General features: G+C 69.2%; 106 protein-coding genes (2 of these 106 only partly in view). 59 read left to right on the top strand and 47 right to left on the bottom strand.

The genetic code is table 11. The annotated features are described in order from the left end of the window. The 3 genes from prcB to pafA all read left to right on the top strand — a co-directional run. On the top strand, positions 1–505 hold the 3' portion of the coding sequence (gene prcB / locus ACFULV_RS09150; RefSeq protein ID WP_378627456.1) for a proteasome subunit beta. It extends 341 nt beyond the left edge of the window; 505 of the gene's 846 nt are visible here — the last part of the coding sequence; its start codon lies off the left edge, out of view; it ends in the stop codon at positions 503–505. Next, positions 502–1,275: a proteasome subunit alpha gene (gene prcA / locus ACFULV_RS09145; RefSeq protein ID WP_378654837.1), complete on the top strand. Its 774-nt coding sequence runs from the start codon at positions 502–504 to the stop codon at positions 1,273–1,275. Before prcB ends, prcA begins: the two co-directional genes overlap by 4 nt. A 165-nt stretch (positions 1,276–1,440) precedes the next feature. Then, positions 1,441–2,799: a Pup--protein ligase gene (gene pafA / locus ACFULV_RS09140; RefSeq protein WP_194824832.1), complete on the top strand. Its 1,359-nt coding sequence runs from the start codon at positions 1,441–1,443 to the stop codon at positions 2,797–2,799. Between the two features lie 93 nt (positions 2,800–2,892). On the opposite strand, the gene ACFULV_RS09135 is transcribed toward pafA, so the two are convergent. Further along, positions 2,893–3,528: a TetR/AcrR family transcriptional regulator gene (locus ACFULV_RS09135; protein ID WP_378654834.1), complete on the bottom strand. Its 636-nt coding sequence runs from the start codon at positions 3,526–3,528 to the stop codon at positions 2,893–2,895. A 128-nt stretch (positions 3,529–3,656) separates the two neighbouring features. On the opposite strand from ACFULV_RS09135, the gene ACFULV_RS09130 reads away from it, so the two are divergent. The 6 genes from ACFULV_RS09130 (at position 3,657) to ACFULV_RS09105 (ending at position 9,997) form a co-directional block, all read left to right on the top strand. Then, positions 3,657–4,808, top strand: coding sequence for an acyl-CoA dehydrogenase family protein (locus ACFULV_RS09130; protein WP_378654832.1), 1,152 nt, complete (start codon positions 3,657–3,659; stop codon positions 4,806–4,808). 16 nt (positions 4,809–4,824) lie between these two features. Continuing rightward, a complete protein-coding gene (fabG, locus tag ACFULV_RS09125; protein ID WP_378654829.1) occupies positions 4,825–5,577 on the top strand; it encodes a 3-oxoacyl-ACP reductase FabG in 753 nt (250 codons plus the stop codon). A gap of 16 nt (positions 5,578–5,593) precedes the next feature. Then, complete coding sequence (locus ACFULV_RS09120; RefSeq protein ID WP_378654826.1) at positions 5,594–6,751, top strand: acyl-CoA dehydrogenase family protein; 1,158 nt, start codon at positions 5,594–5,596, stop codon at positions 6,749–6,751. Beyond that, on the top strand, positions 6,748–7,947 hold the full coding sequence (gene pcaF / locus ACFULV_RS09115; protein WP_378654823.1) for a 3-oxoadipyl-CoA thiolase: 1,200 nt from the start codon (positions 6,748–6,750) through the stop codon (positions 7,945–7,947). The genes ACFULV_RS09120 and pcaF overlap by 4 nt, the downstream gene beginning before the upstream one ends. Before the next feature lie 104 nt (positions 7,948–8,051). Continuing rightward, a complete protein-coding gene (locus tag ACFULV_RS09110) occupies positions 8,052–9,545 on the top strand; it encodes a long-chain fatty acid--CoA ligase (RefSeq protein ID WP_378654821.1) in 1,494 nt (497 codons plus the stop codon). Beyond that, entirely contained in the window at positions 9,542–9,997 is a 456-nt protein-coding gene (locus ACFULV_RS09105; protein WP_378627470.1) for a MaoC family dehydratase, read from the top strand. The genes ACFULV_RS09110 and ACFULV_RS09105 overlap by 4 nt, the downstream gene beginning before the upstream one ends. A 50-nt stretch (positions 9,998–10,047) precedes the next feature. On the opposite strand, the gene ACFULV_RS09100 is transcribed toward ACFULV_RS09105, so the two are convergent. Genes ACFULV_RS09100 through ACFULV_RS09090 form a run of 3 tightly spaced genes read right to left on the bottom strand, consistent with a single transcriptional unit; the run spans position 10,048 to position 11,578 of the window. After that, positions 10,048–10,431 carry a VOC family protein gene (locus tag ACFULV_RS09100; protein ID WP_378654818.1) on the bottom strand — a complete coding sequence of 128 codons (384 nt, stop codon included), beginning with the start codon at positions 10,429–10,431 and terminating at the stop codon, positions 10,048–10,050. Beyond that, complete coding sequence (locus tag ACFULV_RS09095; protein ID WP_378654816.1) at positions 10,428–11,243, bottom strand: helix-turn-helix domain-containing protein; 816 nt, start codon at positions 11,241–11,243, stop codon at positions 10,428–10,430. The genes ACFULV_RS09100 and ACFULV_RS09095 overlap by 4 nt, the downstream gene beginning before the upstream one ends. A 29-nt stretch (positions 11,244–11,272) precedes the next feature. Beyond that, entirely contained in the window at positions 11,273–11,578 is a 306-nt protein-coding gene (locus tag ACFULV_RS09090; RefSeq protein WP_378627478.1) for an MTH1187 family thiamine-binding protein, read from the bottom strand. Between the two features lie 98 nt (positions 11,579–11,676). Between ACFULV_RS09090 and ACFULV_RS09085 the strand changes: the two genes are divergently transcribed. The 7 genes from ACFULV_RS09085 (at position 11,677) to ACFULV_RS09055 (ending at position 19,670) form a co-directional block, all read left to right on the top strand. Further along, the gene (locus ACFULV_RS09085) at positions 11,677–12,672 is read left to right on the top strand and encodes a helix-turn-helix transcriptional regulator (protein WP_378627480.1); all 996 of its coding nucleotides are present in this window, start codon (positions 11,677–11,679) and stop codon (positions 12,670–12,672) included. Next, on the top strand, positions 12,669–13,652 hold the full coding sequence (locus ACFULV_RS09080; RefSeq protein ID WP_378654812.1) for a helix-turn-helix transcriptional regulator: 984 nt from the start codon (positions 12,669–12,671) through the stop codon (positions 13,650–13,652). Before ACFULV_RS09085 ends, ACFULV_RS09080 begins: the two co-directional genes overlap by 4 nt. Then, positions 13,649–14,677, top strand: coding sequence for a 2-dehydropantoate 2-reductase (locus tag ACFULV_RS09075; RefSeq protein ID WP_378627483.1), 1,029 nt, complete (start codon positions 13,649–13,651; stop codon positions 14,675–14,677). Before ACFULV_RS09080 ends, ACFULV_RS09075 begins: the two co-directional genes overlap by 4 nt. Before the next feature lie 92 nt (positions 14,678–14,769). Continuing rightward, entirely contained in the window at positions 14,770–15,042 is a 273-nt protein-coding gene (gene tatA / locus ACFULV_RS09070; protein ID WP_378627484.1) for a Sec-independent protein translocase subunit TatA, read from the top strand. 110 nt (positions 15,043–15,152) lie between these two features. Then, a complete protein-coding gene (gene tatC / locus ACFULV_RS09065; protein WP_378627485.1) occupies positions 15,153–16,106 on the top strand; it encodes a twin-arginine translocase subunit TatC in 954 nt (317 codons plus the stop codon). A 3-nt stretch (positions 16,107–16,109) separates the two neighbouring features. Next, positions 16,110–18,809 (top strand): DEAD/DEAH box helicase, encoded by a 2,700-nt coding sequence (locus ACFULV_RS09060; RefSeq protein ID WP_378627486.1) that lies wholly within the window; start codon positions 16,110–16,112, stop codon positions 18,807–18,809. 120 nt (positions 18,810–18,929) lie between these two features. Continuing rightward, on the top strand, positions 18,930–19,670 hold the full coding sequence (locus ACFULV_RS09055; protein WP_378654809.1) for a DUF4333 domain-containing protein: 741 nt from the start codon (positions 18,930–18,932) through the stop codon (positions 19,668–19,670). Positions 19,671–19,735: 65 nt separating this feature from the next. On the opposite strand, the gene ACFULV_RS09050 is transcribed toward ACFULV_RS09055, so the two are convergent. Further along, positions 19,736–20,710, bottom strand: a complete 975-nt coding sequence (locus ACFULV_RS09050; protein ID WP_378654806.1) for a 5'-3' exonuclease H3TH domain-containing protein — start codon at positions 20,708–20,710, stop codon at positions 19,736–19,738. 97 nt (positions 20,711–20,807) lie between these two features. Between ACFULV_RS09050 and ACFULV_RS09045 the strand changes: the two genes are divergently transcribed. Then, positions 20,808–21,935 (top strand): M24 family metallopeptidase, encoded by a 1,128-nt coding sequence (locus tag ACFULV_RS09045; protein ID WP_378654803.1) that lies wholly within the window; start codon positions 20,808–20,810, stop codon positions 21,933–21,935. A 51-nt stretch (positions 21,936–21,986) separates the two neighbouring features. On the opposite strand, the gene ACFULV_RS09040 is transcribed toward ACFULV_RS09045, so the two are convergent. Further along, positions 21,987–22,385 (bottom strand): TIGR03618 family F420-dependent PPOX class oxidoreductase, encoded by a 399-nt coding sequence (locus ACFULV_RS09040; RefSeq protein WP_378627492.1) that lies wholly within the window; start codon positions 22,383–22,385, stop codon positions 21,987–21,989. 110 nt (positions 22,386–22,495) lie between these two features. Between ACFULV_RS09040 and ACFULV_RS09035 the strand changes: the two genes are divergently transcribed. The 3 genes from ACFULV_RS09035 to ACFULV_RS09025 all read left to right on the top strand — a co-directional run bounded on the left by ACFULV_RS09035 (position 22,496) and on the right by ACFULV_RS09025 (position 25,485). After that, a complete protein-coding gene (locus ACFULV_RS09035; protein WP_378654800.1) occupies positions 22,496–23,248 on the top strand; it encodes an SDR family NAD(P)-dependent oxidoreductase in 753 nt (250 codons plus the stop codon). Beyond that, positions 23,245–24,519, top strand: a complete 1,275-nt coding sequence (gene cbiE / locus ACFULV_RS09030) for a precorrin-6y C5,15-methyltransferase (decarboxylating) subunit CbiE (RefSeq protein ID WP_378654798.1) — start codon at positions 23,245–23,247, stop codon at positions 24,517–24,519. Before ACFULV_RS09035 ends, cbiE begins: the two co-directional genes overlap by 4 nt. A gap of 213 nt (positions 24,520–24,732) precedes the next feature. Further along, the gene (locus ACFULV_RS09025; RefSeq protein ID WP_378628338.1) at positions 24,733–25,485 is read left to right on the top strand and encodes a cobalt-precorrin-6A reductase; all 753 of its coding nucleotides are present in this window, start codon (positions 24,733–24,735) and stop codon (positions 25,483–25,485) included. A gap of 24 nt (positions 25,486–25,509) precedes the next feature. Here ACFULV_RS09025 and ACFULV_RS09020 read toward each other — a convergent pair whose 3' ends face one another. From ACFULV_RS09020 to ACFULV_RS09000, 5 genes are all read right to left on the bottom strand, one after another. Then, on the bottom strand, positions 25,510–26,052 hold the full coding sequence (locus tag ACFULV_RS09020; protein ID WP_378627497.1) for a PadR family transcriptional regulator: 543 nt from the start codon (positions 26,050–26,052) through the stop codon (positions 25,510–25,512). A gap of 156 nt (positions 26,053–26,208) precedes the next feature. Continuing rightward, entirely contained in the window at positions 26,209–26,697 is a 489-nt protein-coding gene (locus ACFULV_RS09015) for a ubiquitin-like domain-containing protein (protein ID WP_378654795.1), read from the bottom strand. 278 nt (positions 26,698–26,975) lie between these two features. Continuing rightward, positions 26,976–28,562: a precorrin-3B C(17)-methyltransferase gene (cobJ, locus tag ACFULV_RS09010; RefSeq protein WP_378654912.1), complete on the bottom strand. Its 1,587-nt coding sequence runs from the start codon at positions 28,560–28,562 to the stop codon at positions 26,976–26,978. A 5-nt stretch (positions 28,563–28,567) separates the two neighbouring features. After that, on the bottom strand, positions 28,568–29,203 hold the full coding sequence (locus tag ACFULV_RS09005; protein WP_378627499.1) for a precorrin-8X methylmutase: 636 nt from the start codon (positions 29,201–29,203) through the stop codon (positions 28,568–28,570). A 43-nt stretch (positions 29,204–29,246) separates the two neighbouring features. Beyond that, complete coding sequence (locus tag ACFULV_RS09000) at positions 29,247–29,720, bottom strand: Lrp/AsnC family transcriptional regulator (RefSeq protein WP_378654792.1); 474 nt, start codon at positions 29,718–29,720, stop codon at positions 29,247–29,249. Positions 29,721–29,815: 95 nt separating this feature from the next. On the opposite strand from ACFULV_RS09000, the gene ddaH reads away from it, so the two are divergent. Together ddaH and ACFULV_RS08990 are read left to right on the top strand one after the other, a co-directional pair. Further along, on the top strand, positions 29,816–30,679 hold the full coding sequence (ddaH, locus tag ACFULV_RS08995) for a dimethylargininase (RefSeq protein WP_378654789.1): 864 nt from the start codon (positions 29,816–29,818) through the stop codon (positions 30,677–30,679). Positions 30,680–30,714: 35 nt separating this feature from the next. Continuing rightward, a complete protein-coding gene (locus ACFULV_RS08990; RefSeq protein WP_378627504.1) occupies positions 30,715–31,923 on the top strand; it encodes a low temperature requirement protein A in 1,209 nt (402 codons plus the stop codon). A gap of 100 nt (positions 31,924–32,023) precedes the next feature. On the opposite strand, the gene ACFULV_RS08985 is transcribed toward ACFULV_RS08990, so the two are convergent. Next, on the bottom strand, positions 32,024–33,115 hold the full coding sequence (locus tag ACFULV_RS08985; protein WP_378654786.1) for an RNA ligase (ATP): 1,092 nt from the start codon (positions 33,113–33,115) through the stop codon (positions 32,024–32,026). A gap of 81 nt (positions 33,116–33,196) precedes the next feature. Beyond that, the gene (gene cobG, locus ACFULV_RS08980) at positions 33,197–34,480 is read right to left on the bottom strand and encodes a precorrin-3B synthase (protein WP_378654784.1); all 1,284 of its coding nucleotides are present in this window, start codon (positions 34,478–34,480) and stop codon (positions 33,197–33,199) included. A gap of 204 nt (positions 34,481–34,684) precedes the next feature. Between cobG and ACFULV_RS08975 the strand changes: the two genes are divergently transcribed. The 5 genes from ACFULV_RS08975 to ACFULV_RS08955 all read left to right on the top strand — a co-directional run bounded on the left by ACFULV_RS08975 (position 34,685) and on the right by ACFULV_RS08955 (position 42,138). Next, a complete protein-coding gene (locus ACFULV_RS08975) occupies positions 34,685–35,359 on the top strand; it encodes a hypothetical protein (protein WP_378654782.1) in 675 nt (224 codons plus the stop codon). A gap of 33 nt (positions 35,360–35,392) precedes the next feature. Continuing rightward, positions 35,393–36,778, top strand: a complete 1,386-nt coding sequence (locus ACFULV_RS08970) for a MerR family transcriptional regulator (RefSeq protein ID WP_378654779.1) — start codon at positions 35,393–35,395, stop codon at positions 36,776–36,778. Beyond that, positions 36,775–37,257, top strand: coding sequence for a hypothetical protein (locus ACFULV_RS08965; protein WP_378654776.1), 483 nt, complete (start codon positions 36,775–36,777; stop codon positions 37,255–37,257). Before ACFULV_RS08970 ends, ACFULV_RS08965 begins: the two co-directional genes overlap by 4 nt. Before the next feature lie 272 nt (positions 37,258–37,529). Next, positions 37,530–41,192 (top strand): cobaltochelatase subunit CobN, encoded by a 3,663-nt coding sequence (gene cobN / locus ACFULV_RS08960; protein WP_378654773.1) that lies wholly within the window; start codon positions 37,530–37,532, stop codon positions 41,190–41,192. A gap of 91 nt (positions 41,193–41,283) precedes the next feature. After that, a complete protein-coding gene (locus ACFULV_RS08955; protein ID WP_378654770.1) occupies positions 41,284–42,138 on the top strand; it encodes an acyl-CoA thioesterase domain-containing protein in 855 nt (284 codons plus the stop codon). Between the two features lie 82 nt (positions 42,139–42,220). Here the strand turns inward: ACFULV_RS08955 and ACFULV_RS08950 are convergent, their stop codons facing one another. After that, a complete protein-coding gene (locus ACFULV_RS08950; RefSeq protein ID WP_378627515.1) occupies positions 42,221–42,676 on the bottom strand; it encodes a hypothetical protein in 456 nt (151 codons plus the stop codon). Between the two features lie 133 nt (positions 42,677–42,809). Between ACFULV_RS08950 and ACFULV_RS08945 the strand changes: the two genes are divergently transcribed. Next, a complete protein-coding gene (locus tag ACFULV_RS08945) occupies positions 42,810–43,652 on the top strand; it encodes an NAD-dependent protein deacetylase (protein WP_378654768.1) in 843 nt (280 codons plus the stop codon). Between the two features lie 237 nt (positions 43,653–43,889). Further along, positions 43,890–46,298: an MFS transporter gene (locus tag ACFULV_RS08940; protein ID WP_378654765.1), complete on the top strand. Its 2,409-nt coding sequence runs from the start codon at positions 43,890–43,892 to the stop codon at positions 46,296–46,298. A 57-nt stretch (positions 46,299–46,355) separates the two neighbouring features. Here ACFULV_RS08940 and ACFULV_RS08935 read toward each other — a convergent pair whose 3' ends face one another. Then, the gene (locus tag ACFULV_RS08935) at positions 46,356–46,619 is read right to left on the bottom strand and encodes a helix-turn-helix domain-containing protein (RefSeq protein ID WP_378627518.1); all 264 of its coding nucleotides are present in this window, start codon (positions 46,617–46,619) and stop codon (positions 46,356–46,358) included. Positions 46,620–46,738: 119 nt separating this feature from the next. Here ACFULV_RS08935 and ACFULV_RS08930 point away from each other — a divergent pair, with 119 nt between their 5' ends. Next, the gene (locus ACFULV_RS08930; RefSeq protein ID WP_378654762.1) at positions 46,739–47,554 is read left to right on the top strand and encodes a mycofactocin-coupled SDR family oxidoreductase; all 816 of its coding nucleotides are present in this window, start codon (positions 46,739–46,741) and stop codon (positions 47,552–47,554) included. Between the two features lie 60 nt (positions 47,555–47,614). Next, positions 47,615–48,382 carry a type I methionyl aminopeptidase gene (map, locus tag ACFULV_RS08925; RefSeq protein WP_378627521.1) on the top strand — a complete coding sequence of 256 codons (768 nt, stop codon included), beginning with the start codon at positions 47,615–47,617 and terminating at the stop codon, positions 48,380–48,382. A gap of 39 nt (positions 48,383–48,421) precedes the next feature. On the opposite strand, the gene ACFULV_RS08920 is transcribed toward map, so the two are convergent. After that, entirely contained in the window at positions 48,422–49,186 is a 765-nt protein-coding gene (locus tag ACFULV_RS08920) for a 2-phosphosulfolactate phosphatase (RefSeq protein WP_378654759.1), read from the bottom strand. A 90-nt stretch (positions 49,187–49,276) separates the two neighbouring features. Then, positions 49,277–50,065, bottom strand: a complete 789-nt coding sequence (locus tag ACFULV_RS08915; RefSeq protein ID WP_378654756.1) for an AraC family transcriptional regulator — start codon at positions 50,063–50,065, stop codon at positions 49,277–49,279. Between the two features lie 55 nt (positions 50,066–50,120). Here ACFULV_RS08915 and ACFULV_RS08910 point away from each other — a divergent pair, with 55 nt between their 5' ends. Then, the gene (locus tag ACFULV_RS08910; RefSeq protein ID WP_378654753.1) at positions 50,121–50,690 is read left to right on the top strand and encodes a class I SAM-dependent methyltransferase; all 570 of its coding nucleotides are present in this window, start codon (positions 50,121–50,123) and stop codon (positions 50,688–50,690) included. A gap of 25 nt (positions 50,691–50,715) precedes the next feature. Here the strand turns inward: ACFULV_RS08910 and ACFULV_RS08905 are convergent, their stop codons facing one another. Continuing rightward, the gene (locus tag ACFULV_RS08905; RefSeq protein ID WP_378654751.1) at positions 50,716–51,714 is read right to left on the bottom strand and encodes an SMP-30/gluconolactonase/LRE family protein; all 999 of its coding nucleotides are present in this window, start codon (positions 51,712–51,714) and stop codon (positions 50,716–50,718) included. Between the two features lie 39 nt (positions 51,715–51,753). Next, entirely contained in the window at positions 51,754–52,467 is a 714-nt protein-coding gene (locus ACFULV_RS08900; RefSeq protein ID WP_378654748.1) for a glyoxalase, read from the bottom strand. Positions 52,468–52,583: 116 nt separating this feature from the next. Here ACFULV_RS08900 and ACFULV_RS08895 point away from each other — a divergent pair, with 116 nt between their 5' ends. Both ACFULV_RS08895 and ACFULV_RS08890 read left to right on the top strand, forming a co-directional pair. Next, positions 52,584–52,964: a PPOX class F420-dependent oxidoreductase gene (locus ACFULV_RS08895; protein WP_378627531.1), complete on the top strand. Its 381-nt coding sequence runs from the start codon at positions 52,584–52,586 to the stop codon at positions 52,962–52,964. A gap of 76 nt (positions 52,965–53,040) precedes the next feature. Further along, complete coding sequence (locus tag ACFULV_RS08890; RefSeq protein ID WP_378627533.1) at positions 53,041–54,330, top strand: acetyl-CoA C-acyltransferase; 1,290 nt, start codon at positions 53,041–53,043, stop codon at positions 54,328–54,330. A 2-nt stretch (positions 54,331–54,332) separates the two neighbouring features. Here ACFULV_RS08890 and ACFULV_RS08885 read toward each other — a convergent pair whose 3' ends face one another. Both ACFULV_RS08885 and ACFULV_RS08880 read right to left on the bottom strand, forming a co-directional pair. After that, positions 54,333–54,743: a VOC family protein gene (locus tag ACFULV_RS08885; protein ID WP_378627535.1), complete on the bottom strand. Its 411-nt coding sequence runs from the start codon at positions 54,741–54,743 to the stop codon at positions 54,333–54,335. Positions 54,744–54,755: 12 nt separating this feature from the next. After that, positions 54,756–55,463: a TioE family transcriptional regulator gene (locus tag ACFULV_RS08880; RefSeq protein WP_378654745.1), complete on the bottom strand. Its 708-nt coding sequence runs from the start codon at positions 55,461–55,463 to the stop codon at positions 54,756–54,758. An 81-nt stretch (positions 55,464–55,544) separates the two neighbouring features. Here ACFULV_RS08880 and ACFULV_RS08875 point away from each other — a divergent pair, with 81 nt between their 5' ends. Beyond that, positions 55,545–56,696 (top strand): erythromycin esterase family protein, encoded by a 1,152-nt coding sequence (locus tag ACFULV_RS08875; protein ID WP_378654742.1) that lies wholly within the window; start codon positions 55,545–55,547, stop codon positions 56,694–56,696. Here ACFULV_RS08875 and ACFULV_RS08870 read toward each other — a convergent pair. The 3 genes from ACFULV_RS08870 to ACFULV_RS08860 are packed head-to-tail and all read right to left on the bottom strand — an operon-like array spanning position 56,689 to position 60,497. After that, entirely contained in the window at positions 56,689–57,525 is an 837-nt protein-coding gene (locus tag ACFULV_RS08870) for an HAD family hydrolase (protein WP_378654739.1), read from the bottom strand. The two genes, ACFULV_RS08875 and ACFULV_RS08870, sit on opposite strands and share 8 nt — an antisense overlap. 51 nt (positions 57,526–57,576) lie before the next feature. Further along, positions 57,577–58,956, bottom strand: a complete 1,380-nt coding sequence (locus ACFULV_RS08865) for a metallopeptidase TldD-related protein (RefSeq protein ID WP_378654909.1) — start codon at positions 58,954–58,956, stop codon at positions 57,577–57,579. A gap of 8 nt (positions 58,957–58,964) precedes the next feature. After that, positions 58,965–60,497, bottom strand: a complete 1,533-nt coding sequence (locus tag ACFULV_RS08860) for a TldD/PmbA family protein (protein WP_378654736.1) — start codon at positions 60,495–60,497, stop codon at positions 58,965–58,967. 194 nt (positions 60,498–60,691) lie between these two features. Between ACFULV_RS08860 and ACFULV_RS08855 the strand changes: the two genes are divergently transcribed. Beyond that, a complete protein-coding gene (locus ACFULV_RS08855; RefSeq protein ID WP_378654733.1) occupies positions 60,692–61,285 on the top strand; it encodes a helix-turn-helix domain-containing protein in 594 nt (197 codons plus the stop codon). Positions 61,286–61,297: 12 nt separating this feature from the next. Here ACFULV_RS08855 and ACFULV_RS08850 read toward each other — a convergent pair whose 3' ends face one another. After that, positions 61,298–62,065 carry a sulfite exporter TauE/SafE family protein gene (locus ACFULV_RS08850; RefSeq protein ID WP_378654731.1) on the bottom strand — a complete coding sequence of 256 codons (768 nt, stop codon included), beginning with the start codon at positions 62,063–62,065 and terminating at the stop codon, positions 61,298–61,300. Positions 62,066–62,121: 56 nt separating this feature from the next. Here ACFULV_RS08850 and ACFULV_RS08845 point away from each other — a divergent pair, with 56 nt between their 5' ends. From ACFULV_RS08845 to ACFULV_RS08805, 9 genes are all read left to right on the top strand, one after another. After that, positions 62,122–63,297, top strand: a complete 1,176-nt coding sequence (locus ACFULV_RS08845) for a sensor histidine kinase (protein WP_378654729.1) — start codon at positions 62,122–62,124, stop codon at positions 63,295–63,297. A 72-nt stretch (positions 63,298–63,369) separates the two neighbouring features. After that, on the top strand, positions 63,370–64,029 hold the full coding sequence (locus tag ACFULV_RS08840; RefSeq protein WP_378627551.1) for a response regulator: 660 nt from the start codon (positions 63,370–63,372) through the stop codon (positions 64,027–64,029). Positions 64,030–64,101: 72 nt separating this feature from the next. Beyond that, positions 64,102–64,593 carry an FxsA family protein gene (locus ACFULV_RS08835; RefSeq protein ID WP_378627553.1) on the top strand — a complete coding sequence of 164 codons (492 nt, stop codon included), beginning with the start codon at positions 64,102–64,104 and terminating at the stop codon, positions 64,591–64,593. 59 nt (positions 64,594–64,652) lie between these two features. Then, entirely contained in the window at positions 64,653–64,856 is a 204-nt protein-coding gene (locus ACFULV_RS08830; protein WP_056809780.1) for a hypothetical protein, read from the top strand. 70 nt (positions 64,857–64,926) lie between these two features. Further along, the gene (locus ACFULV_RS08825; RefSeq protein ID WP_378654726.1) at positions 64,927–66,519 is read left to right on the top strand and encodes an amidohydrolase; all 1,593 of its coding nucleotides are present in this window, start codon (positions 64,927–64,929) and stop codon (positions 66,517–66,519) included. 35 nt (positions 66,520–66,554) lie between these two features. Beyond that, positions 66,555–68,234, top strand: coding sequence for an apolipoprotein N-acyltransferase (lnt, locus tag ACFULV_RS08820; protein WP_378654723.1), 1,680 nt, complete (start codon positions 66,555–66,557; stop codon positions 68,232–68,234). 203 nt (positions 68,235–68,437) lie between these two features. Continuing rightward, a complete protein-coding gene (locus ACFULV_RS08815) occupies positions 68,438–82,105 on the top strand; it encodes an amino acid adenylation domain-containing protein (RefSeq protein ID WP_378654719.1) in 13,668 nt (4,555 codons plus the stop codon). Next, positions 82,102–83,091: an ATP-binding cassette domain-containing protein gene (locus ACFULV_RS08810; RefSeq protein WP_378654717.1), complete on the top strand. Its 990-nt coding sequence runs from the start codon at positions 82,102–82,104 to the stop codon at positions 83,089–83,091. Before ACFULV_RS08815 ends, ACFULV_RS08810 begins: the two co-directional genes overlap by 4 nt. Positions 83,092–83,177: 86 nt before the next feature. Next, entirely contained in the window at positions 83,178–83,978 is an 801-nt protein-coding gene (locus ACFULV_RS08805; RefSeq protein WP_358110415.1) for an ABC transporter permease, read from the top strand. Between the two features lie 71 nt (positions 83,979–84,049). Here the strand turns inward: ACFULV_RS08805 and ACFULV_RS08800 are convergent, their stop codons facing one another. Continuing rightward, positions 84,050–84,385 carry an RNA polymerase-binding protein RbpA gene (locus ACFULV_RS08800; RefSeq protein ID WP_067453486.1) on the bottom strand — a complete coding sequence of 112 codons (336 nt, stop codon included), beginning with the start codon at positions 84,383–84,385 and terminating at the stop codon, positions 84,050–84,052. Positions 84,386–84,591: 206 nt separating this feature from the next. On the opposite strand from ACFULV_RS08800, the gene ACFULV_RS08795 reads away from it, so the two are divergent. Beyond that, a complete protein-coding gene (locus ACFULV_RS08795) occupies positions 84,592–84,918 on the top strand; it encodes a hypothetical protein (RefSeq protein ID WP_378654714.1) in 327 nt (108 codons plus the stop codon). A 73-nt stretch (positions 84,919–84,991) separates the two neighbouring features. Here the strand turns inward: ACFULV_RS08795 and ACFULV_RS08790 are convergent, their stop codons facing one another. Further along, positions 84,992–86,002: a hypothetical protein gene (locus tag ACFULV_RS08790; RefSeq protein WP_378654712.1), complete on the bottom strand. Its 1,011-nt coding sequence runs from the start codon at positions 86,000–86,002 to the stop codon at positions 84,992–84,994. Positions 86,003–86,106: 104 nt separating this feature from the next. Continuing rightward, the gene (locus ACFULV_RS08785) at positions 86,107–86,958 is read right to left on the bottom strand and encodes an SDR family oxidoreductase (RefSeq protein WP_378654710.1); all 852 of its coding nucleotides are present in this window, start codon (positions 86,956–86,958) and stop codon (positions 86,107–86,109) included. 114 nt (positions 86,959–87,072) lie between these two features. Between ACFULV_RS08785 and ACFULV_RS08780 the strand changes: the two genes are divergently transcribed. Continuing rightward, a complete protein-coding gene (locus ACFULV_RS08780; protein WP_378627570.1) occupies positions 87,073–87,675 on the top strand; it encodes a TetR/AcrR family transcriptional regulator in 603 nt (200 codons plus the stop codon). 49 nt (positions 87,676–87,724) lie between these two features. On the opposite strand, the gene mqo is transcribed toward ACFULV_RS08780, so the two are convergent. Further along, positions 87,725–89,167, bottom strand: coding sequence for a malate dehydrogenase (quinone) (gene mqo, locus ACFULV_RS08775; RefSeq protein WP_378654707.1), 1,443 nt, complete (start codon positions 89,165–89,167; stop codon positions 87,725–87,727). 90 nt (positions 89,168–89,257) lie between these two features. Here mqo and ACFULV_RS08770 point away from each other — a divergent pair, with 90 nt between their 5' ends. Beyond that, entirely contained in the window at positions 89,258–90,160 is a 903-nt protein-coding gene (locus ACFULV_RS08770; protein WP_378627573.1) for a LysR family transcriptional regulator, read from the top strand. Positions 90,161–90,166: 6 nt separating this feature from the next. Here the strand turns inward: ACFULV_RS08770 and ACFULV_RS08765 are convergent, their stop codons facing one another. Then, a complete protein-coding gene (locus ACFULV_RS08765) occupies positions 90,167–90,928 on the bottom strand; it encodes a M23 family metallopeptidase (RefSeq protein ID WP_378627575.1) in 762 nt (253 codons plus the stop codon). Positions 90,929–91,112: 184 nt separating this feature from the next. On the opposite strand from ACFULV_RS08765, the gene ACFULV_RS08760 reads away from it, so the two are divergent. Then, positions 91,113–91,451 (top strand): ArsR/SmtB family transcription factor, encoded by a 339-nt coding sequence (locus ACFULV_RS08760; RefSeq protein WP_378654704.1) that lies wholly within the window; start codon positions 91,113–91,115, stop codon positions 91,449–91,451. Here ACFULV_RS08760 and ACFULV_RS08755 read toward each other — a convergent pair. Then, positions 91,433–92,407: a glycosyltransferase family 9 protein gene (locus ACFULV_RS08755; RefSeq protein WP_378654906.1), complete on the bottom strand. Its 975-nt coding sequence runs from the start codon at positions 92,405–92,407 to the stop codon at positions 91,433–91,435. The genes ACFULV_RS08760 and ACFULV_RS08755 overlap by 19 nt on opposite strands. A gap of 161 nt (positions 92,408–92,568) precedes the next feature. On the opposite strand from ACFULV_RS08755, the gene ACFULV_RS08750 reads away from it, so the two are divergent. Together ACFULV_RS08750 and ACFULV_RS08745 are read left to right on the top strand one after the other, a co-directional pair. Further along, positions 92,569–93,153, top strand: coding sequence for an HdeD family acid-resistance protein (locus ACFULV_RS08750; RefSeq protein WP_378627579.1), 585 nt, complete (start codon positions 92,569–92,571; stop codon positions 93,151–93,153). Positions 93,154–93,252: 99 nt separating this feature from the next. Further along, positions 93,253–93,603: a hypothetical protein gene (locus ACFULV_RS08745; protein WP_378627580.1), complete on the top strand. Its 351-nt coding sequence runs from the start codon at positions 93,253–93,255 to the stop codon at positions 93,601–93,603. A 15-nt stretch (positions 93,604–93,618) separates the two neighbouring features. On the opposite strand, the gene ACFULV_RS08740 is transcribed toward ACFULV_RS08745, so the two are convergent. Continuing rightward, positions 93,619–94,491: an alpha/beta fold hydrolase gene (locus tag ACFULV_RS08740; RefSeq protein WP_378654701.1), complete on the bottom strand. Its 873-nt coding sequence runs from the start codon at positions 94,489–94,491 to the stop codon at positions 93,619–93,621. Between the two features lie 87 nt (positions 94,492–94,578). On the opposite strand from ACFULV_RS08740, the gene ACFULV_RS08735 reads away from it, so the two are divergent. Continuing rightward, the gene (locus ACFULV_RS08735) at positions 94,579–94,965 is read left to right on the top strand and encodes a VOC family protein (protein WP_378654698.1); all 387 of its coding nucleotides are present in this window, start codon (positions 94,579–94,581) and stop codon (positions 94,963–94,965) included. Here ACFULV_RS08735 and ACFULV_RS08730 read toward each other — a convergent pair whose 3' ends face one another. The 3 genes from ACFULV_RS08730 to ACFULV_RS08720 form a co-directional block, all read right to left on the bottom strand. Beyond that, entirely contained in the window at positions 94,966–95,766 is an 801-nt protein-coding gene (locus ACFULV_RS08730) for a HugZ family protein (RefSeq protein ID WP_378627585.1), read from the bottom strand. Beyond that, the gene (locus ACFULV_RS08725) at positions 95,763–97,019 is read right to left on the bottom strand and encodes a lipase family alpha/beta hydrolase (RefSeq protein WP_378654696.1); all 1,257 of its coding nucleotides are present in this window, start codon (positions 97,017–97,019) and stop codon (positions 95,763–95,765) included. The genes ACFULV_RS08730 and ACFULV_RS08725 overlap by 4 nt, the downstream gene beginning before the upstream one ends. A 215-nt stretch (positions 97,020–97,234) precedes the next feature. Beyond that, entirely contained in the window at positions 97,235–97,951 is a 717-nt protein-coding gene (locus ACFULV_RS08720; RefSeq protein ID WP_378627588.1) for a metal-dependent hydrolase, read from the bottom strand. A 113-nt stretch (positions 97,952–98,064) separates the two neighbouring features. Between ACFULV_RS08720 and ACFULV_RS08715 the strand changes: the two genes are divergently transcribed. Both ACFULV_RS08715 and ACFULV_RS08710 read left to right on the top strand, forming a co-directional pair. Continuing rightward, positions 98,065–98,475 carry a nitroreductase family deazaflavin-dependent oxidoreductase gene (locus tag ACFULV_RS08715; protein ID WP_378627590.1) on the top strand — a complete coding sequence of 137 codons (411 nt, stop codon included), beginning with the start codon at positions 98,065–98,067 and terminating at the stop codon, positions 98,473–98,475. A gap of 57 nt (positions 98,476–98,532) precedes the next feature. Then, entirely contained in the window at positions 98,533–98,988 is a 456-nt protein-coding gene (locus ACFULV_RS08710) for an SRPBCC family protein (protein ID WP_378654694.1), read from the top strand. Positions 98,989–99,045: 57 nt separating this feature from the next. Here ACFULV_RS08710 and katG read toward each other — a convergent pair whose 3' ends face one another. Then, a complete protein-coding gene (gene katG / locus ACFULV_RS08705) occupies positions 99,046–101,274 on the bottom strand; it encodes a catalase/peroxidase HPI (protein ID WP_378654692.1) in 2,229 nt (742 codons plus the stop codon). 11 nt (positions 101,275–101,285) lie between these two features. After that, positions 101,286–101,720: a Fur family transcriptional regulator gene (locus tag ACFULV_RS08700; protein WP_378654690.1), complete on the bottom strand. Its 435-nt coding sequence runs from the start codon at positions 101,718–101,720 to the stop codon at positions 101,286–101,288. A gap of 139 nt (positions 101,721–101,859) precedes the next feature. Here ACFULV_RS08700 and ACFULV_RS08695 point away from each other — a divergent pair, with 139 nt between their 5' ends. After that, positions 101,860–102,378 carry a hypothetical protein gene (locus ACFULV_RS08695; protein ID WP_378654687.1) on the top strand — a complete coding sequence of 173 codons (519 nt, stop codon included), beginning with the start codon at positions 101,860–101,862 and terminating at the stop codon, positions 102,376–102,378. 107 nt (positions 102,379–102,485) lie between these two features. Further along, entirely contained in the window at positions 102,486–103,532 is a 1,047-nt protein-coding gene (locus tag ACFULV_RS08690; protein WP_378654684.1) for a fused (3R)-hydroxyacyl-ACP dehydratase subunits HadA/HadB, read from the top strand. A gap of 34 nt (positions 103,533–103,566) precedes the next feature. Here the strand turns inward: ACFULV_RS08690 and ACFULV_RS08685 are convergent, their stop codons facing one another. After that, positions 103,567–105,762 (bottom strand): molybdopterin oxidoreductase family protein, encoded by a 2,196-nt coding sequence (locus ACFULV_RS08685; protein WP_378654682.1) that lies wholly within the window; start codon positions 105,760–105,762, stop codon positions 103,567–103,569. 162 nt (positions 105,763–105,924) lie between these two features. On the opposite strand from ACFULV_RS08685, the gene ACFULV_RS08680 reads away from it, so the two are divergent. Continuing rightward, entirely contained in the window at positions 105,925–106,269 is a 345-nt protein-coding gene (locus ACFULV_RS08680) for a hypothetical protein (protein ID WP_378654680.1), read from the top strand. A gap of 50 nt (positions 106,270–106,319) precedes the next feature. Here ACFULV_RS08680 and ACFULV_RS08675 read toward each other — a convergent pair whose 3' ends face one another. Next, a complete protein-coding gene (locus tag ACFULV_RS08675; RefSeq protein ID WP_378654677.1) occupies positions 106,320–107,771 on the bottom strand; it encodes an MFS transporter in 1,452 nt (483 codons plus the stop codon). Positions 107,772–107,785: 14 nt separating this feature from the next. Next, positions 107,786–108,589 (bottom strand): thioesterase family protein, encoded by an 804-nt coding sequence (locus ACFULV_RS08670; protein ID WP_378654675.1) that lies wholly within the window; start codon positions 108,587–108,589, stop codon positions 107,786–107,788. Positions 108,590–108,642: 53 nt separating this feature from the next. On the opposite strand from ACFULV_RS08670, the gene ACFULV_RS08665 reads away from it, so the two are divergent. After that, positions 108,643–109,125, top strand: a complete 483-nt coding sequence (locus ACFULV_RS08665; RefSeq protein WP_378654673.1) for a winged helix-turn-helix transcriptional regulator — start codon at positions 108,643–108,645, stop codon at positions 109,123–109,125. Between the two features lie 103 nt (positions 109,126–109,228). Here ACFULV_RS08665 and ACFULV_RS08660 read toward each other — a convergent pair whose 3' ends face one another. Beyond that, positions 109,229–109,840, bottom strand: a complete 612-nt coding sequence (locus ACFULV_RS08660) for a TetR/AcrR family transcriptional regulator (protein ID WP_378654671.1) — start codon at positions 109,838–109,840, stop codon at positions 109,229–109,231. Between the two features lie 117 nt (positions 109,841–109,957). Here ACFULV_RS08660 and ACFULV_RS08655 point away from each other — a divergent pair, with 117 nt between their 5' ends. After that, entirely contained in the window at positions 109,958–110,824 is an 867-nt protein-coding gene (locus tag ACFULV_RS08655; RefSeq protein WP_378654668.1) for an SDR family NAD(P)-dependent oxidoreductase, read from the top strand. On the opposite strand, the gene ACFULV_RS08650 is transcribed toward ACFULV_RS08655, so the two are convergent. The 6 genes from ACFULV_RS08650 to ACFULV_RS08625 all read right to left on the bottom strand — a co-directional run. Further along, complete coding sequence (locus ACFULV_RS08650; protein WP_101467406.1) at positions 110,814–111,419, bottom strand: ATP/GTP-binding protein; 606 nt, start codon at positions 111,417–111,419, stop codon at positions 110,814–110,816. The genes ACFULV_RS08655 and ACFULV_RS08650 overlap by 11 nt on opposite strands. Continuing rightward, positions 111,400–111,774: a DUF742 domain-containing protein gene (locus tag ACFULV_RS08645; protein WP_378627610.1), complete on the bottom strand. Its 375-nt coding sequence runs from the start codon at positions 111,772–111,774 to the stop codon at positions 111,400–111,402. Before ACFULV_RS08645 ends, ACFULV_RS08650 begins: the two co-directional genes overlap by 20 nt. A 12-nt stretch (positions 111,775–111,786) precedes the next feature. Beyond that, positions 111,787–112,191: a roadblock/LC7 domain-containing protein gene (locus ACFULV_RS08640; RefSeq protein ID WP_067453425.1), complete on the bottom strand. Its 405-nt coding sequence runs from the start codon at positions 112,189–112,191 to the stop codon at positions 111,787–111,789. A 1-nt stretch (position 112,192) separates the two neighbouring features. After that, entirely contained in the window at positions 112,193–114,538 is a 2,346-nt protein-coding gene (locus tag ACFULV_RS08635) for a nitrate- and nitrite sensing domain-containing protein (RefSeq protein ID WP_378654665.1), read from the bottom strand. A 219-nt stretch (positions 114,539–114,757) separates the two neighbouring features. Beyond that, positions 114,758–115,165 (bottom strand): DUF779 domain-containing protein, encoded by a 408-nt coding sequence (locus ACFULV_RS08630; RefSeq protein ID WP_378654663.1) that lies wholly within the window; start codon positions 115,163–115,165, stop codon positions 114,758–114,760. Then, on the bottom strand, positions 115,165–115,343 hold the final stretch of the coding sequence (locus tag ACFULV_RS08625) for an aldehyde dehydrogenase family protein (RefSeq protein WP_378654660.1). 1,339 nt of this gene lie beyond the right edge of the window; the window shows 179 of its 1,518 coding nt (coding positions 1,340–1,518); its start codon lies off the right edge, out of view; the stop codon is at positions 115,165–115,167. The genes ACFULV_RS08630 and ACFULV_RS08625 overlap by 1 nt, the downstream gene beginning before the upstream one ends.

Raw genomic sequence — 115,343 nt, 5'->3', positions numbered from 1 at the left:
GTACTACGAGAAGATCGAAGGTGTGCCGCTCACCTTCGACGGTAAAGCCAACAAGCTGTCGAAGATGGTTCGCGACAACCTGCCTGCCGCCATGCAGGGCCTGGCCGCGATCCCGCTGCTGGTCGGTTTCGACGACCAGATCCTCGACCTCGACCGGTCCGGCCGCATCGTGTCCTACGACGTGGTCGGCGGGCGCAGCGAGGAGCGGTTCGGCTACACCGCCGTCGGCTCCGGTTCGACGTTCGCGAAGTCGTCGCTGAAGAAGCTCTACCAGCGCGGCATCGACCAGGACCGGGCGCTGCGGATCGCGGTCGAATCCCTGTTCGACGCCGCCGACGACGACACCGCCACCGGTGGCCCCGACATGCTGCGCGGGATCTACCCGACAGCGGTGGTGATCGACGCCGACGGTGCGGACGAGATCGGTGAGGATCGTCTCGCCGAGATCGCCCGCGGTGTGATCGCCGACCGGGAAGCCGCGGAAGAAGGGGGCGCCGTCCTATGACGCTGCCGTATTACGCCTCGGCCGAGCAGATCATGCGCGACAAGACCGAGCTCGCCCGCAAGGGCATCGGTCGCGGTCGCAGTGTGATCGTGCTGGTCTACGCCGACGGCGTGCTGTTCGTCGCCGAGAACCCCTCGGCGACGTTGCACAAGGTCAGCGAGCTCTACGACCGCGTCGGATTCTCCGCGGTCGGCAAGTACAACGAGTTCGAGGCCCTGCGCCGCGGCGGCATCTTGCAGGCCGACCTCAAGGGTTACCAGTACGACCGGCGCGATGTCACCGGGCGTGGGCTGGCCAACCTGTACGCGCAGACCCTGGGGTCGATCTTCACCGATCAGCTCAAGCCCTACGAGGTGGAGATCTGCGTCGCCGAGGTGGGTTATCCCGAACAGTCACCGACCTCGGTGCTGTACCGGATCACCTTCGACGGGTCCATCGTCGACGAACGCGAGTACGTCGTCATGGGCGGCACCACCGAGCCGATCCTGACCCAGCTCAAAGCCACCTACAAGCCGGGTCTGTCCCTGGACGACGCGTTGAAGGTGGCGATCGGCGCACTGCTGGCCGGTCAGCCCGAAGCCGACAAGGACAAGCGTTCGCTCGGTGAGGCCTCCCTCGAGGTGGCCACGCTCGAGCAGCAGCGGCCGCGCCGGGCGTTCCGCAGGCTGCAGGGCCCCGCCCTGGAGTCGGCGCTGGCCGCGTCGAAGTCCAAGCCCAAGCCGGTCAAAGAGGTGAAGCTGCCCGAACCCGACGACGACGCGGGGAAATAACCCACCGTCACGATCATGATCGGGCCTGCGAATCACACCGGTTCGCAGGCCCGATCTCGTCGTGTGCGCGGAGGTCGTTCGCTGTCCGAATCGTTGTGAACACGTATGCGAATGGGATGTCAGGAGCGCCGCGCGGGCACTGGTCATGGCTGTAGTGTCGATAGTGTGCAGCGACGAATCATGGGGATCGAGACCGAGTTCGGTGTGACATGCACCTTCCACGGTCACCGTCGGCTGTCCCCCGACGAGGTAGCCCGGTACTTGTTCCGCCGGGTGGTGTCCTGGGGCCGTAGCTCCAATGTCTTCCTTCGCAACGGTGCCAGGTTGTACCTCGACGTCGGATCGCATCCCGAGTACGCCACCGCCGAATGCGACAGCCTGGTGCAGTTGGTCACCCACGACCGCGCCGGCGAGCGGGTGCTGGAGGATCTGCTCATAGACGCCGAACAGCGCCTCGCCGAAGAAGGCATCGGCGGCGACATCTACCTGTTCAAGAACAACACCGACTCCGCGGGCAACTCCTACGGCTGCCACGAGAACTTCCTCGTGGTCCGGGCGGGCGAGTTCTCCCGGATCTCGGATGTGCTGCTCCCGTTCCTGGTCACCCGCCAGCTCATCTGTGGCGCGGGCAAGGTGCTGCAGACGCCGAAGGCGGCCACGTTCTGCCTGTCGCAGCGCGCCGAGCACATCTGGGAGGGCGTCTCCTCGGCGACCACCCGCTCGCGCCCGATCATCAACACCCGCGACGAGCCGCACGCCGACGCCGAGAAGTACCGGCGCCTGCACGTGATCGTCGGTGACTCCAACATGGCCGAACCGACCACCATGCTCAAGGTCGGTACCGCCTCGCTGGTGCTGGAGATGATCGAGGCAGGGGTGTCGTTCCGCGATTTCGCGCTCGACAACCCGATACGGGCCATTCGCGAGGTCAGCCACGATCTCACCGGCCGCCGTCCCGTGCGCCTGGCGGGCGGCCGCCAGGCCAGTGCCCTGGAGATCCAGCGCGAGTACTACGCCCGCGCCGTCGAGCACCTGCGCAACCGCGATCGCGATCCGCAGGTCGACGCGGTGGTGGATCTGTGGGGTCGCACCCTTGACGCGGTCGAGGCGCAGGACTTCGCCAAGGTCGACACCGAGATCGACTGGGTGATCAAGCGCAAGCTGTTCCAGCGCTACCAGGACCGCTACAGCATGGAGATGTCGGATCCCAAGATCGCCCAGCTGGATCTGGCCTACCACGACATCAAGCGTGGTCGCGGGGTCTTCGACCTGCTCCAGCGCAAGGGTCTGGCCAAGCGGATCACCGAGGACGACGCCGTCGATGCCGCCGTGGACACCCCGCCGCAGACGACGCGAGCCAAGCTGCGTGGTGACTTCATCACCGCCGCGCAGGAAGCCGGCCGCGACTTCACCGTCGACTGGGTGCACCTCAAGCTGAACGATCAGGCGCAGCGCACGGTGCTGTGCAAGGATCCGTTCCGATCGGTCGACGAACGCGTCGACCGGCTGATCGCCTCGATGTAGGCGAACCCCTCAGACGGGGGGACCGACAACAGAACCGGTGGCGCATGGGAGCGATCGCGTAGGCGCCACCGGTTTTGTTGTGTGTGGGCACGCTCAGTCCGCGGTGACGACGGTCGCGTAGGTGGCGGTGAGACCGGCGATGAACGCGGTGAGCGCCAATTCGAAACTGTCGTCATCGATTTCGTCGGCGATCGCCCGCAGCAGGTGTGCCTGATTCAGGTGCGGGTAGCGGTCGCGGTAGACCTGCACGTCGTCGGCGAAGCCGCCGGCGAACGAGCCCACTGTCGAACCCATGACCAGGTAGCGAGTGGCCGCGCCGATCATGGTGGCGTAGCGCGGTGGCCAGCCCGCGCCGACCAGACCGCCGTGGACGGCGTCGGCGGCGCGCAGGTTCTCGGCTCGGCGGCCCGGGCCGGTGGCCAGGTACGGCACGAAGTTCGGGTGGGTGGCCAGCGCGCCGCGATAGCTGCGCGCCCAGTCCGCGAGTGCGCGATCCCAGCTCATGGTGTCGAAGGCCGAGGTGTCGACGTGGCTCATGATGCCGGTGGCGATGTCGTCGAACAGGTCATCCTTGTTCGGGTAGTGGCCGTAGAGCGAGGCGGCCTGCACGCCGAGTTCGGCGCCCAATTTGCGCATGGAGACTTCGGCGAGCCCGTCGCGGTCGATCAGGACCAGCGCGGCGTCACGAATGCGCTCGCGGCTCAACAGCGGAACGCGCGGCCTCGCCATGCGGTACTCCCTCTCTCGTCGGGAATCGAACGGTATCACCGATGCCGAAAATGACTCTTGATTAACCGAACAGCGTTAGGATACGGTGCCCGAGTAAACCTAACGCCGTTTGGTTCAGGAGTGGTTCCGTGGATTTCCAGCTCACCCCCGCGCAGTCCGACCTGCGTGAACTCGCCCGAACATGGGTGGACAAGGAAGTCGTGCCGTACGCCGCGCAGTGGGATCGCGACGAATCGGTGGACCCGGCGATCGTCGGCAAACTCGGCGCTCTCGGCTTCCTCGGCATCGGGATCGCCGAGCAATACGGTGGCTCCGGCGGCGACACCTTCGACTACTGCCTGCTGCTCGAGGAGCTCGGACGCGGTGACAGCGCGGTGCGCGGCATCGTGTCGGTCTCGCTCGGGCTGTTCGGCAAGTCGATCGCCGCGTACGGCACCGAGGAGCAGAAGCAGCGATTCCTGCCCGGGATCTGCGCGGGTGAACAGCTCGGCTGTTTCGCGCTGACCGAGCCCGGCACCGGCTCCGACGCGGCGAATCTGGACACCCGCGCCGTCCGCGACGGGTCGGACTGGGTTCTGTCCGGCACCAAGATCTTCATCACCAACGGGACCTGGGCCGATCACGCGCTGGTGTTCGCTCGGACCGGTGGGCCCGGCCCCAAGGGTGTCACCGCGTTCGTGGTGCCGACGGACGCGCCGGGCTTCGGCCGGACCGAGATCAAGGGCAAGCTCGGGCTGCGCGGCCAGGCCACCGCCGAATTCGTCCTCGATCGCGTCCGGGTGCCCGACGCGCTGCGCCTCGGCGAGGAGGGGCAAGGCTTCCGGATCGCGATGTCCGCGCTCGACAAGGGGCGCATCGGGGTCGCGTCCGGGTGCGTCGGCGTGGCCCGTGCCTGCCTCGAAGCCGCGGTGCGTTATGCCGGTGAGCGCGAACAGTTCGGCAAGCCGATCGCCGGCTACCAGCTGGTCCAGGAGCTGCTGTCCGATATCGCCGTCGCGACCGACGCCGCCCGGCTGCTCGCGTGGCGCGCGGCCGATCTCGCCGACCGGGGGGAGGCCTTCGGCACCGCCGCGTCGATGGCGAAGCTGTTCGCTTCCGAGGCGGCGGTCTCCGCCGCGAACAACGCGATCCAGGTATTCGGCGGCTACGGCTACATCGACGAATACCCCGTCGCCAAATACCTGCGCGACGCGCGCGTACTGACCCTCTACGAGGGCACCAGCCAGATCCAGAAACTGCTCATCGGGCGCGCCCTCACCGGCGTGAACGCCATTGTCTGACACAGGAGTACGACCCATGACCCACAGAACAGCCTTCGTCACCGGGGCGGCTCGCGGCATCGGCGCGGCGACCGCCGCCCGCTTGGCCGAGGACGGATTCGCCGTTGCCGTCGTCGATCTCGACACCGACGCCGCGGCACTGACCGCCGCGAAGATCACCGCGGCGGGCGGCACCGCGATCGGCCTCGGCTGCGACGTCGCCGATGAGGCGCAGGTGGCCGATGCCGTCGCTCGCACCGTGGCCGACCTCGGCTCGCTCGACGTGCTCGTGAACAACGCGGGCGTGCTGCGCGACAACCTGCTGTTCAAGATGTCGGTCGAGGACTGGGACACGGTCATGGCGGTGCACCTGCGCGGCGCGTTCCTGTGCAGCAAGACCGCGCAGAAGCACATGGTGGACAACGGTGGCGGCGCCATCGTCAACACCTCGAGCGTCTCGGCGCTCGGCAATCGCGGCCAGGCCAACTACGCGGCCGCCAAAGCGGGCATCCAGGGCCTGACCCGCACCCTCGCCATGGAACTCGGCCCGTTCGGGATCCGCGTCAACGCGGTCGCGCCCGGCTTCATCGCCACCGAGATGACCGCGGCCACCGCGGCGCGCATGGGCGTGAGTGCCGAGGACCTGCAGGCGAAGACCGCCGAGATCACCCCGCTGCGACGGGTCGGCGTGCCCGCCGACATCGCGAACGTGGTGGCGTTCCTCGCCTCCGACGATGCCGGCTTCGTCACCGGACAGACCCTGTACGTCGACGGCGGACGCCGTCTCTAGATTGCGGAGAAACCTCATGCAGAGAACAGTTTTCAACGACGAGCACGAAGCATTCCGCAAGACCGTGCGGGCGTTCATCGAATCGAAGGTCTCGCCGGTCTACGACCGGTGGTACGAGGCGGGCATCGTGCCGCGCGAGTTCTACGCCGAGCTGGCCGACCTCGGGGTGTTCGGCATCGAGGTGCCCGAGCAATACGGTGGCGCCAGCATCGAATCGTTCAAGTTCCAGGCGATCCTGCTGGAGGAAACCACCCGCGCCGGTGTGTCTTTCGGCGGCTCCGGCGTGCACGTGGGCCTGTGTCTGCCGTATCTGAAGAACCTCGCGACCGAAGAACAGAAGCAGCGCTGGCTGCCGGGATTCGTCTCGGGCGAGATCATGTTCGCGATCGCGATGACCGAGCCCGGCACCGGCTCCGACCTCGCCGGAATGCGTACCACCGCACAGCTGTCCGAGGACGGCACGCACTATGTGCTCAACGGGTCCAAGACCTTCATCACCGGCGGTGTACACGCCGACCGGGTGATCGTCTGCGCGCGGACCGCTCCGCCGTCGGAAACAGATCGCCGCCACGGGATCTCGCTGCTCGTCGTCGATACGAAGTCGCCGGGGTACGCGGTGGGACGCAAGCTGGACAAGCTGGGTCTGAAGGTCTCCGACACCGCCGAGCTGTCCTTCACCGACGTGCGGGTTCCGGTGTCGGACCTACTGGGGGAGGCGAACAGGGGATTCAGCTACCTGGGCCAGAATCTGCCGCAGGAACGGCTCTCGATCGCGCTCGGCGCCTATGCCCAGGCCAAGGCAGCGATCCGGTTCACTCTCGAGTACACCAGGGGCCGTCACGTTTTCGGCCAGCCGGTCGCGCAGTTCCAGAACACCAAGTTCGAACTGGCCGCCTGCCAGGCCGAGGTCGACGCCGCCGAGGCGGTCGTCGACCGGGCACTGGAGGCCCTCGACCGCGAGGAACTCACCGCCGCCGACGCGGCCTCGGCCAAACTGTTCTGCTCCGAGGTGGCCTCGCGGGTGATCGACCGCTGCCTGCAACTGCACGGCGGTTACGGCTACATCAACGAGTACCCGGTGGCCCGCCTGTACGCCGACAACCGGGTCAACCGGATCTACGGCGGCACCAGCGAGGTGATGAAGATGATCATCGCCAAGGACATGGGCTTGTGACGGGCACCGCGTATCTGGTGGACGGTGTGCGAACGCCGTTCGGCCGGTACGGGGGCGCGCTGGCCGGGGTGCGTCCCGACGACCTGGCCGCGCACGCGATTTCCGCCCTGGTCGAACGGCTTCCGAGCGTGGACTTCGACGCGGTCGACGATGTGGTGCTCGGTTGCGTGAACCAGGCCGGTGAGGACAATCGCAATGTCGCGCGGATGGCCGCGCTGCTGGCGGGTCTGCCGGTGACCGTGCCCGGTGTGACGGTCAACCGGCTGTGTGCTTCGGGTCTGGATGCCGTGGGCTACGCGGCCAGGGCGATCCGGGCCGGTGACGCGGATCTGGTGATCGCCGGCGGTGTGGAGTCGATGACCAGATCGCCCTATGTCCTGCCGAAAAGCGGTGCACCCTGGGATCGGTCGGCCCAGCTCGCCGACACCACGATCGGCTGGCGGTTCGTGAATCCGCGGATGCACGAACGCTACGGCACCGACACGATGCCCGAGACCGCGCAGAACATCGCCGACGAGTACACGATCGCGCGCGCTGATCAGGACGCGTTCGCCCTGCGCTCCCAGCAGCGGGCCGCGGCGGCGATCGCCCGGGGCAGGCTGGCTCGCGAGATCACCGCGGTCCCCGTGCCGCAGCGTCGTGGCGAACCGGTACTCGTCGATCGGGACGAGCATCCGCGCGAGACCAGCGCGCACTCGCTCGCCGCGTTGCGGGCGGTGGTACCCGGCGGGTCGATCACCGCGGGAAACTCCTCGGGGATCAACGACGGTGCCGCGGCGCTGTTGCTGGCTTCCGAGGATGCCGTTCGCCGGTACGGTCTCACACCGCTCGCACGAGTCGGGGCGATGTCGGCGGCGGGCGTAGCGCCGCGGACCATGGGCATCGGTCCGGTTCCCGCCGTCGAAAAACTGCTCGCTCGAACAGGTTTGACCATCGGCGAGGTCGATGTGCTCGAGCTCAACGAGGCCTTCGCCGCGCAGGCGCTCGCGGTACTGCGCGGGCTCGGCCTGCCCGACGATGCCGATCACGTGAACCCCAACGGTGGCGCGATCGCACTCGGTCATCCGCTCGGTGCCAGCGGTGCGCGACTGGCGCTCACCGCCGCGATGGAACTCGCCGACCGCGATGCCCGTCATGGGATCGCGACCCTGTGTGTCGGTGTCGGCCAAGGCCTCGCCGTCCACCTCCACCGCTGACCGGTGCGGTGATCACCGCTGGTGGTCACCGCACCCACGCCCACGCCCCCGCTCCCCGCGGTGGCCGCCCCGCTTCTCGCCATCGCTGTCGTTAGGAACCACCCGTGAACGCCACCCTCTCCCTGGCGAGCATTCTCGCCGAACCCGCCCGCCGCCGACCCAACCACCTCGCCCTGATCGAAGGCGACACCCGCGTCACCTTCGCCGATCTCTGGCTGCAGGCCCGCGAGCAAGCAAGTGCCCTGATCGCGCGTGGCGTGAAACCCGGTGACCGGGTGGGCCTGCTGTGTCCGAACACCGCCGACTTCCCGCGCGCCTATTTCGCCATCCTGGCCGCGGGCGCGACCGTGGTGCCCGTGCATCTACTGCTCACCGCGCCGGAAATGGAGTACGTGTTGCGCGACAGCGGTGCCTCACTGCTGATCTGTCATCCGATGGTCGCGGCCACGGGCGCTGAAGCCGCGAGCAGCGCGGGCATCGACGTCGTCGCGCCCGAAGAGCTTGTCGGCGAGGCGATCTCGAACTTCCTCTCCCGTAGCCCGCTCGATACCGCGGTCGTCTTCTACACCAGCGGTACCACCGGCACACCCAAGGGGGCCGAACTGAGCCACCTCAACATGGTGATGTGCGCGACGGTGAACACCTTCGACGCCAACGAGATCCACCGCGACGACATCGCTCTCGGCGCGCTGCCGCTGTTCCACGTGTTCGGCCAGACGGTGTCGATGAATTCGCACTGGCGAGTCGGTGGCACCCTGGTGTTGATGCCGAGATTCGATGCCGCCGCCGCTATTTCGCTGATGGCGGCCGAGCGGGTCAACCTGTTCCACGGTGTGCCAACGATGTACCTGTCGCTGATCGAGGCGGCGGCTTCGGCACCGGCCATGCCCGAGCTGAAACTGTGCGTCAGCGGCGGCGCCGCACTGCCCGTCGCCGTACTCGAGGAATTCGAGCGGAACTTCCACGCACCGGTGCTCGAGGGGTACGGCCTGTCGGAGACCTCGCCGACCGCCGCGGTGAACCAGCCGTGCTTCGGCACCGAGGCGGGCACCGTGGGGCATCCGGTGTGGGGCGTCGACGTGGAGATCGCCGATCCCGCGATCACCGACCGCATCGAATTGTTGCCGATCGGCGACGTCGGGGAGGTTGTGGTGCGTGGGCACAACGTGTTCAGCGGTTACACCGGCAGGCCGGAGGCGACCGCGGCCGCGGTGGTCGACGGCTGGTTCCGCACCGGCGACCTCGGCACCCGCGACAAGACCGGTCGGGTGCGCATCGTCGACCGGATCAAGGAGATGATCCTGCGCGGCGGATTCAATGTGTATCCGACCGAGGTCGAAGCGGCCCTGATGCGGCACCCACGGATCGCGCAGGTGGCGGTGATCGGGGTACCCGACCCCCATTACGGTGAGGAGATCGTGGCGGTCGTCGTGCCCGAGGGCGCGCTGACCGAGCGGGAGGTGATCGACTTCGCCAAGCAGCAGGTCGCGAAGTACAAGTACCCGCGCCGCGTCGAGTTCGTCACCGAGCTACCCCTGGGCCCCACCCACAAGGTTCTCAAACGCGCACTGCGCCAACGTTTCGGAGGAACGGCATGACCACGGACTTCGCTGATGTCGACGCCCTGCGGGCGGCGGTCGGCACAGAACTCGGCCCCAGCGACTGGATCACCGTCGACCAGCGGCGCATCGACCTGTTCGCCGAGGCCACCGACGATCACCAGTGGATCCACGTCGACGCCGAACGCGCCGCCGCGGGCCCCTACGGAACCACCATCGCCCACGGCTTCCTCACCCTGTCGCTGATCGTGCCGATGACCCAGCAGATCATGACCGTCAGCGCGGCGAAGGCGGGCATCAACTACGGCCTCGACCGAGTCCGCTTCCTCACTCCCGTCCCGGTCGACAGCCGTATTCGGGCCCACCTCACGCTCACCGAGGTCACCGAGGTGCCCGGCGGCGTCCAAGTCCACCGGCACGTCACCGTCGAGCTCGAAAACGCCGACCGCCCAGCGTGCGTGGCCGACTCGATCGCCCGCTGCATGCTGTGAGATCCGGCCGTGGTGAGTGCACCCCGCGCTCGCCACGGTGGCTCGGCGGCCTATCGCAGGTCGCCGCTGAGGATCCAGAGGTGCCCGAAGGGGTCCTTCACCCTGCCCTGCCGCTTGCCGTAGGGACGGTTGTCGACGGGGATCACGACCTCGGCTCCGTGCTGCGCCATCCGCTGCGCTGTCGCGTCGGGATCGGCGACAGTGAGCACGAGGAGCACCGGCGAGCCACCCACCGACCCGGGGTCGGACCACCCCCACTCCTGGACACTCTGTGCCAGGGCGAACACGACGGAGCCGAGCGTGAGTTCGGCGTGGTGCACCACCGCGTCCTCGGCGACGCGCAGACTCACCTCGGCTCCGAGCGCCTGGGTGTAGAAGGTGATCGCGGCGTCCGCGTCGGAGACCAGCAGTTTCGGGACCAGTTGGCTGTTCATCTTTCCCATGCTCGTCGAGCAGGGCGTTGCCGGCCTTGTAGATTTCGGCCCTCTTCCGCGAGCCAGCCGGTCGGCGTGGTGTTCATGAGGTCGCGGAACTCGCGCACGAGGTGGCTCTGGTCGTGGTAGCCCGACTCGGCTGCCACCTGGGCCCAGGATGTCGCGCCGGTGCCGGCGCGGTGCACCGCGCACTCGAGACGGGCCACGCGGGAGGCGAATTTCGGGGTGACCCCCAGCGAACGTCGCATCACCTCGCGCAGACGCCGGGCGCTCAGGTGCACGTCGTCGGCGAGATCGTCGACCGACGCTGTTCCCCTCCCGGCTCTGATCAGATCCAGCGCGCGCAGGGCGTGGTCGGCGGTGGTGTCGTACCCGGCCCGGTTCAGCTGGTCGAGCAGCCGAATGCGCAGAACAGCCTCGCGTCGACCGGCCGGGAGCTCCGCCAACTCCTCACACATCGAACTCACCCACGGCAGTACGGCGTCGGCGATCACGCCGCCCGCGTCCACCTCACTCAGTGGCATGCCGATCAGGCGGCGCATGGCCGATGCCGACAGCTCGGCATAAGCCGTCGGCTGCCTCGGCAGCAGGGTGGTGACCGGCGTCGCGAGCCCCGGCCGCAGCAAGCCGGCCACGACAGCCTGCGTGCGCAAGGTCTGTCCGTCGTAGTCGACCTCGAGCGGGGCCCCGAGACCGACAACGAGTCGAGCCGACAAGGTGGGGACGGCCCGATGCGCCCGAGCCGGGCCGACGTGCTCGCTGATCGACACCACGCCGATGCCCGCGGCACGGCATGCCGGACGGAGTTCCACCCTCGCATTCTCGCATCCGTGGGCGTCGGCTACCCGTCGGCGAGGTAGCGCTCGACCGTGTCGACCTTGCTGTGCAGCGCGTCGGTGACCCCGGGGCGGATGTCGGCCTTGAGGACCAGGCTGCAGCGGGGTGCGGTGACCAGGATGGCGTCGGTGGCGGCTTTGATCACTGCCATCACCTCGTCCCATTCGCCCTCGAGGGTGGTGAACATCGCGTCGGTGCGGTTCGGCAGGCCGGAAGCGCGTACCACCCGGACGGCCGCGGCGACCGCTTCGCCGACCGAGCCGTCGTGGTGGGCGGAACCGCTGGGAGCAACGGAGAAGGCGACGAGCATCGTGATCCTTTCGACGGGTGGGTCCCATGGTCGCGGGACCGTGGCCCAAGTGTGCGCCGACGCGCGGGGGACCGGGCGCGACCATTACCCTCTATCGAGTGGCGATATCCAAGGTCGAGCGGCTGATGAATCTGGTCATCGCGCTGCTGTCGACCAGGCAGTTCCTGAGCGCGGAACGTATTCGCGCCAGCGTGGCCGGTTACGAGGACTCCGCGACCGACGAGGCGTTCAGCCGGATGTTCGAGCGCGACAAGAACGAATTGCGCGATCTGGGCATCCCGTTGGAAGTCGGTCCGGTGGGACGGTTCTCGACACTCGAGGGATACCGGATCAACCGGGACGCCTACGAGCTGCCCGATATCGACCTGACCAGCGAGGAAGCCGCGGCGGTCGCCGTCGCGGTGCAGATGTGGGCCTCACCGGAATTGGCGGGCGCGGCCGAGGGCGCGCTGTTGAAGCTGCGCGCGGCCGGAGTCACCGTCGAGACCGACAACGTCGGGGTGTCGGTGCCCGCGGTGCCCGCCCGCACCCGAGGGTCGGAGCCGGTGTTGCGGGAACTCCTCGCGGCGATCGACGCGGGGCAGGCGGTGCGATTCGGCCACCACAGCGCTGTCACCGATCCGTTCGTGACCCGCGATGTCGAACCGTGGGGGGTGGTGACCCGCCACGGGCGCTGGTATCTGGTCGGCCACGACCGCGAACGCGATGCCGTTCGCACGTTCCGGCTCTCGCGGATCGGGGGACAGGTGCGGCCGTACGGTCCGGTCGACGCGGTCCACAAGCCCGCGCACACCGACCTGCGCGCGATCGTCGACCGGGTCACCGGCGACGCTCCCGTCACCGGGTCGGCCACCGTGTGGGTCGCGAAGGGCCGCGGTCGCGAATTGCGCCGCATCGGCACCGAAGTCGACACCCGTGACCTGGGCGGACGTCCCGGCTCGGTGCTCGAGGTGCCGGTGCGATCCCGCGACTGGGTGGCCAGGCTGATCACCGGCCTCGGTCCTGATGTTCTCGTTCTGGAACCACCGGAACTGCGCGCCGACGTGATGAACCGGCTACGGTCGGTACTCGACCACACGGAGGTCACGTCGTGAGTTCGCGTCTGTCCCTACGCCTTTCGCGCCTGCTGAACATGGTGCCGTACCTGCTCGCGCACCCGGGTATCAGCGCGGCCGAGGCCGCCGCCGAACTGGGGGTCACCACCAAACAGCTGATGAGCGACCTCAATCAGCTGTGGATGTGCGGATTGCCGGGCTACGGTCCCGGCGATCTGATCGACCTGTCGTTCTCCGAGGAGAGCATCGAGGTCACCTTCTCGGCCGGTATCGAACGGCCGCTACGGCTCACCTCCACCGAGGCCACCGCGCTGTTGGTGGCGCTGCGCTCGATCGTGGAGATGCCGGGCATGGTCGATCCGACCGCCGCGCACGCCGCCATCGCCAAGATCGAATCGGCGATCGCCAGCACCGACGCCGTCGTCACCGGCAAGCCGGTCGATGTCCCCGTCGAGAAGCCGGTGGTCGCGACCGTGCGCGCCGCTCTCGCCGACGCGCGAGCCCTGCGCCTGGTCTACTACTCCGCCAGCCGCGACGAGGTGTCCGAACGCATCGTCGACCCGATTCGCGTGGTGCTGGTCGACAACAACAGCTACCTGCAGGCCTGGTGCAGGCAGGCCGAAGGCGTTCGCCTGTTCCGGTTCGATCGGATCGAGGACGCCACCGAACTCGACGAACCCGCCCACGCGCCGAGCCACGCCGCCAACGACGCCGCGGCACTCGACCTGTTCCAGGACGACCCCGATGTGCCGCTGGCCCGGCTCCGGATTCGCGCCGACTACGCCTGGGTGCTCGACCAGTACCCCATGCACCGCATCGAATCGCGCGCCGACGGCAGCATCGAGGCGGGCATGCGCTTCGCCTCACCGGACTGGATGGCCCGGCTGCTGCTCGGCTTCGGCACCGGCGTCACCGTGCTCGGGCCACCCGAACTGGTGGCGGCGGTGCGCCTGCGTGCCGACGCCGCCCTGGCCGCCTACGCGGCCGCCGGACTGGTGGGGGAGACCGAACCCGCGTGAGTCAGCGAGTACTGGTCCTCGGCGCGGGCAGCGTCGGGGTTTTCGTCGGCGGTCACCTGGCCGCCGCGGGCATGGAAGTGATCTTCGTCGGCCGTCAGCGGATCCTCGACGACATCGCCGAACACGGCCTGCGCCTGACCGATCTGGACGGCGGCTCGACCGAGGTGACGCCCGACCGGTTCGGCCTCGCGCTCGAGCCCGACGAACCCGAGTTGGCCGATCTGGTCCTGGTGACCGTGAAATCGGCCGACACCGCCGCTGCGGTCCGTGCGGTCGCGGGCCGATTACGCCCCGGCACGCCGGTGGTGAGCCTGCAGAACGGCATCGGCAACGCCAGCGTGATCCGAGAGATCCTGCCGACCAGCATCGCCCTGGCCGGGATGGTGATGTTCAACGTGGTGCACAGCGGTCGCGGGTGTTTCCACCGCGCCAGCGATGGCGACCTCGCGATCCAGGACGACAAGGTCGTCGACCGCTTCGCCGACGGTTTCCGGGCGGCGGGACTGCCGCTACGCCGCCACCGCGACCTGCGTCCGGTGCAATGGGCGAAACTGCTGCTCAATCTGAACAACCCGATCAACGCGCTGTCGGGCAGGCCGCTGCGCGAGGAGCTCGCCGAGCGTGACTACCGCCGCTGCCTCGCGCTGACCCAGTCCGAAGCCCTCGCCGTGATGAACACTGCGCGAATTCGGCCCGCGCAGCTCACCCCCGTTCCGCCCGAGTTGATGGTGCATTTGCTGCGTGTTCCCGACGCGGTCTTCCGGCGGGTGTTCGGTCGGGTGCTCGCCATCGATCCGCTCGCCCGCTCGTCGATGGCCGATGACCTCGCGCTCGGCCGACGGACCGAAATCGCGTGGTTGTGCGGGGAAATCGTGCGCCTCGGCGACATGGTCGGGCACCCGACGCCGGTCAACCGGAGGTTGACTGAGCTGATCAGGATCGCCGAGTCCGGCGACACCACCCGGTTCACCGGAAGCCGGTTGTTCGCCGAGCTGACCGGGGCGGCGGCCGCTGTCGCGGGTTGAACGCGTGGCGAACACCGCTGCGGCTCGGCGTCCACCACGGTCCGAACCCAGGTAGCATCGGTAATCACCACAGTCTTTGGAGGTATCTGATAATGGGCACGTTCAGCTGGACGCACCTGCTGATCATCGCGTTGCTGTTCGTTCTGCTCTTCGGCGCGAAGCGGCTTCCCGACGCGGCACGCGGTCTCGGCCGCTCGCTGCGGATCTTCAAGAGCGAGGTCGGGCAGATGCAGGCGGAGTCGTCGGCATCCGACGCACCGGCGGCCACCCCGGCCACTCCCGCGCCGCAGCAGCAGCTGTCCGCGTCGGCGCCGCAGGCACAGACCCCGATCGTCGAACCGCAGCAGGGCCACAAAACCCTCTGACCTCGGCCATCACCCCGGAGCGGTAGTCATCGCTCCGGGGCGAAGTGCTGTCTCGTCAGAAGTTGCCGCCGAGCATCCGCCGAACCGAGGGTTAGAGGCCACCACCCACCATGCGCATCCCGTTCGATCCCCGGCGCACCAAGCGCAGGACGAATCCCGACGGCACCATGTCGTTGGTCGAGCACCTGCAGGAACTGCGCACCCGGCTGCTGCTGGCACTGGCCGCCATCGCGGTGACCACCCTGATCGGCTTCTTCTGGTACGCGCACACCCTCTTCGGGATGGAGAGCCTGGGCGAGATCCTGCGCGGTCCCTACTGTGCGCTGCCCGAATCGGCGCGGGCCAGCCTGACCCCCGACGGCGCCTGCCGATTGCTCGCCACGGGACCCTTCGACCAGTTCATGCTCCGGTTGAAGGTCGGGTTCACCGCCGGTGTGGTGATCGCGACCCCGTTCTGGCTGTACCAGCTGTGGGCGTTCATCACCCCGGGGCTGTACGCGAAGGAACGCAAGCTCGCGGTCGGGTTCGTGGTGACCGGTTCGGTGCTGTTCGTGACGGGTGCCGTGCTCGCCTACGTGGTGGTCTCGCACGCGTTGTCGTTCCTGATGACCATCGGCGACAACGTCCAGATCACCGCGCTCAGCGGTAATCAGTACTTCGGTTTCATCATCCAGTTGCTGATCATCTTCGGCGTCAGTTTCGAGACGCCGTTGATCATCATCGGGCTGAACCTGGTCGGGGTGCTGCCCTACACCAAGCTCAAGGCGTGGCGGCGCGGGATGATCTTCGGTCTGTTCGTCTTCGCCGCGATCGTCACACCGCAGGACCCGTTCTCGATGCTGGCGCTGGCGATCGCGCTGACCGTGCTGTTCGAGTTCGCCGTGCAGTTCGCGCGGTTCAGCGACGCGCGCAAGGCCCGCCGGGAAGAGAAGGAGGGCTGGGGCACGCTCGACGACGAACAGGCCTCTCCGCTCGAGACCCCCGAGCCGGTGGCGTCCGCCGATCCGGTGAGCGAGCCGGAGAAAACCGCGCGCCCGGTGTCGGACTACTCCGATACGCTCTGAGGGGTGACCGACACTCCGGGGCTGCCCAGCGAACTGGCGAAATTCGCCGGTGAAATCTCGTTCGATCTGGACCCCTTCCAGAGCACCGCGTGCGCGGCGTTGGAAGACGGGCACAGCGTGCTCGTGTGCGCCCCGACCGGAGCGGGCAAGACGATCGTCGGTGAGTTCGCCGTGCACATGGCGCTGGCCTCGGGCGGAAAGTGCTTCTACACCACGCCGATCAAGGCGCTGTCGAATCAGAAGTTCGCCGATCTCACCGCCCGCCACGGCCGCGACAGCGTCGGCCTGCTCACCGGTGACCAGTCGATCAATCCCGGTGCGCCGGTGGTCGTGATGACCACCGAGGTGCTGCGCAACATGCTCTACGCGTCCTCGGACTCGCTGCACGGTCTGTCCTACGTCGTGATGGACGAGGTGCACTACCTGGCCGACCGGTTCCGGGGCGCGGTGTGGGAGGAAGTGATCCTGCACCTGCCGCCGGATGTGCGACTGGTGAGCCTGTCGGCGACGGTGTCCAACGCCGAGGAGTTCGGCGCCTGGATGGAAACTGTGCGCGGCGACACCGCGGTGGTGGTCGACGAGACCAGGCCGGTGCCGCTGTGGCAGCACGTGATGGTCGGCCGGCGGATGTTCGACCTGTTCGACACCAAGTCCAGCGACCGCAAGGTCGTGGTCGACGAAGACCTCGTGCGGTTCATCCGCCAGCGCGAGAGCGCCGACCGGATGCACGGCTACGGCGGTCCGCGCGGACGGGGTGGACGCGGCGGCAATTTCCGCCCGTTGCCGCGACCGGATGTCCTGGCGCGTCTCGACGAGGAAAACCTGCTGCCCGCGATCACCTTCATCTTCAGCCGCGCGGGCTGTGACGGCGCGCTGGCCCAGTGCCTGCGCGCCCGCCTCGATCTGAGTCGTCCCGGCGAGGCCGCGCAGATCGACGAGATCATCGAGAAGCACACCGGTGACCTGCCCAAGGGCGATCTGGAGGTCCTCGGCTACTGGGAGTGGCGCGAGGCACTGCAACGCGGCCTGGCCGCCCACCACGCCGGTATGCTGCCCGCGTTCCGGCACACCGTCGAGGAACTGTTCGTCAAGGGTCTGGTGCGCGCGGTGTTCGCCACCGAGACCCTGGCACTGGGCATCAACATGCCCGCCCGCACGGTGGTCCTCGAGCGGCTGGTGAAGTTCAACGGCGAAACTCATGCCGAGCTCACCCCCGGCGAGTACACCCAGCTCACCGGCCGCGCGGGCAGGCGCGGCATCGACGTCGAGGGCCACGCGGTGGTGCTGTGGCAGCCCGAGGTCGACACCAGCGCGGTGGCCGGCCTCGCCTCCACCCGCACCTATCCGCTGCGCAGCTCGTTCCGGCCCGGCTACAACATGTCGATCAACCTGATCGACCGGATGGGCGCCCAGGAGGCCCGAACGCTGCTCGAGCGGTCGTTCGCCCAGTTCCAGGCCGACCGGTCGGTCGTGGGGCTCGTCCGCGGGATCGAACGCAACGAGGGCGCGCTGCGCAAGCTGGAGAGTCAGCTCGGCGGCGTCGACGGCGACTTCATGGAGTACCTGTCGCTGCGTGACCGGATCAAGCAACGCGAACGCGATATCCAGCAGCAGGGAAGGGCCGACCGGCGCGGCGCCGCGGTAAAAGCGCTGATCGGGTTGCGCCGTGGCGACGTGGTGTCCATCCCCGTGGGCAAGCGTTCCGGGCTCGCGGTGATCCTCGAACCCGACCAGACGCCCGGCGATCCGCGTCCACTGGTATTGACCGAGGACCACTGGGCCGGTCGGGTGTCCGCGGCCGATTTCCCGGAGCCAGCCGAAGCGCTCGGGCGCATGGATCTGCCGCGCCGGGTCGATCACCGGACCGCGCGCATCCGCCGCGACCTGGCCTCGGCGTTGCGCGGCACCGGAATCTCGGCTCCGCGCCGGGGCAAGCGCAACGATCGTGTTCGAGGCGGCGAAGATCGTCAGCTCTCGACGCTGCGGCGCAGTCTGCGGTCCCATCCCGCGCACAATCGTCCCGATCGGGAGCAGCTGAGCCGCACCGGCGAGCGGTATTCGCGCCTCGCCCGCGAGACCGAGACGATGCGCCAGAAAGTTGCCGCGACCACGAATTCGCTGGCGCGCACTTTCGATCGGATCGTCGGGCTGCTCGAGGAACGCGGGTTCGTCGCCCACGGTGAGGTGACAGCCGACGGCAGGCGCCTGGCCCGGATCTACGCCGAGAGCGATCTCGTGGTCGCCGAAGCCCTGCGCCAAGGTCTGTGGCGCGGACTGGGCCCGGCCGAACTCGCCGCGGTGGTATCGACACTGGTCTACGAATCGCGCCAGGAAACCGGCCTGCTGACGCCGGCGGGGCCGACCGATCCGATCCGCCGTGCGGTCGCGGCCACCATCGAAGTGTGGTCGGATCTGCGCTCCGACGAGGCGCGACACAAACTTCCGCCCACCCGCGAACCCGATCTGGGGTTCGTCACCGGGGTCTACAAGTGGGCGCGCGGCGACGCGTTGGCCGAGGCGTTGCTGGCCAGCGGCGACCCCGGTACGACGATGTCGGCGGGCGATTTCGTGCGGTGGTGCAGGCAGGTGATCGACCTGCTCGATCAGATCCACAACACCGCCGACGACCCCGAGATCGCGTCCACCGCCGCCAAGGCGGTGCGTGCCGTACGGCGGGGTGTCGTCGCGGTGGACGCCGCGTAGTCGGCACGTCTGTGATTTGATTTCTTCGCGTACCGACCGTGAGGCGGATGTCGTGCGAATGCGGCAGGCCCGGCGCGGGGGGCTACCGTATGGACTAATGATGCGAGTGGAGGCGAGTGGATGAGCGGCCCTTACGGACCGAACAACCCCGGGGAGGGGAACAACGATCCCACCCAGCACTGGGGGGGTCAGCAGGGGGCCGGTGGCGCCGGTCCCACCCAGCACTGGGGTGGCGCGCAGCAGCCGCCACCACAGGGCGCCCAGCCCACCCAGCAGTGGAAAGACCCGAACGCGCAGCAGCCACAGCAGCAGTGGGGACAACAGCCCCAGCAGCCGCAGCAGCCGTGGGGCCAGCAGCCGCAGCAAGGTGGCGTGCCGCAGCAGCCGACCGGGCCGCAGCAGCAGTGGGGCCAGACCCAGCCGCCGCCGCAGGACTGGAACAACCAGGCCGCCAACGCGCAGCAGCAGTGGGGTCAGCCCGCGCCGCAGCAGCAGTGGGGCCAGCAGCCCGCGCCGCAGCAGCAGTGGGGCCAGCAGCCGTCTTCCGGTGGCAAGAGCAAGGGCCTGATCATCGGGCTCATCGCCGCGGGCGTGCTCGTGGTCGCCGCCGTGATCGGTCTGATCCTGGTCGTGTTCTCCTCGGACGAACTCGACAACGCCGCGGTACAGGACGGTGTCTCGCGCGTGCTGAAGGACTCCTACGGCATCGCCGACGTCTCCGATGTCAGCTGCCCCTCCGGCCAGGCGGTGGAGGTCGACGCGACCTTCACCTGCGACCTGAAGGTCAGTGGCGAGGCGAAGAAGGTCACCGTCAAGATCACCAAGGAAGACGGAACCTACGAGGTCGGCCGCCCCAACTAGGCGCTCGCACTACGTTTCCGGGCCGTCCGCGCAGTCTGCGGGCGGCCCGGCGTCGTTCGTCCCGGTCAGCCGGTATGTGCGGCGGTGAGCGCGGTGACGAGGCGGGTGATCGGGCTCTCGGCGTTGTACGCGGTGGCCAGCGCGAGCAGCCGGTCGGGGTCGGCGGGGGTGGCGGGCAGGACATCCGGACGCGACAGGATCACCTCCGCGTCGCGGACTACCCGCACGACCGGTGCGGCGACCTTCAGATAGTCCTGCGCGGCACCGAGTTTCGCGCGCACACCCTTGGCGATATCGGACGCCGGATCGGCGACGGCGTCCATGAGCGCGTCGAGCGAGCCGAACTTCGTGATCAGCTGGGCGGCTGATTTGTCGCCGATGCCCGCCACACCGGGCAGGCCGTCGGAGGCGTCGCCGCGCAGGGTCGCCATGTCGGCGTAGGCCGGGCCCGCGTTCCGTTCGGGCACACCGTATTTCGCCGAGAGCTCCGCGGGGCCGAACAGTTCGGCCTTGGCGAGTCCTCGGCCGACGTAGAGCACGCGGACCGGTGGGGCGGGCTCGTCGCGCACCAGCTGCAGCAGGTCGCGGTCGCCGCTGACGACGACGACCGGGTCGGTGCGCTCCCGGCTCGCGAGGGTGCCGAGCACATCGTCGGCTTCGAGGCCGTCCGCGCCGCCGGTGGCGATGCCCGCCGCCTCGAGCACTTCGAGGATCATCTCGACCTGCGGGGTGAGCGTGTCGGGCACTTCCTCCGCGCCGGGCGCCGCGCCGGTGCTGGTGTCGAGTCGGTGCGCCTTGTAGGAGGGCACCAGGGCCACCCGGAACGGGGGCCGCCAATCGAGGTCGAGTCCGACGACGAGCCTGCTCGGGCGATGCTTGGTGACCAGCGAGGCCACCATGTCGGTGAATCCGCGCAGCGCGTTCACCGAGCGGCCGTCCGCGCCCCTGAGCTTGTCGGGGATGGCGTAATAGGCGCGGAACCAGAGGCTGGCGCCGTCGAGGATCAACAGGGGTCCACGGGTGCTCTCGTCAGCGGTCACCCGGTGATTGTGCCCCGAACCACCGACACCGTGGCCGTGGCCGTGCCGATGGGCTTCGGTGGCTGCCCTCGGCGCGGGGCGGGTAACGTCGGATCCTATGAGCGCGCACACGGATGCCAGGTTCGCGGCGAAGGTCTACGGTCAGCGGCTGGAGCGGGCGGTCGAGTTGATGCGCGCGGCGCATCTGGACGCCCTGCTGATCACTCCGGGCCCCGACCTGCGGTACCTGATCGGTTCGGCCGCGGAATCCTTCGAGCGGCTCACCTGCCTGGTGATCCCGGCCGACGGATCGACGCCCTCGGTGGTCATCCCGAAACTCGAGCTGGCCTCCCTCGCCGATTCCGCGGCGGGCGAACTCGGCCTGCGGGTGCTCGACTGGGTCGACGGCGTCGATCCGTACCAGCTGGTCCGCTCGATTCTGCACGCCGGTTCCCGCATCGCGGTCGCCGATGCCATGCCCGCACTGCACCTGATCCCGCTCGCCGAATCGACCACCGGTCTGCCCGCCTCGGCGACGCCGGTACTGCGCGAGTCGCGAATGATCAAGGACGAGGCCGAGATCGACGCGCTGCGCCGGGCGGGCGCGGCCATCGACCGCGTGCACGCGCGGATGGGCGAGTTCCTGCGGGCCGGTCGCACCGAGGCCGAGGTGAGCGCCGATATCACCGCCGCGATTGTCGAGGAAGGCCACACCGAGGCGGCCTTCGTCATCGTGGGCAGTGGACCGCACGGCGCCGACCCGCACCACGAGGTCTCCGATCGCGTCATCGAGCAGGGCGACGTGGTGGTCATCGACATCGGTGGCCCCGTCGAACCCGGCTACTACTCGGACTCGACCCGCACCTATGTACTCGGCACCCCGCACCCGGAGATCGTCGAACAGGTGGCGGTCCTCGAGGCCGCCCAGGCCGCCGCTGTCGCGGCGGTCCGGCCGGGAGTGAGCGCGGAATCCATCGACGCCGCCGCCCGCACCGTGCTCGCCGACGCCGGCCTCGGCGACGCCTTCATCCACCGCACCGGCCACGGCATCGGCCTGTCGGTGCACGAGGAGCCCTACATCGTGGCGGGCAACGACCTCGTTCTCGAGCCGGGCATGGCGTTCAGCATCGAGCCTGGAATCTATTTCTGCGGCGAATGGGGCGCGCGGATCGAGGACATCGTGGTCGTCACCGCCGACGGTGTGGAGTCGATGAACAATCGGCCGCACGGCCTGACAGTGCTGTAAGCGGGCCCCGGAGCGGCACGCGCCCGCGCTGCGCCGAGCGGGTTCGAGAGGCTATTTCAGCGTGCCCGACGACAGCACCCGGCGCACCTGGATCGCGACGACCACACGTGTCGGGTTCTCGCGGGGGACCCGGTAGCGCTCGGTGTAGCGACGCACGGCCTCGGCGACGTCGGCGCTGTCGTCGAGTACCGTCGCCGGCCCTTCGAGGGTCAGCCAGCGCGGCCCCTCGACCTGGCTCACCGCCGCGTAGCCGCCTCGTCCGGCGTTGCGTGCCTTCACCGACGCGCCGTCGGTGATCACGCGAGCGATCCCGCTCTCCGGATCCCAGGTGAAGCCCACGGCCACCACGTGCGGGGTGCCGTCGGCGCGCAGCGTGGTGAGCGTGGCCAGATGCCGCTCGGTGACGAACGCGAGGGCAGCGGGGGACAGCTGGGCGGTGGCGGTCGGCATGCCGGAAACGGTAGCCGGGCCGACCAGCGCGTTGCTGCGCGGGTTCGCGCCGTGCACGCAACAGAGGCAGGCCGGCACCGGCCGGACGGGCCGGATGACAGACTGGCGCTATGGGAACGCAGCAGAACGATGGGCCGGTGCTGGTCCTGGGCGGGCGCAGTGAGATCGGCCTCGAAGTGGCGCGCAGGCTGGCACCCGGACGGGTGGTGATCCTGGCCGCTCGCCGTGCCGACGCGTTGACGGCCGAGGTCGAGCAGGTGCGCGCGGCGGGCGCGACCGCCGTGCACACCGTGGAATTCGACGCCGACGAGACCGCCACCCACGCGCCCCTGCTGGACAAGCTCGCCGCCGAGCACGGTGGCATCGCGACAGCGGTGCTCGCCTTCGGCGTCCTCGGCGATCAGGATCGTGCCGAACACGACCCGGCGCACGCGGTGGCGGTCGTGCACACCGATTTCGTCGCCCAGGTCAGTGTCCTCACGACCCTGGCGACCGTGATGCGTGCGCAGGGATCCGGCCAGATCGTCGTCTTCAGCTCGATCGCGGGCGTGCGCGTGCGGCGGGCGAACTATGTCTACGGTTCGGCCAAAGCGGGCCTGGACGGCTTCGCCAGCGGCCTCGGCGACGCCCTGCACGGCACGGGCGTGCAGCTGTTGCTGGTGCGCTCGGGCTTCGTGATCGGGCGCATGACCACCGGCATGGAGCCCGCCCCCCTGGCCAGCACTCCCGACCAGGTCGCCGACGCCGTGGTCCGCAGCCTCGGCAAGGGCGCCACCCGGGTCGCGGTCCCCGGCCGCCTTGCCCTCGCCTTCTTCGTGATGCGCCTGCTCCCGCAATCCGTCTGGCGTCGGATGCCACGGTGACCGCGTCCGGCGACGCGGCGACGGACTGGACCGGCCACCCGATCGTGGTGGCCGGCATCGGGGCCGACGGTTGGGCGGGGCTGGGCGAGAACGTCCGCCGGGCCATCGGGGACTGTGAGGTGGTGTTCGGCTCCTCGCGTCAACTGGCGCTGCTCCCGGCCGGTGATATCGAGCGGGTGCCGTGGCCGACGCCGCTGCTGCCTGCCCTGCCGGAGTTGTTCGGGCGCAATGCCGGTCGACGCATCGGCGTGCTGGCCAGCGGGGATCCGATGTTCTACGGCATCGGCGTCACCCTGGCGCGCCGGTTCGGCCCGGCGGCGCTGCGCGTGTTCCCGCAGCCGTCCTCGGTATCGCTGGCGTGCGCGCGGCTCGGGTGGCCACTGGCCGAAACCCCGGTGGTGAGTGTGGTTGCCCGGCCATTGCCCACCGTTGTGCCCGAATTGTCCGAAGGTCGGCGGATTCTCGTTCTCAGCGAAGACGAGACGACACCGGGCCGTATCGCGGAAATGCTGCGCGACAAGGGTTTCGGACCCTCCTCGCTGACGGTTCTCGAGCAACTCGGCGGCCCCGCCGAACACCGCCACACCGGCTCCGCGGCTACCTGGTCGCACCCGCCCGGCGACCCGCTCAACATCGTCGCCATCGACTGCCGCGCCGATCCCGATACCCGTCGCGACACCCGATTGCCCGGCCTGGCCGATGCTGCCTTCGCCGGTGACGGCCAGCTCACCAAGGCCGAGGTTCGCGCCCTCACCGTCACCGCTCTCGCCCCCGCACCGGGGGAAATGCTGTGGGATATCGGCGGCGGGTCGGGCAGTATCGCCATCGAATGGTGCCGTACCCATCCGCTGTGCCGCGCCGTCACGTTCGAGCGGCTGCCTGCCCGGCGGGAACAAATCGCGACCAATATCACCGCCCTCGGAGTACCGGGAATAACGATCCGCGGTGAGGTGCGCTCAGAGTTAGCCGAGGAAAAGATCTCGGCACCGGACGCCGTATTTCTCGGCGGTGGTCTCACTCAGGACGGCATGTTCGAGCAGTGCTGGCAGCGGCTGCGCCCCGGCGGCCGCCTGGTCGCCAACGCGGTCACCGCGGAATCGGAAGCGCTGCTGCTCGACTGGTCGGCGAGGTTCGGTGGCACCCTGCGCAAATTTCAGATCTATCGGGGTGAACCGCTCGGCGGGTTCACGGCCTGGCGGCCGCACTTGCCGGTCGCTCAGTGGATTGTCCGAAAACCCGCTGGTCGCCGGAGTGTGGACGCCCAGCCCTGATCACGATCAGATCACGCGCAGATCACGGTGAATCCGTTCCCGCAGGGTCCGCACGCCGTAAAAGTTTCGGACCGAACGTGTAGAACCCACGGCTCGGGGGTAGGGTCGTTGCCGTTCCGGGTAATCCCCCGGGCCGTTTTCCACGATGGAGAGTTACATGAAGTACTCGAAGTTCGATGGCGATGCCGGTGCCGATGATTTCGGAGGGCTGTCCTGAGAGTTTTGATCCTCGGTGGCACCGGCGAAGCCAGGGAGTTGGCGCGCAGAGCGTCCGGTGAGCGTGGACTCGACATCGTGTCCTCCCTCGCCGGCCGAGTCGCCAATCCGCGGCTGCCGGTCGGTGCGGTCCGCGTGGGTGGGTTCGGTGGTGTCGAGGGCCTCCGAACCTGGCTACGCGAGAACGCGATCGACGCTGTCGTGGACGCGACCCATCCCTTCGCCGCGCAGGTGAGTGCGCACGCCGCCACCGCCGCGGCCGAGCTGGATATCCCGGCGCTGCATCTGCGCCGCCCCGAGTGGGTGCAGCGGCGCGGCGACCTGTGGACCCGCGTGCCCGATCTCGCCGCGGCGGCCGCGGCACTGACCGCGCGCGACGAACAAGTCCTGCTGACCATCGGCCGCCAGGGCGTCGGCGCGTTCGCCGGCTGCACGGGTCACGGTTTCGTCATCCGCTCCATCGACGCCCCTGATGTCCCGTTGCCGCCGCGCGCCAAACTGTTGCTGGCGCGGGGGCCGTTCACGTTCGACGAGGAACTCGTGCTGATGTCGCGGCATCGCATCGACGTGCTGGTCACGAAGAACAGCGGCGGCGAGCAGACCGAGGCGAAGATCTTCGCTGCCCGCACCGCGGGGCTGCCGGTGATCATGATCGACCGGCCACCGCTGCCCGCGGGCGCCGTCACCGTGGCCGAGGTCGGCGACGCGGTCGAGTGGCTGCGGGAATCCGCATCGCACCGAGTGGGCTGAACCGAGCGGCAGGGCCGAATTCCGTCAGCGCGGGTTCGGCGGTGTGAAGATCGTCGGCAGCTGGTCGAACCAGTGCAGGACCGCGCGCTCGTAGGCGATGCCGAATTCGAGGGTCGCGCGCTGGTGGGGAGCCAGGGCGGTCTCGTCTTCGTCGAGGTAGCGGTCGAGGCGATCTTGATGAATGTTCTTGTTGGCGGCGATGATCCGATCGCGATGCGCGGGATCCAGGTGCTCGCCGAAGGACAGCGTGAGCAGCAGTGGCACGCGGATGGTCTCGGCGCCGGGATCGCGCCCGATCCACTCGGCGAAGGCCTCACGCCCGATATCGGTGATCCGGTACGGCGTGCGCTCCCTGGCGCCACGTTCGCCTTTGGTCACCAGGCCCGCGGTGTCCATCGTGGACAGTTCGCGATAGACCTGGCTCTGTGTGATGGTCCAGAAGTCGCCGATGCGTTGCTGGGCCTGCGTGGCGAGATCCCAGCCCGACTTCGGGCCCTCGTGCAGGAACCCGAGTAGCGAGGCCGCGGTGGAGTTCAGTGGGCGGCGTCGAGTCGCGGTGTCGGTCAACGGTCAACTCCCTTCGAACTACATTCCTAAGTGGAATGTTACGCCTGGGTGCGCAGTCCACCAATAGTGCCGGTGTTGCGGCGCGTTCGCCGGACCGGGGTGCGGCGGTGGTGCTCGCGCGCTGAGCACCACCGCCGCGGTGATCGACCCGTCGGGTCAGGCCAACGCGAGGTTCACGACGTCACCGTCGGCCAGTTCGTAGGACGCCAGGGTATTGGAGTCCTCGAGCTTGACTTCGCTCTCGGTGATGAGCTGCTGATCGGCCACCGGAACCCCGGTCTGTTCCTGGATGAGGCCCTTCAGGTCCTTGACCGTGGCCGTGCTGTCGATGCTGACCTGGATGGGCTCGCCGTCGAGGCCGTTCACCATCAGCGTGATGCCGGCAGCGCTCTCGGCGAGGGGTGCCCCGGGCAGACTCGGCAGGCCGGGCAATCCGGGTGCCCCGAGTGCCCCGGGCTCGGGTGCGCCCGGTGCCGCAGGTGCTGCGGGCGCGGCGGGTGCCGCTGGTGGCGCGGGCGGGGCCGGCGGTTGAGCCGAGGCGATCCCCGCGACGGGAACCGCCATGGCGGCGGCTATCAGGCCGACCGTCACACCGCGCCGTAATCGGGTACCGACAGTGTTCTGTGCGTGGTGCTGAACTCTCATCGTGGTGAATCCTTTCATCGTCCTCGTGGGACGCGTTGGGGAATCGAACCAGGAAACGAGCTGTCACGCTGTTGTGCACGCGGGCATGCCCGCGGAACAAGTGTGCCATCGCACGGGCGTGTCGCCGGGCCTCGCCGGCCGCGCGGGGTTGCCGAGGGCCGCGGAAGTCTCGGTCGACCATGGGGTCGCCAGGGTTGCCTGCGGTGCGGATTCGGTGCCCGCTCGGCCGGGGTGATGCGGGGTACCGACCGTGCGGTTTGTGTATTGTCCGACGCGGATTACCGGCTTGCTGTCGACCCGTACCTACGCGAAGTAAAAACGCGGGTGCCTTCCGGCGTGTCGAACATGGTGGTGGTCGAGGATCCGATGATCAGCAGGGTGCGCATGTCGACCTCGTCGGGATCGAGCTCACCGAGCGTGATCACCCGGACGGATTCGGTCGGACCGCCGACATCGCGACCGAGCACCACCGGTGTGTGCGGCGGGCGGTGCTCGAGCAGGACCTCGCGCATGGCGCCCACCTGCCAGCGGCGCTGCGAGGAGGCCGGGTTGTAGATCGCGATGGCCATATCCGCCGCCGCGACCGCCGAAAGGCGTTGTGCGACGACATCCCACGGCTTGAGCCGATCCGACAGCGAGATCATCGCGTAGTCGTGCCCGAGCGGTGCGCCGACCCGGCTGGCCACCGCGTTGGCGGCCGTCAGGCCGGGCAGCACCCGCACCGGGACGTCCTTGAACTGAGGTTCGGCCGACACCTCGAGGACGGCGGCCGCCATCGCGAAAACGCCCGGATCGCCCGAGGACACCACTGCGACACGCGCGCCCCGCTTGGCCAGGTCCAGCGCCATCGCGGCGCGCTCGGATTCGACCTTGTTGTCGCTGGCGTGCCGACGCTGACCCGTCCGCTCGGGGACGCGATTGATGTAGGTGGTGTACCCGACGAGGTCTGTCGCCTCGGCCAACGCGGCAGTGACCTGCGGCGTCGTCCAGTCCGCGTCGCCGGGCCCGAGGCCGACGACGACGACCTCGCCCGGCGCATTCGCCGATTCGTCAGGAAGGCCAGGCGCCGCAGCCGCAGTGCCTGTGCGGTCGTCGGCGACGGTGGGCTGACGAACGCTGGCGCCGCGAGCGGGGATCACAGTGGTCGGCGTCGGTCCCGGGACCAGGGTGATCGAGAAGTACGGCACGTCGGCCTCGTCGACGTCGGCCGCGGCGAGTACTCGCTGACGAGTGCTGCTCGCGCGTTCGACGTAGTACGCGTCGGCCAACCGGCCGGAATCCGAGAGCGCCTGGCGCACACCGGGAAACGTGCGCCCCAGCTTCATGATCGCCGCGGCGTCGGTCTCGCGCAGGCGCTCGGTCAGCTCCTCGACGGGCATGGTGCCGGGCAGCACCGTCAGCACTTGCTCACCCTCGACCAGCGGAGTTCCCAGCGCCGCGGAGGCCGCGCTCACCGAGGTGATGCCGGGGACGATCTCGGCGTCGAATCGATCGGCCAGCCGCCGGTGCATGTGCATGTAGGAGGAGTAGAACAGCGGATCACCGGCGGCGAGCAACGCGACGGTGCGCCCCGCGGCCAGATGGGTGGCCAGCCGCGCGGCCGCCTGCTCGTAGAACTCGTCGATCGCGCCCTGGTATCCGCCGGGATGATCGGTGGTCTCCACGGTGACCGGGTAGACGAGGTGCTCCTCGATCTGCCCGGCGCGCAGGTACGGTTCCGCGATGGCGCGGGAGATACTGCGGCCGTGCTTGGCGCTGTGGAAGGCGACCACATCGGCTTCGGCGATGAGCCGGGCGGCCTTGACCGTCACCAGTTCCGGGTCGCCGGGACCGAGGCCGATGCCCCACAGTTTGCCGGTGCTGATCTCACTCACTCCTGTTCGCTCGCAATCGCATTCAGTGCCGACGCGGTGATCGCGCTGCCGCCGCGCCTGCCGCGGACGGTCAGATACTCGATCCCGCCGAAGTCGATCAGTGCCTGCTTGGATTCGGCGGCACCGATGAACCCGACCGGGATGCCGATGATCGCCGCGGGTCGCGGCGCACCGGCATCGAGCATGTCGAGCAGGTGGAACAGCGCGGTCGGGGCGTTGCCGATGGCCACCACCGCGCCGTCGAGCTGGTCGCGCAGCAGCTCGAGCGCCGCCACCGAGCGTGTATTACCCAGTCGCGCGGCGAGTTCGGGCACGCGCGGGTCGGTCAGGTTGCACAGCACCGCGTTGTCGGCGGGCAGCCGCTTGCGGGTCACCCCCGAGGCGACCATATTGGCATCGCAGATGATCGGCTTCCCCGCGTGCAGCGCGGCGCGCGCGGCGGCGACCACACCGGCGGAGAAGGCGATGTCGGGGGCCAGGTCGACCTGCCCGCAGCCGTGGATCATCCGCACCGCCACCCGTTCCACATCGGCGGGGAAACCGGCGAGATCCGCCTCGGCGCGGATCGTCGCGAACGAGCGCCGATAGATCTCGGCCCCGTCGGTGAGGTAGCTGGCACGCACGTCGGACATGGCGACAACCCTAGAACCTGGGTCTGACGTGGTGTCCGGCGGCTCAGGTGCGGGGGCGTTCGAGAATGCGCGACATCACCAGCGAGCTGCGGGTGCGCCCGACGCGCGCGTTCTCCCTGATCCGCTCGACCGTCACCTCGATCTCGGCCATATCGGTGGCCATCACGTGCACGAGCGCGTCGGCCTCGCCCGCGATCGTCCACACCCCGACGACCTGTGGAATCGGTTCGAGGGTGCGGCGCAGCTCGGCCGGGGAGATGTTGTCGCGGTAGTAGACCTCGACGTAGGCCTCGGTTTTCCAGCCCAGCGCGGCCGGGTTGACCTGCGCGGTGAACCCGGTGATCTGTCCGCTCGCGACCATCTTGTCCACCCGCCGCTTCACCGCGGGCGCGGACAACCCGACCACCGAACCGATCTCCTGGAACGAGGCGCGGGCGTGGACGAGCAGCTCCGCGAGAATGCGCCGATCGATATCGTCCACGTCGCTCCTTCGCTTCGGCACGCAATGATTCCCCATTCTTACATCGAAATGCACAACGAATCGGTGTTCCGGACGCAATGGAACGGCGATTACGGTCGGTGAAACCGTCCGCGCTGCCACCAGGAGTCCTGATGACCGCCGCTAGCCCCCTTCGTGTCTCAGCACCCGCGCGGACCGCCTCCCCGCGCCGTTATGTGCTGTGCCGCCCCGACCATTTCGAGGTCACCTACGCGATCAATCCGTGGATGGATCCGGCCGCTCCCGTCGATCGGGCGCGCGCCCTCGCCCAGTGGGAGATCCTGCGCGCGACCCTCGAAGCACACGGGCACACCGTGGAAACGGTGCCCGGCGAACCCGGTCTGCCGGATATGGTCTTCGCCGCCAACAGCGGCATCGTGATCGGCGGACACGCGCTCTCGGCCCGGTTCGCCCACCCCGAACGCGCTGCCGAGGGGCCCGCTTTTCACCGGTGGTTCGCCGCACGGGAACTGCGGGCCCTGGCCGCCGCGGCCGAAACCAACGAGGGGGAGGGCGATTTCGCGTTCGCCGGACAGCGGATTCTGGCCGGTGTCGGGTTCCGCTGTTCGCTGTCCGCGCACGCGGAGGTGGAACGGTTCTTCGACGTGCCGGTGGTATCGCTCGAGCTGGTCGACCCGCGCTTCTATCACCTCGACACCGCCTTGATGGTCCTCGACGACACCACCGTGGCCTACTACCCAGCCGCGTTCAGCCCGGCCGCTCGCGACGTGCTGAGCGCGCTCTACCCCGACGCGATCCTCGCCGACGACAACGACGCGCTGTGCTTCGGCTTGAACGGACTCAGCGACGGCGAACACGTCTTCCTCGACCCCGGCGCCACCGGCCTCATCGCGCAGCTGCGTGCGCGGGGATTCGTCCCCGTTGCGCTGGATCTGTCCGAACTGCGTAAGGGCGGCGGCGGCGTGAAGTGCTGCGTGCTCGAGCTGCACACTCGCCGCGACACGATCGTGGGCTAGCCGGACCGCACCGCCACCGCCCACATACTGGGCCGATGGCACACCCCGAGCACAGCACCGAGGAGCGGCGCGCGAGCTGGACCGAGCTGTTCTTCGACCTGGTCGCCGTGGCGGGTATCGGCCAGCTCACCCACCTGTTGCACCGCGGCCCCTCGCTGGGTGAGTTCGGGCTGTATGTGGTGCTGTACCTGGCCTTCTGGGTGGTGTGGGCCTGTGTCACCGTGTACAGCAACGTCGCGGGCGAGCAGGCGCGCACCACGATGGTGTTCGGGTGCATGTTCGGTCTGTGCGTGATGATGGCCGCCGTCGACGGTGCCCCCGACGAGCACATGAACGTCTTCGCCGCCATCTATGTGCTGGTGCGGGTGGCGTCGTCGTCGGCGTGGCAGCGTGGCCAGATCGTGGTGGACTGGCCGATCGCGCAGATCGGCGCGGGCACCGTGCCCTGGCTGGTGTCGCTGTGGGTGCCCGCACCGTGGAAGTTCGTGCTGTGGGCGGTGGGGCTCGCGATCGACCTGTGGATCATGTTCGCCATCGACTCGGAACGGCTGATGGTCGACGCCGAACGGCGGGTGCGGGCCCGGGTGCGCCGCGGCGGCGGTCGGCCACCACGCGGCGGGCCGGGTCGACGCTCGCGCGAGATGACGCCACCGAAACTGCAAGCGCTGCACGCCGATGCGCCGCACCTGGGGGAACGGCTCGGCCAGTATCTGATCATCGTGCTGGGTGAAGGGGTGATCTCGGTGATCGCGGCGGTGTCGGCGGAGGAATGGACCGTCGCGGTGTGCGTCATCGGGGCGGGATCGTTCCTGTGCCTGATCGCGATGTGGGCGCTGACCTTGCGCTACGGGTTCGTGCCGCGCCTGATGGGAGAGGCGTCGGGCGCTGTCGGTATGCCCTATCAGCGGGTGATGGCCGTGCACTGCGCGATCAGTGGTGCGATCGCGACGGTCGCCGCGGGGTTGGGTCTTGTGGCGGCGCACCCGTCGGGTCATCTGCCCGCCGGGCTCGGCTGGGTGCTCGGTGGCGGTGCCGCCGCTTTCTTCCTGGTGTGCGGCCTCGGTGGGGTGCGCAGCGCCGGGGCAGGGTGGTTGCTGCGGTGGCCGGTGCCGTGCCTGGTGGCGGCGCTCGCGCTCGGTGGGGCGGCGCCGCACATCGGTGGGGTGTGGTTGGTGCTCGGCGTGCTGGTCACCCTCGCCGCCGCGGTGGTCTCGGAGACACTGCGCTCAGCGCGTCCGGCGTAGTCGGCGCGGGATCTGCTGAATGCCGCGCTACGCGTGCACTGTCCCCGTGATCGAGAAGAAATCTGATCGTCGATGGGCAGTGCACGCGTAGCGCCGTGGTTCACTCGTACTCGGTGCCGCCGTCGCGCAACAGGTACGCCTCGGAGACGATCTTGCCGATCGCCCGGCCACCGAGAATCGGCGACGGGCGTTCGGCGGCAGCCCGCACCACCAGGCCCTCGCGGATGTTGGCGCCCGCGCCGCTGACGGTTTCGGTGCCCTCGGCCAACTCCATGAGCAACTCGGCGTCGTAGGCGCCCTCGTAGAGCACCGGCACGCGCGAGACGGTGAGGCCGAGATCGTCGAGCAGGGCGCTGATCTCGTGATGGTCGAGCCAGCGGACCGGCGCCGCGCCCGCGTCCACCGCGATGTCGAACAGCCCGAAGCCGAGCGACTCGTCGTGCGCGGCGGACGCGCCGTAGTGCAGGTCCTGCACGCCCGCGCCGTACACCTCGCCGAACAGGCCGATGCGGTCCGCGTCGAGCGCGGCGGCGAGTTTGCGAGCGGCTTCGTCGAGCCCGTGGGCGCGCATGGCGCGCCAGTACAGGTTGCCGTCGGCCTCGGTCAGCGACAGCGACCGACCACCGACACCCTTGGACGACACCAGGATTCGGTCGCCGTCACGCACATGGGTGAGCAGGCAGGCGGTGCCGTGGATCTTCTCGGTCGCCACCACCGGCTCCCCGGCGGTGAAGATGTCGGGAAACCGCTTGATGTTCTCGACGTCGACCCACCGCAGCAGATCCGGCGCCGACTCGACCTGTCCCGACATCGAGACCGGTACCGGCGGAACCCATTTCACGATCCTCAGCGACTCGGCGAAGTCGGTCCGCTCGAGCGCGGCGGCCGCGAGATCCGCTCCGTCCAGCGCGGCCGGGGTGCACACGATGCCCTGCGACACCTCACCACGCAACCGGACCGCCTTCACCCGATTGCGCAGCGAGCCCGCGAGTTTCCCGGTCAGGCCGAGCTCGGCGATCAGCTCCTCGGGCAGCACCGACTGTTCCGGAATGTAGATCGCGTGATCCCCGGTCGCGAACTGGCCCTTGGCGACCACGGCCCGGTACAGCCCCACCTGGGCCAGCTCGAGCCGATCGGCATTCGGATGTGGCACGACAACGAGCCGCTCGGCCGTCACCTGCAGTGTGGACATGGGAACCCCCTCGTAGTGAGAAGGCAAGGGTACGAAACGATTCCGCGACCGTCGATCGAGTTTCGCTCGGCCGCGGTGGGGTCAGGACGTGGTGGTCGCGTCGTCGGTGTCGACGCGATAGCCGTGATCGGTGGCGACGACATCGGTCACGGGACCGCGTGGGCGACCGCAGCGTCGATCGCACCCGGACCAGTGCTGGCGACCCGCCACGGTGACGGATTCGGCCGGAACGAGTTCCTTCGTGGGCAGCCGCTGCTCGGAAGTCCCGGTGGCGGTGCCGTTCTCGGGATCGGCCGATGCGGCAGTGGTCGACCGCTCGAGTCCGGCCGGCTCGGGGAGAACGCGATCGGATTCGATGGCGGCGGCCAGGTCGGCGCGAACATCGGTGTGCGATTTCGCGCAGCCGGGGCGTCCGGCGCAGGCGCTGACCTGCAACCACGGGGAATTCGCGTCGAAGATCAGACCCATCGGCGCGAGCACGCGCACCACAGTTTCGGCGGGCCCCTCGTCGAGGTCGGTGATCACCAGGCTGCGCCAGGGAGTGATGAAGACGGGCCGTTCGACAGCGGCGAGGAATTCGGTCGTCCTGGCCGACAACGTACCCAGCGGTACCCCGGCGCCGAGCGTGACGCGGCCGTCCTCCTGATCGAGCCAGCCGATCGGAACAGCGTGTGTCGCACCGAGTTCGAGAGGTTCGCCGACGGGAGAGCGGTCGAGCGTCTCGACCACCGATTCGACCCCGCCCGCAATCTCGTGCAACCGCCACTGTCCCGACTCGCTGGTTCCCCGCAGATCGAGAAAGCCGCGCGCCGCGTCGAGCATCACGTCGACCGCTTCGCCCGCGGTGACCCGAAGCCCGGTGTCGGCGCCCGCCAGTAGCAGCGCGAACTCGTCGGCGCCCACCGCCTGAACGCCGATGTCACCGCGCAGCGTGCTCACATCACCGCGTCCGTCGTCGAGGGTGAACAGCACGCGTCCCGGCAGCTGCGCCAGCTGCGGGTCGCCGCGCAATCCGGCGTCGAGGTCGATCGCGAGCCCGTGCACGTCCGCGAACCCGCCGACTCGCCCGGACAGCGGTGAGGCCACGATATTGCGCACCCGCTCGTGGGTCTCGCTGGGCAGCAGACCCGCCTCGTCCAGCCGTTGCGCGAGTTCGGAGGCGTCCCGGACCTGCCGCAGCTGGATATTTCCCCGCGAGGTCAGCTCGAGGTTCCCGTTGCCCAGGTCGCGCGCCGCGTCGGCCAATGCCTGCAACTGCGACGATGTCAACCGCCCGCCCGGCACGCGGATCCGCGCCAACGGCCCGTCGGCAGCTTGATGCAACCGCAGAACCCCTGGGCAAGAATCGGGCGCGCTCCTGGTCATGATGCTCAAGCCTACGACGCACCCGCTACGCCCCGTACCTCAGCGTGATGGGCCGCCGCTCACTCCACCCTGCGGTGCGGTCGACCGGCCGCGCGGCCCGGCGGATGTGACGAGGCCGTCTCGCGTGACACGGCGATTCGCGGGTAGTCGCTAGGGTGAGTGGCGGATCCTTCGCCAGCCGAGTACCGACAGGAGAGTCGCCCCATGCTGCGTGAATTCGTGGACAAGCGTGTCGTTCCCGCGCTCGACAGGGTCGCGCAGGCGCAAGCGCCGGTGGTGCACCGCTACGTCGACTGGCTGGGCCGCAGACACCCGCAGGACGCGCCGGTGGAGATCGTGCAGCGGCTCTCGCGCCAGTACCTGGTGGTCGTCACCGCCAGCGGAGTCACGGTGGGGCTCACCGCCGCGGTGCCGGGGGTGGGCACGGTGCTCGGCCTGGCCGCGACCGGAGTGGACACCCTCGTGTTCCTCGAGGCGTCCTCGGTGCTGTCCGTCGGCGCCGCCGCGGCGTACGGCCTCGATCCCGACGATTCGCGGCAAGCGCGCCTGGTGTCGAAGGTCGTGCTCGGCGACGCGGGCACCAAGGTGCTCGACGAGACCGCGGGCCACAAGACGGGTCAGTGGCTCTCGGTCGTCACCGACCACATCCCCGGTCTGGCGAGCATGCCCGACTCCCCGGCCAAGCGGTTCATCGTCAACTACCTGGTCAAACGCACACTGCTGCTGTTCGGCACCCTGATTCCGGCGGGTATCGGTGCGGTGATCGGTGGCGTCGGCAACAACGCCCTCGGTCAGCTGGTGGTCGCGAACGTGTACCGCAATCTCGGCACGGGTTCCCCGGAGATGGTCGCCGCGGGCACCGACCGATCGACGACTTGACCTTCGACTCACTCGAACCCCGATCATGAACCGGTGCCCGACACCGAGCTGATCACCATCGGAGCCTTCGCCCGCGCCTGCGGCTTGAGCGCCAGTGCCCTGCGCTTCTACGCGGACGCCGGCATCCTCGCCCCCGCCGTCGTCGACGCGGTCACCGGCTACCGCTACTACGCCCCGGAGCAGTCCGCTCCCGCCCGCCTCCTGCGTCACCTGCGCGCGATGGACATGCCACTGCCCGCGGTGACCGCCCTGCTCGCCGAACCCGACCCCGCCCGTGCGCTCGTCCTCCTCGACGAGCACCTCGCCGACCTGGACCGGCACCAGGGCGAGGTCCGCGCCGCCGCCGCGGCCGCCCTCGGCGCCCTCCTGTCCACCCACGGATCGGCGTCCGCATTCGGCGGGAGCGGGCACCGCGACCAGATCTCGGTGCCGACCGGTGATCGAGGCAGTACTCGATCGCCGCTCGTGCGAAACCCGGAGGCGGAGCGAGGTCTGCCGGGAACGCGCGACGACGTGTGGGTGCGCGGACCGGTGCTGGCGGCGGCGATCGACCAGGTCGCGACGGCCACCGTCACCGATCCGGATCTGGCGGTACTCGACACGATGCTGTTCGAAACCGACGGGCACCAGCTGGTCCTCACCGCGACGGATCGCTACCGTCTGGCGACCCGCACCGTCCGCCCCACCCGCGTCGGTGCCGCGGTCTGGGACGCGACGGTGGACGCCGACGACCTCCGTGCGGCCGCGTCCTGGTTGCGTCGCCGGCACGCCGTCGCGATCCGCCCCCATCGCGACAGCATCGAATTCCGCATGGCCACAACGGATTCAGTTGACCGAGACCGCACCGACGGAGACGGTGAGCCGCCGACCCGCCACGCCGCCCAGCCGGACGACACCCGCCGCTGCTGCCGCCGATCGACCCACGACTTCCCCGACTACCGAGCGATGCTGGCCGCGCTCGCCCCGGTGCGCACCCGAGTCGTGCTCACTCGTGCGGCGCTGCTCGACGCCATGGAACACGCCGACTCGCCCACCGTGGTCCTGCGCACGACCGCCACCGGCACCGTATCCGTGACGGCCTCCAGCGCGTGGAGGGAGCACGCCTCACCGACAGTCACCGCCTCGCCAGGCGGCCCTGTCGCGCACGAGAGTTCGAGCGCCGCGGCCGCTGCGTGCCAGGCACCGGAACCGGGTGCGGCGCGGCACATCCCGCAGGCCAGGGCCACCGGCCCTGCCATGACGATCCATTTCGCCGTCACCACCCTCTACCCGGCCGTCGCCACCGCCGTCGGACCCGACGTGATGCTCGACCTCATCGCCCCCGACCAGCCTGTTCTGATCCGCTCCGCCGACGACGGCGACCTGTCGACCCTGGCCATGCCGTGCAGACCCGAACCCGCCGAGGAGACCTCCCGATGACCGCCGCCGACCCGATCATGAACCGAATCACCCAGGGGGTCAACGACTTCCGTATCGGCGACGCCGAACGTGCCCGCACGACTCTGCTCGAGGTCTGGGCCGAGGTGGGCCCCGCCGGTGACCCGCTGCACCGCTGCACCCTCGCCCACTACCTGGCCGACGTCTACGACGACCCGGCCGAAGCCCTGGTCTGGGACGTTCGCGCCCTCGACGCCGCCGACGCCCTCACCGACACCCGCCTGAACGACCACCACGCGGGCCTCCAGGTCGCCGGCTTCTACCCCTCGCTGCACCTCAATCTCGCCGACAACTTCCGCCGCCTCGGCGCGTTCCCCGCCGCCACCCGGCACCTCGACGCCGCCCGCGAACGCCTGGACATCCTTCCGGACGACGACTACGGCGCACTGATCCGCGGCGTCGTCGCCGAGCTCGCCGTGTCCATCGCGGCCGAAGACACCACCCGGCGGCCCACCCATTGACGACAGCGACCGGCTGAGCACCGCCTCGCGGATCGAGATCAGCAGGCAGTGGCGCGGAGCCCTCGCGCCATCGCCTGCTGATCGATTGTCCAGCGGCGGGGAGCGGGCTGGAAAGTTGCGGGCGGGACAGGCCCAGTAGCATCGACTTGCTCGGCGGGCGTCGAGGAAACCGGTGGAAATCCGGTGCGGTCGCGCCACTGTGAACAGCCAGACCCTCCCCGGCGAGCACCGCATACCCCGATGGGCGCGTAACCCGAGGAAGGTCTCACCCTGTGATCCTGCTGCTGTCCACCTCCGACACCGACCTGCTGAGCGCCCGCGCGAGCGGCGCCGAGTACCGCTGGGGCAATCCCGCGCGGCTGCTCGTGGAGGATCTGCCGGAACTGCTCGACGGCGCTGATCTGGTGATCGTGCGAATCCTCGGTGGCAAGCGCGCCTGGGAAGAGGGCCTCGACGCGATCCGGGCGAGCGGCGTGCCGATGGTGGCGCTGGGTGGCGAGATCGCACCCGACGCCGAGCTGATGGAATGCTCGACGGTGCCGGTCGGGGTCGCGGCCGACGCGCACAACTACCTCGCCGCGGGCGGCGCCGAGAACCTGCTGCAGCTGCACAACTTCCTGTCCGACACGGTGTTGCTGACCGGGCACGGTTTCGAACCGCCCGCGCAGCTGCCCACCTGGGGCGAGCTCGACCGGTCCTCGCGGATCCTCGAACCGCACGCCCCGACCGTCGCCGTGGTCTACTACCGCGCCCAGCATCTCGCGGGCAACACCGCCTACATCGAGGCGCTGTGCAAGGCGATCGAGGCCAAGGGCGCTCGCCCGCTCCCGGTCTACGCGGCCTCGCTGCGCACCGCCGAACCCGAACTCCTCAGCCTGCTCGGTCGTGCCGACGCCCTCGTGGTGACCGTCCTCGCGGCGGGTGGCAGCAAGCCCGCGACCGCCTCGGCCGGCGGTGACGACGAGGCCTGGGACGTGGCCGCGCTCGCCGCGCTGGACGTGCCGATCCTGCAGGGCCTGTGCCTGACCAGCGGGCGCGCGCAATGGGAAGCCAACGACGACGGCCTGTCGCCGCTCGACGTCGCGACCCAGGTCGCGGTGCCCGAATTCGACGGCCGCATCATCACGGTGCCGTTCTCCTTCAAGGAGTTCGACGCCGACGGTCTGTCCGCCTATGTTCCCGACGCCGAACGGTGTGCCCGCGTGGCGGGGATCGCTGTCCGGCACGCCCGCCTGCGCCACATCCCGGCCGCGGACAAGCGGATCGCGATCATGCTCTCGGCGTACCCGACCAAGCACGCCCGCATCGGCAATGCCGTCGGCCTCGACACCCCGGCCAGCGCGATCCGCCTGCTCACCGAATTGCGGTCCGCCGGTTACGATCTCGGAGATATCGACGAGATCCCCGGCCTGGTGGAACGAGACGGCGACGCGCTGATCCACGCCCTGATCGCGGCGGGCGGTCAGGACCCGGAGTGGTTGAGCGCGGAACAGCTGGAGGGCAACCCGATTCGCATCGGCGCCGCCACCTACACCCGCTGGTTCGAGTCACTGCCCGAGGATCTGCGCGAGGCCGTCGTCGAGGCGTGGGGGCCGCCGCCGGGCGAACTCTACGTCGACCGGTCGGCCGATCCCAAGGGCGAGATCGTCATCGCCGCACTGCGTTTCGGCAATGTGGTGCTGATGGTGCAGCCGCCTCGCGGGTTCGGGGAGAACCCCGTCGCGATCTACCACGATCCCGATCTGCCCCCGAGTCACCACTATCTCGCCGCCTACCGCTGGCTGTCCGCGCCCGACGGTTTCGGCGCCGACGCGATGGTGCACCTGGGCAAGCACGGCAACCTGGAGTGGCTGCCCGGCAAGACCCTCGGCATGTCCGCCTCCTGCGGTACCGACGCGGCGCTGGGCGATCTGCCGCTGATCTACCCGTTCCTGGTCAACGATCCCGGCGAGGGCACCCAGGCCAAGCGTCGCGCCCACGCCACCCTCGTCGACCACCTGATCCCGCCGATGGCGCGCGCCGAAACCTATGGCGACATCTCCCGTCTGGAGCAGTTGCTCGACGAGCACGCCAACATCTCCGCTCTGGATCCGGCCAAACTGCCCGCCATCCGTCAGCAGATCTGGACGCTGATGCGCGCGGCCGAGATGGACCACGACCTCGGTCTCGCCGAACGCCCCGAAGAGGACGTCTTCGACGACATGCTCCTGCACGTCGACGGCTGGCTGTGCGAGATCAAGGACGTTCAGATCCGCGACGGCCTGCACATCCTGAGCCAGGCTCCCGAGGGGGAGATGGAACTCGACCTGGTGCTGGCCATGCTGCGTGCCCGTCAGCTGTGGGGTGGCGAGCAGAATGTGCCCGGCCTGCGAGAGGCGCTGGGGCTCAGTGAATCCGGCGACGAGGCCCGCGTTCGCGTGGATGTGGTCGAGGCCCGTGCTCGCGAACTGCTCGGTGCGTTGCAGGCGACGGACTGGTCGGTCGACGCGGTCGAGCAGCTGGTCGCGGACTTCGAGACCGCGATCCTGGACGGGCACCGCGCCGCGGCGTCGAGCACGAACCTCGCCGTGGTGGTCGCCGACGCCGAGCGGCTGGACCAGGTCGCCACCATCCTGCGGTTCGCCGCCACCGAGGTCGTGCCGCGCCTGCGTGAGACCAGCATCGAGATCCCGCGTGTGCTGCATGCGCTCAACGGCGGGTTCGTTCCGGCGGGCCCCAGCGGTTCCCCACTGCGTGGTCTGATCAACGTGCTGCCGACCGGTCGCAACTTCTACTCGGTCGACCCCAAGGCCGTCCCGTCGCGGTTGGCCTGGGAAACCGGTCAGGCGATGGCGGAATCGCTGCTGGCCCGCTACCTGGCCGACCACGGCGAGTACCCGAAGTCGGTCGGGTTGTCGGTGTGGGGCACCTCGGCCATGCGCACCTCCGGCGACGACATCGCCGAAGTGTTCGCGCTGCTCGGTGTCCGGCCGGTGTGGGACGAGGCGAGCCGCCGCGTCACCTCGCTCGCGGTGATCGATCTCGACGAACTCGGGCGCCCGCGCGTCGACGTCACGGTTCGCATCTCCGGCTTCTTCCGCGACGCCTTCCCGCACGTGCTGGCGCTGCTCGACGACGCGGTCCGCCTCGTCGCCGATCTCGACGAGCCCGCCGAGTCGAATTACATTCGCGCACACGCGCAATCGGACCTCGCCGAGCACGGTGACACCCGGCGCGCCACCACGCGCATCTTCGGGTCCAAGCCGGGTACCTACGGCGCCGGCCTGCTCCAGCTCATCGATTCCAAGAGCTGGCGCACCGACGACGACCTCGCGCAGGTCTACACCACCTGGGGCGGCTACGCCTACGGCCGCGATCTCGACGGCGCCCCCGCCGCCGACGACATGCGCACCGCGTACAAGCGCATCGCGGTCGCCGCCAAGAACACCGACACCCGCGAACACGACATCGCCGACTCCGACGACTACTTCCAGTACCACGGCGGCATGGTCGCGACCGTCCGCGCGCTGACCGGCAAGAACCCCGAGGCCTACATCGGCGACTCGACCCGCCCCGATGCCGTGCGCACCCGCACGCTCTCGGAGGAGACCGCCCGCGTGTTCCGTGCCCGCGTGGTGAACCCGCGGTGGCTCGAGGCGATGCGCCGGCACGGGTACAAGGGCGCTTTCGAGATGGCCGCCACCGTCGACTACCTGTTCGGCTACGACGCCACCACCAATGTCGTCGCCGACTGGATGTACGAAAAGCTCTCCGAGAGTTACGTGTTCGACGACGTGAACCGCAAGTTCATGGAGCAGTCCAACCCGTGGGCCCTGCACGGCATCGCCGAACGGCTCCTGGAAGCCGCCGAGCGCAAGCTGTGGGAGCACCCCGAGCAGGAGACCTTGGACAAACTGCGGCAGGTCTACCTGGAAACCGAGGGTGAGCTGGAGTGACCGCACTTGCCGCAAAACTGCAACACGTTCTAGTGTGAGGCATGGTGTGCCGCGGCGATCCCGCCCGGCACCCGCGGAGGAAAGGGGCACGATGAGTACCTCCCCTGGCTATTTCACGCACGCGGACGGCGTCTACACGCCGATGCGGTACTCGCTGAGCCTGTGGTCGCCCAGCACGCTGTCCGGGCCGCCGGTGTGCGGGTTGATGGCGCGCGAGGTGGAGGCGGGTTACTGCGCCGACGGATTCGCCCCGGCGCGATTTACCGTCGACCTGCACCGTCCGGTGCCCGCCGTGCCGCTGACCATCGCCAGCGAACTGGTGCGCGACGGAAACCGGGTCCGCTCGGTGTCCATCGTCGTGCGCGCCGACGGCGAGATCGTCGCCCGCGGCAGCGCGCTCCTGCTGAAGCGTTCGACCCAGCCCCCGGGCGAGGTGTGGCGCCCTGACCGGGACCGGCCGCTGCCGCCGCCGAGCGTGCTGGCCACCATCGACCAGACGATGCACCTGTTCGGCAGTGACGGGCAGGGCTGGTCGATGAATATGACCGAACATCAGAACGACGCTCGCAAACGCAAGTGGGTGCGCAATATCCCGGTCGTCGCGGGGGAGCCGTCGTCGCCGTTCTGCTACGCGGCGATGACCGGCGAGCAGACCAGCCTGGTCACCAACTGGGGCACCGAGGGCATCGGTTTCATCAACACCGATGTGTCGATCACGTTCTCGCGCATGCCCGTCGGCGACGAGATGGGCCTCGAGGCGGAGAGCCACCTCAGCGACGACGGGATCGCGGCGGGCGCGGCGGTGCTCTACGACGAGCAGGGCGCGTTCGGCATCTGCACGACGACCGCGCTGGCCAACGAACGCAGGCAGATCCGCGGCGATGTCATCGACGAGCTGTCGGAGTCGTTCGTGGCGGACGCGATCGGGCAGCCGCAGGTCCGGTGAACGCCACCGCGACCGTCGCCGCGCACAGGATCGTGCCGGTCGTCGTGGTGGCGAGCAGGTAGCCCGGCGCGATCGCTGCCGGCTACGCGGAAATCAGGGTCACGATGAGTTCGTCGGCGATCGACTCGGCCTTCACCATGCCGGTGCCCAGGTAGAGGGTGGCCGCGCGGGGGCGGCCGTCGGCCAGCGGTACGACCGAGACCGCGTCGACGCGGCGGCCCGCGAGCTCGTCGTAGGGTGACTCGTCGGTGACGTCGAAGGCGGTGTACTTGCCGGAGTTGGCGACGTATTCGATGTTCACCGGGTCGACCAGCGGCTCGAACGGGTCGCGCCACGGTGCGCCGCCGATGCGCAGTTCCGCACCGTCGACGCCGGCGTCGAAGAGCAGGGTCGAACCGTTGTGGAAGGTGAATTCGATCGGGCCCTCGGTGCGGTCGATCTCGTCGCCCAGGACATAGAACATCCGGCGGACGGCGACGATGGTCCCGTCGACCGCGGCATTGAGCGCGGTGCGGCCGTGCTCATCGGTGTCGGACATAGGTTTTCCTCTGCAGCGGTCGATGCCGGGCGGATGAAACATCATGTCGCCGCGCGCCCACCACACGCAACTCGGCCCCGGCGTGTTCGTCCCGCGCACGACGCGCCGCCGCCCCGCTCGTAGAGTGGAACCCATGGTGGACCACGACACCACCGACGCGGTGGCGCGCGCGGCCGAGTTGCTGCGCGGGCGCCGCACTGTGGTGATCTCCGGCGCCGGGCTGAGCACCGACAGCGGGATTCCCGATTACCGTGGTCCCGGCTCGCCGCCGCGCACGCCGATGACCTATCAGCAGTTCGTCGGTGACCCGGTGTTCCGGCAGCGGTATTGGGCGCGTAACCACATCGGCTGGCGGCGGATGGACGCTGCCCGGCCCAACCCCGGTCATCGCGCTGTCGCGCGGCTCGAGCGGGCGGGCGTGGTGTCGGGAGTGATCACCCAGAACGTGGACCTGCTGCACATGAAGGCGGGGGCGCGTCAGGTGATCGATCTGCACGGAACGTACGCGCGAGTGCGTTGCCTGCGGTGCGAGAATCTGATCTCCCGAATGACCCTCGCGCAACACCTCGAGGCGGCCAATCCCGGTTTCGCGGAAAATCTTTCGGCGGGCGCCACCGGTATCGAAGTGGCACCCGACGCGGACGCCGTGGTGACCGATACCGATCGATTCCGGATGGTCGATTGCCTGGCATGCGGCGGAATGCTCAAACCCGACATCGTGTATTTCGGCGAGAATGTGCCGCCGGACCGGGTGGCAGCCGCTTTCGGCATGGTCGAACGAGCGCAGGCGATACTGGTGGCCGGTTCCTCGCTGACGGTGATGTCGGGCCTGCGATTCGTGCGCAGAGCCGCGAAAAGCGGTGTGCCAGTGGTGATCGTGAATCGTGGACGTACCCGCGGCGACGACCTCGCCACCCTCCGGATCGACGCGGGCTGTTCGGAAACTCTGTGCGCGCTGGCCGAACTCGGCTGCTGAATTCCCGCATGCCGAACTGACAGTTCACTGCCCCGCGGCCTATCGTTTCCGTGTGAAATGAACGGTAACTTGATCCCTCGGTGAAGGCGGCGAATCCGACGTGGGTAAGCTCTGCGCACCAGTGCATGAAGAGTTCCACCCGCGGCGCAATGTTTTCCTCGCAGCGGGGTTGTCGGCCCTCGTGTGGGCCGAATGATCGACCCCCACTTGCCAGCCGATCAGAACCAGGGCTTTTCCATGACCGATACCGTCGTTGCCGAATCACGCCTCACGCACCGCCAGACACTCACCATTCTGTCCGGGCTGCTACTGGGGGTGTTCCTCGCCGCGCTCGACCAGAACATCGTCAGCGTCGCCATCGTCCGGATCGCGAACAGTCTCGACGGGTTCGACGAACAGGCATGGGCGACAACGGCATACCTGATCACCGCCACCGTCACCACGCCGCTCTACGGCAAGCTCGCCGACATCTACGGGCGCAAACCGTTCTATCTGCTGGCGATCGCCCTGTTCGTGATCGGTTCGGCCGCCTGCTGCTTCGCGACCACCATGTATCAGCTGGCCGGGTGCAGGGCCTTCCAGGGGCTGGGCGCGGGCGGGTTGATGTCGCTGGCGTTCACCATCGTCGGTGACATCGTGCCGCCGCGCGAACGGGTCCGCTACCAGGGGTATTTCCTCATGGTGTTCGGCATCGCGACAGTGCTCGGCCCGGTGGTCGGTGGCTTCCTGTCCGACTACGAGAGCCTCGGTGGCATCGAGGGCTGGCGCTGGGTGTTCCTGGTGAACGTGCCCGTCGGGGTGCTGGCGTTCCTCGTGGTCGCGAAGGTGCTGAACGTGGGGCACACCCGCCAGCGCAGCCGGATCGACTGGTTCGGCGCGATCACCCTCATCGTGGGTGTGGTGCCGCTGCTGATCGTGGCCGAGCAGGGTCGGATCTGGGGATGGACCGAGCCGAAATCGCTGCTCTGCTACGGCATCTGCGCGGGCGGTCTGCTGCTGTTCGTCCTGGTCGAATTCCTCATGAAGGACTCGGCGCTGATCCCGCTGCGGCTGTTCCGCAGCTCCACGTTCAGCATCGCGATCCTCGGCGGGTTCCTCGTGGGCGTCGCGATGTTCGGCGCGATCACGATGGTTCCGCAGTATCTGCAGGTCGTGCGTGGTTTCTCGCCGACCGAGGCGGGGCTGCTGATGTTGCCGCTGGTCCTCGGGATCATGGTGGGCGCGCAGATCTCGGGGCTGATCACGAAAGCCACCGGGCGCTACAAGGTGCTGCCGGTACTCGGCGCGCTGATCCTGGCGATCGGGTGCGCGCTGTTCGCCAGGATCACCTACGACGGTCCGCTGTGGCAGCCGCTGGCCTTCAGCGCGATCATGGGTTTCGGGCTCGGCGGCTGCATGCAGACGCTGGTCATCGCCGCGCAGAACGCGGTCGGGCGCACCGAGATGGGTGTGTCGACCGCGGCGGCGACGTTCTTCCGTCAACTCGGCGGGACCCTCGGGGTCGCGGTGTTCCTGACCGTGCTGTTCGACCGCCTGCCCGCGTCGATCCTGGAAGCCTTCGGAGGGAGTCTGCCGCCCGGATTCGACGGCGCGCGCCTCGAAGGGCTGTTGAGCGATACCAGCGGCATCGCCACGCTGCCCGACGAGTTGCGGATCCCGATCCTCGAAGGATTCACCGACTCGATGCACAGCGTGTTCCTGCTCGCCGCCGACCTCGCGGTGGTGGCCTGCCTGGTGCTGGTCTTCATGAAAGAGATTCCGCTGCAGGAGGATCCGGCGCCGGACGATCGGTCCGATGCCACCGCGCTGCGCGATGTGAGCCTGCACGACGCGCACGAGATGGCGGGCGAACTGCACCCCGTCGCCACCGGTCGGGTGATCGCGGGGCTGTTGCGACGCGACGACGCGCGCCCGGTACCCGCCGCGACGCTCACCCTGATCGATCAGCACGGGCATCAGGTGGCCCGCGGCAACGGCGACGCCGACGGCGCGTACGTGATCGAGGCGCCCCGGCCGGGCAACTATGTACTCATCGCCGCGGCGGCCGGTCATCAGCCCGAAGCGGTGAGCGTGTCGGTCGGGGAGCGCGCCCAGCACGTCGACCTGATGCTCACCGGCGCGGGTGAACTCACCGGGATCGTGCGATCGGCGCGGCGCGGCGAACCGCTCTGGGGCGCCACGATCACGCTGACCGATCCCGAGGGCGAGGTGGTGGGCGCGGCGATCACCGGCGAAGACGGCACCTACGTGTGCCGCGACGTCGTGAGCGGTACCTACACCCTGGTCGCGGTCGCCGATCACATGCGGCCGGCGGCAGTCGCGCTGACCGTGCCGGAGACGGGCTCGCTGCATCGTGACATCGACCTCGAACCGATGGCCATCCTCCTCGGCTCGGCGTGGGTGGACGGCGACCGCCCCGTCCCCGACGTGCAGATCACGGTCCTGGACTCGGGTGGCGATCCGGCAGCGACGGCCCGTACCGACGAGAAGGGGCGATACCTGGTGCCGGACCTGCCGGAGGGGGAGTACACGGTGGTCGCCCGCGGCTACCCGCCCGTCGCGAGTCAGGTATCGGTGACCCGCGGCGAGATCACCCATGATGTGACGCTGGGATACGAGAACGAGGAGTCGATGAACCGCCGGTAGGCGGGTCGAGCGCAGCATCGGGCAGTGTGCGCGGCGTGCCGCGCAGGCCGTCGCCGATCAGGCGGACTCAGCGACCTGTTCGTCGCGGTAGGACTCGGCCAGCTCGGTCAGGGGAATCGAGAGGGCCTCGGCCAGGCCGACGACCGTGCCGAAGGCCGGTGAGGGCAGCCGTCCCGACTCGATCTTGCGCAGCGTCTCCGGGGAAATACCCGCTCGCAGGGCCACCTCGGCGAGGTCGCGGTCGCCGCGAGCGGTGCGCAGGCGGCGGCCGAGACGGCGGCCTGCTTCGACCTGCGCGGGGCTGAGCGGGAGTCGGACCATGCGACCGATGGTATGTCCTCGGGAACGCGATGGCCAAGCTGAGTAGGGATCTCCGTTTTCGCCTCGCCCGGACGGTGGCGGTGGTAGGTGTCAGGGGAGGACATCGAAGTTCGAAAGGTATGGGTATGACACGACGGTTCGAGGGCAAGGTCGTTTTCGTGACGGGAGCGGCGCGCGGGCAGGGCAGGGCCGAGGCGGTGCGTTTCGCCGAGGAGGGTGCCGACGTGATCGCGATCGACGCGTGCGCGGAGTTCGCCAGCACCAGCTACGCGGGCGCGACGGAGGCGGATCTGGCCGAGACCGTGAAGCTCGTCGAAGCGGCGGGCGGCAAGATCGTCGCGAGCAAGGTCGATGTGCGCGATTTCGACGGGCTGTCCGCGGCGCTGGCGGCGGGCATCGAGCAGCTGGGCAGACTCGATGTGGTGGTGGCCAACGCGGGCATCTGTTCGGCGGCGATGTCGTGGGAGATCACCGCCGAGCAGTGGCAGGAGACCATCGACGTCAACCTGACGGGCGTCTTCCATACCGCGAAAGCCGCTGTGCCCCACCTGATCGCGCAGGGCGAGGGTGGCGCGATGGTGTTCACCAGTTCGGTGGCGGGTCTGAAGGGCACGCCGTTCACCGGCCACTATGTCGCGACCAAGCACGCGATCACGGGTCTGGCCAAGACGATGGCGAACGAGCTCGGCGGGCACCGGATCCGGGTGAACACCGTCCATCCCGCGGGCGTGGCGAGCGGCATGCAGATCAACGAGATGGGCCCGCTGTTCGAGGAGTACGGTGCCACTCTCGCGCCCATCTTCATGAACGCCCTGCCCAGCCACATCTGTCAGCCCGAGGAGATCGCGGCGACCGTGGCCTGGTTGTGCTCGTACGAGGCGAGCCAGATCACCGGTGCGCAGATTCCGGTGGACATGGGCAACCTGAACCGCTGATTTTGGTATTTTTATACCGGCGCGGCTAGTGTCGGTATGAAAATACCAATTGGAGGCGTGATGGTGGAGCTGAAATCACCCGCGGAGATCGAGCGCATGCGGGTGACCGGCCGGTTCGTCGCCGACGTGCTGGCCGGGGTGCGCGACCGCGCGGCGGTCGGGGTGAACCTGCTCGAACTGGAAGCGTATGTGCGGGAACGGATTCGCGAGCGCGGGGCCGTGTCGTGCTACTGGGACTACTCGCCGTCGTTCGGGCGCGGGCCGTTCCGCAATACGGTGTGTCTGGCCGTGAACGATGCTGTGCTGCATGGGCTTCCGCACGACTACGTCTTGCGCGACGGCGACCTGCTGACGGCCGATCTCGCCGTGTCGATCGACGGCTGGGTCGCCGACTCGGCGATCTCGTTCATCGTCGGTACCCCCTCGCCCGCGGACCAGCGACTGGTCCGGGCCACGGAAGAGGCCCTGACCGCCGGCATCGCGGCCGCACAACCCGACAACCGGATCGGCGATATCTCCGCCGCGATCGCGAACGTCGCTCGCGGGTACGGATACCCGGTCAATACCGAGTTCGGCGGGCACGGGCTCGGGCGGACGATGCACGAGGATCCCCATATCGCCAACGACGGCAGGGCCGGGCGCGGGTTCCGGCTGCGGCCCGGTCTCACGGTGGCCATCGAGCCGTGGTTCGCGGCGAGCACGGCGAAGGTCTACACCGACGCCGACGGATGGACCATCCGCTCGGCCGACGGCTCCCGCTGCGCGCACAGCGAGCACACCATCGCCGTCACCGCCGACGGCCCACGGATCCTCACTTCCCAAGACTGATCGATCGGCCCCGGACGCGCCGAAGCTCGCGGGCCCTTGCTAGCGGGGTCGGCGGTCGACGAAGGCGTTGCCGGTGAGAACCGGGACGGTGGTGTCGGCGTCGCGTTCGATCGCGATGGCCACATCGTCGGCGAAGCCGATCGCGGTGAGTTCGCGGCCGGACGCGCATTCCGTGATCAGCGCGCCCACGTCGGCTGTCGTCTCGAATGCTGCCGCAGCCGTGTGTGTTTCGGGGGACGGAGTAGTGATTCCGCGATCGATCAGCGCGGCGGCGAGCGCACCGGCACCGAGCCAGTCCTCGAGCGCGGGCCGCACGGTGTCGGTGCCCGGCCAGTGCTCGCCCGCCGCGATGATCGCGATCGGTCGATCGGGAGTGCCCCAGTGCTGGGCGACGAGCCAGTCGGCGACCGCGCTGACATTGCGCAGGCAGGCGGCGACGACCGGCGTCTCCTCGACAGCGGCGGCGATGGTGGAACCGTTGGGCGAGGGCAGCACCAGGCGTGGCGTGAACGGCGCGCGCCGGATCGCCGCCGGCGACAGCGACCACGGACCGGCCTCCCGCCGTCCGACGGCCAGTTCGGCGGCATTCTCCGCGGCGAAGGCCCGCGCCGACTCGTCACGCCACCGATACGGGTACACCGCGGTACCCGCGGCGGTAGCGACGGACACCGACGTCGTGAACGACAACACGTCGATCACCACCAGACACCCGGCCCCGGGCCCGAGTACCGCCGCGCCGGTTCGCCCCCACTCCACCCGAATCCCGAATCCGTCCTGCCGTGCCCACTGCGGTGCCGATCGCACGCTGACCTCCCGATAGCCGAATTCGCCAGTCCACCACGGCGATCGATGATGCGCCACCGCTGGGCTCACCACGCGTGAAACCCCGGCCGATCAGGACGGCCGATTGCCACCGGAGCCGGCGAAGTACTGTCCCGGCGACGTGCCGACGGCCCGCCGGAACGCCGCCACATACGCGCTCGCGCTGCGATAGCCGACCCGGGCGGCGATGCGGGTCACCGGTACACCGTCGGCCAGCGGGGTCAGCGAGGCCGCCAGGCGGATCTGGGTCCGCCATTGCGCGAAGGTCAGGCCGGTCTCGGCGCGGAACGCGCGAGCCAGGGTGCGCGAGCTGGCCGCGGCATGCCTGCCCAGTTCGGCGAGGGTGCGGTCGTCGGCGGGATTGTCGAGCAGGACCTCGGCGACCACGCGTGCACGGGGGTCGCTCGGCAGTGGCGCGCCGACCGGAATGACCTCGACCGGCTCGAGCAGATCGAACACCATCGCTTCGGCCCGCGTCCGTCCGTCGTCTGTCAGCTGCCGTGCTGTCATGTGGTCGAAGAGTTCTCGCAGGAGCGGGGAGACACTCAGCAGCGTGGGCCCGGGAAACAGTGCCGGGCACCGGTCGGGTTCGACGAAGATGCCGCGCATATCGGCCCCGGCCGTCGTTCCGGTGCGATGCGCGACGCCGCCGGGGATCCACAGGGCTCTGGTCGGCGGCAGCACCCAGTGGTTGGCGCCGATGTCGATCCCGATGACTCCTCTGCCCGCCCAGGCGATCTGATGCTGGGGGTGGCGGTGCTCATCGAACCAGTATCCGGCGGGCAGGATTCCCGCGCCGAGCACCATGGCCGTCGGACCGGTGTCCGCGGCCAGCAGCAGGTCATGTCCGTTCTGCGACATAGTCTGTCAGCGTAGTGACTGTCAGCCACGGCCCCCGGCTCCTACCGTCGTAGCTATGGCGATGAATTACTGGCACAGGCTGTTGTGCAGGTCCACGGCGTGGGAATGGGTGACGGCGACGAAGATCGTGCCGTGGGTGATGCGCGACATCGACCTCGGGGCGTCCGCGTTGGAGATCGGCCCGGGTTTCGGCGCGAACATAGCGCCACTGCGCGACCGCACGGCCTCGCTCACCGGTCTGGAAATCGACCCCGTGCTGGCCGCGCGCCTGCGCACCCGGTTCGCGCGGGATCTGCGGGTGCTCGACGGTGACGCGACCGCGATGCCGTTGCCGGACAAGGAGTTCGACTCCGTGGTCTGCTTCACGATGCTGCACCACGTCCCCTCACCCGCACAGCAGGACGACCTGTTCGCCGAAGCGCTGCGGGTGTTGCGACCCGGCGGGGTGTTCGCCGGGTCGGACGGACTCGACAGTCCGCTGTTCCGGCTCCAGCATGTGGGGGACACGTGCGTACCGGTCCCGGCGGACACGCTCGCCGACCGGCTGGCGGTCGCGGGATTCACGGGCATCGACGTGCAAACCGGCCTCGGAATGTTCCGGTTCCGGGCCGAGCGGCCCCGCTGACCCTTCGCTCGGAGCTTGCTCGTGCTCAGCGCAGGAACGACGGAGTGAGGTCGATACCGGGTGGTGGCCGCAGGCGGCGGAGTGTGCCGTCGATGCTGGTGACATAGAGCGACCACGCCCCGGTGGTGAGGTCGGGGGCCAAGCGGGCCGAGGTGGGCCCGATCGGTGGCGGGCTGGGGAGCGAGCCCCTGGGAGTGGTCCAGCCGGTGGCGAGCGTGCACCAGGCGCCGGTGGCCGGGTCTACCTGGTAGACGCTGCCGGAGTAGTCGCCGGTGACGAAGGCGAGCCCGGCGGCGGTGACATCGAGGTCGTCCAGTCCGGGCAGGAGACCGTCGTTCACGGTGGCGATGGGAGTGGGCTGGTCGGGGGCGTCGAGGGGGACGCGCACGAGCTGGGAGGTGAGGACGTCCTCGGTGATGACCGCCCGGTGGTCGGGGGTGAGAGCGAGGCCGTTGGGGCGGGGGACAGGGGACCAGGCGAGGGTGAATTCGCCGGTGGCGGGGTGGTAGCGGCTGATGCCGACCGGGGGCCAGGGAACGGAGAGCTGGGAGATGAGCAGGTCGCCGTCGGGGAGCAGCAGTAATCCGTTGGGCTGCACCAGGTTCGGGAGCACGACGGTGACGTCGCCGGTGGCCGTGTCGAGTCGGCTGAGGGTGCCGCCGCCGTTCGGTGTGGTGCCGTCACCGGTGACGAAGTAGAGATCGCCGCCGATCAGCCGCAGTCCGGCGGGATTGTCGAGGCCGGTGCGGATCGTGGTGACCCGGCCGTCGGCGTCGACGTGCAGGATCTCCCCGCGGACGATGCCGCTGACGTAGAAGCCGCCGCGGCCGTCGTATTCGAGGTTCTCCAGTCCGCCGAGATCGGCCGCCAGCACGTCGATGTGCCAGCCGTCGGCGCACGACGGCGCACCTGCGTGCGCCGTACCGGGCGGGCCCACCCCGAGGGCGGCGGCCACCGTGACTGCTGTTGCCAGACAACGGATCAGCCGCCCACGGGTGGTGCTTTCATGCCATCGACCTCGCATAGCCGAAGCCTACTGGCCGAGCGCCCCGATGGCCCGGGTTCAGTCGGTCGCGGTGAGCAACGCGGTGAGGAGATCGGAGGCCTCGGCGGCGATCGCCGTGCGCTCCTCGGTGGTCAACTCGACCGAGTCGAGTTCGGACTTCCAGTGCGCGACCCGGTCGGTGTCCGCGGCGACGACGGCGAGTTCGGCGAGCGCGGCATAGGCACGGGCCCGCTCGAGCGCGCTCGCGGCGGCGCCGAAACGGCGCAAGCCCGCCTCCAGGGCTCGGGTCGCCGCGCGGTCGTCGTTCTTGAAATCGCGCAGGATGCGGGCATTGTCGAGCACCCGGGCCAGTCCCTCCAGCGCGCGCGAGCCACCGTACTCGAGTTCCGTGGGCTCGTCGCGCTGGATCACCAGGACGGTGTTGCCGACCGGGTCGACCAGGGAGAACCGGGACTGGCCCGGCCGGAATCGGGTGATCCGCGGACAGCCCTTGCTCGGGATCTTGCCGTAGTGCGCGCGCAGTGCGGCCGTGTACTCGGCATGACGGGCGGCGACGTCGTCGACCATCACCAGCGCGCCCGCATGCTCCACCGGCAGTTCGATGCCTGGTGGCGCGGGTGCGAAATGCAGGGCGCAGCCGTGTTGTTCGATCGCGCCGTACACGTAGGGGCGGGTTTGCTCATGGGTGACGGTGTAGCCGAGCGCCCGGTAGAACTCGAGGGTGTTCGGCAGGTCGCCGCTCCAGAGCAGGGGCACCGCGGTATCGGTCATCGTCGGCCTTTCGCCAGGGAGTCGATTCGCCCCAGAGGTTACGAACAGTTTCGCGAAAGCGCCCGTACTCTTTTTGCCGCTCGGCCGCGGATCGCCGCGCCCACTAGGCTGTGGGCATGACGAACCGCCTCGGCGAACTGGCGACCGCGAATTACGTATTGCTCACCACCTTCCGCAAGGACGGCACGCCCGTGGGAACACCCGTCTGGGCGGTGGCTCGCGACGACAAGCTGTTCGTCTGGACGGTCACCGACAGCTGGAAGGTCAAGCGCGTCCGGCGCAACCCCGAGGTGACGGTGCAACCCTGCAACGTGCGCGGGGATGCGCACGGCGACATCGTGACCGGCACCGCACGGCTGCTCGACGCGGCCGAGACCGACGAACTCCGCTCGGTGCTGCGCAAGAAGTACTGGCTGACCGGCCCGCTCGTGATTCTCGGCAGCAATCTGCGCCGGGGCAAGGCGGGCACGATCGGCATCGAGATCACGCCTTCCTGATTTGCGTCGATCCGATATGTAGAACCGCCGGTATCGGATACTGTGAGTCTTCGGCAGCACTTCCGAAGGGACTCACATGGCCGACAAACGCAACCGAGCCGTCGTCGTCGGGGGCGCGCGGACGCCGTTCGTGCGCGCGTTCACCGACTTCACCCGCCTCGACAGCATCGCGCTGGCCGGTGCGGCCGTCCGCGGGCTGATCGAGCGGACCGGGATCGCGCCCGGCGAGATCCAGTCCATCGTCTGGGGCGGCGTGGTCCTGCCCAGTCACGCGCCCAATATCGCGCGCGAGATCGCCCTCGACCTGAACCTGGACTTCGGGTGCGAGGGGTACACGGTCACCCGCGCGTGCGCGTCCGGATTGCAGGCGGTGACCTCGGCGGCCGCGGCGATCGAACGCGGCGAGTACGACATCATGATCGCCGGTGGCAGCGACTCCACCAGCAACGCCGAGATCAAGCTGCCACAGAAGGTCGTGCACGCGGTCGCGCCGGTTGCGCTCGGCAAGCCCAAGGCGACGGATTACCTCGACGTGGTCCGTCAGCTCGCGCCGTTCACCGACATCCTGCCGCGCCAGCCCAAGATCGCCGAGCGCACCACCGGTGAGGTGATGGGCGAGTCCGCGGAGAAGATGGCCCGCATCAACGGGATCTCCCGCGCCGATCAAGACGCGTTCGCCGCCCGCTCGCACCAGCGGGCCGCGGCCGCCATCGCCTCGGGACGTTTCGATGACGAGGTCGTACCGGTCATCACGCCGTCGGGCACGCTGATCGACGTCGACGGTCTCGTTCGCCCGAACACCAGCGTCGAGAAACTCGCCACCCTGAAACCGGTGTTCGAGAAGAACGGCACGGTCACCGCGGGCAACGCCAGCCCGCTCACCGACGGCGCGTCGGCGGTGCTGCTGATGAGTGAGGAGAAGGCGCGCGCTCTCGGGTTCACTCCGCAGGCCGCCTTTCGCTCCTGGAGCTTCGTCAGTGTCGACCCCGCCGACCAGGTACTCATCGGCCCGGCGATCTCGATGCCGCGCGCTCTCGACAAGGCGGGCATGACGCTGGCCGATATCGACCTCGTCGACATCCACGAAGCCTTCGCCGCGCAGACACTGTCGGTGCTGCGCATGCTGGAGAGCACCGAGTGGGCCAAGGCCCGTCTCGACCGCGACGAGCCGGTGGGCACTGTCGACATCGAAAGATTGAACGTGCACGGCGGCTCGATCTCGCTGGGTCACCCGTTCGGCGCCACCGGCGCCCGCATGGTCACGACCATGGCCAACGAGCTGGCCCGGACCGGGAAGGAGACCGCGCTGCTGGGGATCTGCGCGGCGGGCGGCATCGGCGCGTCGGCGGTACTCGAACGCGTCTGAGGTCAGGCGGGCGCACCGGGGCGGGGACGGTGCGCCCGGATGTCCACCGGACGTCCATCGGGGTCCTCGGCCGTCATCGTCCACTGCGTGGGCAGGGTCTCGATCGGGCCGACTGGCAAGCCCGCGTCCGTGAGGCGATCGCGCACCGCACGCAAGTGGTCCAGCGTGCCCAGGCGCAGACCCCATCCCGCGCGGCCGAGTGGGTCGCGATCGGTGCGCGGCGCGGTGGTGGTCTCCACGAGCATGAGGTGGTCGGCGCCGCCTACGTCGACGATCGCGATCCGCGGCTCGGTCGCGGTAGCCGCTCGCTCGAAAGACAATGTCGCGCCGAGGAATTCGGTGTAGTACCGCGCGAGCTGATCGAGGTCGGCGGTGGTGAGCGTCAGATGGTTGATTCCGAGGAGATCAGGCATGGTCGTGCCAGCCTAGCGGCGTAGCGCGGCGGAGTACCGGCTCAGAGCGGCGGCGGCGTCGAGCATGCACACGCCACGGGCGGTGATGGTGGCCTGCCAGTCGGTGAGGGCCTTCGCCAGTGCCTCGGTACTGCCCGCGGCGCGGATCTGCCCGATGACGGTGGCGATGTGGTCGAGGCGATAGTGACCTCGGCGCAGGATGTGGGCGAGTTCGGCGTCACGGAGATCGGTGGGGTCGTAGCGGCGGTAGCCGGTGGCCGGGTCCCGATCGGGAGACAGGATGTCGGCCGCTTCCCACGCCCGGAGGGTGGCCGGGGTGACTCGCAGGTGGTGGGCGAGCTCGCCGATGGTTCGTGCCGTCGTCGAACCCCCTGTGGCAGAGCTCGATTCGGTGATCAGGGGGTCGACGGCCCGGCGGACCGCGGCGAGAGTCTCACGGTCTCGCAGGAGCTGGCTGTGCCCGCGGTCGATGACCGTGAGAGCCCTGTCGAGGTCGTCCGCGTGCAGCGCCCGCATGATGTCGCCCGCCTGCGCGTGGCCGTAGGCGGGGATCAGGGTGAGGTAGGTGCGCAGCGCGACCGCGTGCAGGTCGGTGTAGATCCGGTAGCCGGCCGGGGTGCGTTCAGCCGGCGGAAGGCAACCATCCTGCTCGTAGTTGCGGACCGCCTGGGTCGAAATCGCGTGCTCGCGGGCCAGGTCGGACGGTCGTAGGGTTCTCACTGATTTGAAACTTTACGACATATCTCCTGAATCGACGCTGCTCGAGTCTCAACCGTTCTTTCAACGATACGGTTGATAGGTATGAGCCAGAAAATCAGCGACTTCGTCCGTCCGTCCTGTGAACTGCTTGCGCTCGGGGAACCGACGCACAAAGAACCCGGCTTCGCGTCGGTCCGCAACGAACTGTTCGCCGAGTTGGTGGCGAGTGGGTTCCGGTCGATCGCTCTCGAAACAGATCGGGTCGCCGCGCTCGCGGTGGATGATTACGTTCGCGGCGGCCACGGCGCCTTCGACGAGGTGATGCGGACAGGCTTCTCGCACGAGTTCGGCGAACTCGACGGCAACCGGCAACTGGTCGCCTGGCTGCGCGACTACAACGCGGGCAGGCCGGTCGAGGATCAGGTCCGCTTCCACGGATTCGACGCCGCGATGGAGACGATGAGTGCGCCGAGCCCTCGGTCCTACCTCGAATTCGCCCGCGACTACCTCGAACTCGACTTCGACATCAGCGGCCCTGCCGGCAGCGACGAGCGCTGGAGCCGCACCGAAGCGGTCCTGGACGCCGACGTCTCGCCCGGTGCCACCCCCGACGCCGAGCGATTGCGGGTGATGGCCGACGACATGCTCGCCCTGCTCTACACCCGCGCACCGGAACGGATCGCGGCCACGTCACTCGCCGAGTGGCGAAGGGCGGCGATTCATCTCACCGCCGGGCTCGGCCTGCTCCGGTATCACCGGCAGGCGGCCCAGCCGACGGAAGACGGCGTGCGATGGAACAGCCTGGCCGCCGCCCGTGACGCGCTGATGGCCCAGAACCTGCTCGACATCCGGTCCGTCGAAGCGCGTCGTGGTCCGACCCTGGTGTACTCGCACAACCTGCACCTGCGGCGCAACACCAGCGTCATGCGGATGGGGCCGATGGAGCTCGTCTGGTCCGGGGCGGGGGCGATCGTCGGATCGCTCCTCGGGGAGCACTACGGGGTGATACTCGGCAGTTTGGGACGTAGTGACGGCCTCGAACTCGCCGAACCCGAGCCGGGCACCTTCGAACACTCGCTGCAGAACCGCATCGGCACCTGGGGTTTGATCCCGGCGGCAGAACTCGGACCCGGACACGCCCGCACCGATGTCACCCAGGAGCAGGGGTACTTCCCGCTGGACGCGGACACCGTGAGCGTGACGGATACGATCCTGCACCTCAGCGTGGGCCGGGCGCCGACAGCGGTCAGCTAGCCGGGTCGCGCTGTGCCGAGCCGACCAATTCCTCCAGGTAGGAGGCGACACCGTCCTCGTTGTTGGTCGGGAGCACCCGGTCGGCGAGTGCGATGACCTCGGGTACCGCGTTCGCGGGAACCAGCGCGGTACCCGCCCAGGTCAGCATGGCGACATCGTTGAGCGCATCGCCCGCGGCCGCGACCTCCGACAGGTGGATGCCGTCGAGCGCGCACAATCGGGCCAGCGCGCTGGCCTTCGACACACCTTCCGCGGCCATCTCCATGTACGCGGCGCCGGAGTGGGTCAGCTCCACGCCGGTGATCCCGACCGCCACCGCCTTGCGGTACAGCTGGGAGCCCGGTAGCTCGGGATGACGGGCGACGATCTTTACCATCGCCTCGACGCCCGTCGGCAAGGTGTCGGACAATTCCATCTCGTGCGGGTTCCGGTGGTGATCGGCGAATGTGCACAGGGCGGCATAGGCGGGCTCGGCGACGAACCGGGTGGCGCCGACATTGGCGAACACCACACCGGGAATCAGATCGCGGATCTGCGCCATCACCGCACCCGCCGCGCCGGTGTCGATCGAGACCGTGTCGATGATCTCCGGGGTGCCGTCGGCCAGGTCGAGCAGCACCGCGCCGTTGGCGCATACCGCTTTGCCGCGGAAACCGCACGACTGTGCCAGCTCGTGGACCGAATGGCGGGCCCGGGCCGTCGCCCACACCACCTCGATGCCCGCGGCTTGCGCACCGGCCATCGCTTCGGCGGTACGCGGCGAGATCGTGCGATCGGAACGCAGCAAGGTGCCGTCGAGGTCGGTGGCGAACATCCGGATACCGGTCACCCGATCATGCTTTCACGCTCGGGGCCGTCCAACGGAGGGGGTTCACCCCGGTCAGGTGGCCTGGCTCACCGACGACATGTGGAAGTCGGGGATGCGCAGCGGGGGCATGGCGGTCCGGGTGAACCAGTCCTTCCATTCGCGGGGCAGGGTGATCTCGGTGGCACCCGCTTCCGAAACCCGCCGCAACAGATCGAGGGGGCTTTCGTTGAAACGGAAGTTGTTGACCGCGCCGGTGACCTTGCCGTCCTCGACGAGGTAGACGCCGTCGCGGGTGAGACCGGTGAGCAGCAGGGTGGCGGGGTCGACCTCGCGGATGTACCACAGGCAGGTGAGGAGCAGACCGCGTTCGGTGCGGGCGATCATGTCGTCCAGCGATGCCTCGCCGCCGCCGGTGAGCAGCAGGTTCTCGCCGGGAACCGTGGCGGGGGCGGCGAATTCGGCCGCCGTCGCGCGCGGATACACCAGCGATTCGATGACGCCATGGCCGATCCAGTCGACCCGCCGCGCGGACAGACCGTTGTCGAACACCGACAGCGACTCCGACGACGACGGAGTCGCCACGAACGGCCGGTATTCCAGACCGCTCGCGTTCGGGTCGGAGTACAGGGTCAACGGAATGTCGCTGAGCCGCTCACCGATTCGCGTGCCACCGGCGCGGGAGAACGCGGTGTGGCCTTCGTGCGCGCCACGGCCCTCCATGCTCCACGCCAGATAGATCATCAGATCGGCCACCGACGACGGCGGTAACAGGGTCTCGTAGCGGCCCGCGGGCAGCTCGACGCGGCGCGTGGACCAGTCCAGGCGCCGCGACAACTCGGCGAGCAGGCCGGGGGTGTCGACGTCGGTGAAATCGGCGGTGCCGACCCCCACCCACGCGCTGGCCAGATCCTTGCCCTCGCCGCGCTTGCCGTTGATCTCCACCGAACCCGTCGGCTGACTGAACCGGCGGCGAACACCGGTCGAGGTGCCGAGCCAGGTGGTGTGCACCTGGTGGTGGGCGAAACCGTAGAGCCGGTCGGTGCCGTCGAAACCGGTGGACAGGTCGCGCGCCAGCCCGGCGAACACGTCGATCTCGGTGGCGCCGGGCGCCTGATCCCACGCGGCGGTGTCGTCGTCGGTGGGTTCGAGCAGCGGCATCGCGTCGCGGGCCGGGGCGGCCGTGCGCGCGGCTTCCTCGCTGGCGCGCACCACGGCCTCGATCTCGGTGGGATCGACGCTGGTGGAGCTGATGGAACCGACCCGCGCGGTGTTCGGACCGTCACGGAACACCGAGATCACCGCCCACTCCCGCGAAATCGACGAGCCGTTGGTGGTCATCGAGTTGCCCGCCCACCGCAGCGACGCTTCGTGCGCGTCGGTGACGATCACGATCGCCTCGTCGGCCTTCGACGCCGCCAGCGCACGCTCGACCACCGTGCCCGCCGGGAACAGACCCTCGTTCACTGACCGCCCTCCGTCCGGGTATTGAGAATGTTGACCCCGCGCACCAGCACCGACGGGCAGCCGTGGCTCACCGCCGCCACCTGACCGGGCTGTGCCTTACCGCAGTTGAAGGCGCCGCCGAGCTGCCAGGTACTCGGCCCGCCGACCGCTTCCATCGACCCCCAGAAATCGGTGGTCGTCGCCTGGTAGGCGACATCGCGCACTTGCCCGTCCAGCTCGCCGTTGCGAATCCGGAAGAACCGCTGACCGGTGAACTGGAAGTTGTAGCGCTGCATATCGATCGACCAGCTCTTGTCGCCCATGATGTAGATGCCGTCCTCGACACGGGAGATCAGCTCGGCGGTGGTCGTGTCACGCGAGGGATCCGGCTGCAACGACACGTTCGCCATCCGCTGGATCGGAACATGGTGGGGCGAATCGGCATACGAGCATCCGTTGGAGCGATCGAGCCCGAGACGCGGGGCGAACACGCGGTCGAGCTGATAGCCGACCAGAATGCCGTCGCGCACCAGGTCCCACTGCTGGCCCGCCACGCCCTCGTCGTCGTACCCGACGGTGCTCAACCCGTTGACCTGGGTACGGTCACCGGTGACGTGCATGATCGGTGTGCCGTACCGCAGCGTGCCGAGCTGATCGGGAGTCGCGAACGAGGTTCCCGCGTAGGCGGATTCGTAGCCGATCGCGCGGTCGTATTCGGTGGCGTGGCCGATGGATTCGTGGATCGTCAGCCACAGGTTCGTCGGGTCGATCACCAGATCGGTGGGGCCCGCGACCACGCTGGGCGCCTTCACCTTCTCGGCGAGCCAGCCGGGGATCTGTGCGAGTTCGCCCGTCCAGTCCCATGTTCCGTCGGCGCCGGTGACGTACTCCCAGCCGCGGCCCGCGGGCGCGGCGAGAGTGCGCATCGTCTCGAACACCCCCGACGCGGAATCGACGGTGACAGCCTCCAACTGGGGGTGCAACCGCACCCGCTGCTGGGTGATCGACGAACCCGCGGTGTCGGCGTAGAACGTCTGCTCTTTGACCTGCAGGACCGAGGCGGTGACGTGGTCGACACCGTCGGCCGCGGACAGCCGTTCCGAATAGTCCTGCAGCAGCGCCACTTTGTCGGCCGTCGACACCGTGAACGGGTCGAGGTCGTAGGCCGAGACCCACGAGACGTCGTCATAGCGTGGTTCGCCGGCCAGTTCGACGCGCTCGCGATTCAGCGCGCGCAGCGCCTTCGCCACGGTCACCGCCCGGCGCGCGACCTCGGCGGCGATCTGGGGCGTGAGTGCGGCGTGGGAGGCGAAACCCCAGGTGCCGTCGACGATCACGCGCACCGCCAGTCCCAGCTCGGTCGCGTCGGTGACCGCTTCGACGCGACCATCCCGTAACCGGATCGACTGGGTCACCAACCGTTGCACCCGCAGGTCGGCGTGCTCGGCGCCGGCCGCTCTGGCCGCCGACAGCGCGGCCTCGGCCAGGGTGGCGAGCCCGAGCGCGCGGAACTCCTCGTCCACATCTCTGGAAGTCGTGGTATCCCTCACCGCACCTACGCTAACCGGTGCCACCGACACATGTGCGCCGGAACCGGTTCCGGCGCATCGTCATGTCGGTTGCCGCCGTGACGCGCGGACTCCGGTCATCCCGCGAGCGGCGCCGAAAATGCCGTAGGGTGCCCGCCGTGCCGCCATCTGCCCTGCGCGATCGAAAAAGGGAACGAACCCGACGTGCGATCCTCGTGGCCGCCGTCGAATTGTTCGAGGCCAGAGGCTATGAGGAGACAACCGTCGCCGACATCGCGGCCGAGGCCGAGGTCGGCACCCGGACCTTCTTCAACTACTTCGCGAGCAAAGAAGAACTGCTCTTTCCCGAGCCCGACGAACGGGTGCGCGCGGCGGTCGCCGCCATCGCGACCCGCCGGCCCGGCGAGCGCCCGGTGGAGGTGTTGCTGCGGGCCTTGCGCGCGGCGGGCGACAACCCCGCCGAACACCTCGTCGACGACGTCGGTTCGCGGGTGGCCGCCCTGCGGGCGCGGGTCTCGCGGACCGTCCCCTCGGTGAGCGGTCGCGCCGCGCACGCGCAATTGGTGGCGCAGCGCGAGATCGCCCACCAGCTGCACATCGCGTTCCCGCACGAACTCGACGAGGTCGGCGCCGCGGCGCTGGTCGGCGCCGTGGTCGGCGCGGTATCGGGCGCGCTGACGGTGCTGTTCCAGCAGCCACAGCACGGCATCGACGACGGTGAACGCCTCCACCGCAAGATCCACGAGACGACCTCGCGGGTCCTGCAACCGTGGCTCGCCGCCTCCGCGGCTGCCGAACCGGTGCGCTGACCGAATCGCCGCCTAACCGAACTGCTGCCACCCCAACCGGATCACCATCACCACCACGACGACGAGCAACACGATCCGGACGAACCCCGCACCCCTGGCCAGCGCCATCCGCGAACCGATCAGCGCGCCGAGAACATTCGCCACCGCCATGCCCGCGCCGAGACCCCACAGGATGTGGCCGGTCGAGCCGAGGAACAGCAGCGCACCCACATTCGACCCGCAGTTGATCACCTTGGCCATCGCGGCCGCCCGCACGAACTCGGTGCCGAGCAGTGTCGCGAAGGTGATGATCAGGAAGGTGCCGGTGCCCGGTCCGAGCAGCCCGTCGTAGAGGCCGATCAGTCCGGACGCGAGGCCGACCACCAGGATCACCTTGCGCCGCGTCGGCGGATGGGTGGCCATCGTCAGGCCGACCGAGGGCCGCACGGTCACGAACACCGCCACCCCGACGAGCACCACCATCACCAGCGGGATGAACAGTTCGCGGTCGATCAGCGACACCGCCGCCGCGCCGCACGCGGCCGTGATCGCGGCGATCACCGCACCGGGCAGCAGCACCTTCCACTGCATCGGCACCTTGCGCGCGAAGGTCGCCACCGCGGTCGCCGTGCCTGCCAGGGCGGCGAGCTTGTTGGTGCCCAGCGCGGTCTGCGGTGCGATGCCGGGAACGACGAGGAACAGGGTCGGCAGAATGATCAGCCCACCGCCGCCGACCACAGCATCGACCCAGCCGGCCGCCGCGGCGGCCACCAGCAGGACCGTCCAGTCTCCGAGTTGCACGCGTCCAGGCAATCAAGATCACGGCCGGAAAGCCAGCCGGGGCTACGCTGGGCCCCGTGCGCCGGTTCAGCCTGTGGCTACGCGGACGACCCATCGTCGCCGACTCGATTCTCGCGGGATTGCTGCTGTTCCTCGACGCCCTCGGGGTGGGCGACGAACACAACAAGGTCGTCTACCTGATCTTCTCGGTGATCCTGCCGTTGCCGCTGATCCTGCGGCGGGTGTATCCGCGGGCGGTGGCGGCGGCGATGCTGGTGCTGTCGTTGCTGAACACCCTGATCGGCTACCTGATCGATGTGAAGGCCACCGACCACGTCGCCCTGATCGGGCTCGGGGTGATGCTCTACACGCTCGTCGCCTACGTCGGCCGGCGCGACGGGCTCATCTTCCTCGCGTTCCTCGCGCTCGACATGGCGCTGTCGGTCCTGTTGCTCGACGAGCCGCGCGGTGGTGATCTGGCGATGGCCGCGCTCATCTACGCGCTGTGCTGGACACTGGCCGAGTTCAACGGTGCCCGGCACGCGTACGACTCCGAGGTAGCGGCGCGGCTCGCGGTCGCCGACTACGACAAGGAGCGGCGCGCGCACGACGCGGTCGCCGCCGAACGCACCCGTATCGCCCGCGAACTCCACGATGTGGTCGCACACGCCGTCAGCGTCATCATCGTGCAGGCCGACGGCGCCAAGTACGCCCTGCGCCAGGACCCCGACACCGCCGAACGCGCGCTCGCCACCATCGCGGGTACCGGTCGCGACGCGCTGCGCGAACTGCGCCGCACCGTCGCCCTGCTGCGCACCGAGCACGCACCGGAACTGCTGCCCCAGCACGGCAGTGCGGGGATCGCGAAGCTGGCCCAGATGATGCGCGAGGCGGGCCTGGCCGTCGACCTCGAGCTGACCGGCGAACTCGACGACATCGCCCCCGAGGTGAGTCTCGGCGTGCACCGCATCGTGCAGGAATCGCTCACCAACACCCTGCGCCACGCGGGAGCGGAGCCGAAGGCGGTGGTCCGGGTGCATCGGCGCGACGAGGACATCCTCGTCGAAGTCGTCGACAGCGGCGGTGTTCCCGCGCAGGTGAGGCCGGGCGCCGAGATTCCCGGCGCGGGGATGGGTCTGGTCGGCATGCGCGAACGGGTCGCGGTCCTGGGCGGCACTCTGTACGCGGGCAGACTCGACGACGGCCGCTGGCAGGTGCGCGCCGACCTTCCACTGCGGACCGAAACGGACTGAACCCCGCTCACCCGCGGCCGGGCGGGGAAAACACGGGGAATGCCGCGAGGCGGTGACTATTAGGGTGGGGCAATGCCGATCAGCGTGCTCGTGGTGGACGATCAGGAACTCATGCGGATGGGCCTGAAAATGGTGCTCGGCGCGCACCCCGACATCGACGTGATCGGTGAAGCGGGCAACGGCGACGAAGCCGTGCGGCGCGCGAGCGAACTGCGCCCCGATGTGGTGCTGATGGATGTGCGGATGCCGGTCGTCGACGGGGTGACCGCCACCGCGCAGATCGTGGCCGCGGGGGAGGGCGTGCGGGTGCTCGTGATGACCACCTTCGACCTCGACGAACACGCGCTCGGCGCCCTGCGTGCGGGCGCCAGCGGATTCCTGCTCAAGGACACCCCGCCCGAGGATCTCGTCTCGGCCATCCGCAGTGTCGCCGCCGGTGACGCGGTGGTCTCGCCCAAGGTCACCAAGCGGCTGCTGGACCGGCTCGTGGCCGAGGACCCGACGAGCCTGCGCGACCCGAAGATCCTCGACGTCCTCACCGCGCGCGAACGCGAGGTGCTCGAACAGATCGCGGTCGGCCGCTCCAACGCCGAGATCGCCGCGGCGCTGTTCCTGTCGGAGGCGACGGTGAAGACGCATGTCGGCCGGGTGCTCACCAAACTCGGTCTGCGCGACCGGGTGCAGGCGGTGGTGCTGGCCTACGAGACCGGGCTCGTGCGGCCGGGTGGCTGAGTTCGCCGGCTCGCTCGGGAGAAAAATCGGGCGCTCGTGCGTTGAAGGGGTAGATCGTCCGAAAGGATCGCCATGACCGCTGTGCTGTTCGTCCTCTACCTCGTCGTCGAGATCGCCGCCCTCGTCGGTCTCGCCCAGTTGATCGGCATCGGCTGGGCGCTGGTCGTGCTCGTCGCGGTGTCGGGTGTGGGATTGGTGCTGCTCGGACGGCAGGGCAGGCGGGTGTTCGACCGATTCCGGCGGGCCTCCCGCGGTGAGGTGACCGCCGAGAGCGCGGTCGCCGACGGGGTGATCGTCGCCACCGGCTCGGTGCTGCTGTTCGTGCCCGGTCTGGTCACCGGGCTCGTCGGCCTGCTCGCGCTGTTCCCGCCGACCAGGGCGCTGCTGCGACCGGCGCTGGAGAAGCTCGGTACCCGGCGCTTCGGCCCGCTGCCCTCGTTCGCACCCTCGCCGTATCGCGGGATGGTCGTCGACGCGGACGGTGACGTGGTCGATGGAACCGTGGTCGGGCAGTGGTACGACGATGGTCACAGCGCGGGTCCGCGCGCACTCGGCCCGGCCTGATCCGGCAAGGCCTCGACCGACACGCCCGCGCGCGGCGGTGAAGGGTCTACAGTACCGACATGGCCACCGAGCAGATCACCGTCACGGTGAGCGAGGAACTGGCCGACGCGGTGCGCAGAGCGAGCGCCGCTGCCGGACAGTCGATGTCGGACTTCACCACCGCCGCATGGCGGCTGGAACTGATCGCCGTGGAGGCGGGCGGGCATTGTCCCGCCGGGTTCGGCGACGCCGAAGTGCGCGCCGCACTGTCGCTGCCGACCTGACGCTCGCGCCGCCGACCGGAGACTGTCCCTGCCGAGGTGCCGATCCGGCGATACGGCAGACTGGGGCACCGTGAGTACCCAGTTGCTGATCGGCGGTCGTTTCTACAGTTCGAGCTCCCCGGACGCGGCCGCGATGGCGGTCACCGACGGCACCGTGGTGTGGCTGGGCGCCGAGGCGCCCGGGCGCGCGATGCACCCCGACGCGGAGATCATCGACCTCGACGGTGCGTTCGTGGCGCCCGCGTTCGTCGACCCCCATGTCCACGTCACCGCGCTGGGACTCCAGCTGACCGGGCTCGACGTGCGTGGCGCCGGATCCCTGTCCGACCTGCTCGCGACGGTGCGGGCGCACGCCGCGAGCCGGCCGGACGGGGTGATCATCGGCGAGGGCTGGGACGACACCGGCTGGCCAGAGCAGCGTCCGCCGACGGTCGCCGAACTCGACGAGGCGGCCGGTTCGGGCAGGCTGGTCTACCTGGCCCGGGTCGACGCCCACTCGGCCGTCGCCTCCTCGGCGCTGCTCGACGCGGCCGGTGACCTCGGCGGCGGGTATCAGCGTGGCGAACTGCTGCGCGCCGACGCCCACCACCGGGTGCGCACGGTCGCGCTCGCGGAACTCACTCGTACCCAGCGTGATTCGGCTCGTCGGGCGGCCCTGGACGCGGCGGCCGCCCACGGCATCGTCGCGGTCCACGAATGCGCGGGCCCGGAGATCTCCGGCCGCGACGACATCCGCGAACTGCTCGCTTTCGACCACGGCGTGGCCGTGCGGGCCTACTGGGGTCAGGCCGTGCGCACCGCAGAGCACGCGCGCGCCCTGCTCGACGAGCTCGGCGTGCACGCGCTCGGTGGCGACCTGTTCGTCGACGGCTCGCTCGGCTCGCACACGGCACTGCTGCGCGCGCCCTACGCCGACGCGGCGGGCTGCGGCAAGAGCTTCCTCGACGAGGACACGGTCACCGCGCATATTCGCGCGTGCACCGAGGCCGGGATCCAGGCCGGCTTCCACGCCATCGGCGACGCCGCCATGGATACCGTCGTCGCCGGATTCGCCCGTGTCGCCGCCGAACTCGGTGGTCCGGCGATCGCCTCGCGTGGGCACCGGGTGGAACACGCGGAGATGACCGACGCCGCCGCGATCGCACAACTCGCCGAGCTCGGCGTGATCGCGTCCGTGCAGCCCGGCTTCGACGCCGCGTGGGGCGGTCCCGACGGGATGTACGCGACCCGCCTCGGCGCCGAGCGTGCCGCAGGCCTCAACCCTTTCTCGGCGATGGCGGCGGCGGGCATCTCCCTCGCCATCGGTTCCGACGCACCCGTCACCGTTATGAACCCGTGGGAGCAGGTGCGCGCGGCCGTCCACCACCGCACCCCGGGCCACGGCTTGTCCCCGCGCGCCGCCTTCGCCGCCGCCACGCGCGGCGCCTGGCGCGCGGGCGGCGTGCGCGACGGGATGGCGGGCACGCTGGTTCCCGGCGCACCCGCCTCCTATGCCGTGTGGGACGCGGGCGACCTCGTCGTCGCGGCGGCCGCCGACACCGTGCAGCGCTGGTCCACCGACCCCCGCTCCCGCGTACCCGGCCTCCCGCGCCTCGATCCGGGCGTCGACCTGCCGACCTGCCTGCGCACCGTGCGCGACGGCATCACGATCTACGCTGCCTGACCCGCCGCCAGCAACGAATCACGGAGCGACACACCATGATCGACCCCGCGACGGGTAACCACCCCGACTCCGCAGCCGAGCCGGTATCAGCAGCGGGCGAGGTGGATCCCGGTGCGAGCCGATCCGCCGCGAGAACGCCGCACCCGACGGTGGTGCGGCTGCTCGCGGCCGTCGTGGGCGGGCTGCTGCTGTTCGGCAGCTTTCCGCCCCGCCCGTTCTGGTTCCTCGCACCCGTGGCCATCGCGTTGCTCACCCTCGCGGTGCGTGGGCCGGGCAGGCTGCGCGGCGGGTTCGGGTACGGGCTGCTCGGCGGGCTGGCCTTCTTCGTGCCGTTGCTGCCGTGGACCGGGATCTATGTGGGTCCGGTGCCGTGGCTGGCGCTGTCCACGGTGTGCGCGTTGTACTTCGGCCTGTGGGGTGCGCTCGCCCGATGGTTGAGCGCGCTGCCGGGCTGGCCGATCTGGCTCGCTGTGGCGTGGACCGCGAGCGAATGGGTGCGATCGAGCTTCCCGTTCGGCGGATTCCCGTGGGGTCGTGTCGCTTTCGGTCAAGCCGATGGGTGGTATCTGCCGCTGGCCGCCTACGGTGGCGCGCCGCTGGTCGGCTTCGCGGTCGCGCTGACCGGCACCGCTCTCGCCGCACTCGTCCTGCGCGTCGCTACCTGGGCCCGCACGCCCGCGCCGCGCCCGAACACTCGCGCCGTGCGCACCGGATTTGCCACCGCGGTGGTGGCCGTGGCTATCATGCCCCTGGCCGGAGTGATCCTGCGGCCGACACTGCCCGCCCCGGACGCAGGCACCAGGACGATCACGGTCGCCGCCATCCAGGGCAGTGTGCCGCGGCTCGGGCTCGACTTCAACGCCCAGCGCCGCGCCGTGCTGGACAACCATGTCCGGCGCACCAAGGAGTTGGCCGACGCCGTCACCCGCGGCCAGGCCGCGCGGCCCGACATCGTGATCTGGCCCGAGAACTCCTCCGATATCGACCCACTGCGCAATGCCGACGCCGCCGCCGAGATCACCGAAGCCTCGGTGCGGATCGGCGCCCCGATCCTGGTCGGCGCAGTCCTGGTGAACGGTGACCGCACGACCACCAACTCGGTGATCGTGTGGAACGGCACGGCGGGCCCGGGGGAGCGCCACGACAAGAAGATCATCCAGCCGTTCGGCGAATACCTGCCGATGCGCGGTTTCTTCCGTTTGTTCTCCTCCTATGCCGACCGTGCGGGCTATTTCGTGCCGGGTAACGGTGACGGAACGGTGACGGCCGCCGGTGTGCCGGTCGGCGTGGCGACCTGTTACGAGGTTGCCTTCGATCGGGCATTTCGGGATTCCCTCGCCGCAGGCGCCCAATTGCTGACGGTGCCCACCAACAACGCCACCTTCGGCGAGAGCGAGATGACCTACCAGCAACTGGCGATGTCGCGGGTGCGCGCGGTCGAACACGGGCGTGCGCTCGTGGTGTCAGCAACCACGGGTGTCAGCGGGATCATCACCGCTGACGGCGTGCTCAGGCAGCACACCGAGCAAGTCGTCCCCGCCGCCCTGGTGGCCCAGCTACCGCTGCGCGACACAACAACAGTCGCTACCCGAATCGGTGCGTGGCCGGAACTCGCGTCCGTTATCCTGACCGCGATCGGTGTCGGATTGCTATTACTTCGACGCCGCCGCGCGAATCCGACGCATCTTGCGCGAAGTTCGGACAATTCTGAATAAGCGGTTTGTTTTAACCGGGGGGAAGCGGCACAAAGTTGCTGCTTCAGGGGCGTAATTCGTTGAGCTCGAAATAAATTCACATTGGTAGCCATCCGGCTGCCGTAGTACTCCGAATCATGGGCGTGGAAAAGCCACGCCCTGGGCCGTCGTGTGCCCGGGCGCTGCTCGGGGAGTTGTGACACAAGGCAGAAACGGAGTGCTTGATGAGTTCTTTGGCCACCGACCACGTCAGCTCGAGCATCACCGACGAGGACCCGGGCCAACCGTTCGCCCTCTCGCCCGGTCAGACAGCACTGTGGTACGCGCAACGGATTCGGCCCGATATTCCGCTCACCATCGCTCATTACGTCGAACTGCACGGTGATCTCGACGTCGGCCGGTTGCTGTACGCGGTCGAGCGCTACGGCGCGGAATCCCAGGTGGGACACGTCCGCCTACTCGAGATCGACGGCGTGCCCCACCAGCGAGTGGACCCCACGTGGCGGCCCGGCTGGGCTCGGATCGACCTCCGCGGCGAATCCGACCCCCGGGCCGCCGCACTGGCCTGGATGAACGCCCATGCCAGCACCCCGATCGACATGGAGCACGAGCCCCTCACCATCAATGTGGTGTTGCGGATCGGTGACCGGGACTGGTTCTGGTACGAGCGTGGCCACCACATCGTTATCGACGGTTACGGTGCGATGAACGCGCTCTCGCGCACCGCCGAGATCTACACCGCGGTCGGCGAGCAGCGCGAGCCGTCGGTTTCCCGCGCCGCCGCGCTCGTCGACCTCTACGCCGACGAATCCCGCTACCGTGAGTCGAGCCGGTTCCGTGCCGACCGCGAGTACTGGATGGAACAGCTCGCCGGCGTGGGCGAACCGATGACGCTGTCGTCGGTCACCGCCGCGGGCGATACCCACGACGCGGGACGCCACCGTGCCACCGCGGTACTCGACGCCGACCTCGACACGCTGCTCACCGACGCGATCACCACACACGGTTCGGCCAACTCCGCGCTGATCGTCGCCGCGCTGGCCGCCTATGTCCGTTCGGTCACCGGCGACCCGGATGTCGTACTGAGCCTGCCGGTTTCGGCACGCACCACCGTCGCGCTGCGCCGCTCGGCGGGTGTGGTGTCGAACGTGGTGCCGCTGCGCCTGCGGTTCGACGAGCACACCACCGTCGCCGACGTCGTGCGCCAGACCGAACTCCAGATCACCGGCGCCCTGCGCCACCAGCGCTACCGCTCCGACGACATCCGGCGAGACTGCGGCTACTCCCGCGACGCGCGCGGCTTCTTCGGGCCGATGGTCAACATCATGCTGTTCCACGACGAGCTGAAGTTCGACGACATCGCCGGTCAGCTCAATGTGCTCGCCACCGGACCCGTCGAAGACCTCTCGATCAACATCTACAACGGCGACGGCGGCCGCATCCAGCTCGACTTCGAGGCCAATCCAAAACTCTACGGCGAGTCCGAGAACGCCGCCCACCACGCGCGCTACCTCGATTTCCTCGCGCGCTTCCTGGCCGCCGAGCCGACCACCCCCACCTACACGCTCACCGCGATCACCACCGCCGAGAACGAGCGGGTGCTGCGCGAGTGGAACGCCACCGAGATGCCGATGCAGGCCGCGACGCTGGTCTCGCTGTTCGAGGACCAGGTGTCGCGCAGCCCGCACGCCATCGGTCTCGAATTCGGCGATCGCACACTCGGATACACCGAACTCGGTGACCGGGTGAACCAGCTGGCACGCGAACTCATCGCCCGCGGCGCGGGCCCGGAGACCACTGTCGGTGTGTGCCTGCATCGCAGTGTCGATCTGGTCGTCGGGATCTACGCGGTACTCGCGACCGGCGCGGCCTACCTGCCGCTGGATCCCGGGCATCCGGTCGATCGCATCGAAGCGGTGGTGGCACAGGCACATCCGGTGTGTGTACTCACCGCGGACCGCGACGGGGTCCGGCTGCCCGAGGGCGCCGTCCGGGTCGATCTGGACACGCTCGACGTGAGCGGCAACGACGTCGCGCCGATCACCGACGCCGATCGCACCGCGCCGCTGCGCCCCGATCACCTCGCCTACGTCATCTTCACCTCGGGCTCCACGGGTAAGCCCAAGGGCGTGGGTGTCACGCATGCCGCGATCGTGAACCGGTTACGCTGGATGCAGGCCGAGTACCCGCTCGACCACACCGACGCGGTCCTGCAGAAGACCCCGGCCACCTTCGACGTATCGGTCTGGGAGTTCTTCTGGCCGCTGCAGGTCGGTGCGCGCCTGGTCGTCGCCGCTCCCGAAGGGCATCGCGACCCGGCCTACCTCGCCCGGATCATCACCGAAAGGTCCATCACCACAGCCCATTTCGTGCCGTCGATGCTGTCGCTGTTCGTCACCGACCCGCGAGTGCGGGGCGGGGCGGGGCTGCGCCGGGTGTTCTGCAGTGGTGAGGCGCTGCCCGGCGCGACGGTCGCCGATTTCCACGCCGCCCTGCACGGCCCCGACGGCGGACCGGAGCTGCACAATCTCTACGGGCCCACCGAGGCCGCGGTCGACGTCACCTACTGGCCGTGCCCGGCCGAGGCCACCACGGTGCCGATCGGCTCGCCGGTGTGGAACACCCAGACCTATGTGCTCGACCCGCATCTGCGCCCAGTGCCGCCCGGTGTCGTCGGCGAGCTGTACCTGGCGGGCGCGCAACTGGCCCGTGGTTACCTGGGTCGTCCCGACCTGAGCGCCGACCGGTTCGTCGCCAACCCCTTCACTCCCGGGCAGCGGATGTATCGCACCGGTGACCTGGCGCGCTGGCAGATCGCCGGCGGCGTTCTGGAATACCTGGGCCGCACCGACTTCCAGGTGAAGATTCGCGGACTGCGCATCGAACTCGGCGAGATCGAATCCGCGTTGCTCGCGCAGGACGATATCGCCCGCGCGGTCTGCGTGGCCCGCACCAGCCGCATCGGTGAGGACGAACTCGTCGCCTACGTGGTCGCCGCGCCCGGCGCGTCGGCACCCGATCCCACCGTCCTGCTCGCGGCACTGCGCCGCGGCTTGCCGTCCTACATGGTGCCCTCGGCACTGGTGGTGCTCGACGAACTGCCGTTGAGCGCCAACGGCAAGGTCGATCGCAAAGCACTGCCCGCGCCGGAGGTGGGTGTGCGGGTCACCACCGGCGCCGCCGCACCGCAGACCGAGCTGGAATGCGCGCTCGCGGAGATCTTCACCGAGGTTCTCGCCTTGGACGGCACCACGATCGGGATCGAGGACAGCTTCTTCGATCTCGGCGGCAACTCCCTGGTCGCGGCCCGCGCGGTCGCCCGGATCAACACCACCCTCGACGCGAACCTCACCATCCGGGAGATGTTCGAGTCGCCGACCATCGCCGCACTGGCCGGCTACATCAGCACGCACCGGCCCGAGACCTCGACACCGAAACTGGTTCCGGCACGCAGGCCGGAGCGGGTGCCGCTGTCGCTGGCCCAGCAGCGGCTGTGGATCCTCAACCGGTTCGCCGAACACGCCGCCGCTTACAACATGCCCTTGGCCCTGCGGCTCACCGGGCAGCTCGACCTCGAGGCGTTGCGTGCGGGTCTGCGCGATGTGCTCGACCGCCACGAGAGCCTGCGCACCAGTTTCCCCGAAGGCCCCGAGGGCCCGTACCAGCGCATCCACCCCGCGGCCGGCGTGGACCCCGAGCTCACGCCGATCGAGGTGGCCGCCGCCGAGATTCCCGCGCTGGCCGCGCAGGTGGCGGGGCGCGGTTTCGACCTGCGGACCGAGACACCGCTGCGGGTCGTGCTCTACCGGGTGGGCGCCGAGGATCACCTCCTGCTCGTGGTGCTGCACCACATCAGCGGTGACGGCTGGTCGGTCGCCCCGCTGGCCCGGGATCTGATGGTCGCGGTGTCGGCGCGCGCGGGCGGTGCCGCGCCTCAGTGGGCGACGCTGCCGGTGCAGTACGCCGATTTCGCGATGTGGCAGCGCGAACTGCTCGGTGAGGAAACCGACCCCGAGGCACCCATCGCGCGCCAGCTCGGGCACTGGCGCGGCGCGCTGGCCGGGCTGCCCGATCAGCTCGACCTGCCCCTCGACCGGCCGCGGCCGCAACATCGTGGCACCGGCGGGGACACCGTCGAATTCGTCATCGACGCCGAAACCCGGCGCGCGGCAGCCGAACTCGCCACCGGTCGCGGCGTGAGCATGTTCATGGTGCTGCACGCCGTCCTGGCCACTCTGCTGGCCCGGCTCTGCGCGAGCACCGACATCACCATCGGCACACCCATCGCGGGCCGCTCCGATCCGGCGCTGGACGAGCTGGTCGGCATGTTCGTCAACACCCTGGTGTTGCGCACCGAAGTGGACCTCGGTGCCGGGTTCGAGCACATGCTCGACCAGGTCCGCGAAACCGACCTCGATGCCTTCGCCAACCCCGACGTGCCGTTCGAACGGCTGGTGGAACTGGTCAATCCCGATCGCTCGACTACCCGGCATCCGCTGTTCCAGGTGATGCTGTCCTACGACCGCACCCCGGAGCTGCGGGTCGAATTGCCCGGCGTCACCGCGGAACTGGTGCCGATCGAGATCGGCGTCGCCAAGTTCGACCTGCAGCTCGAGGTTCGCGACAATCACGACGACGGACCGCTGCACGCCGAATTCGGTTTCGCCACCGATGTTTTCGATCGCGCCACGGTGCAGGCCATCGCCCGGCGGTTCACCACGCTGCTGGCCGCCGCCGTCGCCACCCCCACCACGGCGATCGGCGACCTCGAGGTGCTCGACCGTCGCGAGATCGCCCGCCTGGTCCCCGTGGCCGGTGCGCCTGCCGAACCGGCGGGCACCCTGGCCCGGCTGCTCGGCGACACCGCGCAACACCTGCCCGACTCGGTGGCGGTGCGCTACCTCGGTTTCGACACTACCTACCGCGAACTCGACGAACGCTCGAACCGGTTGGCGCGCAGTCTCATCGCGCACGGCGCCGCACCCGAGACGGTGGTCGCCGTCGCGCTGCCGCGCAGCCTCGAGTCGATCATCGCCATCTGGGCGGTCGCGAAGACCGGCGCCGCGTACGTGCCCGTCGACCCCGCCTACCCGGCCGATCGCATCGCGCACATGATCGGTGACTCCGGTGCCACGCTCGGGCTCACCCTGCCCGAGCATCTCGCCGCGCTGCCCACCGCCACCGGCAAGCACCGGTCGGCACCGGAGTGGATGGTCTTCGGAACGGCCGATTTCGAGGCCGACTGCGCCATCCGCTCGGCCACCCCGCTGTCCGACGCCGACCGCAGGCACCCGATGCGAGCCGGTCAGCCCGCCTACCTCATCTACACCTCGGGCTCGACCGGCACACCCAAGGCTGTCGTGGTCACCCACGCGGGCATCGCCTCGCTGGCCAGCGAGCAGACCCAGCTGTTCAAGGTGACCGACCACGCGCGGACCATGCACTTCTCCTCACCCAGCTTCGACGCCTCGGTGCTGGAACTGCTGCTCGGGTTCGCCGCGGGCGCCACGATCGTGGTGGCCCCCGCCGACCTGTACGGCGGTGCGGAGCTGGCCGGTTTCCTGCGCTCGGAACGCATCACCCACGCGTTCATCACTCCGGCCGCGCTGGCCACGGTGCCCGCGGGCGACTTCCCGGCTCTCAACACCGTGATCGTCGGCGGTGAGGCGTGCTCGGACGAACTCGTCGAAGCCTGGGCCACGAAGTACCGGATGCACAACATGTACGGCCCGTCCGAGGCCACCGTCGCGGTCACCGCGAGCGCGGCCATGGTTGCGGGCGAGCCTGTCCCGCTGGGCACCCCCGTGCGCGGCATGCGGCTGTTCGTGCTCGACGGCCGGATGAACCCGGTGCCGCCGGGAACACCGGGCGAGCTCTACGTCTCCGGGCCCGGCCTGGCCCGCGGGTACCTCGGCAAGTCGGCACTCACCGCGCAGCGGTTCGTCGCCAACCCACACGGTCGAGTCGGCGAAAGGATGTATCGCACCGGCGATCTCGTTGTCGCCGACATGACCGGCCTGCTGCGTTTCCTCGGCCGCGCCGACGATCAGATCAAGATCCGTGGGTTCCGGATCGAACTGCGCGAAATCGACCATGTGCTGCGTGAACACCCGGGCGTTCGGTTCGCGCTGACCGTCGTTCACGTCGACGAGCAGGGGCAGCAGCGGCTCGCGTCCTACATCACCGCCGACGGCCCGATCGACCCGGCCGCCGTGCTCGACACCGCCCGCGGCAGACTGCCCGGCTACATGGTGCCCGCCGCGCTGGCGGTGCTCGACGCGATGCCGGTCACCCCGGCGGGCAAACTCGACCGAAAGGCGCTGCCCGCACCGGAATTCGTGGTCAGCGGTGGCTCGCGCGCGCCACGCACGCACCTCGAGATGCGGGTGGCCGCGGTGTTCACCGAGATCCTCGGTCGCCCGATCTCCGGCGCCGAGGACAGCTTCTTCGACATCGGCGGCAACTCGCTGCTGGCCACCCGGCTCGCCGCCGCACTGCACGCCGAATTCGAGGTCGACCTGCCGGTCCGGCAGATCTTCGAGGCACCGACCGTGGCGGGTATCGCCGGGCTGATCACGGAAGCGCCCCGGACGCAGCGGGTGGCGCTGGCGGTACACACCCCGCGCCCGGGACGCATACCACTGTCGTTGCCGCAGCAACGGCTGTGGTTCCTGAATCGATTGTCCCCCGAATCGAGCGCCTACAACATCGCATTCGTCTTGCGAATCGGCGGAGATCTGGACGTCGAGGCATTGCGGGGCGCGCTCAGCGACCTGGTGGAGCGCCACGAGGTACTGCGCACGGTCTTCCCCGAAGACCTCTCCGGCGCCCAGCAGGTGATCCTGCCGCTCGACCAGGCGATGCCGACGATCGACGCCGTCGACACCGCACCCGATCGGGCGAACGCGGCGCTGACCGCGCTGGCCCGCCAGGGCTTCGACCTCACCCGGCAGACGCCGCTGCGAGTGTCGTTGCTGCGCACCGCATCCGACGAGCACCTGCTCGGCGTCGTCGTCCACCACATCGCCGCCGACGGCTGGTCGCTCGGCCCGCTGACGCGTGATCTCGCACTGGCCTACGTGGCCCGCACCGGGGGCGCCGTCCCCGAGCGCGCTCCGCTGCCGGTGCAGTACGCCGACTTCAGCCTGTGGCAGCGGGCCGTCCTCGGCAGCGAGGACGACCCGGACAGCCTCACAGCCACCCAGCTCGCGTTCTGGCGTGACACCTTGTCCGAGCTGCCCGACGAGCTGCCGCTGCCGTTCGATCGGCCACGCCCCGCCGAACCCACCGGGTCCGCGGGCACCGTGACCTGCGCGGTCTCGGCACCGCTGCAGCACGCACTCGACGAGCTGGCCGGCCACACCGGTGTCAGCCTGTTCATGGTCGTGCGCTCGGCCCTGTCGGTGCTGCTGCGCAGCGTCACCGGCGGCCGCGACATCCCCATCGGTACCCCGGTCGCCGGGCGCACCGACATCCAGCTCGACGACCTCGTCGGCATGTTCGTCAACACCCTGGTCCTGCGCTCCGATGTCGATCCCGGCCGCAGCTTCACCGAGCTGCTGCACGCCGATCGCGATGGTGAGCTCGCCGCCCTCGCGCACGCCGATGTGCCGTTCGAGCGCGTCGTCGACGCGCTGGGCCGGGAGAGCAGGGCGAGCAACCGCCACCCGCTGTTCCAGGTCGCGCTGAGCATGCAGGACAACCGCACACCCGCGCTGGAACTGCCCGGACTGCGACTGGCCGCGGAAGAGCTCGACATCGCCCTGGCCAAGTTCGACCTGGAACTGCGGGTCGCGCCCGCCGAGGACAGTGGGCTGCGGTTCGACTTCGTCTACGCCACCGAACTGTTCGACGCCGCCACCATCCAGACCCTCGCCGACCGGTTCGTGCAGATCCTCACCCAGGTGACCGCCGACCCACGGCAGCTGGTGTGCGATCTGGACCCGCTCACCGTGCTCGAGCACCGTGAGCGCGTCCCCGCGCAGGGACCCGCCGCGGTCACGCCGGTCATCCTGGCCGACATCCTCGACGGTGCCGCCACGAAGTATCCGCAGCGGCCCGCGCTGCGCTGGTTCGCCGGCGGCAGCGTCGCCGGGGAAGTGGGCGAGCTCGACTACGCCGAGGTCGCGAGCCGGGCGCACCGGCTGGGCCGGGCGCTGATCGCGCGCGGTATCGGCACCGGCGACCGGGTGGCCGTCGGGCTGACCCGCTCACTGGACTGCGCCCTCGCCATCTTCGGCGTCGCGGCCAGCGGTGCCGCGTTCGTGCCCGTCGACCCGCGCTACCCGGCCGACCGGGTGCGGCACATGCTCACCGACTCCGGTGCCAGCGCGGTGCTCACCGCGCGTGCCGACGCGGACTCGTTGCGCGCGGCCGCGGGCCCGATCGACACCCAGTGGTTGCTGATGGACGGCGACGAGCTGAACGCCGAACTGGCCGGCTACGACGGGGTCCGGATCAGCAACGCCGAGCGGGTCCGCCCGGTGCGCACCGCCGACCTGGCCTATCAGATCTACACGTCCGGTTCGACCGGCCTGCCCAAGGGCGTCACCGTCACCCACGGCGGTCTCACCAGTCTCGCGCTCGACCTGCGTGAACGGATGGGCCTTGACCGGTTCTCCCGCACGTTCTTCTTCTCGACACCCAGTTTCGACGTCTCGGTGCTCGACATGCTCCTCGCCGTCTACTCGGGCGCCGAGATGGTGATCGGCCCGATCGACATCTACGGCGGTGACGAACTCGGGACCCTGCTGGAACGCGAGCAGATCACCCACACCTTCCTGACGCCCGCGGTGCTGGGCTCGATCGACCCCACCCGCCACCCGCTGCCGATGCTGCGCGGTCTGATGGCCGGTGGCGAGGCGGTGCCGCCGGACCTGGTGGAGAACTGGGCGCCGGGCAGGCGGTTCGTCAACGCCTACGGGCCCACCGAGTTCACCGTCATCGCCGCGATGTCGGAGCTGCGGGTGGGTGTCCCGGTCGCCATCGGCACGCCGGTGCGCGGCTCACGGGCCCTCGTGCTCGACGAGCGGCTGCGGCCGGTCGTCAGCGGGGTGCCGGGTGAGCTCTACATCGGCGGCGCCGGCATCGCCCAGGGCTATCACGAGCGCTACGGCCTGACCGCGGGACGCTTCATCGCCGACCCGTTCGGGCCGGCGGGCAGCCGGATGTACCGCACCGGCGACGTGGTGCGCTGGACGGCGAACGGTGAGATCGACTACCTGGGTCGCAGCGACCATCAGGTGAAGGTGCGCGGTTTCCGGATCGAACTCGGCGAGATCAGCGCCGTCCTGGGCAGTCATCCCGAGGTCCGCTTCGCGCACACCGAGGTCCGCCGGATCGCGGGCGACGACCGGATCGTCGCCTGGATCCAGCTGAACGAGGGCGTCGACCCGGCCGAGGTGGCCGGGGTGAAACGGCACGCGATGGTCCGGCTGGCCGGGCACATGGTGCCCGCCTCGCTGAACCTGATCGACCGGGTGCCGCTCACTCCGGTCGGCAAGCTCGATCGCACGGCGTTGCCGGAACCGGAGTTCACCGCCGCCGCGGGCCGGGCACCACAGACCCTCGCCGAGCGGACGGTCGCGCGAGTGTTCGAGGAGCTGGTCGGGGCGAGCGAGGTCCGCGCCACCGACAGCTTCTTCGACATCGGCGGCAACTCGCTGCTGGCCACCCAGCTGGTGGCCCGGCTGGCCGCGGCCAGCAATGTGCGCCTGGAAGTGCGCACCGTGTTCGCGGCGCCGACCGTCGCCGAACTCGCCGCGCTCATCGAATCCGGACCGTCCGGCGACGAACACCGGCCGGACCTGGTGCCCCAGCCACGCCCGGAGCGGATTCCGCTGTCGGCGGCGCAGCGCAGGCTGTGGTTCCTCAACCGCTTCAACGCGGGTGCCGACGGTGACAGTCAGTCCTCGGGCGCCTACAACGTCCCGGTCGTGCTGCGCCTGCACGGCACAGTCGACCTCGATGCGCTCATTGCCGCTTTGCACACGGTGCAACGTCGGCACGAGACGCTGCGCACGGTGTTCCCGGAGACCGCGGGCGAGCCCGAGCAGTTGGTGCTCGACCCGGCGATCGCCGCCGTCACGCTGTTCCACGCGACGGCCACCGCGAGCGAGGTCGACACCGCCGTGACCCGTTTCGTCACCCCGGGATTCGACCTGTCGGCCTCGGTGCCCATGCGGGCGGCGCTGATCAGCGTCGACCACACCGGGCAGTCGGCACCGGCCAAGGCCAAGTTCGCGGTCGCGCGCTCGACCGAGCATGTGCTGGTGCTGGTCGTGCACCACATCGCGATGGACGGCTGGTCGCTGGAACCGCTCGCCGCCGAAGTGGCCGCCGCCTACCGTGGCATCCAGATCGGTGAACCGTTCGGCGAACAGATCCCGCCGGTCCAGTACGCCGACTACACCCTGTGGCAGCAGGAACTCCTCGGCACCGAGGACGATCCGGACTCGCTGATCAGCAAGCAGCTCGACCACTGGCGCGGTGTGCTCGACGGCCTGCCGGAACTGCTCACCGTGCCGGCCGACCGCTCGCGCCCGCCGGTGCCCTCCTACCAGGGCGGCACCGTCGACTGCACGGTCGACGCGGCGACCCACCGGGCGTTGCGCGGCATCGCCACGGCGAACAACGTCAGCATGTTCATGGTGCTGCACGCGGCACTGGCGGTCCTGCTGCACCGGGTCACCGGCACCGAGGACATCGCCGTCGGCACCGCCAGCGCGGGCCGTGGGCATCCGGCGCTCGACGCGATGATCGGCATGTTCGTCAACACCCTGGTGCTGCGCACCGAGGTGTCCGACGAGCGCGCGTTCGTCGACCTGCTGCGCACCGTCCGCGACGGGGACCTCGACGCGTTCGCGAACGCCGACCTGCCCTTCGAACGGCTCGTCGAGGTCGTCAATCCTGCGCGCTCCCAGGCACATCACCCGCTGTTCCAGGTGATGCTGTCGGTGCGCAACGCCCCGGTGCGGATGCTGGAACTGCCCGGCCTGCGGATCGAAGCCGTCGACGCCGACGCCGGTATCGCCAAGTTCGACCTGCAGTTCACCTTCACCGAGACCCAGACCGCCGACCGGGTGGGCGACGGCATCAACCTGTCGGTGAACTTCGCGGCGGACCTGTTCGACGAGGTCACCGCGCGCAGGCTCGGCGACCGCCTGGTCCGGCTGCTCACCGCCGTGGCCGCCGACCCGAACACCGCGGTGGGCGATCTGGCACTGCTCGACGCGGTCGAGTGGACCGCGCTGGCACCGGTGCACGGCGCCCGGGCCGAGCAGGCGGTGACGCTGCCCGCGGTCTTCGGTGCCGCCGTGGCTCGTTCGCGTGACGGTGTCGCGCTGTGCGCCGGGGACACGGTGGTCACCTACGACGCGCTCGACCGGTGGACCAACCGGCTCGCACGTGTCCTGATCGGACAGGGTGTGGGGCCGGAAACCCTGGTGGCCCTGGGTATTCCGCGTTCGGTGGAGTCGGTGGCGACCATGCTCGCCGTCGCGAAGGCGGGCGCCGCGTTCGTGCCGGTCGACCCGAACTACCCGCCGCAGCGGATCAGTCACATGCTCACCGATTCCGATGCGGCACTGGGTCTGACGCTGCTCGAGCACCGCGATCGACTGCCCGCCGACACCCGCTGGCTGGTCCTGGACGACCCGCAGACCAGGGCCACCGTGCTGGGCACCGACGACTCGCCGGTCACCGACGCCGATCGGATTCGCCCACTGCGCCTGCACAATCCGGCGTACGTGATCTACACCTCGGGCTCCACCGGGACCCCGAAGGGCGTCGTGGTCACCCACGGCGGTCTGTCGAACTTCGCCGCCGAGACCGCCGACCGGTTCGATGTGCGTCCCGGCAGCCGGGTGCTGCACTTCGCGACCCCGAGCTTCGACGCCGCCATGCTCGACATCCTGTTCGCGCTCGGTGGTGCGGCGACGCTGGTGATCTCCCCGGCCGGGGTGGTCGGCGGCGAGGACCTGCGGCAGGTGTTCATCCGGGAACGGATCACCCACGCGTTCATCACCACCGCCGCGCTGGGCACCGTCGACCCGACGGGGGTGAACTCGCTGGCCCACGTGCTCACCGGTGGTGAGGCGCTGCCGCCGGAACTGCTCGCCCGCTGGGCGCCGGGGCGCAACTTCTACAACGTGTACGGCCCCACCGAGACGACCATCGTCACGTTGATGCCGCAGCCGATGAGCCCGCGGGGCCCGATCACCATCGGTGGGCCGATCCGCGGCGTCGCGGCCACCGTGCTCGACCGGCGACTGCACCCGACCCCGATCGGTGTCACCGGCGAACTGCAGCTGGCGGGCTCGGCCCTGGCGCGCGGTTACCTCAACCGGCCGGGACTCACGGCCCAGCGGTTCGTGGCCGATCCCTACGGCGCGCCGGGCGAACGGATGTACCGCACGGGCGACCTGGTGCGCTGGCGTGACGGCGCCAAGTCGGCGCTGGACGTGGAGTACGTCGGCCGCACCGACCATCAGGTGAAGGTTCGCGGATTCCGGATCGAACTCGGCGAGATCGACGTCGCGTTCGCCCGGCACGCCGATGTCGAGCTCGCGCTCACCATCGGTCACACCACGCAGGCCGGCGTCACCGCGCTGGTCTCGTATGTGAAGGCGCGCAACGGGAGCGCGCCGAGCGTGCCCGAACTGCTCGAGCACGTCGCGGGTCACGTGCCGAACTACATGGTCCCGCAGGCGATCATGCTGCTCGACGAGGTGCCGCTGAGTCCGGTCGGCAAGCTCGATCGGGCCCGGCTGCCCGAGCCGGTGTTCACCGCGTCCGGTGGTTACCGCGCGCCGGCGACCGTCGCCGAGATGGCGCTGTGCGCGGTGTTCACCGAGGTCCTCGGGGTCGAGCGGGTCGGCGTGGACGACGGGTTCTTCGAACTCGGCGGCAACTCCCTGCTGGCCACCAAAGTTGTCGCGGCACTGCGTGAGCAGGGCTACGACATGCCCGTCCAGATGATGTTCGGCGACGCCACTCCCGCGGGGATCGCGGCCAAGCTCGACGACGCCGACCCGGACGCGGTGATCGAGGCGGCCACCAGCCCGGTGCTGGCCATCCGCCCGTCCACCAGCCCGCACGACACCCCGCTGTTCTGCGTGCACCCGGCGATCGGTCTGGCCTGGTGCTACGCGGGACTGCTCGCTCATCTCGCCCCGCAGCGCCCGGTGTACGGCCTGCAGGCCCCGCACGTGTCCGGCGACGACAGCTTCACCTCGATTCCCGAAGCCGCCGGACACTACGTCGCCCAGATCAAGTCGATCCAGCCGCACGGTCCCTATCACCTACTCGGCTGGTCGCTCGGCGGCCTGATCGCGCAGGAGATCGCCGTGCAGCTGCAGGACGCGGGCGAAGACGTCGCGCTGCTGGCGATGATGGACAGCTACCAGCTCGGCGATCGCTGGCTCGACACCTCGATGCCCAGCGTCGCCGACATCCTCGGCGAGTTCGGCGCCGACCTGGTCGACGGCGAACCGTTGCCCGCCGATCTCGACCTGAACGAAGCGGCGGATCTGCTGCGGGCCCAAGCCGGCCCGTTCGCCGCGCTCTCGGTGGAACACCTGCAACGCCTCTACACCGGGTACGCCGACGGCACCGTCATGGCCAACCGGTTCCGGCCGCGCACCTTCGACGGCGACCTCGTGTTCTTCACCGCCGCGGCGGACGAGATCAACGCCGCCGATCCGAGCCGCTGTGCCGACGCCTGGCAGCCGTTCGTCACCGGCAACATCCACAACCACGACCTGCCCTGCAGGCACGCGGCGATGACCACACCGGAATCGCTGGCGGCGATCGGCCCCGTGCTGCATCGCCACCTCGATGCCGTCCCGGAGATCACTGTGTGCGGCAGCGGCCAGAAGGAGATGCGACCGTGAGTCTCGCGGTAGAAGTGCGCGGCCTGGCCAAGAGTTACGGCAAGGTGCGTGTACTCAAGGAGATCGACCTGGAGATCCCGGCGGGGACCGTACTCGGCCTGCTGGGCCCCAACGGTGCGGGCAAGACCACCACCGTGCGGATCGTCACCACGCTGTTGCGACCCGACGCCGGTTCGGTGCGGGTCGCCGGGATCGACGTGCTGGCCGATCCGGCCACCGCGCGCACCAGGATCGGGTTGTCCGGCCAGTACGCGGCCGTCGACGCGAACCTGACCGGTTACGAGAACCTGCGCATGGTGGCTCGGCTGTACGGCATGGGACGCAAGCAGTCCGTTGTCCGCGTGGAGGAACTGCTCACCGCGTTCGGACTCGACCACGCGGCGGGTCGGCGGGCAGGCACCTATTCCGGTGGTATGGCCCGTCGCCTCGACCTGGCCGGTGCGCTGGTGGCGCGGCCGCCGGTGGTGGTGCTCGACGAGCCGACCACCGGCCTCGACCCGCGCGGGCGCCTGGACATGTGGCAGGTGATCGGTGATCTCGTCGACGACGGCACCACCGTCCTGCTCACCACCCAGTACCTCGAAGAGGCCGACCTGCTCGCCGACCGGATCACCGTCATCGACAAGGGCACGGTCATCGCCCGCGGTTCGGCCGACGAACTCAAGACCTCCATCGGCGGCGACCGGCTCACGGTCACCCTCGCCGCGGGACAGAGCCCGTCGCCCGCGGTGCAGGTCCTGCAGCAGGTGGGGGTCGGCGAGCCCATTCACGAGCCCGGCAGCGACGAGGTGTCGGTGGTGGTCGGCAACGGGTCACGCACGATGGTCGAAGCGCTGCGCCGCCTCGACGACGCAGGTGTCTGCGTGCTCGACGCGAACGTCGTGCGCCCCACTCTCGACGATGTGTTCCTTTCCCTCACCGGCACCCCGGCCGAGCCCATCCCCGAACCCGAAACCGACGACGTGCAAGAGGAGGTCCTGTCGTGAGTGCCCCCGACGTCACGGTGGACGAGTACGAGACCCGCGATCTGCCCATCCAGCCGGCCACCCCGCGGCCGCCCGCGGCCGAGGAGATGGAACCGAAGGCCCGGTTCGTGCGCGACAGCGCGATCGTGGCCTACCGCAACCTGCTGACCATCCTGCGGGTGCCGACGCTGCTGGTCACCGCCACCATCCAGCCGCTGATGTTCGTGTTCCTGTTCGCCTACATCTTCGGTGCCTCGCTCGGCGGCGACCAGTACCGGGAGTTCCTGCTGGCAGGCATCTTCACCCAGACCGTGGCGTTCAATGCCGCGTTCACCACCGTCGGCCTGGCCGGTGACCTGCAGAAGGGCATCATCGACCGGATGCGGACGCTGCCGATGTCGCGGCTGGCGGTCCTGATGGGGCGCACCCTGTCCGACCTGGTGGTCAATATCGTGAGCCTGGGTGTGATGTCGATCTGCGGGTACATCGTCGGCTGGCGTATCCACGGCAGCTTCGGCGACGCCGTGATCGCCTTCGCGATCATCTTGCTGTTCGCGTTCGCGATGTCGTGGGTCGGCGCCCTGACCGGTCTGGTCTCCCCGACGGTGGAGGTGGCGCAGAGTGCGGGTCTGATCTGGCTGTTCCCGCTGACGTTCATCTCCTCGGCGTTCATCTCCGCCGAAACCCTGCCCGGCCCCCTGCGCGCGATCGCCGAATGGAATCCGATCACCGCGGTGTCGGCGGCGGGTCGCAAGCTCTTCGAGAACGACTCGCCCCCGACCTTCGTCCCGGCGACAGGCTGGGCCGCGGAGAACTGCATCCTCTACGCGATCATCTGCTCGCTGGTCATCCTCGCCATCGCGATGCCCGCGGCACTACTGCAGTACCGCAAGGTCGCCAGCCACTGAGCACGGCCACACAACGCCGAAGGCCGCCTTCCCCGAGGGGAGGCGGCCTTCGGCGTTCACACCTTCTGTCGTTACCCGCGGCGACGGGTCTTCAGGAGGTCGAGGCGCTCCTTGAGCAGCTCCTCGAGCTCCTCCTTGCTGCGACGTTCCAGCAGCATGTCCCAGTGGGTGCGCGGCGGCTTGACCTTCTTGGTCTCCACGGAGGTGCCCTCCATGAGCTGACCCTCCTGGCCGTTGCGGCACAGCCAGGTGGGCGGGATCTCCGCGTCGTCGGCGAACGGGACGTCGAATTCCTCACCGTTGTCGGTGCGGTAGCGGGCGATCCGGCGCGGGGCCAGGTCGTGGTCGCGATCGGTCTCGTAGCTCACCGCTCCGAGCCGGCTGCCCCGGAGTACGCGATCTGCCATGTGTGCTCCTGTAATTTCGGCGGCTGGTGCCGCAACTCGTACTACCTCAACGCACGGGAAGTCTGAACTGTTCCATTGTAGTCGCCCGGCCGCATCAGCCGAGCGACCCCCGAATCGGCGCCGACGGTAGGTCGGTATCGGGAGGGTGCCCGCTCAGCGAGACCTGAACCGGCGAATTGTGTCGCGGGCCGATAGGGTTTCCGATCATGTCGCGCAGTCGCCTGCTGTCCTGCCTGTGGTGCGGGCGGGAGATCGTGGATTCGGAGTCGGGTCGGCGTCGCCGCTATTGCCGCCAGTCGTGTCGCCAACGTGCCTATGAGCACCGGAGCAGCCTCAAGGGGACCGGGATTCCCGAGGACGCGGTGGTGCTGACCGCGCAGGAGGCCGCCGATCTCGCCGATCGGTGGTTCGCCGCGCGGTGCGCGGCCGAGGACGTGGTGACGGCCGTGGGAGAGGGAGCCTCTCCGGCGGAGCTGGCAGCGCTGAGCGCGACGTTGCTGCAGCTGGCGCGGGAAGCGGAACGACTCCGCTGAACATGCGAAACCCCGTGTGCCCCACCATAAGCCGATGGGGTACACGGAGTGGCGTCTGAGGGCGACTACCGCGCTAGCTCGACAGTGACTCCCGGGCGCGCAGGTACACGGCGGTGACACCCCCGGCGACGAACAGCGCGAGGGCCGCGGCGGCACCGGCTGTCGCGAGGTCGGGACTGGTGAGCGACTGTCCGCGCAGCGCCTGCCAGACCACCAGTGTGAGCAGTCCGAAGTAGCCGAGGACAGCGACCACGAGCAGCGCCGCACGGGTCGTTTCGGTGCGCAACCAGCGGTAACGAGGCGCGAGTGCCACCAGGGCGAAGGCGATCAGCAGCAGCACCTGGATGCCGTGCAGCCCGACGAAGTGCGGGATGCGCAGGTCGCCGCCGATGGTGCTCCAGTGGGTGATCGGCATGCCTGCGGCAGCGTCACGTGCTGTATCGCCGGGCCGCACCGTGTGCCCGGCCATCAACCCCACGACGGTGCCGTCGGCCTTGCGGACGAGCTGCGGCCCGGTGAACCCCATCAGATACCCGAGCGCCATCCCGGTCACCGCCAGCCACAGCCCGGCCTTCAACGCGATCCTGGTCGGCCGGTCGGCCAGTTTCTGCCAGGAGATGATCACCGCCAGGACGAGATTCGCGAGGAACAACCCGGGCACGCCGGACGCGAACACCTGCTGCCCGATCTCGTTGACCGGGTCGGTGGAGTCGTTGAAATGGCTGAACGTCCCGCGTGCCGCCTGGACCGCGATGAATCCCACATCGGCGACCCCGGTGATCGCGAAGACAGTGCCCAGCCACCAGGTGGCACGCCGTCCGCGATGCGGCAGCCGCAGTATCCAGGCCAGGGTCACGCCGTAGAGGGCGAAGGCGAGGCCGAACTTGGCCGGTTTGAGCCACACCGACTCGCCGAGCAGCAGTCGGTCGTCGACCACCATCCCGACCATCGACACCACCACCAGTGCGGCCATGAGCGCGGAATTCACCAGCAGCGGGCCGTGCCAGGGGCCGCGGTCGGTGCCGTCGCGCGCGGTGGGGGACGTGATGCGGGACAGCGTGTGGGTGAGGTCGATCGTCGCCATGTACCGAAGGTAGAAATCCGGTGCGCCACACCACGTCCCGCTGCGGAACGGTTCGGCTCCGATACCCGGGTACGGGTCGGACTACTCGGGTTCTAGGGGTTGTCTCAGATTCCCATGCGCCAGATCGCGGCGTCGACCGCGCGGGGTGAGACGAGCGCGAGGGCCTGGAGTACGCGCGTGTAGGTCGGGTACAGCTCGACCGGGCGGGTCCGGATCGCGGTGGTGATCCAGTCGGCGGCTTCCTCGGCCGACAGTGCCGCCGCGTCGGCGTACTTGCCGGTGGGCGCGATCATCTCGGTGCGCACCAGCGGATAGCCGATGGTGGTGACGTGCACGCCACGGCGTCGGGTCTCCGCGCCGAGACTGCGTCCGAACGCGCCGAGCGCCGCCTTCGACGCGTGGTAGGCGGTGAACAGCGGCATCGACCCCGCGGCCACACCCCAGGTCGCGACATTGACGACGTGGCCGGTGCCCGCGTCGAGCATCGACGGCAGCAGCCCCATCGTGAGCCGGGTCGCTCCGAAGTAGTTCAGCGCCATGGTGCGTTCGTAGTCGTGGAACCGGTCGGTGGTGTCGGCGGCGCCGCGGCGGATCGAACGGCCCGCGTTGTTCACCAGCACGTCGACGGTCCCGAACTGCTCGAGCAGGGACTTCGCCAGCGCGTCGGTCTGCTCGGCGTCGGCGAGGTCGCAGGTGATCATCTCGGCATCTCCGCCCTCGGCGCGGACCGCGTCGCGCACCTCGGCGAGCGGCTCGGCATTTCTGGCGACCAGCACCACCCGCGCCCCTTCCCGGCCGAGCGCGTGTGCCGCGGCTTTGCCGACGCCCGACGAGGCGCCTGTCAGCACGACAGTCTTCCCGGCGATCTCGTGCTGCTCACCACGGACCAGCCGCGCGAGCACGCGGGGGAGCGCGGGTGGGTTGAGCAGTACCGATTGTGCGACTTCGGCGAACACGGGGACTCCTGTCGAGGCGTACGGCGGGGGCGAACAGGTAATTTACTGAATAGTAAATTACAAAGGGACCAATTGGGTGTCAACCGGCACGGCGGTCGATGGTTGGATGGACCGGTGAGCACAGCCGGTACCAAAGGTGTCCCGCGCCCCGAGCGCGAACAGCAGATCCTCGACGCCGCCGTCGCCGAAATCGGTCGTGTGGGTTACGCGGGGCTGTCCCTCGCCGACGTCGCGCAGCGCGCGGGCGTGTCCAAGCCGCTGGTCTACACCTACTTCCAGTCCAAGGACGGGCTCTACATCACCTGCGTGGACCGGGCGGCCACCGTCCTGTTCGACGCGATCGAATCCGCTATCGCCGGGGCCGGTGGGCTCAGCAAGGCGGAACGGACCCTCGACGCGATCTTCGTCGCGCTGGAACCGCGGCCGCACGACTGGACCGTGCTGTTCGACCGCTCCCACCCCGACGACGGCCCCGCCGCCGACGCCGTCCGCGCCGCCCGCCGCCGGATCGCCGCCCAGGCCGCGCGCGGTGTCGCCGATGCCATCGGCGCAGTCGAGCTCACCGACCCCACCGACCTGTCGGCGCTGACCGATGTCTGGATGGGCGCGGTGACCTCGCTGGTCCTGTGGTGGTTGCGCCACCCCGGCGAAACCGCCGCCCAGATGTCCGCCCGCAGCCACCGCCTGATCGGCGCACTCCTCACCGCCCCGCGGTGAGCGCGATCCGCACCCCGGCTGGGGTGCGGATGCGGTCGTCCGAGGTGTTCTACGAGGTGACTTCGGTGGTCGATCCGGCAGGCGGCAGCAATTCTGCGAGCAGTGGGGCCCACTCGTATCGACGTTCGGGGAAGCAGCGCTCGAGCAGGTCGCTCATGATCGACGGTGCGATGGAGGCGCCGGGGGAGGCGCCGAGAAGGCCGGCGATGGTGCCGTCCGCGCCGGTGACCAGTTCGGTGCCGAATTCGAGGACGCCGCCGCGCTCGCGATCGGGTTTGACCAGTTGGGCGCGTTGCCCGGCGTGGACCAGGGTCCAATCGGCGGCGTCGGCGGTGGGGTAGAAGCGTTGCAGCTGGGCGAACTTGCGCCGGCGTGAGGCCAGTAGCTCGGTGACGAGGTAGCGGACCAGATCGAAATTCCGCAGACCGACCGCGATTAGCGGAACGATATTGTGCGGGCGCAGCGTGGTGAACAGATCGGTGAGCTTGCCGTGGCGCAACAGGCGAGTGCTGAAGGTGGCGTAGGGGCCGAACAGCAGCGCGCCGGCGCCGTCGACCTCGCGACGATCCAGATGCGGTACCGACATCGGCGGTGCGCCCAGCGCGGCCTGGCTGTAGACCTTGGCGTGATGCTCGGCGACGACCTCGGGGTTGTCGGTGCGCAGGAACTGCGCACCGAGCGGGAACACCCCGTATCCCCGCACCTCGGGCAGACCGGCGCGCTGCAACAGCCGCAACGCGTAGCCGCCGGCGCCGACGAACACGAACCGGGCACGAACCCGGAACTGCCGCCCACTGTCGAGATCGCGTCCGCGCACCGTCCACACACCGTCTTTGCCGCGCGTGAGCCCGGTGATCTCGCGATGCATCCGGACCGCGTTGCCCGCCGCGCTCATCGACGACAACAACGACCTGGTCAGCGCCCCGAAGTCGACATCGGTGCCCGCGGAGTGCCGGGTGGCGGCCATCGCCTCGCCGTCGGCCCGGCCGCGCACGAGCAGCGGTGCCCAGTCGGCGATCACCGCACGGTCCTCGGTGTACTCCATCTCCGCGAACGCGGGCAGCTTCCGCAGTGTCGCGTACCGCTGGCGCAGGTAGGCGATGTCGCGCTCGCCGAAGACGGCCGTGACATGCGGTGTCGAGGTGAGGAACGTGTCGGGCGCGAGCTCACCACGGCGGGCGAGGGCCGACCAGAACCGGCGCGAGAGCGCGAACTGATCGGCGATCCCCGCCGCCTTCGCGCCGTCGCCCGCGTCGGGCATGTAATTGAGCTCGCACAATCCGGAGTGTCCGGTGCCCGCGTTGTTCCAGGGATGGCTGCTCTCGGCCGCCGGTTCGCCGAGCCGTTCGAACAGCGCGATCGACCAGTCGGGTGCGAGGGTGCTCAGCAGGGCGCCGAGCGTGGCCGACATGATGCCGCCGCCGATGAGTACCGCGTCGAGAATGTCGTCGCCGCTGCCGGTGCCGGGCTGTGTGGGTGTGGTGTCGTTCATCGTCGAACCTCCCGTGAGCTGTGTACCGCCATCGTCGCGCCCGGAACAGCGATCCGTCCAACACGGAATCGCCGAAGATATGATCCGGATATGGATGATTCATCGGAGACGGGAGCGCAGGCGCTGGCTCCGCTGCTGGCCGCCTTCGACGCGGCGGCCGAAGAAGGCCACTTCACGCGCGCGGCCCAGCGGCTCGGTGTGCCGCAGTCCTCACTCAGCCGCCGCATCAGAACGATGGAGCAGCTCCTCGGCGTAGCGTTGTTCCAGCCGGTCGGGCGCGGGGTCGCCCTCACCCCGCAGGGGCGTGATCTCTACGCACGCACCAGGGGACTGGTGCGCGCTCTCGACGACGCGGTGCGGCAGGTGCGCGCCGACGCCGACCCCGACAGCGGGCTGGTGCGCTTCGGGTTCCCGCTCACGCTCGGCCCGGTCAGCATTCCGTCGTTGCTCGCGCAGTTCCACACCCGCGCGCCGCGGATCCGGCTGCACCTGGTGCAGGCGCACGGCGAGGCGCTGGCCGAGCAGGTGCGCGAGGGCAGGCTCGACCTCGCGGTGATGATCCCGCCCCCGTCCGACCTGCCGACCGTCGATCTCGGCCGTCAGCGCATCGACCTGCACGTGTCGCGCACGCATCCGCTGGCCCGGCGCGCCCGCATCGACCTCGCCGAACTGGCCGACGAGGCGTTCATCGCGAACCCGCCCAGCTACCAGCTGCGCACCCTGCTCGACAGCTGGTGTGCCGCAGCGGGTTTCACACCGCGAGTGGTATTCGAGATCACCGAGTTCGAAACCCTGCGCGCACTGGTCGCACTCGGGCAGGGCGTCGCGCTCCTGCCTGCCGCCGAGGTCGTGAACCCCGACCTGGCGGTGATACCCATCGATGGCGAACGCGACCGCGAGGTCGGCCTGGTCTCGGGAGACCATGACTCGACGCTCGCGGTCGCGCGGCTTCGGGAATTCCTGATCGCGCGCCGGGCGGCGATCAGTGGGTGAGCGGTATCAGTCCTGGGCGACGCCGGCATCGACGCCACGCGCGGCGAGCCACGGGTGCGGGTCGATCGGGGCGCCGTAGAGCGAGCCGTCCGGCACGTGCACCTCGTAGTGCAGGTGGGGGCCGGTGGAGTTGCCACGGTTACCGACGGTGGCGATGGTGTCACCGGCGTTGACGTGCTGACCGACCTGAACCAGGATGTCGTTCACATGGCCGAACACACCGATGGTGCCGTCATCCTGCTGGACGCGGACCCACAGGCCGAAGCCCGAAGCCGGACCGGCCTCGATCACGGTACCGTCGGTGACGGCGAAGATCGGTGCGCCGATCGGGTCACCGAAGTCGATGCCGTTGTGCGCGGTGCCCCAGCGGGCGCCGTAGTAGGAGGTCAGCCTGCCGCTGACCGGGCGAACGGTCTGCGGGCGCGGCGGCGGCGGGGGAGCGATGAACGGCAGCGGCGGCAGTTCCAGGCCGACTGCTTCGCGGTGCTCCTCCCACGGGATCGGGGCGGACGCGGGGGTCTCGCCCTGCGGGCCCTGGGCCTCGGCGGGGGTGTACGCGGTGAAGCGGTACGGCGACTGGCCGGAGTTGATGGCCTCGGTGGCGTCCGCGGCGATCGTGGTAGTGGGAACAGGGCTCTCGGGCTCACTGAAAGTGGCGACGGAGGTACCCACGAGTGCGGACAAAGCCACCGCACCCGCGACCACGCCTCCCCAACGACCTGCGAAGGCGTCGGAGACTCGAGCAGATAACGGGTTGGTCACGAACATGGTTATGAACGTAGCTAAACCGTAACCTTCGCGGCGAATCATGTGGCTGCGATCACGAAGCGCTATAACCGCAGTTGATCTATAACGATACTCTAACGAATAGCCAACATCCTGTTACTCACCGGGTGAAATGTCCCTGGTCAAGATCGTTGCCGAAATTCCGCATCCCGGGGACACTGATTCAGTGGACGCTAACGGAGTTCGTGCGATCACGGCGTTATCCGACCCCACCCGGCGCGCGATCTTCGAATTGCTGCCGCAGGGTCCCCGCTCGGTGTCCGACCTCGCCGCCGCCACCGGAATCACCAGTTCAGCCGCGTCACAGCACCTACGCGTCCTGCGTGAGGCCCACCTGGTCCGCATGCGCCGCGCCGGGAACAGGCACCTCTACTCGCTCGACCCCCGCGGCCTCAACGACGCGCGCGACTACCTCGACAAGTACTGGCCCAGCGCGCTGGCCGCCCATGCCGCCGCCCTGCGGGAGGCGGCTGACGCCGACCCGGCTCAGCCCACCCGGCGGTAACGCGACCTGCCGGATTCGGCCCACGCCTGCTTGTCCAGCTGCATATCGACCGCCGCGATCACCTCGGGCACGCCGATCCGCAGCAGACCGGGGTCGGTGCTCAGGCCGTCCGGATCGCCGACCTGTCCGGCCCAGAGCACCGCATGCCTGCCCAGCAGATGCGCGGGCGGGCCGCCGCGACGCGGCGGCGTGGGGCCGAACAGCAGGACCGTGCGAGTGCCGAACGCTGTCGCCAGGTGTGCGACGCCCGTATCGCCGCTGATCACGAGGGCGGCCTCGGCCACCGTCGCCGCCAGGTCGGTGAGGTTCTGGCGACCGGCGAGGACCCGGTCGTCGGGCAGGCCGGCCTGGGCGGCCACCTGCCGAGCGATATCGTGCTCGAACGGGTCGCCGGTGAGCACCACATCGCGGCCCAATACCAGCAGGTGGCGCACTACCGCGGCGAACCGCTCGGGCGGCCACCGGCGAGCGGGTGCGCCCGCACCGATGTGGACGACGACGCAATCGCGCCGGCTGATCGAGGCCACCGGCGGCACCAATCCGAGGTTGCGCCGATCCGCGTCGATGCCTTCGCCCTCGAGCAGGCGGCACCACCGGTCGACGACATGCGCGTCGGGATCCCAGCGCGGACCCGCGAGCTTGGGCAGCGCGGGCGTGCGATGGCCGATGATCCGCGCGGCCCCGGTATCGGCCAGTGCTCGTGCGCTGGCGCCGTCGGGGCCGTGCAGGTTCACCGCTAATTGGGGCGCGGGTCCATCCCAGATCAGGGCGGCCGGGTCAGCGGTGGCGACGAGTTCATCGACCGAGGAGATCAGGTCGACGATCTGCTCCAACCGATGCGGCGCCGCCAGGACGATCCGGCTCTGTGGTTCGGCCCGGCGCAGGGCACGCAGAGCCGGGACCGCGGAGAGAAGCTCACCGAGGCCCCGAGCTTGCAGCACGAGTACAACCGACACCTTCTTCATCTACCCGAGACTGTCGCCGACCAAACTTTCGCGAGGGCAACGATGTGACGCCTCGCTTGTGCTCCCGCTCACGGCGCCGCGCGCGATCGCGACACGATTACAGCTCCAGCTAATTTCCGGAAAACCAGAGCGAGCGGGCATAACATCTCGTCATGACGACAAATACCGTGATTGGGAGCCCGTTCACGGCTCTTGCCAAGAAAACCTGGCAAACAGTTCTGGTCACCGGCCTCCTCGCGGTGGTCCTCGGCATCATCGTGCTGGTGTGGCCCGGTCCGTCGCTGCTCGTGGCGGGCATTCTGTTCGGTATCTACATGGTTGTCAGCGGCATCTTCCAGCTGATCGCCGCCTTCACCCACCTGCCGAGCACCAGCTTCCGGGTGCTGTCGTTCATCAGTGGTGTGCTGTCGCTGATCATCGGTGTGTTCTGCTTCCGCGACGACCTCACCTCGATTGTGTTGCTCGGCTTGTTCATCGGCATCAGCTGGCTGTTCCGTGGCGTCGCCGTCCTGTTCGCCGCCATCTCGGAGTCGGGCGTGCCCGGCCGGGGCTGGCAGATCTTCTACGGCATCATCAGCGCGCTGGCCGGTGTCGTCCTGATCGTGTGGCCGATCAGCTCGATCGCCACGCTGGTCTGGGTTGTCGGCATCTTCCTGATCGTCATCGGTGTCATGGAAGTCATCACCGCCTTCGGCATCCGCAAGGACGCGCATCTGCTGGACGAGCAGCTGGGCTGACCCCGCCCACGGAGTTAGTTCGTCTGAACCGGCCGGTGCCTTCGGGCACCGGCCGCTTTCGTCTGACCTACGCTGCCGTCTGAACTACGCTTCGCACCCATGGAATTCGTTTATAACCTGGTGGTTGTCACCCACCTGCTCGGCATGGCCGCGGTGGTCGGTGGGTACGTCGCATCGCGTCCGGTGGTGTCCGAGCTGATGGTGTGGGGCGCGCGCGCCCAGCTGATCACCGGGGTGATCCTGGCCGGGCTGGCGTCGGGGATCGACTCCCTCGACAAGGATCCGGATACGACGAAGCTGGCTGTGAAGCTGGTTGTCGCGGTCGCGGTGGCCGCGTTCGCCGAAATGGGCCGCGGTGACGCGAAGCGGGGCAAGCAGATCGACTGGATGACCGACGCCGCCGGCGGCCTCGCGATCGTGAACGTGCTGGTCGCGGTGCTCTGGACCTGAGTCGACGGGAAAGGATCAGGAGGTGCGCGCGAGCAGATCGGCCGCGACGCGGTGTGGGATCTCGAGGTGCGGGCAGTGTCCCGCGTCGGGGTATTCGACGAGGTCGGCGCTGGGGGAGCGCTCCGTGATCGCCGTCGCCATGTGCGCGCCCGACACCGGATCGCGCATGCCCCACAGGAATGACACCGGCGCCTCGGTGCCGAAGATCGCCCGTTCCAGGCGTTCCCGGTGGGCGGCGCGTTCGGGAATGTAGGCGAGCAGCCTGCGATGGACGTCGCCGTCCGGGTCGCCCGACCGCAGTGCTCGATAGTGCGTGGCGGCGAGATCGCGATCGAGCGGATGCTCGGCGGAGAAGACCTCGGCCCAGCTGCGAACGAACACCGACTCGGTGTACGCCCGAGCCAGGAGGCGCCCGAGTCCGGGGACGAGCGCCGCGCGCTGCACGAGCCGCGGTCGATAGTGTTCGGCGATCAGCCCGCCGTTGAGGAAGGTCGCGCCGGTCGGCTCGAACCCCGCTGCGGCGCCGCGGGCGAGGAGTTCGCTCAGCACGATCCCGCCGTAGTCGTAGGCGGCGATGTGGGCGCGGGCGATGCCACGCGCGGCGAGGACCCCGGCGACGAGGTCGGCCTGTTCGAAGATGCTGTAGCGGTGTCCGGGTGGCTTCTCGCTGGCGCCGTAGCCGAGGAAGTCGACACTGAGCACCGTGCGTTCGGCGGCCAGTGCCGGTTCGATCCCGGACCATTCGAGCGAGGAGCTCGGAAAGCCGTGCAGGAGAACGACAACCGGCCCCGATCCGGTGGTGCGCACGAATATCCGCCGCGTCACGCCGCGCACCGCGACATCGATCAGTTCGCCGCCCGATTGCCACCGGTCCCAGAGATCCGTCATCGAGCCTCCTGTGGCTGGTCTCATTATGAGACTAAAATTAGCGCGTCCGTGCGGGTTCCGCCAGCGGGCATCCGCTAGCGTTGCGGCGTGCAATTTCTCGGCATCCACCACATCGCGATCATCGCGACGGACTACGCCCGCTCCAAGAGTTTCTATACCGAGACCCTCGGCGGCGCCGTCCTCGACGAGAACTACCGAGCCGATCGCGATTCGTGGAAGCTCGACATCGAGTTGCCCGGCGGGGTCCGCATCGAACTGTTCTCGTTTCCCGACCCGCCCGCACGCCCGAGCAGGCCGGAAGCGGCGGGGTTGCGGCACCTGGCCCTGGCGGTCGCGAGCGTGCCCGCTGCCCTCGACGAGCTGCGGGCGCGGGGCGTCCGGACCGAGGAACTGCGCACCGATGAGCACACCGGTCAGCAGATGGCCTTCTTCTTCGATCCGGACGACCTGCCGCTCGAGCTGTACGAGGCGTGATCAGGGCGTCGCGCGGGCCCGGCGCGCGAGTTCCACGGTCGCCGCGCGCAATTCGCTGATCTCGGACAGGGGTGTGGCGTAGCCGACGCGGGTGAGTGCCACGCCGCGTGGTGATTCCACCCGCAGGTCGAGGCCGTAGCGGTCGGCCTTCTCGCAGGTGGCGGCGATGGCGTCGGGGAACCCGCCCAGCTGCTGGGCCATCGCCAGCAGCGCTTCGGCATGGTCGGCGTTGAGGTGCGCGACACCGGGCGCGGCGTGCGCGACGATCGGGTCCGGCTGCGCGGCGAGGTATTCCGCGGCCGAGGCCGAATCCATCCGGCCGTAGCCGCCGACCCAGCGCACCCGCTCGATGCGCAGCACCCACAGCGTGAAGTCGCTGTAGTCGATGTAGTACTTGGCTGCCGGGATCGCCGCGAGGTGGGCCGCGCGGGCCGCTTCCGCCTCGGCGCCGGTCGGGCGTTCCACGAAACCGGCGAGGGTGATCCGGGTGCCCGCCAGCGGGTCGGCCGGGATGTCGGGGGTGACGATCGCGATGCTGGCGCGCGGGTCGGCGGCCAGGTTGCGGCCGTGTTCGGCCAGGCGCGACACGCTCAGCACCGGTGCGCCGTCGAGCAATCCGTAGGTGATGAACGACGCCCAGGGCGCGCCGTCGGCGGTGAGGCTGGCCAGCGTGCCGGTATTGGTGCCCGCTGCGATCGTTCTGGCTTCTTCGGCCGGCGAGGGGCGGGCCTCGTTGGCCAGGGGAGCGGTCGGCAGCGGAATGGCAGGTGCGTCGCCCGGGTCGCCGTGGTCGAGAGTCATGGCCACAGCGTATCCACCTGACGCGCGCGGCGGGGTGCGCTCGTCAACCAGCCGTGCAGCGCTTCGTAGACAGCGTCGTGATTGAGCAGGCTGAAATGGTTCGCCGCGGGGATGTGCAGGCTGTTGACCGCGTCGAAATCCAGGCGCCGGGTCCGTCCACGCCCCGACCCGCTGCCCGTGAGAACCATGCCGTCACCGATGATCACGCCGAGCGGATGCTTCGGGCTGTGGGTGATGGTGGTGGTGACGAAGTAGTGATCGACGCCGGGCAGCAGCGGCACTTCCTTCACCGCTCGCGCGCGCAGGGTGTTCACGTCGAGGTCGCGCCAGTCCTCGTCGACCAGCGAGCCCTGCCGCAGGTCGCGGATGCCCGCGCTGCGCCTGCGCAGCAGTGTGCTCAGCGGCCGGGTCTCGGGTAGCAGATCGAGCGCGGCCGACGCGTAGTGCACGAGCTGTTCGAGCGGCGCACCGAGGTGTGGTGAGCCGAGGCACACCACCTGCCGCACCGATCGCACCCACTGCTGGCCCGACTCCTCGGCCTGATGGCAGGCGCTGCGCATGACCAGTCCGCCCATCGAGTGCCCGATCAGGCAGATCTCGTGCACCGGCATCGGCCAGCTGTCGACCAGGCGGGTCAGCAGGGCGCTGAGCTGGGCGGCGTTCTCGGAGATGTGCAGACCGGTATTGAAGCGGACGAAGAGGGGGGTGTAGCCGAGATCGTCTTCGAGGCGCTCGCCGTAGGTGGGGCGATTGCCGAGCCGCCAGGAGTGTTCGGTCTCCACGAGTCCGTGCAGGAGCACGACCAGCCGGGTCGTCGGCACCGGGACGTGGGCGGCGAACTCCTCGGGCGGGACCGGGATGCCGTCGACGCGAAAGGTCATGGGGGAGGAGAGGATCGGGGTCTCGTCCTCGAGCGCGTCACCGATCAGCCCCTGGATCGCGGCGAGAATGCCCGCACCCCACACGGTGCGCGAGGGAGCGGTGACACCGGGCAGCTGGACCGCGCCGGCGACCTCGCCGACGACGAAGCCCGTGCCGCTGACGGCGGCGTACACGCCATCGGTGATGGCGTCGTGCACGACCTTCACCGGCGCCGCCGCGGGACCGACGCCCAGCCGCACCGCCGCGAATACCCGGTCGGAGAGGGCTCGGTGGATGGCCGCGATCCCATCGACCGCCCCGGCGAACTCGTCACCGGCGAGCCGTGTGAGCGCCTGTACTTCGGCCTGGGCTTGGGGGAGCTGCTCCGTCACAGAGTTGAGAGTACAACTGTGCACTGAATGATGCTGGGATTGGGGCGGCTTCGAGACCTGCGACGATGCCCTGAGTGTCGGCGTTGGGAGGACTCACAAGTATCATTCTGATACTGCGATATGCGCATCTAAATATGCAAACCGGTCGGAGTGATCGGCGAAGAACCGGCTACGCGGGTCGGCTCGGGACGGCGGGAGCCCCGCCGTCCCAGCGATCACGGCCGGTGGATGATCGCGTACCAGAGCGCGCCCATCGTGCCGAGCACGAACAGGGGAGAGATGACCCAGGTCTCGACCCGGTTCCCGGTCCGCTCGATCAGCGGCACCCGGGTGCGCAGCGGAAACGGCCACAGCAACCGGCAGCCCCGATCGGTGAGGCAGTCGCCGAGCAGGTGGGCCAGACAGCCGAGACCCACGCAGATCGGCAGCCATGCCGGTCGGTCGACGATCCACTGGTCGACCGCGAACGTTCCGGCCGTCGCCAGCACGATCACCGTTCCGTAGGTCCGGACACTCTTTCCCGGCGGGCACAGGTGCAGCGATCGCACCGCGAGGGCGAGCAGGAAGAACACGAGGCCGAGGGTGAACGGTCTGCCGAGGTAGTGCTCGCCGGCCCAGGTGGCCGCGACCGCGGCGACGACGAACAGCAGTGAATGCGTGCCGTGACGATGTCCGCCCGACGCCCAGGAGATCAACCGGCACAGGTGATGTGACACCGGCCCGAGCACGTGGGAGATGGTGCCGCTGGGATGATCCGCGTCCGGCAGCAGCGCCGCACCCGCGGTGAGCAGCGTGCCCATGATGAGTTCGGCGATGCCGAATCGCGTTGTGTCGCTGTCGAACAGAGGGAAAGCGGCGACCGTGAGCGGTAGCGCGGCGGCCGTACCGGCCCAGGCCAGCGCCCCACTCGTCGCATGAGAATGTCCTAGCACCCCGCAACGCTAGAGTAAGTCACTACTTCGGCGCATATGCCGTGGACAGCGCCGGAATGCGGGGCGCGCCTGGATCGTTGGGGCAGGGGGAGTTACCCGACGAAAGGACCACGATGAATGCTTTCAACGACCAGGTGATCGCCGAGTTCCGTGCCAACGGCGGCCGCGTCGGTGGCATGTTCGAAGGCAACGACGCCATGGTGATCATCACCACCACCGGCGCGAAGTCCGGGCGCGCGATCACCAATCCGCTGGTGTTCCTGCCCGACGGCGACCGGATCGTGCTGATCGCCTCCAACGGTGGCGCCGACAAACACCCGGCCTGGTATCACAACCTCCTCGCCGACCCGGAACTCACCGTGGAGGTCGGGACCGAAACCTACCGGGGCAAGGCAGAACTCGTCGCCGATCCCGAGCGCACCGCCCTCTACGACCGGATGGTCGAGCGGCTGCCGGGTTTCGCCGAGTACCGCGACAAGACCGATCGGGAGATCCCGGTGTTCGCGGTGTACCGGACGAGTTAGTCGCGTGCTCGAGCGGAATAGTTGCCGGGGTGGGTGAGCTGCTGGTTCTATCGCCCGGTGACCGAAACCATCGACGTGCCACGCATCGTCCACGCCTCCCGCGACGTCGCGGCGACCCCCGCCGCGATCTTCGACCTGATCGCCGATCCCGCGCAGCAGCCGCGCTGGGACGGCAACGACAACCTCGCGCAGGCCGTCGAAGGCCAGCGGGTCCGCGCGGTCGGTGACGTGTTCACCACGACGCTGACCAACGGCGCCGACCGCGACAACCACATCGTCGAATTCGAGGAGGGTCGCCGTATCGCGTGGAACCCGTCGGAGCGGGACAAGACCCCGCCGGGACACCTGTGGCGCTGGGAGCTCGAGCCGATCGACGACACCCACACCCGGGTGACCCACACCTACGACTGGACCGAACTGCACGACGAGTTGCGTCAGGTGCGAGCCAAGGCCACCACCGCCGACAAGCTGCAGGCATCGGTGGACCGGCTGGCCGCCCTCGCCGAGTCCTAGCCACCAGCGAAACACCCTGCGACTCATGCTGAGCCGCAGGGTGTTTCGCTGTCCGGATCAGGCGGTGACGTCGAACCGGTCCAGGTTGCTCACCTTGGTCCACGCGGCGACGAAGTCGTGCACGAACTTCTCCTTCGCGTCGTCGGTCGCGTAGGCCTCGGCTACGGCCCGCAGCTGCGAGTTGGAGCCGAACACCAGGTCGACACGGCTACCGGTCCACGTCACCGCGCCGGAGGAGCGGTCACGGCCTTCGTAGACGTTCTCGTCGGCGGCCGAGGGCGCCCACTCGGTACCCATGTCGAGGAGGTTGACGAAGAAGTCGTTCGTCAGCGCACCCGGGGTATCGGTGAACACGCCCAGCGGCGAGGACTGGTAGTTCGCGCCGAGCACGCGCAGACCGCCGATCAGCACGGTCATCTCCGGCGCGCTGAGCGTGAGCAGGTTCGCCTTGTCGATCAGCAGGAACTCCGCGGGAATCTGCGCGTCCTTGGACACGTAGTTACGGAACCCGTCGGCCGGGGTCTCGAGCGCGTCGAACGACTCGACGTCGGTCTGGGCCTGGGTCGCGTCGGTACGGCCCGGCGTGAACGGCACCGTCACCGGGAAACCGGCGGCCTGGGCGGCCTGTTCCACACCGACCGCGCCGCCGAGGACGACCAGGTCGGCGAACGACACCTGCGTACCGCCTGCGGTGTTGAACGTGTCCTGGATGCCCTCGTAGACGCGCACCACCTGGACGAGCTCGTCGGGCTGGTTGACCGCCCAGCCCGCCTGCGGCTGCAGCCGGATCCGGCCACCGTTGGCGCCGCCGCGCTTGTCGCTGCCGCGGAACGACGAGGCCGCCGCCCACGCCGTCGTCACCAGCTGGGCGATGGACAGGCCGGAGGCCTGGATCTGGCCCTTGAGCGCGGCGATCTCGGAATCACCGATCACCGGGCCGTTCTGGGCGGGCACCGGGTCCTGCCACAGCAGTTCCTCGGACGGAACCAGCGGGCCGAGGTAGCGGGCGATCGGTCCCATATCGCGGTGGGTGAGCTTGTACCAGGCGCGGGCGAACGCGTCGGCGAACTCCGCGGGGTTGTCCAGCCAGCGGCGGGTGATCGGGCCGTAGATCGGGTCGAACCGCAGCGACAGGTCGGTGGTCAGCATGACCGGTGCGCGCTTCTTACCGGTGATGAACGGGTCGGGCACAGTGTCGGCGCCCGCGCCGTCCTTCGGGATCCACTGATGCGCGCCCGCCGGACTCTTGGTCAGCTCCCATTCGTACCCGTAGAGGGTTTCGAGGAAGTTGTTGTCCCAGGTGATGGGGGTGCTGTTCCAGATGCCTTCCAGGCCGCTGGTGATCGCGTCCTCGCCGACTCCGGTGCCGAAGCTGCTCTTCCAGCCCAGCCCTTGCTGTTCCAGCGGTGCGGCTTCCGGTTCGACGCCGACCAGATCGGCGTCGCCCGCACCGTGGGTCTTGCCGAAGGTGTGGCCGCCGGCGATCAACGCGGCGGTCTCCTCGTCGTTCATCGCCATCCGCGCGAAGGTCTCGCGGATGTCCACGGCGGCCGCGAGGGGATCCGGATTGCCGTTGGGGCCTTCGGGATTGACGTAGATCAGGCCCATCTGGACCGCGGCGAGCGGACGTTCGAGGTTGCGGTCACCGGTGTAGCGCTCGTCGCCGAGCCAGGTGCGCTCGGGGCCCCAGAACACGTCTTCCTCGGGCTCCCACGCGTCGACGCGGCCGCCACCGAAACCGAACGTCGGCAAGCCCATCGACTCGAGCGCGACGTTGCCGGTGTAGACGATGAGGTCGGCCCACGACAGCTTGCGGCCGTACTTCTTCTTCACCGGCCACAGCAGCCGGCGCGCCTTGTCCAGGCTGGCGTTGTCGGGCCAGCTGTTGAGCGGGGCGAAGCGCTGCAGGCCCGCGCCCGCGCCGCCGCGGCCGTCGCCGACCCGGTAGGTGCCCGCGGAGTGCCAGGCCATCCGGATGAAGAACGGGCCGTAGTGGCCGAAGTCGGCGGGCCACCAGGACTGCGAGGTCGTCATGACCTGTTCGATATCGGCCTTCACCGCGGCCAGGTCGAGGGTGGCGAATTCGGCCGCGTAGTCGAAGTCTTCGCCCATCGGGTTCGCCGAGGGCGGATTCTTCTGCAGCAGTGTCAGATTGAGCTGGTTCGGCCACCACTCGGCGTTCGCTCCGCGCGCGTCGGTGGAGGCGAACGGACGATGCATGACGGGGCAACCACTGTCACCGGCTTCCGTGTTGGCTTCCGCGATAGGTGGGTGTTCCTCGGGCACGGTGAATCCTTTCAGGAGAGTGATGGTGATGTCGTGCAGTCGGGGCACCTGCCCCAGTAGATGACTTCTGCCTCGTCGACGACGAAACCGCGGTCGTCGAGGGGAGTCAGACAGGGTGCGTCGCCGACGGCGCACTCGACATCGACGATCACCCCACAGGATCGGCACACCAGGTGATGATGGTTGTCACCGACGCGGGTCTCATAGCGCGCGACGGTGCCCATCGGCTGGATCCGCCGGAGCAGCCCGGCGCTGGTGAGTGCCCGCAGTACGTCGTAGACGGCCTGCTGGCTGACGGCCCCGAGGGTGGCTCTGACTCGGCTCAGAATGGTGTCCGTATCGGCATGCGGATGCTGGTGCACTGCGGTGAGCACCGCCAGGCGTGGCGCGGTGACGCGCAGTGAGGCTGCGCGCAGCATCCGTTCGAAGTCCGATGTGGTGGACACATTCCAGATCATGACTCATTCCAGATGGTGTGGGGGCGGGTTTCCAGGATGAGTTGTGATGACATACCGGGCAATTCACGCAATACTGGCGAGGAAGACCGGATCGGGGAGTCCGGTCCATGAGCATGGGGTGGGAACGATGTCGAATCGTCAGTGGTATGCCGTGTCCGCGATCGCGGTGGCCCTTCTGGTAGCTGGATGCGAGTCGGGACAGTCCGTCGACGCCGCGCCGGCGAGCAGTTCGCCGACGGCGACCACGTCGGTGCGCGCGACCACTCCCGCGGCGCCGGTGCTGAACCGTCGTGGCGAGAACGGAGCGGTGGTTCAGCAGGACGGGCTGGTCGGTGCGGGCAAGCTCGACATCGTCAACGGCAACAGCGACGACTTCGCGGTCGTGGTGACCAACGGCGATCCCAAGAAGCCACAGGCCACCATCTACGTGCAGGGCAATTCCAACGCCACCCTCACCGGGATCGACGGCACGTACTACGTCTATCTGAAGACCGGCAAGGATTGGGACGAGGCGACGCTGGCCTTCACCCGCGAGCGTGAGTTCCAGAAGTTCGACGACCCGTTCGACGGCGACTCCGATTGGGAGATCACGCTGCAGCCTTCGATCGGTGGCAACGCCAGCACCAGCGACGTACCCTCCTTCTGACCGCGGTGGAAGGGCACAGAACTGTGAACTGTGCCAAGGAATGCCCGGTCCGCCTGCGCGTCGACTAGCCTGCCGGGTGTCCGTTCCCCGAACGAAGGTGATTCATAGTGACTTCCGTAGTCGATGCCCCGCCCGTCGATGGCCCTGACACCGCGTCGAAGGTAGGGCACTACTACCGGGTAGAGGGCGTCTACGAGGTCGGTCGCGAGAAGATCCGCGAATACGCGCGCGCCGTCCAGGATTTCCATCCCGCCCACTGGGAGGACGAGGCCGCCGCCGCGCTCGGCTACCCGGGTCTGGTCGCGCCACTGACGTTCGTTTCCATCCCGGCTATGGCGGCGAACAAATTGCTGTTCGAATCGGTGGTCGTCGGCTACGACATGTTCGTGCAGACCGAGCAGGTCTTCGAACAGCACAAGCCGATCGTGGCCGGTGACCGTCTCGTGGTCGATGTCGAGCTTTCCTCGGTGCGCACGATCGCGGGCAAGGATCTGATCACCGTCACCAACACCTTCGTCGACGAACTCGGCGAGACCGTGCACATCATGCACACCACAGTCGTCGGTATCACCGGGGACGACGGGGTGGATCCCGCGATCACCGCCGCGGTGGAGAACATCATGGTGCACGGCGTGAGCATCTACAGCGCCGACAAGAGCGCCGTGGTGGAGACCACCCTGCGTCCCGAGGGCGAGGTCCCGCTGTCCGTGGAGGGGGCCGCGCGTGTTCCCAACACCACGATGTCGTTCGACGAGCTCACCGTCGGAGACGAACTCCCGCTGCGCGACGCGCGCGTCTCGCGCGGTGATCTCGTCAACTACGCCGGCGTCTCCGGCGACGTCAACCCCATCCACTGGGACGAGAAGATCGCCGAGCTGGCGGGCCTGCCCGACATCATCGCCCACGGCATGCTCACCATGGGTCTCGGCGCGGGCTTCCTTTCCACGTGGTCCGGCGACCCCGGCGCCGTCACCCGCTACGGCGTTCGCCTGTCGACCTACACCATCGTCGGCCGGGAGGGCGGCCAGGTCGAGTACACCGGCCGCGTGAAGTCCCTCGACCCCGAGACCCGCAGCGCGGTGATCGCCATCGTCGCCAAGTCCGGCGGCCGCAAGATCTTCGGTCTCGCCACGGCGAACCTGCGCTTTCGCTGACCCCGGCGCGGTGGACCCGAGTTCGTAGCCGGGTTCACCGCCGCGCGGCGGCGACCTCGGATCGTGGTGTGGCGTCCGGGGTTTCGGCCGCGACCGGGTTCACCCGCACCCACGTGCTGTTGACCGCCGACGTGCCGGAGAGCGGGTCGGTGCGGGCCGGGTCGTGCAGCAGGTTGACATTGGCGCCCGGCCGGCCCGCCGCGACGGACCAGCCGACCCCGGGTTCGCGATGGCCCCATCCGTGGGGGATCGCCACCACCCCGGCGCGAATATCGGCACTGATCTCCACCGGAACCACGATCGAACCGACGGGGGATTCGATCGTGGCCGGATCGCCGTCGGCGAGACCGCGGGTGGCGGCGTCGTCGGGGTGGATGAGCACGGTGCAGCGGTCGCGGCCCTTCACCATCGACGGGATGTTGTGCAGCCAGGAGTTGTTGCTGCGCAGGTGACGCCGTCCGATGAGCTGGAGGTCGTAGCCGGGTTCGGCCGCCGTGGTCGCGTCGTCGAGGACTGTGCGCACCGCCGCCAGGAAATCCGTGGGCGCCAAGTGTGTCTTGCGGTCGCTGGTGCCGATCAGTTCGGGCAGCCGTGGCTGCAACGGACCGAGGTCGACACCGCCCGCCGCGTCCCGAATCTTTGTGAGCGTCAGCCCGTTTCGTCCACGACGCAGGACTCCGTAGGGGCCTGTCGCGACGGCGGCCGCGGTCAGTCGCAGGGGGCTGAACTGTTCGAACGCGGCGTTGAGCGCGCGTCCGGTGAACCGTCGTACCGGCAGCGGGACCATTTCGGTCACCAATCGCGCCAGGATCTGCCAGTCCTCCAAACCGTCGGACGGCGGTTCGAACACCTTGGCGTCGTAGCGGGCGTTGTTGCGAACGCTGAAGATCGGGAACAGCAGGCTCAGTTCCTCGCGTTCCAGCGCCGAGACCGGCGGCAGGATGAAGTCGGCGTGCCGCGTCGTCTCGGTGACGTACATATCGACGGCCACGTAGAAATCCAGGGAATCCAGCGCGGCGTCGAGCTTGTCGGCCTGGGGTGTCGAGAGCACCGGATTGCCCGCGTAGGTGATCATCGCTTTGATCTGGCCCGGTCCTTCGGTGCGGATCTCCTCGGCGAGGACCGCGACCGGCAGTTCGCTGCGGAACGACTTGTGCGCGCCGGAGCGGTCGGTCCACGCGCCGTGTCCCATGGGCAGGTACTTCGCGTAGCGGGCGGCGTCGACGACGGGGGTGGCGAACATCTGACCGCCCGCGCGATCGAGATTGCCGGTGACCGCGTTGATCGTGTTGACCAGCCAGTGGGTGAGGGTGCCCGTCACCTGCTGGCACACCCCGATTCGCGCGTACAACACCGCCGAGGGTGCCGCCGCGTGGTCACGGGCCAGCCGTCTGATGGTGTCCGCGTCGACGCCCGCCAGTGGCGCCATGCGTTCCACGGTGGTGTCGGCGACGAGTGCGGCCAGCTCGTCCCAGCCGGTGCACAGCGCGCGGACCGCCCGTTCGTCACACAGCTGCTCGGTGATCAGCACATGCAGCATCGCGAGCAGCAGGTACACATCGCCGCCGGGCCGGACCGCCACGTGTTCGTCTGCCAGCCGGGCGGTTTCGGTGCGGCGCGGGTCGATCACGACGACGGTGCCACCCCGGGCGCGGACCGCTTTGATGCGCGATTTGGCGCCGGGCATGGTGGTGATCGATCCGTTGGACACCGCGGGATTGGCGCCGAGCACCACCAGCCGGTCGGTGCGGTCGATATCGGTGATCGGCATGAGAACGTTCGAGCCGAACATCCGCCACGCGACGAACTCCTGCGGGAACTGATCGATCGAGGACGCGGAGAAGAAGTTGCGGGTCAGCAGGACGGCCCGCAGCAGCGCTCCGTACATCACCGAGGAGCTGTGCGCGGCCGGGTTGCCGATGTACATCCCGATGGCGCTGGGACCGTGCGCGGACCGTACCGCGCGCAAACGCCGGCCGATCTCGCGGAATGCCTCGTCCCAGCCGACCGGTTCGAAGCTGTCGCCGACCCGGCGTATCGGTGTCCGCAGCCGGTCGGGGTCGTGGTGCAGACCGCCCATGGCTGTCGCCTTCGGGCAGATGTAGCCCTTCGACAGCACGTCGTCCGGGTTGCCCTCGACGCGGGTGACCCGCGAATCCTCGACCGTGACCAGAATCCCGCAGTGCGCTTCACACAGTGTGCACTGCCGTGCGATTGTCGTGCTGTCCACAGCTTTTCCTACCCTCCGCCGACCCGCTCCTGCCACGGTAGCGCGACCGAACGGCTCGGCAGATCCGTCTGTGGTCGGATTTCCGTGCCGACCGGCGATCGGGCGTAATATCGTTCGCGATACGAAGAGCCTTCATTTCCGCTCAGGTCAGGAGCAGATTCGATGCGTTCCACCGTTCGTCTCGGCCTCGCGGTCGCCGCTGTCACCGTCGCCGGGATCGCCGGGCAGGCCACCGCCGCCGCCCAGCCCAGCTATTACGACCCGGTCATCACGCCGTGCAGTCACCTGTTCCGCACCCCGCTCGAGACGTCACGTCCTGGCACTCAGGTGTATTGGAGTCCGTTCGGGACCTCGAACATCGTCTGCTACGACGACGGCACCGGGATGGAGAACTACTACCAGCGCGACCCCTGGGGCCGCTGGCACGATATGAACGAGCTGACTCCCGGTCACTTCTTCTACGTGATCTTCGATTCCTCGGTCCCCGATCAGGCGACCTGGGGCTGAGCGGACCGGAGGACGCGGCCGGCGACATCGTGGTCGCCGACCGCTCGGGGTCACGCGGACACTGCCGCGCCCCCGGATCTTTCGGTCGCCTCCGGAGTGTGGCCGGGCGATTCGATCGGTGGTCCGGCCTCCGATCGGGTCCGCACGGCGAAGCCGATGAGTCCGGCGATGACCGCGATCGCGGCGGTCACGTACCAGGCGCGCTGGAAGGCGTCGAGCGTGGCAGCGGGGGTGTCGGGCGTACCGAGCAGCGCAACGAGAAGTGCGACGCCGAGGGCGAGGCCGAGTTGGCGGGCCATGCTCAGGACGCCCGATCCGGTCGCGAAGCGTTGCGGGGGCAGGGTTCCCGCGCCGACGGCGAACGCGGTCGGCAGGGTGAGCCCGACACCGAGACCGGTCAGCAGCATGCCGCCGAGCAGGCCACCCACGTAGTCCGGTGACAGTTCGGCTGCGCGCGCCCACCACAGGAGTCCGCCACCGAAGGCGAGCCCGCCTGCCGCGATCACCGGTCCCGCACCGATTCGGGCGATGAGTTTGCCCGCGGCGATGGCGACGAACGGCACGACCAGTGGGCCGGGCGCGATCGCGAGTCCGGTCTGCAAGGCCGACCATCCCCACACGTTCTGCGCCCAGAGCGTGACCGAGAGCAGCATGCCCGCGAACGCGATCTGGAACACCAGCGAATTCGCCCCCGCGAGCACGAAATTCGGGACCCGGAGCAGGGCGGGGTCGACGATCGGGCTGTGATGACGAGCCGAGCTCACGGCGAAGACAACCCCGAGCACGATCGCAATACCGAACGCGGCGAGGACCCCGGTGGAGGTCCAGCCCCAGTCGGGACCCTGGACGACGGCCCCGATCAGCGACCCGACCGCCCCGATCAGCGCGCCCGCACCCAGCAGATCCGGCAGCGGGCCGCCCGCGGCGGGCGGGCACGGCAGCTTACGGACACCGATCGCGAGCGCCGCCAACCCGATCGGCACGTTCACGAGAAACACCCAGCGCCAATCGATTTCGACCAGCAAGCCGCCGAGCACCGGGCCCAGCGCGGCGCCGAGACCACCGAACGCGACCCACAGCCGCACCGCACCCGCGCGTTGCTGCGGCGGTGTCGCGGCGAGTACCAGTGCGAGTGAGGACGGGGTGAGCAGGGCGCATCCCAGCGCCTGCAGAACACGGAAAGCGATGAGCGACTCCACGTTCCAGGCCGCCGAGCACAGTGCCGACCCGATCACGAAGATCGCCAGGCCGGTGAGAAAGGTGGCGCGGTTGCCGCCGCGGTCGCCGAGCCGACCGGCCGGAACGAGCAGGGCGGCGAAGACGATGGCATAGAGGTTGAGCACCCAGGACAGTTCGGTCAGGCCGGCGCCGAAGTCGTCTGCCATGGCGGGCATGGCGACATTGACGATGAACAGGTCCAGGCTCGACAACAGCACGCCGATGGAGACGATGGCCAGCACCAACCGGGGATTCGTCTGCCGGAGCGGGGTAGTGGATCGCATGTTCCAGCTCTCGTTCAGCCGAGGACGCGGCGGGTTTGACGGGCGGTGGCGAGCAGCACGCCGTCGCCGTCCCAGATATCGGTGTCGTCGACCGACCAGCCGTCACCGGAACTGACGTTCGCGGCGCGGACCAGCACGGGTGTGTCGCCGAGGTGGGTGAGATCGGCGTGCAGTTGCAGCGACAGGGTGACGGTGGGGACCGCGACCGGAGCGGTGAGCAGCGGGAACAGTCCCGGTGGGAGCGCGTCGGCGAGGACGGCCAGGCTCGGCGCGTCGAGGGGCAACGCGGGGTCGAGTGCGATCCAGGCGCACATCATCGCCTCGTCCGCGCCGCTGAGGGGCAAGGGGCCCGCGGCGGGACGGATGACGAAATGCGCGCCGACGGGCACGATCTCCGGGGGCAGCCGGAACAGCGCGCAGTCCGGTGCGGCCGCGACGACGGGTGCGGGTCTGGCGCTGTGGGCGGGGATCGCGGTCGCGCCGGGTGCGCCCAGGGTGACGGTGGCCGCGGCCACCGCCGCACCGTTCTGTTCGGCGACCACGTCCAGCATCGTCGTGCTGCGCCCGACGGTGTATTCGGTGGCGTGCAGGGTGAACGCGCCGGTCGCCGGTCGGCCGAGGAACCGGACATCCGCGGCGCGCACGGGGTGCTCGCGCGAGCTCGCCCGCTGGGCGACATCGATCAGGAGCCCGGCGATCGTGCCGCCGTGTGGGCCGGTCCAGCCGCGCCACGAGTCGTCGACCACGGCCTGCCACCGCCCGGAGTCCGTGGCGGTGAGGGCGAATCGCGCGCCGAACCGCCCGGTGAGTTTCATCATGCAACTCAACGTAGATGGGCGAGTTCTTTCATGCAACCGACTAGGCTCGGGGGATGCGGCGCACCAGCTTCGAAGACATGAACTGTTCCCTGGCCCAGTGCCTGGAAGTGGTCGGGGAGTGGTGGACCTTGCTGATCGTGCGTGACGCCCTCTTCGGCGTCACCCGCTTCGACGAGTTCCGCGACCGCCTCGGCATCGCCCGCAACGTCCTCACCCAACGTCTCGAAGGCCTGGTCGAACACGAGATCATGACGAGAGAGCCCTACCAGGACAACCCCGTCCGCTACGACTACCGCCTGACAGCCAAGGGTCGCTCTCTGTGGCAGGTGATCACCGCGATGCGCCAGTGGGGCGACGAATGGGCCGCCCCGAACGGTCCCCCGGTGGAGGTCCTGCACCGCACCTGCGCCCACCTCGCCACCATCGAGCCCACCTGCTCGCACTGCGGCGAGCGAGTCCACGGCCGCGACCTGAAACTGATGGACGGACCCGGCGCAGGTGATCGTTCTCCACTGCCCGAGTCGCTACGTGGGTGAAGCCGCCCCGGTGTCGTCGTCGCGCGCGCCGGTCGTGGGGCCGCGGTACGGCAATCGCGCGATGCAGGCCGAATGTCGTTGACGGGACGTGGTTTCGGTCAGGTCAGCCGCGGAGTCCGCGCAGCGCGGTCTCCACGACGCGATCGGCGAATTCGGTGGTGAGGGTGCCGGTGCGCAGGAGCCAGCGGTCCATCAGTGGGCCCCAGATCATCGCGATGGCCACGTCGAGGTCGATATCGGGGGCGATCTGGCCCGCGGTTTGCGCGGCGGCGAGTCTGCGACGTTTCAGGTCGTCCACGGGGCCCTGTAGGCGTTCGACGTAGGTGGCGGCCAGGGCGGTGTCGTGCATGATGGCGCTGGTCAGGCCGCGCAGGGGGAGGTCGAAGCGGGGGTCGGCGAGTTCGGCGACGGTCGCGCGCAGGACCAGTTTCAGGTCGGCTTCCAGGTCGCCGGTGTCGGGCAGGCCCGGTGTCGCGTCGTCGCCGGTCTCGCTGAGCATCAGGAAGGCGTCGAGCAGCACCGCGCCCTTGGACGGCCACCACCGGTAGATCGTCTGCTTGCCGACGCCTGCCCTGGCGGCGATCGCCTCGATCGTCAGCTTGTCGTAGCCGATCTCGCCCGCCAGTTCGAAGGCGGCGGACAGGATGGCGCGCCGGGATCCTTCGTTGCGCCGGGTCGCGTCGGCCGACGGCCGGGGGTTCACCTGCTGACTCATGCCGCCATTCTAGCAACCAAGGAGACGAGACGTTGCGTCTTGACAGGGTGGTGAACCGCTGGCATCCTCGAATCAACAGACGAGACGCAACGTCTTGTCTAGGCAAGGAGGAACGTCATGACCACCGCCGCATCCCGCGTCTGGTTCATCACCGGAGCGAGCCGCGGTCTCGGCCGAGCCTTCGCCGAAGCGGCGCTGGCGGCGGGGGACCGGGTCGCTGCCGCCGCGCGCACCGGATCCGCCCTCGACGAACTCGCCGCGGCCCATCCCGGCCGGGTGCTGCCGTTGACCGTCGATGTCACCGATCGTGCTGCGGTGCACGCGGCAGTCGATGCCGCCGTCGCCCACTTCGGCCGCCTCGACGTCGTGATCAACAACGCGGGCACCCTCTCGATGGGCATGATCGAGGAGTTCACCGAAGCCGAGGCTCGCGCGCAGATGGAGGTGAACTTCTTCGGCGCGCTCTGGGTGAGCCAGGCGGTGCTCCCGCAGTTGCGCGCGCAGCGCGGCGGGCACATCGTGCAGGTATCGAGCATCGGCGGGCTCGCCGGGTTCCCGCTGTCGGGAATGTATGCCGCGAGCAAGTTCGCGCTCGAGGGCATGAGCGAGGCCCTGGCGATGGAAGCCGCGGAATTCGGTGTGCGCGTGAGTATTCTGCAGCCGGGCGGGTACTGGACCGACCTGTATTCGGCGATGGTGAACACGACCCCGATCGAGGACTACGCCCCGCTGCGCGCCCAGCTCGAGGCCCAGTGGGCCGAGGGCTCGGTCGACAGCGAGCCCGCCCTCGCCGCCGAGGCGCTGCTCACGCTCGTCGGCGCCGAGGAACCGCCGCTGCGCCTGCTGCTCGGAAACATGGTGTACGACTTGGCCTTCGACCTCGCGCGCGCCAAGATGGCCACCTGGTCGGCCTGGGAGCAGACCAGCCGAGCCGCGGAACGGGCAGTCCCCGCGCCGGGCTCGGCAGAGTCGGTCAGGTGGTGACGGGAGTTCGTGCGGCGCGGTCGATCAGGTACTCGACCAGGTGGGTCAGCACCGCCTTGGCCGAGGGCCGATCGCGCGCGTCGCACAGGATCACCGGCGTGTTCGGATCCAGGTCCAGCGCGTCACGCACCTCGTCGACCGTGTAGCGCGGCGCGCCGTCGAAGCAGTTCACCGCGATCAGGAACGGCAAGCCGCGCCGTTCGAAGAAGTCCACCGCCGCGAACGAATTGCTCAACCGCCGGGTGTCGGCCAGCACGATCGCGCCGAGGGCGCCACGGCACAGCTCGTCCCACAGGAACCAGAAGCGGTCCTGTCCGGGCGTGCCGAACAGGTACAGCACCAGATCCCGGTCGATGGTGATGCGCCCGAAGTCCAGCGCGACGGTGGTCGTGTGCTTCTGCTCCACCCCCGACAGATCGTCGACGCCGGTGCTGACCTCGGTGATCAGTTCTTCGGTCCGCAGTGGCGCGATCTCGCTGATCGCACCCACCATGGTGGTCTTGCCGACGCCGAAGCCGCCGGCGATGAGGATTTTGACCGAGGCGGCCATGTGCTGGTCGCCTGCGGACATCGGGTCAAAGTTTTCGGATGCCATCCAGAACCGCTCGCAATATGTTGAGGTCACCGGCACCGGCCTCGGCCGCTACCGGAGCCCGGAAGATGAGGTGGCCCTCGGCGATGAGATCACCGACGAGGATCTTGGTCACCGCCAGAGGCAGTTTCAGCACGGCCGAGACCTCGGCCACCGACTGCGGACGTTTGCACAAGCGTGCGATCGTCGCGTACTCGGGTTCTGGTTTGCGCAGGGTGGGGGCGGGATGTACCGCTACCACCACCGTGAGCATGTCCAGGTCGTGCGCCGCGCCCATGGTGCGGCCGCGGGTCACCGCGTACGGCCGGACCAGGGGTCCGGCCGCGTCGTCGAACCACGGATCGCCGAGTCGAGTCATTGTCGAAGCTTTCTATAGCTGTGCATGCCCGTGCCGCGGCTCCGTCGACAGATAACTGCCGACCCGCTGCACGGTGAGATTCATTTCGTAGGCGACCATGCCGAGATTGGCCGACTCGTTGGCTTGCAGTGCCAGGCAAGCGTTGTCACCGGCCGAGGTCACGAAGAGCACGGCCCGATCGAGCTCGATCACCGCCTGGCGCACGCCGCCACCGTCGAACCGGCTGCCCGCGCTGCGCGCGAGACCGTAGAGGGTCGAGGACATGGCGGCGAAGTGTTCGGCGTCTTCACGCTTCATCTGCGAGGAGCGTCCGAGCAGCAGTCCGTCGGTGGACAGCACGACCGCGTAGCGGACCCCTGCCAGCCGGTCGACGAGATCGTCGAGTAGCCAGTTGAGATCACCGGGGGAAGAGTTCACCTCAGCCTTCCTGTTCGTCCTGATTCGATGTGGTCTGTTGTTTGCGACCCTGGCGGGTGCCGTTCTCGATCGCGGACATGATGTCGCGCGCCTGTTCTGCGGAGCGGGGGCGCTCGGGTGCGCGCGGCGCCTCGGCGGCGGGCTCGGCGAGCTCGGGCGCCAGATTGGTCTGCCTGCTGCGGCGCGGCAGCGCGGGTCGTTCGTCGGAGCCGGTGTCGTAGCGCGGGGTCTGCGCGGCGGGTGCCTCGGGGGCCGGTGCCATCGGGCGCGGGGTCGGTGGGTCGGCGACCAGGGTCGCGACCGGCGCGGGCGCGGATTCGAGGGCGGCGATCGGTCCCGATTCCTGCGGTGTGGGCAGCCCACGGCGCAGCGGGCCGGTCATCGTGGGTGGCGTACCCGCGAGGTCGGCCTCGCCGGCCAGCAACTGCTGGGGGATCAGCACGATGGCGCGGATGCCGCCGTAGTCGGATTCGCTCAGCCGCACCGACACACCGTGCGCGAGGGCCAGCCGGGCGACCACGAACAGGCCGAGGCGCGAGTCCGAGGACAGCGTGCCGACACCGAAGTCCGGTGGATCGGCCAGCATGGTGTTGTAGCGGACCAGGTCGTCGGCGCTCATACCCATGCCCTGATCGGTGATCTCCACGACCACGCCCTTGCCGACCACATTGCCGCTCGCCTCGACCCGCGACTGCGGCGGGGAGAACGCGGTGGCGTTGTCGACGAGCTCGGCGAGCAGGTGCACGAGGTCGGCCACGACGGTGCCGACGACGCTGACCTCGGGCAGCTTGGTGACCCGCACGCGCGCGTAGTCGAGCGTTTCGCCGATGGCGCTGCGCACCACGTCCATCACCGGCACGGGCTGACGCCATTGCCGCCCCGGGCGGCCGCCGCCGAGGATGATCAGGTTCTCGGCGTTGCGACGTTCACGGGTAGCGAGGTGATCGAGCCGGAACAGCGTCTCGAGCAGGGCTGGATCCTCTTGGCGGCGTTCGGCTTCGTCGAGGATCTCGAGCTGGCGGTGCACCACGATCTGGCTGCGGTGGGCGATGTTGAGGAACACCGCGCGCACACCCTCGCGGGTACGGGCCTCGTCGACCGCGGCACCGATCGCCGCGGCGGCGGCGTGTTCGAAGGCCTTGGCGACCTGACCGATCTCGTCGTGCCCGAAGTCCAGGGTGGGCGCGGTGTCGGCCGGGTCGACCTCGCCACCGTCGCGCAGGGTGCGCATGGTGGCGGGCAGCTGCTCGTCGGCGAGTTGCAGTGTCGCGGTGCGCAACCGGCGCAGCCGGCGGATGATCCGGTTCGCCAGGACCACCGCGATGAGGAAGACGAGCACACTGAGCGCGAGCACGCCGCCGCCCGCCAGCGCGGCGTTGGTCTCGGCCTTGCGCGAGGAGTCCTCGGCAAGCTTCTGCACGTGGTCGTTGTAGCTGGTGTAGGAGTCGAGCAGGCTCCTGTTGACCTCGGCCGCGGCGTTCTGCCATTCGGGAATCGGCATCGGCAGTGCGGCGGGGGTGGGAGCCTTGCTGGTCGAGGTGCTCGCCTGGGCGGCCGCCGACACCGCGAAACGCTGCACGAGAGCGGATTCCATCGCGCTCAGCTGCTGCCAGTGCCCGGTGGCCGTCAACGCGACGACGGCGCCGCGCTCGGGTTCGTCGAGCCCGGCGGCCAGGTTGGCGATTTCGCCGTGGTAGAGGCCGCTCTGGTTGGTGAACTCGTCGAGCGGGATGGTCGAGGCGCCGTCTGAGGCCACCATCGCGGCGGCGACCGCGTTGCTGCGCGACATCGCCTCAGCGGCACCGAGCAAGCGCAGTCCCTCCGACACACCGGTCGCGACGACCGCGTCGGGCGCCGCGCGCTCGGCGACCTTGGTGCCCTGGATGATCACGTTGAGCAGCGAGTTGTAGAACAGGTAAGCGTCCGCGATCGGCAGCATCCGGGCGTCGGCGCCCTTGCGCACGCCCTCCAGATGGGTGCCGAGAGTGGCGAAGCCGGCCTTGTCGCTGCCGATGTTGGAGTCATCGATCGCGCGCAGGTTCTCACCGGCGGCGATCAGGCCGCGAAAGGCGCTGTCCATGCGCGTGCGCGCGGCGGCGAGCCCGAGTGCGGCAGTCTCGTCGCCCGCGATGTGGGCCAGGGTGAGGTGGCGCTCGGATTGGACCGCCTCGATCAGCTCACGGGCCGGTACGGCGGCATCCTGCAACTGCACGGCCCACGACTTGGCCTTGTTGCTCTGCTCGACCAGGTAGCCCGCCGTACCGACGCCGACCACCACCAGAGTCAAACTCGGGATGAGAGCAATCGCCAGAATCCGGGTGCGCACACCGAGTCTCGCTAAGAACATCGCCATAACGTAACGGAATCGTTGCACTGTTGTCGCGTGTGTCTCGCTGAGCGAGACGCGATTTGGTTTGCGCGGGAACACATTTGCTATATGGGGTGAAAACGAAAAAACGGCGAGCTCACCCCGCCGGCTGAGCCGCGATGGCCCAGTCGGCGGGGGCTCGCCGCGACCTGGCAGCGCCGGGAAAGATGCTGCCAGGTCAGGTTTTCGGCGGCGCCGCTACAGTGTGCGGTCGGCGCCCGTTCGTGGTGGCGGCCCGGCCGCCAGCGCCGCGTGCTCCGCCTCGGTCAGCAGCCTGGCGCGCAACACGAAGCGCATGCCCTGGCCTGCCTCGAGCGAATCCTCGGCAGCCTCACCGCGCGTCACATCGACGGTCAGGTGGGTATCTTTCCAGCATTCGAATTGTGCCGCGCTGATCCAGAATTCGGTGTGCCAGCTGAGCCGGCCGAGCATGATGTCGGCCTTCTCGATCGGGAACTGTTTGGCCGACAGGCATACCGGTGCGGCGTCGTCGTCGCAGCCGTCGCCCGCCTGGCGGAACAGCACCGGGCCGTTGTCCTCGATGAGGCGGCGGAGCAGGGTCTGGGCGCGCTCGGTGATCTCCACACGGTGGATTCGATTCTGCATCAGAACATCCCGAGTTTCGTCGTCGAATAACTGACCAGCAGGTTCTTGGTCTGCTGGTAGTGCCCGAGCATCATCGCGTGGTTCTCCCTGCCGAACCCCGACTTCTTGTAGCCGCCGAACGCGGCATGGGCGGGGTAGGCGTGGTAGCAGTTGGTCCAGACCCGGCCTGCCTTGATGC

It is taken from the genome of Nocardia sp. NPDC057272 (assembly GCF_042668615.1).
Taxonomy (GTDB): Bacteria; Actinomycetota; Actinomycetes; order Mycobacteriales; family Mycobacteriaceae; genus Nocardia.
The sequence above is the reverse complement of the archived record's forward strand: the minus strand, read 5'-3'. Positions and strand labels throughout refer to the sequence as shown.

Bases quoted from the DNA above. Each gene is read 5' to 3' on its own strand.
- ACFULV_RS09055 (WP_378654809.1), top strand. From the start codon at position 18,930: ATGAGCGGCCCTTACGGACCGAACAACCCCGGGGAGGGGAACAACGAT.
- ACFULV_RS08800 (WP_067453486.1), bottom strand. From the start codon at position 84,385: ATGGCAGATCGCGTACTCCGGGGCAGCCGGCTCGGAGCGGTGAGCTAC.
- fabG (WP_378654829.1), top strand. From the start codon at position 4,825: ATGACCCACAGAACAGCCTTCGTCACCGGGGCGGCTCGCGGCATCGGC.
- ACFULV_RS09135 (WP_378654834.1), bottom strand. From the start codon at position 3,528: ATGGCGAGGCCGCGCGTTCCGCTGTTGAGCCGCGAGCGCATTCGTGAC.
- ACFULV_RS08985 (WP_378654786.1), bottom strand. From the start codon at position 33,115: ATGTCCACACTGCAGGTGACGGCCGAGCGGCTCGTTGTCGTGCCACAT.
- ACFULV_RS08730 (WP_378627585.1), bottom strand. From the start codon at position 95,766: ATGACTCTCGACCACGGCGACCCGGGCGACGCACCTGCCATTCCGCTG.
- ACFULV_RS08695 (WP_378654687.1), top strand. From the start codon at position 101,860: ATGTCGAATCGTCAGTGGTATGCCGTGTCCGCGATCGCGGTGGCCCTT.
- ACFULV_RS08990 (WP_378627504.1), top strand. From the start codon at position 30,715: ATGGCACACCCCGAGCACAGCACCGAGGAGCGGCGCGCGAGCTGGACC.
- ACFULV_RS08915 (WP_378654756.1), bottom strand. From the start codon at position 50,065: ATGTCGCAGAACGGACATGACCTGCTGCTGGCCGCGGACACCGGTCCG.
- ACFULV_RS08795 (WP_378654714.1), top strand. From the start codon at position 84,592: ATGTCGCGCAGTCGCCTGCTGTCCTGCCTGTGGTGCGGGCGGGAGATC.
- cobG (WP_378654784.1), bottom strand. From the start codon at position 34,480: ATGACCAGGAGCGCGCCCGATTCTTGCCCAGGGGTTCTGCGGTTGCAT.
- ACFULV_RS08645 (WP_378627610.1), bottom strand. From the start codon at position 111,774: ATGACTCGACTCGGCGATCCGTGGTTCGACGACGCGGCCGGACCCCTG.
- ACFULV_RS08840 (WP_378627551.1), top strand. From the start codon at position 63,370: ATGCCGATCAGCGTGCTCGTGGTGGACGATCAGGAACTCATGCGGATG.
- ACFULV_RS08885 (WP_378627535.1), bottom strand. From the start codon at position 54,743: ATGCCTGATCTCCTCGGAATCAACCATCTGACGCTCACCACCGCCGAC.
- ACFULV_RS09035 (WP_378654800.1), top strand. From the start codon at position 22,496: ATGGGAACGCAGCAGAACGATGGGCCGGTGCTGGTCCTGGGCGGGCGC.
- prcA (WP_378654837.1), top strand. From the start codon at position 502: ATGACGCTGCCGTATTACGCCTCGGCCGAGCAGATCATGCGCGACAAG.
- ACFULV_RS08930 (WP_378654762.1), top strand. From the start codon at position 46,739: ATGGGTATGACACGACGGTTCGAGGGCAAGGTCGTTTTCGTGACGGGA.
- mqo (WP_378654707.1), bottom strand. From the start codon at position 89,167: ATGAACGACACCACACCCACACAGCCCGGCACCGGCAGCGGCGACGAC.
- ACFULV_RS09005 (WP_378627499.1), bottom strand. From the start codon at position 29,203: ATGTCCGACGTGCGTGCCAGCTACCTCACCGACGGGGCCGAGATCTAT.
- ACFULV_RS08935 (WP_378627518.1), bottom strand. From the start codon at position 46,619: ATGGTCCGACTCCCGCTCAGCCCCGCGCAGGTCGAAGCAGGCCGCCGT.
- ACFULV_RS08655 (WP_378654668.1), top strand. From the start codon at position 109,958: ATGACCACCGCCGCATCCCGCGTCTGGTTCATCACCGGAGCGAGCCGC.
- ddaH (WP_378654789.1), top strand. From the start codon at position 29,816: ATGACCGCCGCTAGCCCCCTTCGTGTCTCAGCACCCGCGCGGACCGCC.
- ACFULV_RS08900 (WP_378654748.1), bottom strand. From the start codon at position 52,467: ATGACCGATACCGCGGTGCCCCTGCTCTGGAGCGGCGACCTGCCGAAC.
- ACFULV_RS08670 (WP_378654675.1), bottom strand. From the start codon at position 108,589: ATGATGAAACTCACCGGGCGGTTCGGCGCGCGATTCGCCCTCACCGCC.
- ACFULV_RS08890 (WP_378627533.1), top strand. From the start codon at position 53,041: ATGGCCGACAAACGCAACCGAGCCGTCGTCGTCGGGGGCGCGCGGACG.
- ACFULV_RS08830 (WP_056809780.1), top strand. From the start codon at position 64,653: ATGGCCACCGAGCAGATCACCGTCACGGTGAGCGAGGAACTGGCCGAC.
- ACFULV_RS08790 (WP_378654712.1), bottom strand. From the start codon at position 86,002: ATGGCGACGATCGACCTCACCCACACGCTGTCCCGCATCACGTCCCCC.
- ACFULV_RS08740 (WP_378654701.1), bottom strand. From the start codon at position 94,491: ATGACGGATCTCTGGGACCGGTGGCAATCGGGCGGCGAACTGATCGAT.
- ACFULV_RS08745 (WP_378627580.1), top strand. From the start codon at position 93,253: ATGGAATTCGTTTATAACCTGGTGGTTGTCACCCACCTGCTCGGCATG.
- ACFULV_RS08660 (WP_378654671.1), bottom strand. From the start codon at position 109,840: ATGAGTCAGCAGGTGAACCCCCGGCCGTCGGCCGACGCGACCCGGCGC.
- ACFULV_RS08905 (WP_378654751.1), bottom strand. From the start codon at position 51,714: ATGCGAGGTCGATGGCATGAAAGCACCACCCGTGGGCGGCTGATCCGT.
- ACFULV_RS08965 (WP_378654776.1), top strand. From the start codon at position 36,775: ATGACCGCCGCCGACCCGATCATGAACCGAATCACCCAGGGGGTCAAC.
- ACFULV_RS09040 (WP_378627492.1), bottom strand. From the start codon at position 22,385: ATGCCGACCGCCACCGCCCAGCTGTCCCCCGCTGCCCTCGCGTTCGTC.
- ACFULV_RS09015 (WP_378654795.1), bottom strand. From the start codon at position 26,697: ATGAGAGTTCAGCACCACGCACAGAACACTGTCGGTACCCGATTACGG.
- ACFULV_RS08680 (WP_378654680.1), top strand. From the start codon at position 105,925: ATGCGTTCCACCGTTCGTCTCGGCCTCGCGGTCGCCGCTGTCACCGTC.
- ACFULV_RS08665 (WP_378654673.1), top strand. From the start codon at position 108,643: ATGCGGCGCACCAGCTTCGAAGACATGAACTGTTCCCTGGCCCAGTGC.
- ACFULV_RS08805 (WP_358110415.1), top strand. From the start codon at position 83,178: ATGGAACCGAAGGCCCGGTTCGTGCGCGACAGCGCGATCGTGGCCTAC.
- ACFULV_RS08975 (WP_378654782.1), top strand. From the start codon at position 34,685: ATGCTGCGTGAATTCGTGGACAAGCGTGTCGTTCCCGCGCTCGACAGG.
- map (WP_378627521.1), top strand. From the start codon at position 47,615: ATGGTGGAGCTGAAATCACCCGCGGAGATCGAGCGCATGCGGGTGACC.
- ACFULV_RS09045 (WP_378654803.1), top strand. From the start codon at position 20,808: ATGAGCGCGCACACGGATGCCAGGTTCGCGGCGAAGGTCTACGGTCAG.
- ACFULV_RS08875 (WP_378654742.1), top strand. From the start codon at position 55,545: ATGAGCCAGAAAATCAGCGACTTCGTCCGTCCGTCCTGTGAACTGCTT.
- ACFULV_RS08750 (WP_378627579.1), top strand. From the start codon at position 92,569: ATGACGACAAATACCGTGATTGGGAGCCCGTTCACGGCTCTTGCCAAG.
- ACFULV_RS08955 (WP_378654770.1), top strand. From the start codon at position 41,284: ATGAGTACCTCCCCTGGCTATTTCACGCACGCGGACGGCGTCTACACG.
- ACFULV_RS08650 (WP_101467406.1), bottom strand. From the start codon at position 111,419: ATGGCATCCGAAAACTTTGACCCGATGTCCGCAGGCGACCAGCACATG.
- ACFULV_RS08910 (WP_378654753.1), top strand. From the start codon at position 50,121: ATGGCGATGAATTACTGGCACAGGCTGTTGTGCAGGTCCACGGCGTGG.
- ACFULV_RS09120 (WP_378654826.1), top strand. From the start codon at position 5,594: ATGCAGAGAACAGTTTTCAACGACGAGCACGAAGCATTCCGCAAGACC.
- tatC (WP_378627485.1), top strand. From the start codon at position 15,153: ATGCGCATCCCGTTCGATCCCCGGCGCACCAAGCGCAGGACGAATCCC.
- ACFULV_RS08630 (WP_378654663.1), bottom strand. From the start codon at position 115,165: ATGCAGAATCGAATCCACCGTGTGGAGATCACCGAGCGCGCCCAGACC.
- ACFULV_RS08895 (WP_378627531.1), top strand. From the start codon at position 52,584: ATGACGAACCGCCTCGGCGAACTGGCGACCGCGAATTACGTATTGCTC.
- ACFULV_RS08675 (WP_378654677.1), bottom strand. From the start codon at position 107,771: ATGCGATCCACTACCCCGCTCCGGCAGACGAATCCCCGGTTGGTGCTG.
- ACFULV_RS09105 (WP_378627470.1), top strand. From the start codon at position 9,542: ATGACCACGGACTTCGCTGATGTCGACGCCCTGCGGGCGGCGGTCGGC.
- ACFULV_RS08635 (WP_378654665.1), bottom strand. From the start codon at position 114,538: ATGTTCTTAGCGAGACTCGGTGTGCGCACCCGGATTCTGGCGATTGCT.
- tatA (WP_378627484.1), top strand. From the start codon at position 14,770: ATGGGCACGTTCAGCTGGACGCACCTGCTGATCATCGCGTTGCTGTTC.
- ACFULV_RS09090 (WP_378627478.1), bottom strand. From the start codon at position 11,578: ATGCTCGTCGCCTTCTCCGTTGCTCCCAGCGGTTCCGCCCACCACGAC.
- ACFULV_RS08715 (WP_378627590.1), top strand. From the start codon at position 98,065: ATGAATGCTTTCAACGACCAGGTGATCGCCGAGTTCCGTGCCAACGGC.
- ACFULV_RS09000 (WP_378654792.1), bottom strand. From the start codon at position 29,720: ATGGGGAATCATTGCGTGCCGAAGCGAAGGAGCGACGTGGACGATATC.
- ACFULV_RS08765 (WP_378627575.1), bottom strand. From the start codon at position 90,928: ATGTTCGTGACCAACCCGTTATCTGCTCGAGTCTCCGACGCCTTCGCA.
- ACFULV_RS08770 (WP_378627573.1), top strand. From the start codon at position 89,258: ATGGATGATTCATCGGAGACGGGAGCGCAGGCGCTGGCTCCGCTGCTG.
- ACFULV_RS08945 (WP_378654768.1), top strand. From the start codon at position 42,810: ATGGTGGACCACGACACCACCGACGCGGTGGCGCGCGCGGCCGAGTTG.
- ACFULV_RS08815 (WP_378654719.1), top strand. From the start codon at position 68,438: ATGAGTTCTTTGGCCACCGACCACGTCAGCTCGAGCATCACCGACGAG.
- ACFULV_RS08835 (WP_378627553.1), top strand. From the start codon at position 64,102: ATGACCGCTGTGCTGTTCGTCCTCTACCTCGTCGTCGAGATCGCCGCC.
- ACFULV_RS08950 (WP_378627515.1), bottom strand. From the start codon at position 42,676: ATGTCCGACACCGATGAGCACGGCCGCACCGCGCTCAATGCCGCGGTC.
- ACFULV_RS09100 (WP_378654818.1), bottom strand. From the start codon at position 10,431: ATGAACAGCCAACTGGTCCCGAAACTGCTGGTCTCCGACGCGGACGCC.
- lnt (WP_378654723.1), top strand. From the start codon at position 66,555: ATGATCGACCCCGCGACGGGTAACCACCCCGACTCCGCAGCCGAGCCG.
- ACFULV_RS08940 (WP_378654765.1), top strand. From the start codon at position 43,890: ATGACCGATACCGTCGTTGCCGAATCACGCCTCACGCACCGCCAGACA.